A 112934-nucleotide genomic window follows, 5' to 3' on the forward strand; every position below is an offset into this window, starting at 1 on the left:
AGTTGCTCGGGGACTTGGCCATCTACCAAAGCCTCACGAAGAACACGGCCACCGTCCTGCACCGCCTCTCCTCCCGTGGGGGAGCCGTCACCAGCGCGGTCCTGCGCGAAACGCACGTGACCGGGCTGCAGGCTTCGTTCCTCAGTTACCTCAGGACCTGCCGTGCCCGGTAAGCGTCCGAGCGCCGACGCGGTCGTGATCGGGGCAGGGGTGATCGGTTCGTCGATCGCCCTTGAGCTCGCGCGGGCGGGACATCAGGTGATCGTGCTCGATCGGGCCCCAGGAGCCGGACAGGGGTCGACCTCGGCATCGAGTGCGATCGTCCGATTCAACTTCTCCACCACCGCCGGGGTGGCGACGGCGTGGGAGGCGCATTTCGGCTGGCTCGACTGGGCCGGCCACCTCGGGTCCGAGGTCGGCGACCTCGCGATGTTCCGCAAGAGCGGACTGGTCATGCTGGACGTCGAGGCGGCCCCGCGTATGTCGTGGCTTCCGTTGTTCGACGAGATCGGTGTTCCCTACGAGGAATGGGACAGCGCGACCTTGGCCGAGCGCGTTCCCGGTATCGACGCCGGCCGCCATTGGCCGCCGAAGCGGCTCGACGACGAGGAATTCTGGGAGGACGCGAAACACTCGCTCGGTGGGGTGTACACCCCCGACGCCGGTTACGTCTCGGACCCGGGCCTCGCCGCCGTGAACCTCGCCGCCGCGGCCTCGGCACGCGGGGCGGAGTTCCGCTTCCGCAGCACGGTGACAGTGGTGGAGAAGGCAGGCGGGCGCGTGACGTCGGTGCGGCTGTCGGACGGCACCCGGATTCCCTGTGCCGTCGTGGTCAACGCGGCCGGTCCGTGGTCGGGCGCGGTCAATCACTTGGCAGGCGTGGGTTCCGATTTCACGGTCGGTGTGCGACCGATGAGGCAGGAAGTAGCGCATGTGCCGGTCCCGGAGGGCTACGGAGGGCCCGTGGTGGCGGACATGGATCTGGGCACCTACTTCCGCGGTGAAGCTGGGGGCCTGCTCGTCGGCGGAACGGAACCGGAGTGTGATCCGCTGCAGTGGATCGACGACCCGGACGCCGTCGACATCCACCCGACGGCCGCGGTCTTCGAGGCCCAGGTGACGCGGGCCGCGCGGCGACTGCCCGACCTGGCGGTGCCCAACCGGGCGCGTGGCGTGGTGGGCGTCTACGACGTCGCCGACGATTGGACTCCGATCTACGACCGCACCGAACTCGAGGGCTTCTACGTCGCGATCGGAACGAGCGGCAACCAGTTCAAGAACGCGCCGGTCGTGGGGCAGTTGATGACGGAGCTGATCGACCAGGTGGAGAACGGCGCCGACCACGACGCGTCGCCCGTCCGGTTCCGGGCCCCGCGCACCGGCCTGGAGATCGACCTGGGTGCGTTCTCCCGTAAGCGCAACCGAAACACCGCGAACTCGGGCACGGTGCTCGGCTGAGCCGGAGCTCGGACGAAGCCGATGTTCTCCGTCGGAGCCGCGGGTCGATGCTCGCCCGGGCCAGCGAGCGCCAGTGGACGCGACCTGTCTGTGTAGGTCTGTTTCGTGCGGCGGAGCTTGCCGCCGGTGCGGATGGTGTCGATGCGGTAGCCGCCACCGGGAAGCGGGCTGACCGCGGTGACCGTGGTCAGCGGATGGACGGTCGCCCCGGTTTGTTCCGCGAGGTACAGGGAGTTCTTGACGGTGGTGTTCTTCGCGTTGTGACGGCACCCGACGATGCATTCTCCGCACAGCAGGCAGGTGTTGCGCGCGGGCCCCGAGCCGCGTCTTCGCATCCGGGATCACGCCCCGGCGGGCGGCGGAGAGGCCGGTCGCCAGGCCGATGCCACGGGACATGAACAGAGTGCGGCCGGCGAGGCTTATCCGGTGTGCCGCCGGCGGGCGAAGCCGAGGCTTCCGAGCGCCTGGATTGCGTCGCGGGCTTCCGTCGTCAGAGAGCTGAGCGCCAGGCTCGCCAGAACCTGCTTGGCCGCCCGTTCGCCTGATGAGGCCGCGTCGGCGAGTGAGGGCATGTCGAGCTGGTAGTCGCCGGCAAGGTAGACGGGGCCGAGGTGTTCGCGCAGCGTCGGTAGTGAGGCGCGTCCGCCGGGCGCCCAGAACGGCACGACGCGGTGGTGGCGCCGGACGATCCCCTCGCCGAGTTTCCCCTCGAGTTCGGGGTAGAGCGAGAGGAGGTCCGCGGTGAACCGGGTGACGATCTCCTCGTCGGTGAGCTTGAAGAGGTCGTCGGCCACGGCGCCGCCGGCGAAGCAGGCGAGCGCGCCGCCCGGTTTGCGTGGGCCGGGGCCGCGCAGGGCGGCGGCGTGGTTGAACATCGCCTGGAACGACAGCTGGGGCGTCGACACGGCGATGTAGTCGTCCCACTGCTGAGGGCCTTCCTCGCTGGTGAAGAAGCCCACCACCACGTACCGGCCGTAATGGATGTCGTCGAACGCCGTCCGGTACTCGGCCGGGAGGCCGGGCAGGATCTTGATCGCGACATCGCTGGGAACGGCCACGATCGCGCGGCGGGCTCGGATACGCGCCGGTCCGTTCTCGTCGTGGTAGTCCACGACGACGCCGTCTTCGGTTCGCTTCACCGATTTCACCGGGGAGTTCAGCCGCAGCCGATCGCCGAGGTCGTCGGCCAGGATGTCGGTGAGGGTCTGGTTTCCTCCTGCCGGCAGGGAGAAGTTGGGCACCTTCGCCGGGTCGGTCAGGAGAATGCCCATCGAGATGACGAACTGGGTCGCGGCGGTCTCCTCGGGTTCGCAGCCCATCCATTGCCCGGACCACGACCGGACCATGTCCCGCGCGACCTTTGACTTGACCCCTCGGAGCACGTACGACGCGGAGAGGGCATCGAGTTTCGCCCGGAGGCGCTTCGCGAGGCGGTTGTTCGACTGCAGGAACGGTGCCGCCGCGAGGATGCGGGCGCCGACGGCCGCGAGCGCGACTCGGTCGCGCAAGGTCATGCGGGAGCGGAACATCAGGGCGAACGGATTCGAGGTGTCGACCTGCTTTCCGTGGAGCGCGAGGGCCACCTTCTTGCCGGCCAGTGTCCCCATGTGGACCCGGTGGCGTTCGAGGGCTTCGATCAGCGGGCCGGTCCCTTCGGTGAACTGGGTGCCGAGGTTGATCCAGTAGCCGCCCTGGCGGACCGACTCCACGCGTCCTCCGGCTCGGCTGCCGGCTTCGAGTACGACGATGTCCTGATCGGACAGTGTGGTCGCCGCCATCAAGCCCGCGATACCGGCGCCGACCACGACGACTTCCGCCGTGTGCTCGTGGAGGGATTCGGTCATGATGTGCTCCGTTCACGTGTCGACGTCAGCGCCGAGGAAATGGCCCGTACCAGCCGTCTCGTGGCCCTTCTGCTGCTTGGGCTGACAGCGGTGAAGGCGATGTAGCCGTGCACGAGTTCGGGTTCGTGGATCACCTCCGCCGGTACGCCGCTTTCCGCCAGCGCGGCCGCGTAAGCGAGTCCGTCGTCGCGGAGCGGGTCGAATCCGGCGACCGTCACGATGGCCCGGGGGAGACCTGCCAGGTCTCCGGCGAGCAAAGGGGAAACCCGGGGGTCGAGATGGTCGGTCCCGTCGGGGAGGTAATGGTTCATGAACCACGCGATCTGCTTCGCCGACAACGCGGGGGACCCCGCGAACTCGTGCTGCGAGGGCCGTCGTTCCGAGATGTCGGTGACCGGCTGGATGAGCACCTGCATCATCGGCTGGACAGGAAGGCCGCGAAGCTGCTGGCAGAGCACGGCGGCGATATTGCCTCCGGCGCTTTCACCAGCGACGACGATCCGGTGCGGGTCGGCTCCCCACTCGGCGGCGTGGTCGACGGCGTACCGCCACGCGGCGAGCGCGTCGTCGTGCGCCGCCGGGAACGAGTGCTCGGGTGCGAGCCGGTACTCGACGGACAGGACTTCAGCGCCCGTTCCCTGGGCGAGCATCCGCGCCGGGGCGGCGTAACTCTCGCGGCTCCCCAGCACGAATCCGCCGCCGTGGAAGAAAAGGATCAACCCGCGGTCCGGGATTCCGCAGCTGTAGCGGGTCGCCCGCAGCCCGTCGCCGAGATCCACGTCCTGCTCGACGGGACAAGGTGCGATCCGGTCGGCGAACAGTGCCGCGTCACGTTCGGTGACCTCCCGGGCGGCGGCCACCGGCAGGTCGCTGTAGTCGCCACCGGCTTCCGTGAGCTTGATCAGGAGGGCGACGTCGGGCGCCATCCGATCGCCGGCGCTGTTGACCGGAGGGCGTGCCAGCAGTTTGAGGAGCGGGGGAGGAGTGCGGCTCAGAGCGATGACGAAGGCCCGCTGGAGACGCCGGCGTGCCCCGGTCATGAGTCGGCCGTCGCGCCCGTGAGGTCGGCGGCGGGTGCCCGGACGGCGAACCGGATGTTCCGGTCGATGAGCCGCCCTTTGAAGAGCCGGTTGTCCTTGACGAAGGTCGTGTGCATCTGCCACGGCAGTTCGGTGCCCTGGCGGGGAAGTTCGGGTTTGGCCCTTTGCATGTAGCCCGCGGTGAGGTCGAGGAGGTCCGTGGTGGCGAGTCCGTCCGGGACGACCGGGACCGCGATGTCGTACCCGTTGGCGTCCATGCGGCGGAGCACGTCGCCGACCAGGCGGCACACGTTGCTCAGGCGGAGCGTCCAGGACGCCTTCGTGTAACCGAGCATCATGGCCCAGTTCGGGATGCCGGAGATGAGGGCGCCGCGGTAGAGGAGGGTGTCGGACATCTTCACCAGGTGACCGTCCACTGTGGGCTGGATACCGCCCAGCATCTGCATGACGAGGCCGGTCGCGGTGACGATGAGGTCGGCCTCCAGTTCCTGGCCCGACTCCAGCAGGATGCCGTCCTCGGTGAAGCGGTCGATCCGGTCGGTGACAACGTCGGCGCTGCCACCGCGGAGTGCCTTGAAGAACTCTCCGTCCGGGGTGACGCAGAGACGCTCGTCCCACGGCTCGTACGGCGGGTTGAAATGCGTGTCCACATCGATGTGCGGCGGAAGCTCCTTGAGTGTCCACTTGCGAAGCGCTTTCCGCCCGAAGTCGGGGAATTTGCGCAGGGTGGAGACGAGCAGGAAGTCGATCCAGATGTTCTTCAGCCGTGTGGCCGCGTAGCCGCGCTTGGCCCCGAGCAGCTTGGTGAGCTTGACGGCGATGTTGTCGAACCGCGGCTGGGAGGCGATGTAGCTGGGAGTGCGCTGGAGCATCGTCACGTGTGCCGCGGCGCCCTCTCCGCTCAGCATGGCCGGGAGCATGGTCACGGCCGTCGCGCCACTTCCGATGATCACGACGCGTTTGCCGCGGTGGTCGTAGTCGTCGGGCCAATGCTGCGGATGCAGGATGTCGCCCCGGAAGTCGTCACGACCCTCGAAGTGGGGCGTGAACCCCTCGTCGTATCGGTAGTAGCCGGTCGCGCTGAAGACGAAGCCGGTCTTGATCGTCTTCGTGCGTTCAGTGCCGGCGTCGTCGGTCACGGTCACCTGGAGCGTCCACTGCGCCTCGGCGCTCGACCAGTCGGCGGAGGTCACCCGGTGCCGGAGCCGAAGGACGTTGTCGAGGCCGAACTCGCTCACCGTCTCGGCGAGATATTCGCGGATCAGCGGCGCTTCGGCGATCGCGCTCCGATGCCGCCATGGCTTGAACTCGTAGGCGTAGGTGTGCAGGTCGGAATCGGACCGGACGCCCGGATAGCGGAACAGGTCCCAGGTACCGCCGATCGAGTCGCGAGATTCCAGCAGGATGACCTTCTTGCCGGGGAAGTCGTTCCTCAGGTGCTGAGCCGCGCCGATACCGGAGATGCCGGCGCCGATGACGACGATGTCGGCGGCCTCCGTCGCGTCTGCGTCGTTCATGCTGCACTTCCTTCTCGGTTGGCGGGGACGACGCCGGTCCCGCGGGCGCGGGTGGCGACGATGGGTTCGGCGAGGATTTCCGCTCCGCCCGTGCCGTCGACGGACCGGGCGATGACGCGCAGCTCGAAGTCGATCGTCCGGCTCCTGGTGCCTTTCGCCGCGAGCCGTGCCTCGACCTCGATGACGTCGCCGCCGCGCACCGGCGCCAGGAATTCCACGGACGAGTAGCCCGCGAAGAGGCCCTCGTGGCCGTCCGTGACGATCGCGAGATGAGTTCCGGCGTCGCCGAACAGCGCCAGGCCGTACGCGCCGTCGACGAGATTTCCGGCGTAGTGAGCATCGGAGTAGGCGACGTAGCGCTGGTGGATGACGTGCATCAGAACTCCTAGTAGGTCATCCGATTAAGTCAGGTGATCGAGTGTGTGACAACTTCGAGTCCTCGTCAAGGGCTGGTTCTGGCGCTCCCTCGAATGGGGCTGTTGACAAACGCGCGGCAGGGCGCTCATCATCTTCGTCAATTGATCGAGTCATTTGACTAACTCTGGCTCGATCCTCGCCAAGATCGAAAGGGCCGCTGATGGCCGAGATCATGACGTTCCCCGAGGCGCCCGTGAGGGAGGGCTCGATCTTTCCCGTCACCATCGAAGACGACGCGAGTCCGGTCGTCCGGCTGATCGGACGCACGTTGCGTGACTCCTCGCGGATCGGTCACGCACAGGAGGTCTTGGGCCGGTCCGCCGGTACCGTGGCGGTGCGCTCCCACGACACGCCGCAGGCCGCGACGATTTCCTTCGACGGCAAGGCGATCACGGTGACCGGTGGAGTCGTGGGCGAGCCCGACGCGACGGTGGCCGTCGATCTGCTGGCGCGCTTCGCCACGGTGGGGGAGCCCGCCGGCGACGTCGTCCTGGCCTCCGGAGTCCTGCGCGTGTTGACGCCGCCGCTGCCGCACTGGCGCGAGGCCGCCCGGAATTTCTGGGCGGTGACAAGGAAAATCCCCGGCATTCCCGACGTGTTGATCGTCGACGCGGATGGCCCCGGCGGCCCGGAGCGGCACCGGTTCGGCGATGGGCCGACCGAGTACCTGATCGCGGGACCGCCCGACGTGCTCGCCGGTGTCCTCAGTGGAGCGGACGACTTCGCCGCTTCCTTGGCGGCCGGCCTTCAGGTCAAAGGCACGCTGTCGCAACTGTCGGTCATGACGGCCGCTTCCTGGAGGGTTCGTTTCGATGTCTGATCTCAAGGACCGCGCCGTGCGCCTCGAAGCGACGAACCACGAGGGAAGCTTTCTGGGCAAGACCGTGTCGAGCACGAAGTTCGCGTCAGGCAGGAACAGCGGCTTCGCTTTCGCCGACCTCCTGTTCGCGATCGACCTCGGCAACGAGATCGTCCTCGGAGACGCCTTCCCGGACTGGCGCGGCAACCTCTACGACATCCAGATGATCCCTGACATGTCGACCCTCGTCGAATGGAAGCCGGGTCTGGACTCGGTCATCGGCGACTACTGGCTGAAGGACGGCACACCCGTGCCGATCTGCCCGCGGAACCTCGTGCGGAAGCTGGTGGCCCGGCTCGCCGTTCTCGGGTACACCGCGACCGTCGCCGTGGAGATCGAAGCGACCCTGTTCGAGGAATCCGTTCAGGAGGCGCGAAAACGCGGGTACCGGGACCTGACGCCCTTGGGCGGCGGCACGGGAGCCACGTATCACTTGGCGAGGTCCAAGGACTGGGTCGACTACATGGAAGCGGTCGTCGACCGCCTCGATCGGCTCGGCATCGCGTGGGAGGCCTGGACCGACGAGGCCGCCGCCGGGCAGACGGAGCTGAACCTGCCGCCGGCGGACCCGATCACGCTGGCCGACTCCTGGGCACGGACCCGACAGGTCATGCGTGAGGTCGCGTTCGAGCGGGACCACACGGTGACCTTCATGGCCAAACCGACGGCGGGCTATGGCCAAGGGGCCCACATCAACCTGTCACTGCAAAGCGACGGAGTGAACCGGTTCTTCGCCGAGGACGGGCCGTCCCCGCTGATGCGGCACGCGGTCGGCGGGCTGCTGGCCACGATGGCGGGAAACACCTCGCTCGCGTTGCCGCAGATCACGTCCTACCGGCGACTGGTCGACTTCACCGGACCGCCCACCGTCATCAGCTGGGGCGAAAACAACAAAACGGCCGCGGTGCGCGCCATCACCGGCCACTCAAAGTATTCGCGGCTCGAGTACCGGCTTCCCGGCGCCGACGTGAACCCCTATCTCGCGCTCGCCGGAGTGCTCGCCGGGGTGCTGGCGGGCATCGAGCGGGAGATCGAACCGCCGGAGCAGGTCACGGACATGGCCTGGTGCCTGCCCGACAGCGCAGGCGTGCCCCGGATCCCCGACACGATGTCGAAGGCGGGCGCGGCCCTGGACGCCGACCCGCTTCTTCGCGAGTACCTCGGTGACGAGTTCGTGGACTTCTGGGTCGCGTCGCGGCGCTGGGAGTGGATGGAGTTCCACACCAAAGGCGGCGATCCGTTCGCCGAACTCTCCCAGTGGGAGTCCACCCGCTACTTCGAGTTCCCGTGAGGGCGCGTCCGCTGATCGGCATCACCGGCAGGCGGTTCCGGCTGGAGCTGTTCAAGGGAGCCGACGAGCGATACGGAGACCGTTGCCTCGACGGCTACATGTCGGACTTCGCGAGCCGGATCGCGCAGGCCGGTGGGCTTCCGGTGCATCTCTCCTACGACACCGACGCGAAGGCCATCAGCCAGTGGCTGTCCGGTGTCGTGATCACCGGCGGTCAGGACATCCATCCAGCGTATTGGGGCGGGGACACGACGGTGGTCCGCGACATCGATCCGCGGATGGACCCGATGGTCCACGACGCGGTCCGCGACGAGTACGAGATCACGCTCGTCCGTGCTGCTCTGGAGCAGGGGATTCCAGTGCTCGGTGTGTGCCGCGGCATGCAGGTGCTCAACGTCGCTCTCGGCGGCACCCTCGTCGCCGACCTGCCGGCCGGGTCCGTGAGCCATCTGTCGGCGGAGGCCGCGCCGACCGACGGCACCGCCGATCATCTCGTGTCCTTCGAAAAAGGCTCGATCGCCGCCGGCCTGTTCGGCGAGCACGCGATGACCAACTCGTGGCACCACCAGGCCGTCGACCGCTGCGGCACCGGCCTGGTCGTGACCGGACGGACGAGCGATGGCGTGGTCGAAGCGGTCGAGCTCCCGGGCGCACCGGTGCTCGGCGTCCAGTGGCACCCGGAGTGGATGAAGAGCGAGGACCCGGCGATGACGTGGATCGTCCAGGCCGCGGCGAAGAGGCGAAGGAGCATGCCATGACCGCGAAAGTGGCGCCCGGACAGGCGGGCGACGACCCCGCCACCCCGACCCTGACGGAACTGCTGTCGCAACGCGCGAAGGACTCGCCGGATCGGGAATTCCTGCGTTACGGGGAATGGTCGTGGAGCTTCGCCGAGATCGACGACTGGACCTCCAGGCTGGCGCACCGGCTGATCGAGGTCGACGGTGTCCGGCCGGGCGAGCGTGTCGCGATCATGCTGCCGAACGTCGTGCACTGGCCTGTCGTCTGGCTCGCCACGCTGAAAGCGGGTGCGGTCGGCGTACCGATCAACAGCTCGTACCAAAGGGCCGACCTCGCCTTCGTCCTGCGGGACTCCGGCGCACGCGTCGTGTTCACCGACGCCGACCGCGCGGATCTGATCGCCGATGTCGTCGCCGGTGAGGGCGTCCGCGTCGTCGACGTCGCCGACGACGGGTCGGAGAAGTTTCCGGCGACGCCTCCAGCCGCACCGATCGAAGGCGGGGCGCTGGCGAACCTGCAGTACACGTCGGGAACGACCGGTTTCCCCAAGGCGTGCATGCTCACCCACGACTACTGGGTCCGGCTGGGCTGGATCTGCGCCTCGGTGACCGGACTGGGGCCTGACGACGTTCTCCTGACGGCGCAACCGTTTTCCTACATGGATCCACAGTGGAACACCGCGCTGGCGCTCACGGTCGGTGCTCCGCTGGTCGTGCTGCCACGGTTCTCGGCGTCGACCTTCATGGCGGACGTCCGGCGGCATCGGGCGACCTTCTTCTACGTCCTCGGGTCCATGCCGACGTTGCTGTCCAAGCAACCGCCGACCCCCGAAGACCGCGACAACGACCTCCGCCTCGTCTTCTGCTCGGGAATTCCGGCCGGACTCCACGCCCGGCTGGAGGAACGATGGGGCGCTCCGTGGCGCGAGGTCTACGGAATGACCGAGTCCGGGATCGACCTGTTCAGTCCCTTCGACGACTCCGACGCCGTGGGAAGCGGCAGTCTGGGGCGGCCGGTACCGACGAAACAGATCCGCGTCGTCGATCCCGACGGTTCCGAGGTGCCCGACGGTGAAGCCGGTGAGCTGGTCATCGCGGGCAGGCCGATGATGGACGGTTACTGGAACCGCCCTGAAGACACCGCCCGGGTGCTGCGGGACGGCTGGCTCCACACCGGCGATGTCGTCGTCCGCCGCCCGGGCGACGGAATCCGGTTGGTCGGCCGGATCAAGGACATGGTGCGGCGTGGCGGCGAGAACGTCGCGAGCGTCGAAGTCGAAGCCGCCCTGGAGCGTGACGACCGGGTGGTCTCGGCAGCCGTCGTCGCCGAACCCGACGAGACCCTCGGCGAGGAGGTCAAGGCGTTCGTCCAACTGGCGGCAGGCGTCCCCGCCGAACTGGCGACGGCCGAGCGGATCGTCGAGCGGGCAGGCAAGGAACTCGCGCGGTTCAAGCTGCCGCGCTATGTCGAGTTCGTCGCAGATTTTCCTCGCACACCGTCTGAACGCATTGCCAAAACGGCACTCAAGGCCCGGGCCGCGGCCGATCGCGGCGTGACGTACGACCTCGGCGCACGACGGGGATTCCTCGGCATCGAAGTCGTCCACGACGTAGCGGTGCTGACCCTCCGGCGCCCCGAGAAGCTCAACGCCATGGACGTCGCCACCCGGCGGCGGCTGGCGTCCGTCATCCGCGAGTTCGGTACCGGCGAGACCGTGCGCGGGATCGTGCTCACCGGTGAGGGCCGGGCTTTCTCCGCGGGAGAGGATCTCGACAGCGTGCCGTCGACGGAAGCCGGGATGCGTGAGGCGTTCGCGAGTTTCCACGACATCACCAGGGCGATCCTGGAGACGCGGATCCCTGTGGTCGCGGCCGTCAACGGCATTGCGGTCGGCGGAGCCTCGGAGATCACCCTGTGCTGCGACACCCGCATCGGTACTCCGAAAACTGTTTACTACCAACCGGAAAACGGCCGGGGCATCACGATCTCGAACGCGTCCAGCGTGCTGCTGAGGCGGCTCATCGGAAACCACGCCATGCGTGTGGTGCTCGGCTCCCCTCGTATCCGGGCCGACGAAGCCCTCCGGATCGGCCTGCTCGACGAGATCGTGGAGCCCGGTGCCCTGATCGGCCGTGCCATCGACACCGTCGTCGAGTGGACGCCGGAGGGCAACACGACGGCCTTGCATCTCGCGCTCCTGCGCCCGACGGCAGAGGACGTCGAAGCGGCCTTCGCCCGGGAAGACCTCGCCGCCGCCCAGGCGTGGGAGAGCGGAGTTCTGGCCGCGGGCATCCAGGCCTTTCTGTCCACAAGGGACACCGAAAAGGAGACCTCGACATGATCGACACCCAGGCCGCGGTGCTGACCGCCGTCGGCGAACCGCTCGCGCTGACCGTCATCCGGGTGGACGACCCGGAACCGCACGAGGTGCGGGTCGCGGTCACCAACGTGGGGCTGTGCCACAGCGACCTGCACTACATGACCGGAACGGTGCCGACCGAGCTGCCGGTCGTGGTCGGCCACGAGGTGGCCGGTGTGGTCGAGGCGGTCGGCTCGCAGGTGTCCGGGCTGCGCCCCGGGGACCGCGTGGTCGGCGCGCTGACCCCCTCCTGCGGCCGCTGCACGAACTGTGAGGCGGGGCGGTCGACCCAATGTCGGAGGCTGGGGGAGATCCGCCGCCGCCCCCGGCCCGCGTTCCAGACCACGGACGGCGAGCCGATCGAGCGGCTCGGCGACATCGGGGCGTTCTCCCGGCATGTCCTCATGCGCGAGAACTCGCTGGTACGGCTTCCCGACGACGTGCCACTGCACGTCGGCTGCCTCCTGGCCTGCTGTGTCATCACCGGTGTCGGCGCGGTCTTCCGCGGCGCCAAGGTGCGACCGGGCAGCACGGTCGCGGTCATCGGGTGCGGCGGCGTCGGATCGGCCATCGTCCAAGGCGCGAGGCTCGCCGGCGCCTCGGCCATCGTCGCGATCGACCTGGACGACGACCGGCTCAAGGCCGCGCGCGGCTACGGCGCCACCCACGTCGTCAACGGCGGGGACGAAGACCTGGTCGCGGAGGTTCACCGCCTGCTCGGTGACGGAGTGGACTACGCCTTCGAAGCGGTCGGCTCGGCCCGCACCGCCGCGACGGCCCTCGCCCTGGTGCGCCCGACGGGGACCGCGTGCCTGGTCGGGATCGCACCCGGGGGCACCGAACTCAACGTCCCGGCATCGGACTTCTTCTTCGAGGAGAAGCGGCTCATCGGCTCCTACATGGGGTCGGGTCAAGCGCGGCAGGACATCCTCCAGCTCGCCCGCCTGTACCAGCAGGGACGTCTGCTGCTCGACGAGATGGTCACGCGCGTCGTCCCCTTCGGCGAGATCAACGAAGGCTTCGAGGCGATGAAGTCCGGCGACGTCACCCGCATCGTCGTCGATCTCCAGTCCTGACCGACCGAAGGAAACGTGAAGATGAGCAACGAGATTCCCCGGCCGGTGAACTACATCGCCGACACCTGGAGCGAAGCCGAGACGGTGCCCGACGCGTGGAACGTCGACCCCAACACGCGCGAACCCGTCCACCGTTCTGTCACGACGGCCCAGGACGACGTCGAGCGGGCGCTACGGCACGCGGAGCGCGTGTACGACATCGGCCGCTGGGACGACGACGCTCGGCGTGAGCGTGCCGCGATGCTCGAACGCGTGGCGGACATCGTCGAGACCCGGGCCGAGGACATCGCCCGCACGGACTCGCTGACCAGCGGCACGCCGATCAGCGTAACTCGCAAGGTCGCCGCCTTCCTGCCCATGAGGATCTGGGCGTCGGCGGCGGATCTGGTGAACATCCCACGCGTCACCGCGCTGGCCGCGGGCGGCCGCGACGTCCGCCTCCACAAAGTGCCGTGGGGGCCCGCCGCGATCCTCACACCGTGGAACGGCCCGAGTTTCATCCCGGCGGCCAAGATCGCCGGCGCCGTGGCCGCGGGGTGTCCCGTCATCCTCAAACCTTCGGAGCACGCGCCGGGCAGCGCACAGATCATCGTCGAATGCTTCGTCGAGGCGGGCCTGCCCAGCGGCGCGCTGCAGCTCGTGCACGGCGCCGGCGACGTCGGCGCCCGGCTGACCACCGACCCCCGCGTCAAGATCGTCTCGTTCACCGGCGGGCCCGCCGCCGGGCGCGCCATCGCACGGGCAGCTGCGGAAGACTTCAAGGTCCTGCAGCTGGAGCTCGGCGGGAACAATCCGGTGCTCGTGCTGGACGACGCCGACCTCGACGTCACAGCGGACGGCATCCTCGACGGCATGACCAAACTCAATGGTCAATGGTGCGAAGGACCGGGCAAGATCCTCGCTCACCGCAGCCTGATCGCCCCTCTCCTCGAAGCACTGACCGAGCGGATCTCCAAGCTCGTCGTCGGTCACTCCCTCGATGAGGACGCCGAAATCGGCCCGATCTCCAACGCCCCGCATTTCCGGACCCTCCAGAGCAGGATCGACGGGTTGCGCGACCTGGGGGCGAGCATTCGGCAGCCCGCCCGCCTGCCCGAGCTCGACGGCTACTTCCTGTCTCCGACCGTGGCCGTCGGCGCGGATCCCGCTCAGGCCACCGCCGAGCTGTTCGGCCCGGTCGTCTCGCTGCACGCCGTGGACTCCGGTGAACAGGCGCTGCGCATCGCCAACGCCCATCCGTCAGGGCTCGACGCGTACGTGTTCGGCGCCGATACGGACCGGGCGATCGACGTCGGCTCCCGCATCCTGGCCGGCGAAGTGCGCGTCAACGGCGCCAAGGTCGCCGACCTCGGTGACGACTCGGCACAGAGCTTCTGGGGCCCGGCAGGCATCGGCGGCCACGGCCCGGCGGAATCGGTGCGCGTCTTCTGCGGCGACCGGGTCGTCGGTGTCGATTCGCCCGACTTACCGCTGTGACGTCATCGCCCGACGGGGGTGGCTCCGAGCCGGGCCGCGAGCCAGCTGTCGAGGACCGACGTGGCGATTTCCATCTGCCCCAGCGCGGCGGTCCGATCCCCGTAGGTCAACCAGTTCGCGGCGAAGCCGTCGGCCAAGGTGGCGAGGACGAAGGCGATCTCGTCGATGACCTCCGGTGCGATCGGATGGTCCGACTCGGCGTCGCGAAGTGCGGCGCGCACCGTTTCGAGAGCCTTGTCGTACACCGCGATGCCGCGGTCTCCGTGCTGGCGCCGTGCCCAGCTGATGAGTTCCACCGTCGCCGCGGTGAAGCTGGCCGACTCGAGGTAGCACTCCATGACTCCGCGCAGGAGCCGTCGAGCCGTCTCTCGCACGTCACCGGGGGAGTCGTCGCCCTCGAGCGCGTCGCGGTACCGGCCCGCCACGAACTCGTAGACGTCGGCGAAGAGGTCCTCTTTGGAGTCGTAGCAGTAGTGCAGCATCGCCAGATTCGCTTGCGCCTGCTCGGCGATGCGCCGGGTCGTCGCGCCCTCGATGCCGTAGGTGGCGATGACCTCCACCGCGGCCTTGATGAAGTCGCTGCGCCGCTGGGCGGCGGAGATCCGTGGCACGAAGTCCTCCCGGTGCACGTAGTTGGACGCTTGATTAAGTCACGGCCAGCTTAGCAGCGAGACTTCTTGGACAAATGACTTGATCGTATGACTAAGACTGGCGTAGCCTATGAACCGGATCACAAATCCGCGCAGCTCCCCAGGGCTTCGGCCGCCGGCCCGAACTCCGCCTTCTGCTCAGCGGTGAAGGCACGACCTGAAGGAAACATGACATGAAGAACCTGCTCTTCATGCTGGCCGATCTCTGGATGATCTTCGCCGGCTTCTATTTCGGCTGGAAGTTCATTCGGCGCTACGGCAACTACCTGCTCGGCCTGGAATGGATGATCGTCGCCACGTCGGGCTCGAACTTCTTCCTGTGGGCCCTTCTGGGTGGAGCCGAGGACGGCTTTCTGTACAACGTCGCATACTTCTTCGACGCCTTTTCGCGATCCGTCGGCATCACCCTCATCCTCGTCATGGGCCTGATGCGCGTGACGCATCGGTACAAGCCGTCCGTCGTGGTCGATGTCGGCGTGTTCGCGCTCGCCGCCGTCGCCGGGCTTTACCTCCAGCAATTCCGCGCCGACGAGCTGCACGTCGGTCCGGCGACGTTCTACGTCGTGGTCAACGTGCTCACTACGGCGTTCCTCGCCTACTTCGTTTGGCGGCTCTGGCGTATCGGTGCCAAGAAGCAGGCCGTGAGCGCCGCGCTGGTCACCATCGCGGGATCCGTCATCGCGATCACCTACGACTTCTTCCCGCTCCCGGGCGACGATGCGCACCGAACGTTGTTCTACAGCGCCGCGCTGGCCGCCTGGGGATTCCAGATGTTCGTGTACTACTTCGCTTACCGCGCTCTTCACGACCACAACGTGACGGCAGGCGCCGGACCTGTTTCGGAACAACGAGCTGCCGCTTACGCGAGGAAAGACCGATGAAGACAGAAAACGTCGAGTACACGGCCTTCTGTGGCTGGGTTGATCCGCCCGCCGACGTCCGGCCTTCGCTGGCCGGGGACCTCACTTGTGAGGTCGCGGTCGTCGGGGGTGGTATCGGCGGCATGTCGACTGCGTTGCGGCTGGCCGAACGAGGGCAGGACGTGGTGCTGCTGGAAGCCGAGTTCTGTGGGCACGGCGCCAGTTCGCGCAACGCCGGGCAGCTCGCGGGAGCCCCAGGTGGAGACCTTCAGCTCCTCGACCTGTTGTACCGCAAGAAGATGCCCGGCATGATCCGCCTCACCGAACATGCCGCACACCACGTCGAGAGCCTCATCGAAAAGTACGGCATCGACTGCGGCTACGAACGGACGGGCAATGTCTTCGCGGCGGTCTCCCGAGGACAGATGGGCCGGGTGCGCCGCGTGACCAGGATCCTTCGGCGCGTCGGCGCCGACGTGAAACTGGGAACGAGCGAAGAACTCGGCATTCCCCGCGGCTTCCTCGGCGGAATGCGTGAAAACGTCGGGGGGATCATGAACCCCGGTCAGTTCACCGCGGGGATGCGTCGAGCGCTGCTCAATACCTCCGCGCGAGTCTTCGAGCAGACGAAGGTCACCGACGTCGGGCGTGACCGCGGCCAAGCGGTCATCACCACTCCTCGGGGTCTGGTGCGGGCGAACAAAGTGGTTCTGGCAACGAATGCGTACGCGGGGGAGTGGGATATCACGCCTCCTCGGCTCTCCGTGCCCATCTGGGTCGTCGAAGTGGAAACCGAGCCCATCGACCCCGCCCGGCTGGAGGCACTGGGATGGTCCAGCCGATCGGGGCTCGTCACCCAGCACAACATCATGGAGAACTACCGGCTGACCTCACGCAACACCATCGTCTTCGGTGTCCGGCGGCTCGAGCGGGGCAGGACGTATCCACTCCCTCAAAAGCTGCCGGACCCGGCGCTCGTCGAGGAACTTGCCGAGGCCTTCACGACGCGGTTCCCGGCTCTGTCGGACGTCGCGATCGAGCGCACCTGGGGAGGATGGATCGCGATCACTTCGTCCTGGCTGCCCATAGCCGGGCAACTGGACGATGCCACCTACTACTCGATCGCGTGCAACGGTCACGGCCTGGCGCAAGCGCCCTACGTCGGCTCCCTCATCGCTGATCTGATCGTCGACGGAGAGCGCCATGAGGACCTGGAGGAATTGTGGGTGAAGAAGCCCAAGTTCCCACGCCCGCTGATGATGGGCTCCTTGGGGCTTCGTGCGATCTGGACTGTCGACCGCTTCAACGATTTCGTGAACGGAAGCAAACGCAAGAGCGCCCGGCAGAAGGCCGGGTAAATGAGGTATGTCGTCCGTCGCGCGTAGACGCCATACGGTGCCGAGGTTCTACCTCGACGCGTTCGCGCGTGACGGCCAGATCGGGACTGTGGAACTTCCGGGTGGTCGGCGCTTCGTGCGATCCGTGAAGAACGCGGCCACCATCAAGAACTTCTACACGCTCGACACAGCCGATTCGTCGCACTCGGACGCGTTCGAGGTGGCGTTCGGCAAGTTGGAGAACTCGGTGGCGCCGATCCTTCGCAAGGTGATCGGTGATGACACGTGGCCCCTCGATCCGGAGGAGCGGCAGGCTCTCGCAGAGTTCGCGGCTGGGCAATGCTTTTCGCTGGAGGACCGTCCGGCGAATGATCGAGACACTTCCGGAAATCCTGCCTTACTTCCTCGGGTGGCCTTGGGTCCTGGTCCGCTTCACCCGCGAGACGCTGCTTAGCGATACCCCGTTGACGCTCATGCGGAACGCGAGCGGGCCGAACGAACCTACCGGGCTGGCGACGGCGTGGGGTATCACTTTCCCGCTGGCGCGCACTGCAGGAAGCCTTGGGCGAACTCGCGAAGTTCGACACCGTGGCCGCAGGTGGCCTGGATGTGCAGGAACGAGGGACTGCTCAGCTCGCCAATGCCTTCAATTCCGCGACGATCCGGCACACGCGCCGCTGGATCCTCCATCACCCTGTCGACGCGGACCTCGCCGGTGCTGACCTGCGCCGACCGCGTACGACGGAAATCACCGTGCCCGACGGAGACTTCGCCCGGATGGGAGAACTCCTGTGCCGAGCTTCGCGCAACGGTGGCTGAGCATCGTTCGATTCAGCCGAGTCCGGCGGAGGAGCTGGATGACATCGATCAGTGCACCGAGCAGCTTTGGTGGTACTTGCCAGGTTGAGTGCCAGGTGTGGCAGCGCGTCCAGAAGGTCGATGTTCGTTGCGTCGAGCCAGTGTGGCTCGGCCTTGTCGGCTTCGTCGAGTCGTTCCCGTTCGTTCTGGCGATCCTGAGCTGTGCGGTCATCGCGTCATCGTGCGGTCGGATCGACGTCAGGGCGTCGATTCGGCAAGTATTCGTTCTGTGACGTCGTTGCTTGGGCCTCGGGGCGGCACCATGTTGATGATTATCAAGTTGTCGCATGGGTATTGAGTCGTGGATCTTCTCGAATCTCGAAGAGGTCAGGGGAGACTTCGATTGATGTCAGCTGGATCAACGTCGTCCAATTGTCTGGCCAGCGAGTCGTGGGTGACCAGCGGATTCCTGCCAGTGGAACCCCATGTAGGTCGAACGTGGTGAGGTCTGCGCCCGTGAAGTTGGTCGTTGCTTGGGTAATGTTCTCGATGCCGCTTGCCAATGCCATGGTCAGTGCACGGTTAAAACCGTGTTCGCGACCGTGGTGCATATCGCTGTTCAGTGCGTCGGCGAGTTCTGGATTAGGCCTTGCCCGGGAGTGGGCTGCGGCAAGGGTTCGCTCCAGGTTGCAAAGTCGGGCAAGTTCGCCTGAGAGCTGATCTGCGAGGTCGAGCACTTCGTTCAGGGTCTTGGTGAGGATGTTATGGTTCAGAAAACCCTGGCTGAGTTGTTCGCGGCTCAGATGGCCGATATCTTCGACTGTGATCCGGTCGGCGAGCCCATTTGTGAGGCTTTGGCTGTGTTTGAGGTGGCCGGTCAGCACTAGCAGGTGGGCTCGTGTGCGCCACAGCCTCGCGCCGTGGGTGAGGGTGTTCTTGATCTGCCGGGCGGTCCTTCGTGCGCCTTCAAGTAGTTCTTCGATCTCTGTCGCAAACTCCGAGATGGGTATCTCGTGACTGAGTGATTGCGCACATTGTACTGCTTGCACGACCTTGCCGACGATTCGTTCGCTGTGGTCGATAGCTCTGTCCAAATCGTGCTTCAACGCTGCGAAGCGTACCTCTTCCAGTTCTTGGCGTGGCAACCTGATTCGAACCTCGAGGCGTCGTTGCCAGGGGCTGGCCATGAGGCGTTCGGCGTAGGCGGCGACTTCTGAAATCGTTGGTGAAATCGCCGATACTGGTTCTGGGCGTGGAACTATGGCTTCGAGGCCTGCTTCTACGTCGACTAGAGTGGCAATTGCCTTGTTGAGCCGGGTGGGCTCACCAAGATCTTTAGCGTCGTGAAGTCCCGATTCGACGTCCAATGCTCGGCCGATAGAGAGATCCAACTCGCGGATCTGCGCGCTGAGCCACTGGTTGAGACTGGTTTCGTCCTCGAAATAAGGGAAGACGGTCATCGGTCTTCCTCCTGTGCTTGAAGATGACGTATCAGCGATCGGCGAGCTTTCTTCAGGTTGGAGCGGACCGCGCTCGGCTCGATGGATATTTCGTGCGCGATTTCGGCTGGGGTGTAGCCGTAGAGGGTCCATGCCATGACTTGTCGCTGGCGAGGTGGTAACAGTTTCAGTAATCTAATGGATTCCTGTCCCTGCTCCCAGCCTTCTATGTCTGCGGTTCGAAGTAGCGGAGATGGTTCGACGGGTTCTTCGGCTGCGTTCTCGACCTCGGCGAACTTGCGAATCAGTGCACGGGAGGCGACTCGATACGTCCATGCGCGAGGGTGGTCGATCGTGCTCCAGCGCCGATAGACGTCGCTCATGGTGTCCTGGGCGATGTCTGCAGCGTCGCCCAGCCGAGCACCTTGAACGACCAGGAAACCGATTAGCCCCTTCACGGTCTCTCGGTAGAAGGCGCTGAACGCAAGATCGACTAGCTCGGTGTCTGTTCTCTCACTGGTCGCATGTGGCTCAGTGGTGGCCTTGGTGCGTTCATGATCGGGCATCGTTCTCCCCGGCCAGGTCGGAGGCCGGACGACCGATGCGAATCCGGAGTCGGCTTCCGTCGTCGCGAACATCGTCCAGTTCGACCCTGCCCTCAGCGGGTAGGCGCGCCGCCAGTACGCGCAAGGTTTCTTGCCGCCTTCGATCACGTACTGCCTGCCAGTAGAGCCGCAAGCCGATCACCGCTAGAGGGATCACGGCAGTAGTGATGCCGGACATTATCACCAACGTGGAGGGCACTTGATCTTCCACCGCCTTCTACTTGTCGAACTAGTCAGAAGCTAAGAGGGCGCAGGGCTCGCTTGCGTGAACTTGGGCCTCGAACTCTTTCGGGCTTCGTTCGGTAGCTACGGACTCGTTGCCGCGCAGCCGAGGGCGACGATGACGGTGTGGACGATTCCATAGAGGCTGTGACCAGCGCCCTGGTCGGCGACGTCGGCAGCTTCGTCGGTGAGGGGGCTGACCGGGTTCATTCGCGACCGCGTGAACGCCCGCGACGGCTTGGTCTTCTTCATGATGATCGGGAACCCGACCTACAAGAACCTCAACGTCACCCTGACCGTCGACACCGGCTCGCCGGCACCGTGCCGACCTCGCTCACGCCGACCCTGCCGGTCAAGCCCGTGACCGACCCTGATGGCGATCCGGTCAAGTACTGCTTCCGCGTCGCTACCAGCGCCGATGTCAAATCCGGCTGCCTTCCGACACCGACCTCGTGTTCGCCGCGGCGAGTCAACCGGTCTCCGTGTGGTCGCCACGTTCCGCGCGATTCCAACAGTGCCGCGGTATCCAGTTTCCGCTGGTCGCGGGTCGACTCGTCCGCCGTCCGTCTCAAGGCGGCGATCCCTCGTGCGCGTCCGTGTCCAAGCTGCAGATTGACTTAGTCATGAAAAGACTAGTAAGGTCATGACTATTAGGCTGGCCGCCATGAGCAGAGAGAATCGCCGCTCGGCCTTGGGGCTGACCGTCCTCGGCGTGCTCGCCGAGGAGCCCATGCACGCCTATCGCATCCAGGAGGTGATCAGGGAGCGCGGAAAGGACCGAGTGGTCAACATCCGCCAGCGGGCCAGCATCTACCAGACCATCGACCGGATGCAGCGGCTCGGCCTGATCGCCGTGCACAGCACCGGACGAGTGGCGGGCCGACCCGAACGCACCGTTTACGAACTCACCCCGGCCGGGCGGGAAACCACGCGCACGTGGGTCAGGGAAATGCTGTCCAGCACCGGAAACGAGTTTCCGGAGTTTCCGGTCGGACTGTCTTTCGTCATGGCACTTGCCCCCGAAGAAGCTCTCGAGCAACTCCAGCTCCGTGCGGACGCGATCGCCGCCGACCTGGCCGACATCGAGGCCGTCCGCGAGACGGCGGACGTGCCCCGGCTTTTCCTGCTGGAGGAGGAATACCGGCAGGTCACCAGAAAAGCCGAGCTGGACTGGCTGCGCTCGGTGCTCACCGACCTGCGCACCGGCCGGCTGACCTGGACCGAAGAGTGGATCCGGCAACTGGCCGCCGAATACAACCAGAAACAGAGAGAACCTCATGACCGAAACTGAAGAGCACTTTCCCGTCCTGATCTGCGGTGGCGGGCTGGTCGGCTTGGCCGGCGCGGTTTTCCTGGCACGGCAGGGCGTTCGCCCGCTTCTGGTCGACCGTCACCCCGGCGTCTCGATCCACGGCCGGGCTCGCGGGATCAACCAGCGGACGATGGAAATCTATCGCGCTTACGGGATCGACCAGCAGGTGCACGCGGCCGGCAAGCCCTTTGACGCGGAGGCTGGGGTCGCCCGCTGTGAAACGCTGGCAACTGCATGGCAGTGGCTCTACGACGCCGAAGAACCACGGGAATGGCCGGAGCTGACCGCTGGCACTTTCTGCATGGCCGACCAGAACACCGTCGAACCGATCCTGGTCGACACCGCCCGCCGGGACGGTGCCACACACCGCTTCAACACCGAGCTGACTTCCTTCGAAGCCAGCGAAAACGGTGTCATCGCGACGACGACCGATCGTACGACCGGAGAAAAGCGCACCATCCGCGCCGACTACCTGATCGCAGCGGACGGAAACCGCAGCCCGATTCGGCGAAAGCTCGGCATCAACCGGGCCGGCGAGACCACCTTCATGCACTCCATGAACATCGTTTTCCGCGCCGACCTCAGCGCCTTCCTGCCCAGAAGGGCGCTGTTCTGGATCATCACGGGCGTTGGTGGCGGCCTTGTCAGCACCGCCGACCCGCACCGCTGGCAGCTGACCGTCTCCTACGACCCGACCACAGAAGGCGTCGAGAACTTCACCGACAACCGGTGCGTTTCCCTGGTGCGCGGTGCCATCGGCAAGCTCGGCCTCGACGTCACCATCGAGGACGTGGCCGCCTGGGAGCAGGGCGTCGGCGTCGCCGAACGCTACCGGGACGGCCGCGTCTTCCTGGCCGGCGACAGCGCCCACACCTGGCCGCCGGCCGGTGCGCTGGGCGCGAACACCGGCGTGCAGGACATCCACAACCTGGCTTGGAAAATCGCCGCCGTCGCCAAGGGGTGGTCCGACCCGGCGCTGCTCGACACGTACGAAATGGAGCGGCTGCCGATCGCTCACGAGCTGGCCCCGATGATCGTCCGCCACCAGCAGGCCCGGATGAGCGGTGAGACAGCAGAGGAAATGGATCCCCAACGGCAGACCCTCGGCCAGCTCTACGGCCATGAAAAGGTCTTCGCACACGACCTGAACGCGCCGGCGACCGAAGGAGCGAGGGCACCACACCTGTGGCTGACAGTCGGCGGCCGGCGAGCCGCCGCCCAAGACCTGTTCGTCGGGGAACACGTCCTCCTCTGCGACAACCCCGCGTGGGAACAAGCAGCCGCCGAGCAACCATTCCCGATCAAGGCCGTGCGCGCCGAACACGCCGACGGGTGGAAAGCCCGCTACGGCGGCAGCGCCACCCTGGTCCGCCCAGACGGCTACATCGCCAGGCAGTACGCAGCACTGCCCGCCGATCCTGCGCAAGCCCTTCGACATGCCGCCTACTCACTGGCCTGACCGGCCCAACGACGACCGGCCGGACTCGTCGGCTATGAGCGAGCGTCAAGACAGTTCGGTGAACACCGATCCCGGCAAGAAGAGCTACGAGGGCTGGCCGCGTTTCGACAGCGCCGACTACCTGTGGGACAAGCAAACGATCCCAAAGTGTCCCGCCACGCCGAATTCCGTCGTCGGTCTGCGTCGTGATCAGGATGTCGTCACAGCTGGCCTGACCTTGCCCTGGAGCATCGCTACCAAAGTTGCAAGTGCTTACTCCGCAAGGACCGTTGTCCACGCTTCACCGCGGTTGGATACTGAAGCTTTCAGGGGAACTGGTACCGACCGGCCGACGGGGGATCCCCATGACACTTCGTGTTCGTGAGCCTGGAACATTCCGCAGGTTGTGCGGGGTAGCCCTGATTATCACGCTTTCCGTGACCGTGCCGGTGGTGTTCACGGCCACTGCGGCACACGCCCGGCCGGACGCCGCGGCCGAACCCCGACCCAACGCCGTCATCACCTGGAACCTCCATGCCCAGACCGCCATCCACGATGTCGCCCGGCAGTCGCCGACCGCGGCCACTCGCAGCTTCGCGATAGTGCAGGGCGCGGTGTACGACGCGGTCAACGCGATCGCCGGCACCCCGTATGAGCCGTACCTGATCGCTCCCCGCAGCCGGCCCGGCGACTCGACTCCAGCGGCCGTCGCCACTGCGGCCTACCGCACGCTCGTATGGATGTTCGCCGCCCAGGCCGACTCCCTGCGCGCGCGGTACGAGGAGTCGCTCGCCGCGATCCCCGACGGCCGTTCCAAGCGCGGCGGCATCGCTGTCGGCCAGGCCACCTCCACGGCCATGATCAATGCCCGTCGCAACGACGGTGCGTTCTCCGACGTGACCTGGCCCGTCGGCACCGCCCCGGGCCAGTGGCGGCCGACCCCGCCAGGCTTCCTCCAGGTCGGTGCCTGGTTCGCCACCCTGAAGCCGTTCATCATCGACCCCGGCCGATACCGCACCCCCGGGCCACCGGCACTGAACAGCGCCACCTACGCCCGCGACCTGAACGAGGTCAAGGCCCTCGGCTCGGCTACCAGCACGACGCGTACGACCGACCAGACCGAAGCGGCTATCTGGTGGGACGACCCGCGACTGGTGGAGTGGTCGATCAAACGCCAGCTCGCCACGACCCACCGGCTAGGCACCCTGCAGACAGCCCGCATGTTCGCGATGGTGGACCTGGCCACCGCCGACGCGCTCATCGCCTGCTACAAGGAGAAGAAGCACTGGAGCTTCTGGCGTCCGGTGACAGCGATCCCGCTCGCCGACACCGACAACCACCCTGCCACCGACGCCGATCCAGCTTGGAGTCCGCTGCGGATCACCGCGCCGTCACCGGAATACCCGTCAGGGCACGCCTGCTTCACCGCAGCCACCACGTCAGCCTTGCGCAAGTTCTTCGGCCGCGACGACCTGGCCTTCAGCGCCCACAGCGCCGACTCCGGCACCACCCGCCACTACCGCAGCCTCTCCCAGGCCATGGCAGAACTGATCCCGGCCAGGATCTGGGCCGGGGTGCACTACCGCTTCGCGAGCCAGGACGGGCATCAGCTCGGCGTCATCGTTGCCCGCGACGTCCTCGATCACGCCTTCGGCCCGCGCGACGACTAGGACGTGTCCCGCGGATCTCGTTCATGATCGTGTGCGGACAATGAGGGTGTGGTGGCCTTGGGCGGCTCGGAATCCTGCGACACCGCCTGGCCGTCTTCTCCGGTCGCCCGAAAAAGGCCACCCGACCCCTCGGGCCCGCGCCTTCCTCGTGCTGGGTCAGGGGGTGGCCGACGGAAGGTCCATGATGCCGGTGGCTTGCGACCAGACACATCGCCACGTGCCGCCGGACTTGGTGTAGACGTCGGTGTGCCACGCCTCGTGCCGCGGGATGTCCGCGCCGTCGACGGTGAGTTCGATGACGCACCGGTAGCGGAGGACGACGACGTCGGTGCCGACGATGGCGTCCACGTCGCCGGTCAGCCCCAGTTCCCGGTAGACGACCCTCCCGGTGGTGAGGAGATCCAGGTACTCGGCCTTCGTCCACACGGTGCCGGTCGGGTTGCACAACCGGTACTCCGCGGCGTGCAAGCGTTCGTAGGTGTCGCGATCCACGTCGAGGAGACATCGGATCCGATCCTGCTCAGCCTTGATCACTTGGCCTGCCACGTCGTCGGTCATACCCGCTCCTCTTCACTTTTGCCTGACTGTGGTCGCGCCGGTCGACCACTCCACCCAGGGCCTCGGTTTGTGTTCCGTCTTGCGCGGACGGCGTCGTGCTGTCGGCCGCGACCGGTGTCTCCCGCGGTTGTCAGGTTCCACGATCCCACGCCGGCCGCGGCGTTCGCCTTTCCGAACGAACCGCTCGTCGGTTGAACGTCCGAAGTGGACAGACTGGTCCGGCCGGCATCGGCCGTCAAGCTCGGGACCGGGGGATGGACCTGATCGGCCGCGGCGAGTGCATCGACCCGGTCACTGCGCAACCGGGTCGATGCACCTGACGCCGCCTCCGCCGGACGACCATCCGGCCGGGCGCGCACGCTTCGTCTCGGCCGAGGCCGAGAGTGCGGAGCCCTTTCGGTGAACCCGGCTCAGCGCCGGTAGTGGACCTCACCACGCAGAGCAGGTGACGTGAGGCTGCCGCAGTGCTGCTCGAACGTCGCGTCGAGCGCGACGAGCCCTTCGGTACCGCGTTCGATGTGGTCGATCGTGAACGTCGAATAGTCGTCGACGCAGCCCAAGCCGTTGGAGACGGCCAGGATATGCGCTCCCTCTGCGTGGCCGTAGGTTCCGGCTTGCACGGGTCCGGACGCCGCGGTGAAGTCGAGCGTGATGTAGTCGAAACCGTGGTCGGTCTCGGCGTCCACGCGCAGGGTTCCGCCGTTCTCCCAAACCCGAACCTCGGTCTCCGGCGAGGCGGTCCAATGACCGCTGCGGCCGCTGACGGGATGTGCGCCCTGCTCGGCAGTGAAGTCCAGGCTCGCGACGGTGTCGGCGGCCGCGGCAGGCGCCAGCACGGTGGCCAGGCCGGCGGCAATGGCGAGCGCGGTGACGGTACGCGGAAACTTCATGGAACCCCCCATGTCAGCCGCTCCCAGCGGAGCGGGTCCTTACCGATATTGCCAGTGTTCCTGCTGCCTACCACGAGTAGAACTACTCAACCCGGGTGTCCGCTGCCCGCCGAGCAACGCGTGGATGACCGGCAGTGGCAGTTCACCCCCCGAGAGGTCCTGGGAACCGTGGCCGTCGGACTGCGAAGTGTTTATTCACCCGGTTCCCGGGCGGGCTGTTCGGGCGGATCGAGATCGACAGCCCGATCGCGAACGACAACGCCTGAACGACGAGGATCTCGAGTAGCCGAACCGGGGGCTGGCCCGTCAGAGCGCGGGCGAATGGCGTGAGCATCCCGGGCCGGTCGCCCAGTTCTTCTCAGAACCTCACATCCCTTCTCCGGCCGCGAGTGAATTCGATTGTGGTGAAGTCGTATGACAAAGCCCACTGCGCGCGTGGTGGTGCCCCGGAGTGACTCGTAACGTTCACAGAATGAATTTCCTTGATCATGTTCTTCTGGGAGTGCACGATCTCAAGGCAGCGGCAGACCGGCTTCATCGCGAGTGGGGCCTGGGAACCGTGCCCGGCGGAGGGCCGGTGCCAGGGGTCGCCAACGTGATCGTTCCCCTCGCGCCGCCGGTGTATCTGGAGCTCGTTGCCGCCACGGATCCCGGTGCAAGTGAGGCTGCGGCGCGTCTGGCGGCCTTTACCGCGGCGGGAGATCGGTTGTTCACTTGGGCGATGGAGCCGGACGATTTCGATGCTCGCGCGGCGGGATCGGGGATGGTGCCGGTGAGCGGGGGCGGTGACACCGGGCGGTGGCGGTTGCTCGGGGAGGTGGAACAGGGTCGGCCGTTCTTCATCGAATACGACATCGTTCGCACCGGTCGTATCGAGGGATGGCAACGAGCCTATGACGAGGCGGCGCATGACTGTGCGCCCGGCCGGGTGACATATCTGGAGGTTGGCGGCGACGAGTCCGATATGCGGCAGTGGGTGGGAGAGGTTGATGTGCCACTTCGGATGGTCGGCGGCGAGCCGCGTCTTGCGGCTGCGGGGATCGCCACCGCCCGAGGCGAGATCCTGCTGCGCTGAAAGGATCACTGCCACGATGAACGGTGTGTGGGCAGTACCGGCTTCGGCCGACCGATGCGCAGGAGGTGGCCTGCCCGTAGAACCACGCGCTTCCGGCCCACGGGCTCGGCCTGCTCACACGACGCCACCACACATCGACGATGGCTGGCCATAGCCTGTACGGAACGCACCGTATCACCAGGTGCACACCGAGGACTGCCTTGTGCGCTCAAGAAGCCTTGAAGCAAATCGTCGTCGCTGTTACCTCTGAACCGGCTCATCCGTCATAGAGACGGAAGCGCACTATTGGCTGAGACCCCTGGAGCCGTGGCCCTATGAGTATTGCCTACGTCATCGTCGCCGTGACGACCGTCGCGTACTGCCTGTTTTCGGCCGGTGCCGACTTCGTGCGGTGGGAACGTGTCGGCGTCGCCATGGACACGGTCGGCGTGCCTCGGCGGTGGATGCCCTGGCTGGGAGTCCCCAAGGCAGTGGCCGCGCTGGGACTGCTCATCGGTTTCTGGATACCGATGATCGCCACCGCCGCCGCGGCCGGTCTCGTTCTCTTCTTCGGCGCAGCCATCGCGACCCACTTGAGAGCACGCGACTACTCCTTTGGTCTGCAATACCCGTTCCTCCTCCTGGCCATCGCCACTTTGGCCTCGAGCACTGCCGTCTGAGGAGCGGCCCGTGACCGCTCTGTGCCGTGAGAGTGCGGATCAGGGGAGGATCATCGCGTGAAACTGCCGCACGAGGTTGACGATCTGCGCGCGCGTTTCGAGGCAAGCCTGAGCAGGCTTCGGGGCCGCCGGCTCTTGGCAGCGGACTACTGGGGATGTCCACAACTTCGCCTCCGAACCCGCGCGATGGGACTACGGAAACTGGCATCACGCTGTCATGGGCGTCGGACTCAGCACCGACGCGGGGCCCGCGACCATCACCTTCTGCAGCTACGGGGTCGAAGTCCTCGACGGCCGGATCGAAGACCACCTCAGCTCGGGCGACGAGGGCCCGGAGCGCATCGGGCCCGATGTCGGCTCCAACAGCCCGTGGGACCAATATCTGCGACGCCGATATGCGAGACCTCGGCTTATTGGGAACGAATGGAACTGGGGCAGGGTCGGCGAGCCGACGGCAGCGTCGTCGAGCCCGCGACATCTGTGGACGAACCGATGGCTGTGCGTCTCGACTCCGCCGCGGGAGCGGTGTGGTTCGTCGCCGCCATACCGGCACCGCGGAGAGGCAACGCGTGTTCGTCGGAGGTGACGAGATCATGGTCGTCTTCTCGCACGAGAAGTCGATAGTCCAGTTACCCCCTCGTCGGCATGACTAGACGTTGGCAGGATGCGGACAGCAGCGCCGGAACCGCGTGCCGGAGGGCTAGCCTGCGCTCGTGGAGCGACAGGGGCAGCAGCAGTGGTTTCCGGATTTCCCGTCCCAGCCCGGTTACCCGGCGCCTTCGCCGAAACGGCCTCGCACGGGGATGATCGCCGGGATCACCGTCGGCGTGCTGGTGGTGATCGCCGGTCTGGTGGCCGGGCTGCTGGTGCTCCTGAACAGCAAGGACGACAGCGCTGCCTCATCCTGGCCTCTCAGCGAGAGCAGTACCTCCCGAACCCCGCCGGCGCCGGGCTGGAAGACGCTGGAGCTCGGGCTGGGCGTGTTCGTCGAGGTGCCACCCACCTGGCAGCCGGTCGATGGAACCTACATCCCGGAAGTTCGAACCCGAGGGGCGCGGTACAAACCGGGCTACTGCGCAGCGAATCCGAAAGCCATCCTCGGCCAGCTGTACCTCGACCGGGCGCGTATCACCGATCCGATGGCGGCCGCGGCGGACGCGTTGATGTATCGGGGAACGCGGGCTTTCCGCAGCGGCGGTCAGGTGTCTTCCGGCCCTGTCGGACGCCGCCCGGACGGCGGGGCGCAGGTGCAGGGCACGGTCACCCCGCACGGCAGGGACGACTGCGACCCGCCGTCGACCACCTACCGGGTGGTCGCCTTGCCCTCCGCGCAGGGGACGCTGCTGGTCGTGGTGTGGGGTGACCTGCAGATGCCGGACTCGCCTGCCGAAGAGGACCTCACCAGGATCGCCGACAGCGCGCGCCTCGGGTGACCGGGCTCCGCCTTTCCCTTGAAAAGAACGACTCAAAACGCTCACACACCTCCCGATGACCGTCCACAAGGGACACGAGGCAGGGAGCCGTCCAACGTGCGCTTCACGGCATGAGCGGACGGACGTGGAGGTCGAGCGGTGTCGTCAGGGTGTGAGTTCCGGGATGGCCGACAGCTCTTCCGGTGGGGGGCCGGGATGCACGATGCCCAGCCGGTGGGTGGCTCTGGTCATGGCGACATACAGGTCGTTGTGGCCCAGCGGTCCCGCGGTGAGGATCGCCACCGGGTCGGTGATCAGGACCGAGTCGAATTCCAGTCCCTTGGCCTGCTGGGGAGCCAGTAACACCACTTCATCCGTCAGGTCCGGCAGCGTGGCCAGGGACAACTCGGCGGCCAGCCGTCCGAGATGCCTGCTCGGAGCGATGATCGCCAGCTGGCCCTCGGAGTGCGTCGCGACCAGGTCGGCGACGACCTTTGGCAGCTCGGCGGGGGTGGTGCGCAGGCGCCACGGGGGCCGGCCGGTGAAGCGGACCGACCGGGGTGGCCGCAGCCCCGGATGGTTGGCGGCGAGCAGGTCCGCGGTGGCGGCCATGATCTCCGATGGTGTGCGGTAGTTGACGGTGAGCTCGGCCAGCCGCCAACGGTCGTTCAGATGAGGCCGCAGCACCCGTTCCCACGAAGAGGCGCCCGCCGGGTTCCCCGTCTGAGCGAGGTCGCCGAGGACGGTCATCGATCTGCTGGGGCAGCGACGCATCAGCATCCGCCACGCCATGGCGGAGAGTTCCTGTGCCTCGTCGACGACCACGTGTCCGAACGTCGCCGGGCTGCCGCCCTGGCCGATCAAGGCAGCGGCCTCGTCCAACAGCGGGACGTCGGCGACGCTCCAGTCGGCGCCCGGACTGTCGACGACGTCCGACACCGTCTGCTGCGGAGTCAGCAGCGGCCAGAGGCCGTCGAGCACGTCCTGGACGGCGGCATCGATCAGGAGGCTGTCCCGGAGACGGGCCTTGTCGGTCTCGTCCAGCAGGTTTGTCGGTCCGTCGTGATCATTGTGGCCGATCACGACACCCGCGGCCGCCAACCCGCGCAGGTCGGCTTCGCTCAGCCGGCCATCAAGGCTGCCGCCATCCAGTGCTTCACCGGTATCGGAGAGCACCACCGTCTCGATGTCCTCGATCAGTCCCTGTGCGAGTGCGTCCACGATCTCCCGTGCGAACACGAGCCTGGCCTGGTTATGCGGCAGCCCGGTCTGCCGCGCCCTCTGCACAGCACGGCGGCAGGTCTCCGGCTCGAGCCGCAGTTCCTGCTGTTCGAACTCGATGTCGATCGGCTCGTCGGGAATCAGGACCCGGGCGCGCACCGCTGCCCTCAGCCGTTCGGCCATGTCCACCCGGCCCTTCAGTTCGGCGGTCTCGGGTGGATCCACGCGGCTGACGCCGACGCCCGGGCACAGGTCGGCGATGGTCGCAGTCACCACGGTGTTCTCGCCCAGACCGGGCAGGACCTGGCCGATGTAGTCGAGGAAGAGCCGGCTGGGGCCCACGACCAGGACACCGCGGGCACGTAGGTGGAGATGCGTATAGAGCAGGTAGGCGACCCGGTGCAACGCGACGGCGGTCTTTCCCGTGCCCGGGCCACCCTGCACCACGAGCACTCCCTGGTGCCCACTCCGGATGATCCGGTCCTGCTCGGCTTGCAGGGTCGTGACGATGTCGCGCATCCTCCCGGTCCTGTCCGCTGTCACCGCCGCCAGCAGCGCGCCCTCCCCGACCAGACTGTCGTCGGCGGCGCTGTCCGGGTCGAGCAACTCGTCGTCGAGCGCAACGACCCTGCGGCCTCGCGTGGTGATGTGCCGCCGTCGGCGGACGCCGTGCGGCTCGGTCGCGGTCGCGACGTAGAACGGCTGAGCCGCCGGTGCGCGCCAGTCCACCATCAAGGGCTCGTCATCCGTGTCCAGGAACAACCCCAGCCGACCCACGTAAACACGGCGGCCGTCGCGCATGTCCAGCCGCCCGAAACACAGCCCCTGTTCCACCGCGTCGAGACGGGTCACCTCCGCTTGCCAGGTAGCTATCGCCGCGTGGTCTTCGCCCGCACGACCCACGGCCGCCAACCGCGTGGCCGCCTGTTCGCGCAGGGCATCCACCCGAGCGTACAAAACCGCCAGGTACTCCTGCTCGATGTCGATCTCAGTGATGGTCACTCAAGCACTCCCCGCAATCGATGCTCAGTGACGTCGAGGATGCACAGCGGTCGGACGGAAAAAACAGTCTTGTTCTTTCCCAAGGCCTCAGCCGCTGGGACAGTAGTCGCCGCAGCACGACCCGCTCACGGCCCACTACGACCGCGACGCCTCGAACACCCTCTACTCGGCCCGAGAGTGCGTTCATGGCAAAGTGCTCGACAGCGGTCCAAGGTGGTGAGCACACTGCCACGGTGATCCGTTTTCATTTCCGGCTGAGGCCGTTGGCCGAGGTGGAGCCCTGGGGTGATCACCGTCTGCATTGGTTCGCTTTGACTGACGGCTGGTACTGGATCGAAGTGAATGGGCACAAGCTGTTCCAGCATCCGTCGAACGCCGATACGGGACAGCCCGTGCCGGTCGACTACTACGTCGTCCGGCTGTGGGAGGACCTTCTGGAAGTGCTGCCGTCTGTGCTGGAACCGGTGCCCGCGGACCTTGCCGACCGCATGACCAGCGATCTGGATGCCTGGTGCGGGGCAGATGTCGAGGGCGCGGAGGCAGCTCTCGACTGGTACAGCAGCCACTTCATGTACACCAGTTACCTTGTCGCCTCGCCATCCATCTTGTGGTGGCGGTCGGTCGGCGGCCGGGACACGATCACCGTCGACTGGCGGCACACCGCCGAACACGGACTTGACTGCACTGTGCCGGGGCAAGGACGGGCAAGCGTCCCCACCGAGCTGTTCCTGCGAGCCGTGGAGGAGTTCGACCGAGAACTGATTGCCGCGGTGGGCCGGCGCATCACGGAGATCGAGGCATGCGGGCCGGATCCAGACATCCAACTCGACCTCGAGCAGCTCCGCCACGAACACCAGCAGCGTTCAGGATCCCTGACCGCAGCCATACAGCACATACATGCGACGGACTGGACAGCCGTTCGCGAGGGTGTCGCGCGCATCTTCTCGACGCGAAGTCGGAAGCCGCCCTCCGTCGCCACAGACCTGGGTCGTTGACTGCACTGTCGTAGCCGCCCATCGGCATATCGGCGCGCTTCGCGGCACGACAGCACGTCCGGCGATTCAGCTGCTAGACGAGTGAACCACGCGCCGGGCGATCTCCGCGTCCAGCGGGCTCATATCCTCGCTCACCGGCTCCGATGGCGACCACCATCGAAAGTCCAGCGCTTCGTCGTTGACGGTCAGCCGAGGCACGACCTGGAGCTGAACCCGATATACGGCAAGGAGTTCCCGACGCTCCGGCTTCGTGAGATCGAACTCGGCCACGGCGGCGAACGACAAGTCCACGCCGTGAATGCCGGTCTCCTCACCCAGCTCCCGCGCCGCGGCCTCGCGCGGGCTCTCACCCGCCTCCCTCATCCCTCCCGGAAGCTCCCAGTGCCTCCGCCGGCTATCGAAGATCAGCAGAACTGCTTGCGCGTGGATAGCGACAACCAACGACGCGGGCACGGGCACCTGCTTGCCCAGACGCCCCAGCTCGTCTTCCGTGACGAAACGAAACTCGATCAAGGCGTTGCCGGCACGATCTCGGATCGGCAGTTCGACCATGACGCCATCCCACCACGACAACGACAGAATGCACGCGAGACGAACCAGCCGGCAGTGTCCGCTCATCGGCATGAGCGTGTCTTTCTCAACGCGCGACTCGCGGCAGGATTTCAGATTCATTCGTTGTGGCCGTTGATGCTGAACTGCGGTATTCCGTGGCGTGCCTGTGCGGCGCGGGCGATCGGGATCATTGTCGGTTCCATGGCGGGGGTGACAGAGATGTGCCGCACCCAGCCATAGTCGGCCAGCTTGATTCCGGTCGGGATGCCGTGGAACGTGATTTGGCCGTGCTCACCGGGTCCGATGAAAGATGCTTCAGGGTTGCCGAAGGAGAAAGTCTTGATCTCGCCCGCGTTCAGGAGTTCGGCCGCCTCTTCGGGTGTGATCCACCGGCCACCGGGGGAGGACGGATCAAGCGGATTGTCACTGTTGTGGTAGTGGATCACTCCGACCTGGTCGCGGACGTCGTTCGCGGCCGCCACGCACTCGGAATAGTCTCGCGGGTCCGCGCGACGTGTCCGCACCATGTCCTTCCCGGTCGGGTCGGGTTTGAGGAACATCTGCAAGCTTTCCTGTCGCTTCGCGAAACGTTCGACCTCGCCCGATCTGATGAGTGCGAGCACTTCCGTCCTGCTCAAGATTCGCTTGCTGCGGCGATTCTGACGACGAGTCAGCCACCCCTGGCGGATGACCTGCGCGGTGCACAGCACGGCGCCCGCGAGCAGGAGGATCGCGATGGCGGTGACGACGACCCGGGCTGGTGACCGGTCATCGAGCACCGTGGTGAGCAGCAGGCCGCAGGCCCCAGCGGGGAACATCAGCACATATGCGCAGCCGATCAGTGGAGCCATCCAGAAAGCGGGGGTTTCGCTCGCACGAAGCAGGTGCACCGCCATGCTCCCGAAGACGGCCATGACGGCGAGAACCGAGATCGCGAGCACTGACCACATCGCCGCTGCCAGCATGGCGCCTCCCAGGGCGATTCCTGCGCTGTGCCGTCCAGGATGCGGCCCGCCGGGACAGGCTGTCAAGACACAACGTCCGGACACTCTGTCCGGACCGGCCGTCCGGCTACCATCCAGCAGACCGCATCCCCTCACGTGGAGCCGCCCATGCCTTCAGTCACCCGGCCCGCCGGCAGCAAGCGTCATGGCCGTCGAGAAGAGCTGGAGCGACGCCTGTTCGCGGCGACGGAGGAACTCGTCAGCCACGGCGCCGGCTTCACCGAGCTCAGCGTCGAGAGACTGGCCGCTGCGGCCGGCATCTCCCGCTCCACGTTCTACGTCCACTTCGAAGACAAAGGCGACCTGGTCCGGCGACTCGCCACCACTGTGCTCGCCGAACTCCGCGACGTGTCCAGCGACTGGTGGGACACGGCGGAACACGCCGTTGCCGCCGACCTCACCGCGGCCGTCTCCGCGATCGTGGACATCTACCGCCGTCGCGCAGCCGCCTTCACCATCATCACCGAAACGGCGGCCTACGACTCCACCGTCGCCGACGAGGTGCGCACTCTCATGCAGTCGATCATCGACGCCACCCGGAACGCCATCGAACGCGGCCAGGCCGCCGGCGTGATGCGCCAGGTCGCCCCGGCCGAGACCGCCGCCGTCCTCACTTGGATGGTCGAACGCGCCGGCTACCAACTCATCCGCGGTTCCGAACCGGCACACGACCACACCATCATTCAGGTCCTCACCGACATAATCCGGACAACGCTCTACACCACCACACCCTCATCGGCGTGAGCGAGCGGTAGTGCCGTGGCGAGGGAAGGACCGCGGCGTCGCGGACATGTACCTGGGCTCAGGTGAGTGTTGCGATGATGGTGAAGCAGGTGTTGTACAGCAGATATGAGCCGTCGGACCGACGGTAGGGCGCGATGGACTCGGCGATGGTCTCCGTCACCTGCGCGAGCCCCGCATGGGCGATCGCGGCCGCCGCGGGGCCGGTGGAGAGCAGCCCGCGCAGGGCGGTCTCGTTCGGAACAGGAACTGTGCCGATCCGGCGTACTCGTGGCCGCACGCGAGCCAGTGTGTTGCCCAGAAAGGGAATTCGTTCAAGCGGCGGGCCGATCTTGCTATTCCCAGGTCAGTACTCCGTCGTCGCGGATCGTCACCTGTCCTGGCTGCGGTCGGGTGCCTGGTGCGGTGATGTACTGCTCGAGACGGCCGGCGGTGTCGGTGAGCATGGCGCTGATGCCTGCCCAGGTGGTGCGGTGGGCGCCGGCTTGGGCCATCCAGTCCATCACGCGGCCGTGGTGGGTTCCGGGGCGCAGGTCGACGGCGAGGACGGCACCATCGACGGCGCGGCAGACGGGGAGCAGGGCGGTGCAGAACCCGAGGACGGGGTCGCCGGCGGCGCGCTGGTGGTGTCCGTCGGGGCGGCAGCAGTCTTGGTCGGGGTAGGCGCTGAGGCCGGCCCATTCCTCCCGTACGCGCGCAACCGCCAGTGGCATGTACACGCCGGGGACGGTGAAGGCGGTGCGGTAGTCGGCGTCGTCGTCGACACCGTCCATCAGTCGCCACCACGCCAGCAGATCGTCCGGGAGCGGCCGCCCCACCGCGTTCTGCACGGCGCGGACGTCGTCGGCGGATGCCGGGGGCCGGAGCGTGGCCGCGGTGACCGGTGTATGGAGGCGCAGCCAGGCCGTGATCCGTTCCCACACCGAGTCGACGTCGCCGTTCACCGCCACAGGCTCCTTCATCGCTGCCGGGTGCTGTCAGGGGTTGAGCGGGTGACGACGGTACCAAAGTGTGGCATCGGGCCTGCCCGAAGCCAGTCAACCCATGGTTCAGCGGAACCTACGGGCAATTCCCGCGTCGGGAGTGACTTCGGTGGTGCACATGGTGATCGACCCGCCTTGCGCTCGCCGCGACCCGTGAACGGGAAACCGGCACCGCCCCGCATCTTCCCAGGTATGTCGTGAAACGTATGGCCAGTGCGTCGCAGTACTGTAGGGAGACGAATGGGGGGAGGAGGGTTCCTTGGGGCTATGACGATCGATAGCGGGAGAAACCTTTGTCGCCGCCGGAACTGCGACGAGGTGGAGTTCTGGCTGGGTTTGTGCGTCCAGGACTGGGTGCGGTGGCAGGACGGCTTGGAAGCCCTCGACCTGCCCGATGACGAGAGGCTGGCGCCGCCTCGTAGTGTGTTCATCGCCCCGGTGCACGCTGGCAGCGTGTCGCAACGGGTGCCGGCGATGGGGTGATCCCGAGGCCCGCCCAGCCTGCGGGAGCGGAATCGACTTGTCGCTGTCGTCGCACGGGGTGCGGCACCAGGACCGCTGCACCGACGAGTGGGTTCGCCTCGTCGCTGCGGACAACTCGAGACGATGCCGTAGGTGGCCGCCTGTCACGTCCGCATGACGGGCTTGCTGATCGACGCCCGCCTCAGAGGCCGGTGATTCCGGCGCTCAAGGCCAAGGCCGCCGCTTCACCGCGTGAGGTGACGCCGAGCTTTTTCAGCAGACCGGTGACGTGGAACTTGACCGTGCTTTCGGTGATCCCGAGTGTGCCGGCGATGGTCTTGTTGCGTTGCCCTTGAGCGACCAGCCGTAGCACCTCGAGTTCGCGACGGTTGAGAGTCGATGGCAGCGTCTCGTCGGGCCTGCCGCCCGCGGGGTCGAAGGGAACGCTGATGGCGACGTGGCTCCCCCAGCCGGGGAGGGTGTCGATTTCGACGGTGGCGCCGAGGGTTTTCGCGCGCCCGTCGAGTTGCAGGCGCAGGCCGGCGCTGTCGAGGCTGCCCGATCCTTGATCGCGGACGTCCAGGTGCAGTGCGGTGCTGTCGCTCGACCAGGCGACCCGGAGCCGGGTCAGCTCGGGTTGGCTGGTGAAGGTCAGGACCGCCGTGCAGGTCATCGCGCGGGCGGCGTGGGCGATCTCGCCGGGTATCGGCCGCCCGTTCTTCGGCGGGGCGGCGAAGTCCAGTTGCGCGTCATGGTGGCGCAGCATTTGCCGGATTTCCCGCCGCAGCCTGGCGAACGCGGTGTGCATGGGTTCTTCGGACTGAGCGAGATCGGTTTTCTGGGCCGACCGGAGCGCCACCAGCGCGGCCGAGGCGGTGTCGGTCGCGGCGAGCCGGGCGCGGTGGTCGTCCAGCCGGGAAGACCGCAGGGTGGTGAGGATCGTGACGAGCGCGGTTTCGTGCGCCGCGGCCATTTCGGCGATCGTCCTGGCGCGTTCGCTGGAGGCGGCGCGGGATTCGGCGAGGTAGTCGGGGCTGGCCTGGGTGACCTGCTGGCGGATCGAGGTCGCGACGATGCCGAAGACCCCGGCCAGGGGAGCGGGGTGCGGGAACCGGGCCCGGCTCGACCGGGGGACGAGCACGAGCAGGGTGCCGATCGGGTCCTGCACGGCCCAGACCGTCCGGACGGCGCCGCCGAGCGTGGCCGTCGTGGTCACCTGCCGGCCGGGTGGCACGTTCGCCTTGAGCGCTTCGAGTTCGGCGATGGTGACCTTGTCGGTGATGTCCCGGGTGCCGGTGACCTTGCGTGGCCGCCCGGTGCACTCCCGGGTGAAGATGACGAGAGCCTGATGCGGCCAGCCGTCGGCGAGGAAGCGGGAGAACCGGTCGGCGATTTCGCGCAGCGGGCCCTCGATGACTTCGCGCAACGCGGTCAGGCCTGCGGGATCGGGCATCCGGCGAGCCTAGCCGCCGGCTTGCCTGGTCGAAAGGACAGGATCCACTGGACCGATGACCAGGTCGCCCCCGCGGCCTCCCGGCCTAGCCTCACGTGAAGCATGCGCCGGTGCGCATGCCTGTGTCGTCGAGCGGTGGAGGAAACAGGGAATGCCACAGCAGGTGCGCGGAGTGATCGCCCGGTCCAGGAACGCCCCGGTGGAGCTGACGGACATCGTGATCCCGGATCCGGGCCCCGGCGAGGTCGTCGTGTCGATCGCGGCCTGCGGGGTCTGCCACACCGACCTGACCTACCGTGACGGTGGCATCAACGACGAGTTCCCGTTCCTGCTCGGTCACGAGGCGGCGGGCACCGTGGAAAGTGTCGGCGACGGCGTGGATTCGGTGCGGCCGGGGGATTTCGTCGTCCTCAACTGGCGTGCGGTGTGCGGGCGGTGCCGGGCTTGCAGGCGCGGGCGTCCGCAGTACTGCTTCGACACCTTCAACGCGACACAGAAGATGACGCTGACCGACGGCACCGAGCTGACCCCGGCGCTGGGCATCGGCGCGTTCGCGGACAAGACGCTCGTCCACGCCGGACAGTGCACCAAGGTCGATCCCGCCGCGGACCCGGCCGTCGCGGGCCTGCTCGGCTGCGGCGTGATGGCCGGTCTCGGCGCGGCGGTCAACACCGGCGCCGTCGGCCGCGGGGATTCGGTCGCGGTCATCGGCTGCGGAGGAGTCGGCGACGCCGCCATCGCAGGGGCCCGGCTGGCGGGCGCGGGCACGATCATCGCGGTCGACCGCGACGAGCGGAAGCTCGTGTGGGCCCGCGAACTCGGCGCGACCCACGTCGTGAACGCCTCGGAAACCGACACGGTCGCCGCGATCCAGGAACTGACCGGCGGTTTCGGCGCAGACGTCGTCATCGACGCGGTCGGCCGTCCGGAGACGTGGAAAGCGGCCTTCTACGCCCGTGACCTCGCGGGCACGGTGGTCCTGGTCGGTGTTCCGACGCCGGACATGCGCTTGGACATGCCGTTGATCGACTTCTTCTCCCGGGGTGGCGCGCTGAAGTCGTCCTGGTACGGCGATTGCCTGCCGGAGCGGGACTTCCCCATGCTGGTCGACCTTTACCTGCAGGGCCGGCTGCCGCTGGAGCGGTTCGTGACGGAGCGGATCCCGCTCGACGGTGTCGAGAAGGCCTTCGACGCCATGCACGCCGGCGAAGTGCTGCGTTCGGTGGTGATCCTGTGAGCGGGAACCTGCGGATCGAACGCGTCGTCACCGCCGGGGTCTTCGAACTCGACGGCGGGTCGTGGGACGTCGACAACAACGTCTGGCTCGTCGGAAACGACGACGAGGTCGTGATCGTGGACGCCGCGCACGATGAGAAGACGATCACCGAGGCCGTGGGCGGCCGTGAAGTGATCGCCGTCGTCTGCACCCACGGGCACAACGACCACGTCACCGTCGCCCCGCGGCTGAGCGAACACCAGGATGCCCCGGTCGTCCTGCATCCGGGGGATCGTGAGCTGTGGGAGATGACCCACCCGGGCCACCGCTTCCGGGACACGGAGGACGGTGAGCGGATCTCCGTCGCCGGCACGGAACTCGAAATCATCCACACCCCAGGGCATTCACCCGGATCGGTATGCCTGTACCTGCCCGAGGCCAAAGCGCTCTTCTCCGGGGACACGCTCTTCGCGGGCGGCCCCGGCGCGACAGGGCGCTCGTTCTCCGACTTCCCGACGATCATCTCCTCGATCAGGGAACGGCTTTTCGCGTTGCCCGAGGACACGACCGTCCACACCGGACACGGCGATCCCACCACCATCGGCGCCGAAGCGCCGCACCTGGCCGAATGGATCGCCCGCGGACACTGAGCCGGCCGTGGTCAGCACAGCGGTGGCAGGTATTTCCGGGTGAACCGGACGCCGTTGAAGGTGTGGGTGCAGCACGGGCAGGCCGGGGCCAGGTCGTCGGCACCCAGTTCTGGGGCGACGGCCCGCAACCGGTTGTCGTCGTCCACGTAGAGGCCGCTGTAGTAACTGGCCTCGCCGATCCGCACGTATTCGCGTCGTTCGTGCGGCCGCCGGGCGACCAGCCAATGGATCGGGTCGGCGGAGTCGAGCCGGGCGGCGGCCTCGTCGCGCACCTCGTCCCAGTCCTCGCCGATCTTGCCGAGCAGGAATCGGAACAACGGCGTGTAGTCCAGCCCCCGGCGTTCCCGGCGTCTCATGGACCCGCGCGTCACGTCGGAGACGCGTTCGGCTTTCGTGTTGCGCTGGTGCCGGTAGTCCCCACCGTGGTCGTGGTGGACGGCCCTGGCCCGAGTGTTCACGCGGCGGTAGAGCGGCTCCTTCACCACGCCAGCCTTCCACAGTTCGCGTACGGCGCTGGTTCACCTGACGTAGATGCCGGTGCCGGTGGTGGGGGCGAAGCGGGCTTGGAAGAAGCGGAGGTGGGGCGGTTCGTGGGTGAAGGTGAGGCCGTGGGTGATGTCGTGGCGGTTCTTGTGGACGCGGACGAGAGTGTCGGCGACGTGGTCGATGTGGCTTTGCGTGTAGACGCGGCGGGGGATGGCGAGCCGGAGGAATTCCAAGGGTGGGTAGCGGTTTTCGCCGGTGGCCGGGTCGCGTCCGGCTGAGACGGTGCCCCGTTCGACGCCGCGGACCCCGCCTTCGAGGTAGACGGCGGCGGCGAGGGTCTGGCCGGGGAGTTCGGTGCGAGGCAGGTGGGCGAGGACGGCGGTGGCGTCGACGCAGACGCAGTGCCCGCCGACGGGGTGGACGATCGGGACGCCCGCCGTGTCGAGCCGGTGGCCGAGGTATTCGATCTGGGCGATGCGCGCGCGGATGTGGTGTTCGTCGACGGATTCGGTGATGCCTTGGGCGATGGCTTCCATGTCGCGGCCCGCCATTCCGCCGTAGGTGTGGAGGCCTTCGAAAAGCAGGACGAGGCCTCGTGCCTGTTCGGCGAGATCGGGATCGCGAAGGGCGATCCAGCCGCCGATGTTGGCGAGACAGTCCTTTTTGGCCGACATGACGGCGCCGTCGGTGGGAGCGCACAGCGCGAGGAGGATGTCCGCGATCGAGCGGTGCGCCCAGCCCGGTTCGCGTTGTTTGACGAACCAGGCGTTCTCGACGGCGCGGGCGGTGTCGAGGAAGACGGGGATTCCGTGGGCGTGGGCGAGGTCGCAGGCGGCGGTGAGGTTGGCGACGCTGATCGGCTGGCCGCCCGCCATGTTCACGGTGGCGGCGAGCGAGACGTAGGGGATGGCGGCGCCGTGTTCGGCGATGACGGCCTGCAGCTTGGCGAGGTCGACGTTGCCTTTGAACGGGTGTTCGCCGGCGGCGTCGTGTGCTTCGTCGATGATGACGTCGTGGAAGGTGGCGCCGTTGAGTTCCTGGTGGGCGCGGGTGCTGGGGAAGTACATGTTGCCGGGGACGTGGCTGCCCGGGCGGATGAGACAGCGGGAGAGGATGTTCTCGCCGCCGCGGCCTTGGTGGACGGGAATGACGTGTTCGTAGCCGTAATGGCCGCGGACGGCCTCTTCGAAGAGGTAGAAGCTACGCGCACCGGCGTAGGCTTCGTCGCCGCGCATGAGCGCCGACCACTGCCGGTCGGACATCGCGCTGGTGCCGGAGTCGGTGAACAGGTCGATGTAGACGTCGTCGGAGCGGAGCAGGCAGGGATTCCATCCGGCCGCCCGTAAGGCTTCCTCTCGGTGTTCGCGGGTGGTGGTGCGGATCGGTTCGACCATCTTGATCCGCCAGGGTTCCGCTGGGTGGTCAGGCATCTCGGTTCACCTTGTTCCGTTCGAAGTGGTTGAGGAGCGGGCCGGTCATGGCCGTCGTCACGAGGGCCATGGCGACCATCGCGGTGTAGAAGGCGCTGTCGATGACGCCGAGGCCGAGCCCGATGCCGAGGAAGACGAGTTCGGTGACGCCGCGGGTGTTCATCAGGGTCGCGAACACCGCCGCCGGATGGGGAGGCTGTCCGGCGAGGCGGGCGCCGAGGTAGGCGCCACCACCTTTCGCGACGACGGCGACCGCGATGATCGCGAGGGTTTCGGTCACCAGGGCGCCGTCGAGCTCGCCGAGGTCGACCTTCCGTCCGATGAGGACGAAGTACAGCGGGACCAGCAGGGACGCGAGGGGGGTGATCAGCGCGACGGGGTCGTGCCGGGACGCGGGCCGCCCGGCGGCCACACCGACCAGGAACGCGCCGATCGCGGCGTGCAGGCCGATGGCATCGGTCATCGCGGCTCCGGAGCAGGCGAGGGCGACCATGGTCGCGACCGCGGTCGGCCCGGACACGCGATCCATCGTCCGGCCGAACCACGGCCGGCCGAGGATGAGCAGGCCCAGCAGGAACGGGAACGCCCCCAGGAGCGCCCAGGCCTGCACTCCACTGTGGACGGACGCGACGACGGCGAGCGCCGCCCATGCGGTGGCGTCGGTGAGCGCCGCGGCGGTGAGCGCGCAGCGGCCGCGGTCGTCGTCCAGCATCCGCCGTTCGGCCAGAATTCGCGCCAGCACGGGAAAGGCGGTCACCGCCATGGCCGCGGCGGCGAACAGGACGAACGGGGCGACCCCGGCCGGAGCGTGGCGGGTGGCCAGCCAAACCGCCAGCAGCGCGCCGAGGACGATCGGGACGACGGTCGCGCCCAGCGCGGGCACGAACGCCGCCGTGATCCGTGCCGCGGGCATCGACGGCGCGAGGCGGGCGCCGACCCCGAACAGGAACAGGATCAGGCCGAGTTGGGCGAGCGCGTCCAGCGTCGTGTCGACGCCACCGGGCAGGCCCGGACCGGCCTGCAGGGCGAGGCCGACGACGAGCCCGCAGGTGATCTCCCCGAGGACGGCGGGCTGTCCGGCCCGGGTGAACACCCAGCCGAAACAGCGGGCCAGGGCGAGCAGGACGGCGAGGGCGGCGAGCAGAACGGCCAGATCAGGCATCGGGCACCCGCCACCGCCTGCCGTCCGCGGTGGGGACGAGCCCACCGGGGAACATCGGCGGTTCGTCGCCCGCGGCTTCGCCGAGCAGGCCGCGTAACTGCAGTTGCACACCTTCGGCGAGCACGTCGCCGAACATCGCGCGAGAGAAGTCCTGTGAGGACACTCCGCCGACGAGACCGGCGAAAGCCGCTTCGGCGGCACCGTGATGGCCGGTCAGCCGTCGCGCCTGCCGGAAGTAGTCGTCTTCGTCGGAGTCCAGTTGGTAGAAGGTGATGAGGAAATCCCGGAACAGTCCGAATTCCCGGCGGTAGCGGGCTTCGAACTCGGCGAAGCAGCGCTTCTCGTCCGAGAAACCCGCGAGTGTGCTGTTGATCGACCGGGCGGCCAGCAACGCGCTGTAGGTGGCCAGGTGCACCCCCGAGGAGAACACCGGGTCGATGAAGCAGGCGGCGTCTCCGACGAGCACCATGCCCGGGGACCACAGCACGGTCCGGTCGTAGGAGTAGTCCTTCCGCACACGGAGGCGGTCGTAGGGTGGCTCGGTCGCGCGGCGCGCGTCGCGGAGGTACTCCTCGATGAGCGGGCAATCCTCGATCAGCGCCGAGTAGGCCACGTCAGGATCGCCCTGGACGCGATCCGCCGATTCGTGTCTGACGACGGCTCCGACGCTGGTCAAGGTGTCCGACAGCGGGATGTACCAGAACCAGCCGTCGGGGAACGAGACGCACAGGATGTTCCCGGTGTCGGGCGCGGGCATCCGGCGACCGCCCTCGAAGTACCCGAACAGCGCCAGGTTCCGGAAATGCGGCGAGTACTCGCGGGTGCCGCCGACGTCGTGGTGGAGCCTGCTCCCGTGCCCCGAGGCGTCGACCACGAACCTGGCCGTCGCCCGCCGTTCGTGCCCGGCTTCGTCGAGGTAGCGGACGCCGCCGACCCGCTCGCCCACCCGGATGGTGCCGAGTGCTCGATGTCCTTGCCGGATCTCGGCGCCGAGCCGGCGGGCGCCGTCGAGCAGCAGCGCGTCGAACCGGGTGCGCTCGACCTGGTAGGCGTACGACGTGGGCCCGGCCATGCGGTCGGACGCGGCGAAGGAGAACGTCCACGGTTCGGCACCGGTGCCCCATTTGAAGGTGCCGCCCCGTTTGCGGACGAATCCGGCCCGTTCGATCTCGTCGCGGACCCCGAGCATCGCGCAGATCCCGTGGATCGTGGCGGGCAGCAGGGATTCCCCGATCTGGTAGCGCGGGAAGTGGTCCTTGTCCAGCAGCAGCACCCGGTGACCTTCCGCGGCGATGAGGCCGGCGGCGGTGGAACCACCCGGCCCGCCACCCACGACGATCACGTCGTAGTCGTCCATCACGGCGTCACTCCTTTCTCTTGGGTGGGAACGAGTTCGGCAATCCGGGCCACCGTGCGGCGCACCAGGACGTCCCGCAGCGAACACGGCACGCCCAGTGCCCGTAGCCGCGCGGCGAGCGCCGCGGCGGAGAGGCTGTGCCCACCGAGGTCGAAGAAGTCGCTGTCCGCGTCGACCGCCGGAATCTCCAGCTGGACCCGGAACGCGGCGGCGACGAGCTTCTGTGGGGAGGTCAGCACGACAGCCCGCCGCACCGGGACGGGCGGGGCGAGGGCGGCCCGGTCGATCTTCCCGGTCGGCCCGAGGGGCATGGCGTCGAGCGGGATCACGGCGGAGGGCAGCAGATACGCAGGCAGCACCGCCCGCAGCCGTTCTCGCAGCCGCGTGACGGTTCCCGTGTCGAGCACGACGTAGGCGACCAGCCGCGGGTCGGTGCCTTCGACCCGGACCGCGGCCTGCCGGACCCCGGGAGAGGCGAGTAGTGCCTGCTCCACCTCGCCCGGCTCGACCCGGTGGCCCCGGATCTTGACCTGATCGTCCAGCCTGCCCAGCCATTCGAGGTGACCGTCGGCCGCGAGACGGCACCGGTCGCCGGTCCGGTACCGGCGTTCTCCCGCGGTGACGAACCGGTCCGCGGTCAGCTCCGGCCGCCCGAGGTAGCCCAGCGCGAGGCAGGAGCCGCTGATCAGGAGTTCGCCGGGTTCCCCGATCGGCACCGGCCGCAGCTCCTCGTCGACGACCTGGGCGGTGGTGTTGCCGATGGGCCGCCCGATCGACGGCGTCGCGCGTTCATCGAGACCGCAGGACGTGGTGAACACCGTGCACTCGGTCGGGCCGTAGAGGTTCACCGCGGTGACCTCCGCCGCGCCACGCAGCTGTGACCAGAGATCTTGCCCGATGGCCTCACCGCCCATCAACAGCATCCGCGGACGAGCGGGCCCATCGAGTAATCCGGCTTCCAGCAGTGCCGACATGTGCGCGGGCACCGCTTCTACGACGGACAGCCGGTGCTCCCGCACGAAGTCCACATAGGAACCTGGATCCGTACGGACCGGATCGGGGACCAGATGCAGTTCGTGCCCTCCCGCCAGCCACGACAGCGGGTTCCACGACGCGTCGAAGACCAGCGGCAGACCATGTGCCACCCGCTGCGGGCCTCGGCCCGCGGGAAAGAACCGGTCGGCGAGTTCGCCGCACAGGTTGACCAGGCTCCGATGTCCCACCAGGACCCCTTTGGGCAGGCCCGTCGAGCCGGAGGTGTAGACGAGGTACGCCGGGCCGGCGACGGCTCCGGGCGACCGGTGTCCGGTGTGCCCCGCGAGCTCCGCCTTCCAGTCCTCTGTGGACAGGACTACGTCCGCCCGCTCCGCGAGACTCTCGACGTCCGTCAGCACGACGGAGGGGCGGGCGTCGGCGAGGATCGCGTAGAGGCGTGCGGTGGGCAGGGCGGGGTCGATCGGAAGGTGCACCGCTGCCGCCTTCGCCGTCGCGAGCACGCCCAGCACGGCCCGGACGGACCGGGTCATCGCGCAGGCCACCACCGTCCCCGGCGACGCGCCCGCGTTCCGCAGCACCTGGGCGAGCCGCTCGGCCCAGAGGTCGAGTTCGTGGAACGTCCAGGAGACCTCGTCGGCCACCAGGCAGACCCGCCCGGGGGCCTTCCTGGCCTGAGACTCGAACAAGTCGCACCAGGTCACGCGGGGGAGCCGGCGCGCCACGCCGCTCACCGAGGACAACGCGGGGTCAGTCATCGCACGGCTCCGTCCCGAGCCGGACCCGGTCCCAGAATCCGGCTTCCTTGCCTGGGGTGAGAACCGCCAGGTGGCCCCCTGGCACGGCACAGCCGGTGAATCGCCCGGTCGTCCAAGCCCGCCAAGCCCGGATCTCCTCGTCACCGGCCGCGAAGTCGAGGTCGTCCTCTCCCCGGATCGCGACTATCGGGCAGGACAACGGCGTTTTCGCGGGGCCGGGGTAGGCGCTGGTCAACCGCAGGTCGCCGAGGAACAGATCGAGCGCGTACTCCCGGAGTTCGGGGCAGTCGAGGTAGCCCGCCGACGAGGGCGGGCAATGCTGGTCGAGCAGCCGGCCCGCCTCGGCGGCGTCCGCCTTCGCGTATCTCCCTGGAACTCGCCGCTGAGGCGCGCACGCCCCCACGACGACCAGCCCCGCGGGGCCCGGTCGTCCCCGGCCGAGAACGCGCTGGGCCACCTCGAGTGCGACGAACGCGCCCATACTGAAGCCGATCAGCACCGTTCGTGAAAAACCTTCGGCACCGATACGAGCGACGCATTGCCGAGCGATTTCCTCGGCGAGGACGGTGAGCGATTCGGCGGGCGGCTCGGTGAGACGTGTGCCGTGCCCCGGATATTCCACGCCCCACACCACCGATCCCGCTGCTGTGGCGGCGAGCCCGCGCAGGCCGAGTGCCGTTCCCCCGGCAGGTGGAAAGCACAGGTATCCAGGGCCACGGCCGAGTTGTTTGTCTACTGTGGACAGTCGACTGACGGCAGTGTTCATCGCCACGTTCTTTCTCCCGAACCGGTTCGCCAACGGGGGGTCGCCGCCCGTTGAGGACGAAGCTGAAGGGCACAACGTCTCGCCTCGGCGTCCACATCGGACGAAGTGGTCCGGTGTCGCGCGCTGCGAGCGAATTTTCACGATGTCGCGCTATCCCGGTGCAGGTCCGGGCTCCGCGCGGATGACGCGCCTGGCGAAATCGGGTTTCGCCTCGCCCGCACCTTTGGGGTGCTTCCGCGACCGCGCCGACCGCGGGAAAGGTGCGGGCTCCTACTTGTTTCTCTTCCGTTGGGTGATAACCGTCAGAGGTGGTGACCCGAAAGATACGACGCCCTTAGACCGTTCGGGGTAACAGTTTGATGGCGAGATCAAACTGGCTGCAAGCGGCGATCCGCTCAGGGGGCCGCTCACCCGGCCGGGCTACCTCAGTGTGAGTGAGCGCGAGCAGGTGAAGTCTTCGAACTCAAGGTCGAGACCGGGCCGGGGCGAGCCCGCTCGACATGGTCACCTGCGGTCGGAATTCAGGTCGGTGCCCCGGGTTTCGGCGCTGAAGAGCAGGGCGACGAGGGTGACGGCGATGGTGCCGACGAGGTACAGCACGACCGCCGTGGGGCCCTGTTTTTCGGCCAGCCACACGGCGATGAGGGGCGCGGGCGCGCCGGCGATGATCGAGGAGCCTTGGAACACCAGGGAGGCACCGGCGAACCGGCGGCGGGTCGGGAAGAGCTCGGTGATCCACGCGGCTTCCGGGCCGGCCAGGAGCCCGTGCAGTGCCGCGCCGACGCCGATGCCGAGATAGAGCAGTGGCAGGTTGTCGGCTTGGACGATGGCGAAGAAGACCGGCGCCCACACCGCGAGGCCCGCCGCCGGGACCAGCATGGCGATACGCCGCCCGACGAGGTCCGACCAGTGGCCGCCGGCCAGCATCCCCGCGAACTGCAGCAGAGACCCGACGGCCACGGCGAGGAGGACGTCGGACTTGTCGTAGCCGAAGGTCTTCGTGGCGTAGGCGACCACGAAGACGGTGTAGACGTAGAAGGCCACGTTCTCGCCGAGCCGCACGCCGAGGCCGCGGAGGAGGGGACCAGGGTGAGCGAGTGTCTCGAGGATGCTCGACCGCTCCCGGACGGCGTCCGCGGATACCGTGGCCCGCGCCTGCGCCTCCTGGAACACCGGCGACTCGTCGATGCGCCGCCGGATCCAGAAGCCGATGACCAGAAGCGGGATCGCGAACAGGAAACCGACGCGCCAGCCCCATTGGTCGAAAGCGTTTTCGGGGAGGACCAAGGCGATCCCGCCGACCACGGCGGTGGCCAGCACCGCGCCCAGCGGCGCTCCCGCCTGCGGCCACGCCGACCAGAAGCCGCGCCGCTTCGGGCTTCCGTACTCGCTGACCATCAGCACCGCCGCGCCGAACTCGCCGCCGAGGGCGAACCCCTGGATCAGCCTCAGCACGACGAGCGAGATCGTCGCCCCGATGCCGACCTGCGAGTAGGTGGGGAGCAGCCCGATCGCGGAGGTCGACAGTCCGAGGAGCAGGAAAGTGGTCACCAGCATGGGTTTGCGGCCGAGGCGATCACCGAGATGCCCGAAGACGATGCCGCCGATCGGGCGCGCGACGAAGCCGAGCCCCTGTGTCGCCAGCGCGAGCAGCAACTGGGCGAACCCGTCGCCGCCGGGGAAGAACAGCGGCCCGAGCACAGTGGCGGCCAGGATCCCGTAAAGCGCGAAGTCGTACCACTCGAGCACCGCGCCGGCGGTACTGCCCGCCAGCACCCGCCTGAACGCCGACCGGCTGACGCCGGACCTCGGATCGGCCGTTTCGTGCGAGGCGGGCACGTTCGACACTTTCGCTCCTCGTCGAGTCGGCCGGTCAGGGGCGCGGCGTCCGATAAACGAACATGCTGGAACGCTAATCGGACACGTAGAAGATAGACCGCGCCGGCGGGATCGCGCAATCAACTGCGGCCGGACCGCTCTACCGTGACGGCGGCGAACTCTGAGCGACCATCCAGGCGCCTCGAGTCACTTCTGAGTCGAATACCCGGGGTTGATCCCGCGACGTCGATCCCGCGACGTCGATCGTGCGGCGACATTCGTCCAAGACCTGGTGGTCGGCGGCCGTGCACCATCCTCGTATGAGTGAGAACGGTGTCGAGCGTTCGCAGGGGGTGCACGCCGGCGTCGCCGCCCGGTGCGGCTACGTCGACCAGTCCCATCTCCACCGCGAAGTCAAGGCATTCACCGGACTCACACCCTCGATCGTCGCCGTTGCGCCGTGGCTCGCCATCGACGACGTCGCGTGGCCGGCTTCATCATCAACCCGTCCTGCAACGGCCGGCCGGCGCATCCCCCAGCGTCGTTGAACAACTTGCGTCCGACGAGCCGGCTCCCAGCACCCGACGACGAGTCAGAACAGTCGAGCTGCTGCACCATTCCGGGTCCGAGTGCCTACACGCGTTGATCGGCGAGCCTCCCAGTCCACTGCATGGCGAAACTTCCGCCCATGCCGCTGGACCAGCCCACGCTGCTCGGTCGAGTCAGTCGCCAGGTGAGAACGCCGAGGTCGACATGTCATCGGTGGCGAGAATCTTCAGTGGTTACATGTTCTGGATTTCCGCGACCCAGCCTGATTGACCTTGGCCGACGTTGATCTGCCTGCCACTGGCCGTACGGCTGGCGAGCGTGCATCGGACGTGCCTGGTTACACTTGTGCAATGAATATTGCGGCCTGGTGGGTTCCGCTCGGAGCTGCTGCGATAGCGCTCATTGGCGTTGTGACAGGTCAGGCGTTGAGCATATCGGGCGAGAACCGTAGGCAGCGTCGGGAAATCAAGCAGCGGACATTTGAGCATTGGCGAGATCAAAGAATTGAAGCCTACTCGAACTTCCTGCAATACTCCTATTTGTGGAGCACTGCGGCACATGCGCTTCTTCTGGAATTGTATGCGGCGGTCGACAACGGCAAGACTTTGTCGGACGCTGGTCGCCTTCTTCGAGAACAGCTGCATGAACCCATGCGTGTCACTGGTCAAATTCTCGTAAGTATCGAATTGCTGGCGTCGGATTCATGGCGCGAGACCGCGAAAGGGATCCGGCAGCAAATGCTGCTTGAACACGGAATAATCACGAGAATGAATCCAAATGGCATGATGGGATTTGACAGCACCGATAAAGAATCGCTAGACCGTGTACAGGCCCGGCTGAATTCGCTCGATGTCAAAATCTCCTCGCTCAGAGAAGTATCGCGCGCAGAACTCGGTATTTCGAAGTCGGACGATCGAAAAGCGTAGCCGAAGCGCGCAAGGTGCGTCGACAGCAGCTGGAATCGTGTCATCGACATAAGTTGCACCGGCCTGATCGAGACCTCGCGGATCCACGTCTGCGGATACTGTGACGCAAACGAACCAGTAGCGTCCGCTCCTGCCGACGTCAGGACATCGGATGCTGGTGTCCGCAGAGGTCGCACGACAGCCGGGCCGGGCAGGCCACCTGCTCGCCTGCACGGCTCAGAGGGGCCAGCGGGCGCGGACGATTCCGTCGTCGTCCGGTCGCACGGCCACGAGCAGTGGGTTGTGGCCGTCGGTGGTGTGCGGCAGGAGGATGGCCGCGCGTGCGCCGGCGAACGCTTCGGCCAGGCACGCTCGGTCATCGCTGTCGGCGTGGAAGCCGTGGATGCGGCCGTCCGCGTGCTTCAGGACGGCCCAGCCGGCGAAGTCCGGCGTAATCGTGCGTAGCACCGCTGGAACGTCTGTGGACAGGTCCGGCCACACGTTCAGCAGGGCGCGCGGTCCGAGGTCGGGCACGGCGTCGGCGGTGAGCAGATGCCAGCGGGAGAGATTGGCGACGACCTGTTCTTCCAAGAGGAGCCTGCCGTGCTGTGCCAGGAGTGCCGCCACCTCGGCCCAGAACGCCGCGTCGGCCGGAACCGTTTCGTACGGTCCGTCGGCCGGGGCGTAGGGCGAGGCGTCCAGGGGCTCGACGAACAACCCGCTCGCGGTGGTCAGCGTGACCGCGTGTCCGCACGGTTGCTCGCTTCCGATGTACATGTACTGGTCGTAGCCGATGTGGACGAAGAACCGGTCTTCGGTCTCGAGCCGGCACCACGCGCCGTTGTCGCGCAGCATGACGCGCACCAGCTCACGCCCGACGTCCAGGGTGATCCGCGCGCCGTCGTGGTAGCCGGTGAGGTCGGCGGGGAACAGTCCGTGCAGTCCGTCGCCGTCGACGGGCGGCTCTGCTCCGAAGTGGACGAATCCATGGACCTCGGGGTCGCGGATGGTCAGCCGGGTCACGCCGGTGTCTTCGGCGAAGGCCGTCACGGCGGCGAGGTAGGCGGCCTCCACCGGACCGTGGTCGCTCGACACGTCCTCGGAACCGCGGTACGCGCCCCACTCGTCGCGATCGGCCGGGTCGTACTTGGTGATCCGGTAGACGTACGACGCGCTCATGATCGGCTGGGCCGTCCTTCGGAATCGCGGATGATCGGCGTGGTCACGCTAGCCGGGCCACCACGGCGGCGGCGAACCCGATGAACCGCAAAGCCCTGGTTCGCCACCGCCCGACGACATCGAGCTGTCGTGTCCGATCTTCTCGGTGTCGCCCTGAGGTGGGTACCGGAGGAGGCCCCTAGGCTGACGGCCACTGGGCGGTGAGCCGTTCCACCGCCGCCTCGATGTTGACCGCACCGGCTCCATAGGTCCGGATGCTGGCTTCGACCCGCGGAGTCACGTCGTCCGGCATGCCGACGGCCACCACGATCGCGTCGGGCCGGGCGGTCAGGGCCTCGGCCAGCCGGGCCGCTTGCCAAGGGGTCCGGTAAGCGTCCCTCACCACCAGCACCACCGGGCCGGTCGACGGCAAGACCACCGGGTCGTCTTCGGCGGCGAGCACCGCCGAGTGGGCAGCGCCGAGTTCGGTCAGCCGGTCGGCGAGGCTCCAGTGGGCCTCGCCCAGCGCGTTGCCGCCGGCGCGCAGTTCGACCACGAAGGCGGGAGCGGTCAACGCGACCGGTCCGTGGACGCGCAGCGCGCGCCGCGCGGCCTCGAGCCCGAGATCGCGCGGAGCGGCCAGAGCGCGCAGAGTGGAAACTCGCGTGGCCGCGGTTTCCAGTGTCTCCAAAGAAAGTGTGCCGGCGCGGACTGCTTCGGAGACCGACGCGCGGATGACCGCGCAGAGCTCCTCACCCTCGGTCGGGCCGAGCAGCAGCAGATCCGATCCCGCCCGCAGGGCACGGACGGCCACCGCGCCGATGTCCTGGTTGCCTTGGCCCGCTTCGATGGCGATCGCGCTGGACAGCAGCACACCTTCATAGCCCAGCTCGTCGCGGACGAGGTCGTGGAGCAGGCGGCGGCTCAGCGTCGCCGGGTTGTCCGGGTCCAGTGCGGGATAGAGCACGTGGGCGGTCATCATCGCGTGGACGCCCGCCTTGATCGCCGACACGAACGGCGCCAGCTCGCGCTCGCGGAACGTCGCATCCGGAATGTCCACAATGGGCAATGCGTGGTGCGGGTCGGTCACCGTCGCGCCGTGGCCGGGAAAGTGCTTGGCGCAGACGGACACGCCACCGTCCTGCATGGACTCGATGAACGCAGCGCCGTGTGAAGCGACCAGATCCGGCCGGGCGCCGAAGGACCGGACGCCGATGATCGGGTTGTCGGGATCGCTGTTGACGTCGATCGACGGGGCCAGGTTGAGGTTGACGCCGCAGGCCTTCAGATCCGCCGCGATGGCCGCGGCGACCTCGGCGGTCAGCGTCAGGTCGTCGATCTCGCCGAGCGCCAGGTTGCCCGGATACGCGCTGCCGGTTTCGTAGTCGAGGCGGGTGACGTCGCCGCCCTCCTCGTCCAGCGCGATCAGCGCGTCGGGCGCCGTCCGCCGTAGCGCGCGGGTGTGCCGGACGATCGCTTGCCTGCCACCGTCCAGATTGGCCGGGAACAGGGTGACCCCGGCGAGCCCGTCATCGAGCGCCGAATGCACCCAGGCCGGCGGTGCGGCCCCGGTGTACCCGGCGAGCAGGCAGGCGTTGACGAGCCGGTCCAACTCATTCACCGACAACGGAGTTCTCCTTCGCGTAGAGCTGTTCGAGTACGACGGCGACGCCGTCTTCGCTGTTGCTGCCGATCACGTGGTCCACCAGTGCGAGCACGTCGGGATGAGCGTTGGCCACGCCGTACGCCGTACCTGCCCAGGACAGCATCGGCAGGTCGTTGGGCATGTCACCGAACGCGATCACGTCCGAGGCCGCCACCCCGCTCCGCGCGGCCAGCCGGGCCAGCGCGGCCGCCTTGTTCACGCCGATCGCGATCGCTTCGACCAGGCGTGAGCCGTTGGAGTGGTACGCGGCGACGAGCCCCTCCAAGGCCGGCTTGGCCAGCGCGAGGAGTTCGTCGGCGGACAGCGAGGGGTGCCTGCCGAGCAGCTTCGGCGCGGGCAGGCTCAGCAGCGTCGCGTCGTCGGCGCGTTCGATCGTGGCGCCGCGGTCCCATTCCCACGGCTCGTAAACCGAGTCCGCGACCAACCGGTCGGCGTGCTCCACGGCGATACCGATGCCGGGGATCGCCGCCCGCAGCCTGGCGACCGCTTCGGCCAGATCCGGGGTCGTGATGGCGTATTCCTCGACGACCGTCCTGGTGTGCATGTCGTACAGGTAGGCGCCATTGGAGCAGATCGCGAGGCCCCGGTCACCGAATCGGCCGGCGATCTCCGCCACCAGCCGCGGTGGGCGGCCGGTGGCGACCACGAATTCGGCGCCCGATTCTTCGACGAGCGCGAACGCCGACACCGTGCGGTCGGAGATCGTGCCGTCCGGGCGTACCACCGTGCCGTCGAGATCCGTCGCCACCAGCAAGGGCGTCATGGAATCAATCCTTCGTCCGAGAACAATCCGGTCCAGGCGTCCCGGCTGGTCAGCCGCGGCAGCGCCGCGCGGTACCGCTCGCGGACGGCGGCGCCGTCGCGGATGAACCGGGTGAGCACTCGGGCGCCCTGGTACGCCAGCCGGACCAGGTGAGCCCGGTCGTACGTGCGGACGCGGACACCTCGTTGCGACGCGTCGGTCACCACCGCCGTGCGCAGCGCGCCGACCCGCCACCAGTCGGCCTCCGAAACCGGCACGGAGCCCAGGGCGAGCCGGTGCACGCCGAGCAACGGCCCGAGTGCCAGCCGGTCGAAGACACTCGGTTCGCTGATCGCGATGTCGTTCGACGCGAGCCCCGGGACGGCCGTCGGTGGATGCGCGACGGTCTCCGGATGGCGGGAACGCACCTCGCGGATCCGCGCCAGCGCCGCGACCCCGCCATCGCGCAGGATGTCCGGCCCGTCGAGAAAGTCCGACACCGCTTGGATCAGGGTCGCCGCGGCGCCGTATCGCATGCCCAGCAGCGAGGGGATCAGCTCGGCGAGCAGGGTTCCGGCGATCTTCAGCACCGGGAAATCGCCGTGCAGCGCCGAGATGATCGTGTAGTTGCGCAGGATGAAGTACCGATTGAGCTCGTCGGAGTCCTTCCACGGGAAGTCGGTGTGCCACAGGCCCGCGCCCGGCAGTGTCACCGTCGGGAATCCGTGTGCCCGTGCCCGGTAGGAGTACTCGGCGTCGTCACCCTGGAAGAAGAGGGGGAGCGGATAGCCGGTCTCCTTGACCACCTCGTACGGGATCAGGCACGCCCACCAGCCGTTGTAACCCGCGTCGACGCGGAACTCCTGCCGGTACGGCCTGCCGGTGGCCGGATCCGTGGCCAGCAGGTCGACCGCGTGCAGGCTGTGCCGGATCGGCATGCCCGGCCGGATGCCGTCCAGGTCGGTGTACTCGGCCGCCGCGTGCAACCGCGTGGGGTGCAGCAGGTTCAGCATCTGGCCGCCGAGGATCAGCGGTTCCGCCGTGGACGCCGAAAACGCCGTCATCCGGACGAGCAGGTCGGGTTCCAGCACGATGTCGTCGTCCATGAACAGCATGTTCACGTTCTCGCCGTCGACCTCGTACAGGCCGCGCGTGAAACCGCCCGCGCCACCCAGGTTCGGCTGCCGCAGGTACCGCAGCTTGCCCGGCGGCAGAACGCCCTCGGCCGGCACCGGGTCGGTGCCCTGATCGACGACGTACACGGCGTGCACCGTGGCCTGCGCCAAGTCGTCATCGGCGATCGCGGTCAGCGTGGCGAGGCAGTCGGCCGGGCGGTTCATCGTGCAGATGGTCACCACCGTCGGCCGTGACCGCTCCGCCGCCGGAACCGTCCAGCGCACGTCGCGGACGACAAGCCGTTGGCCCGGTTCGGTTTCCCAGTCCAGCCACAACGCGCCGCCGTCGACGAACCGGTCGAGGGGGGCGACCAGCGAGATCGGCCCGCCGTCCACCACCCGCGCCGCCACCACGCGCGGCTCGCCCTCGAAGTCCGACGCCAGCAGGGAAACCGTGCCGGAACCAGCGGCCTCCAGTCCGACCTCGACGACGCCGGCCGTCGTCCAGCGCTGCCAGTAGCTGGCCGGGAACCGTCCGAAGTACGTGTTGCCGGAGACCTTCGACGCGGATTCGAGGGTGAGTGTGGTCCGCTCGCGGCGAGCGCCGCCCGAGACGACCTGAACGTAGAGATCCTTGCCGATCACCCCATCGGGCCCGGCGAACAGCCCGCGCTGCGCGATCACCGGCACACCTCGGCGGTCACGGCCGCCAGGCCTGCGGCGGTCCCGGACAGCGGGAACCGGGCCGCGTTGCGCAGTCCGGCCGCACGCAGGTCCGTCAACGCGCTGTCGTCCTTGGCCAGGAGACGGACGGTGTCCGCGAGCGTGGACCGGGTGAACCGCAGCGCCGAATCGCCCAGCACCTCGGTCAACCCCGGCACCGGCTGATACGCCACCGGCAACCCGCAGGCCTGCGCCTCGACCGCGACGAGCCCGAACGCTTCCAACGTCGTCGACGGCATCACGAGCAGGTCGTGCCGCGCGAAGGCCTGCCACAACGCGGGGCGGTCGAACCAGCCGAGGTAGTCGACTTGAGTCGTGTCCACCGGTAGTGCGGCGAACTCGTGCTCGGGAGCCGCGACGCACAACGTCACGCCGGGCAGCCCCGTCAGGTCCGCGATCAGCTCGGCCGCCCCCTTCTCCGCGGTCAGCCGCCCGGCGTACAGCACCCGGAAGCCGTCCCGCGTCCCGGGCCGCGGCGGCGGCGAGTGCAGCAGCCGATCGGGGATTCCCCATGGCACGTGCACGATCCGCTTCGGTTCGACCGGCGTGACCTCGCGCAGGAGGCCGGCCATCGCCGAGGTCGGCACGACGACCGCGCCTGTCGACGCGGCGGCTTCGCGCAGCACGTCACGCTGGGTGGGATGCTCGGCCGCGAAGAGCAGATCGGTGCCGTGCACCAGGGCGATCCGCGGATGGTCCGGGAACGCACGGAGCAACGCGGGCGTGGCACCGAAACTCAAGTGCTGCCAATGCACCGCGTCGAAATCGGCCGGATCGAACCGACGTCGGATCGCGGTCGCCAACGCGTCCACATAGGACCAGAATCCCGGACCGTCGAGCTGCTTTCCCGGCACGTCGAGCAGGTGCGGCCCGCCGGGCTGCGCGCCGGAGCCGAGCATGAAGACGTCGGCCGCGATCGGCGCTTCCGGCGCGAGGTAGAGATCCTTGAGGAGCTCGACGCTCCCGCCGGGGCTGCCCGGCGGGAGGTCGATCCCGGTCAGTGTCTTCGGTGTCTTCGGTGTCTTCACGACAGTTCCTCGTACAGCCGGGAAATGTCGATACCGGACGTGCTCGTGTACTTCACGCCGACGTGCTGATAGCTCGCCAGGGACCCGTGCGCGACCAGGAAGATGATCTTGCCGAAGGTCATCAGCGGATAGACCCGGACCGGCCTGGCCACCCTGATCTCCAGCGTCCAGTTGATCGCGTGGCCGACGTGCCCGAGCGGCGCCGAGACATGGACCCAGATACCGAGCCCGCCGATCGTGTGGTCACCGTTGATCATCTGCGCGTAGCGCTCGGAACGTGTCCGCTCGTGGGTGACACCGAGGTACAGCCGCCCCGGCTCGAGCACCAGCCCCTCGGGCGGGATGACGAGTTCGGTGAACGGGGTCGACCTCGCCGCGTCCAGCTCCGTGTCGAAGACGCGCATCTTCTCGCCGAGGCGCCAGTCGTACGCGTTGGGCGACAACCGGTCCGGCTCGAACGGGTCGATCACGATGTCCCCGCTCTCCAGTGCCTTCTCGATCGCCTTGCGGGTGAGGATCACGACGTGACCGCCACCCGGTCGCGCCAATAGCGGGATTCTTGCGGGCCGACCGCCGACTGGTACTTCCCCGCGTAGAGATCGATCTCACCGGAGGACACGAAGAACATGATCTGGCCGATCTTCATGCCGTGGTAGACCCGCAACGGCTGCACGGGGGAGAGCATGAGCGTCCACTGGCCGTGGAAACCGATGTCCCCGATCGGTGCGGTGATCTCGACGAACAGCCCGAGCCTGCCGACCGAGGACCGGCCGAACAGCAGCGGCACGTAGATGTCCGAGCCGATGCGCTCCTCGGTGTGCCCGAGATAGAGCTGGTCGGGCTGGAGCACGTACCCGTCCTCGGGCAGCTGGATCGTCTCGGTCGGGTTCGGGTGGTAGGCGTCGACGACCTTGTCCCGATAGGACATCAGCGTGCCGCCGAGCTTGACGTTGTAGCTGTTCGGGTTGACCTGGTCCGGGCTGAACGGGGAGATCGCGATCCGGCCGTCGGTCACCGACTCGGTGATCTCGGGCCCGGTCAGGATCATTTGACGCCGCCCTTGGCCGTCACGAAGTGATACTTCACCTTGTCTTCGATCCCGAGGTCCCGCAGCAGCCGGTGCACCGTGGCGAAGTCGTTCATCATGACTTCGCCGTCCTCCTTGGCTCGGCAGTCGGCGATGATCTCGTCGACGTGCTCGATACCGGCGAACCGGAGCACCTGCGGCCACAGCTCGTAGTCCTCGGCGCCGAACGCGGTGATCGCCTCGGGGAGGTACCGGATGAAGAACTCCTGCCGCTCCGGCTCCAGTTTCGGGTAGATCTCCTTCATCAGTTCGGCCAGCACGGGACCGTGCGCCGCCTCGTCGCGGGCGTGCAGCCGGGCGATGAGCGCGTGCATCGGCTGGATGGACTTGTCGCCGGCCAGCAGGTCGAGGAAGGCGTTGATGCTGACCTCGCCGACGACCGTCCACATGAGATAGAGCAGATCGCGCTGCCACTGCTCGTCCATGCTCTCCGCGAGCGCGTAGAGCCTGCGGTTCGTCACCGGCTCCACAAAGGACTCTTCGAGACCGATCCCGCGTGCCTCACGGGTGCGCTGCATCGCCATCATGTGCATGTAGGTGTGCCACACCTCGTCGATATGGGACTGCTGGACGACTTCCTTGACCTCGTAGCGGTCGACACCGGGGAAGACGCCGTGCGCGAGCTTCTCGAAGGTCGGGTTCGCCACGTGTTCCTCGGCGGCGATGACGCGCTCGTTGTAGGCGATCCACGCCAGCGTGTTGACGAGCAGCCGCTGCTCGTCCGACGCTTCGAGGAACCGCGGGTGCTCCGAGAACGGCATGAGGTGCAGCGGGTAGTCCAGCAGGCTGGGATCGTATTCGCCGGGGTTGACCACTCCGGCCATGTCGGTGCGGATGGTCGCGCGCTTGGGCCAGGCCGCTGCCAGCCTGCGCAGCATGCTCGGTCCGACGTGGGTCTCCGCAAGCTCGATGGGATGCATCGTCATCTCTCTCCTGTCGCGAAGTTCGGGGTCACCAGGTCTTCGACGCGGACGAACTCGAGTCCGCGGGCCAGTAGTCCTTCGATCACCGACGGCAAGGCGGTGACGGTCTGGGAACGGTCGCCGCCACCGTCGTGCATCAGCACGATCGAGCCGGGAATCGTTTGCCGCAGCACGGTTCGCGCGATCACCTCCGGGCCGGGCATCGCCCAGTCCTCGGTGTCGACGTCCCACAGCGCGAGCCGCGCGCCGAGGTCCGTCAGCGAGCGGAGCACCGCGGGGGTCCGTGATCCGTAGGGCGGGCGGAAGAACGCGGGCACGGCGCCGAAAGCGTCCGCGATCACGTCGCCGGTCCGGTTGAGCTGGTCGGCCAGCTCCGTCGCCGAGAGATCCGGAAGATAGGGATGGGACCACGTGTGATTGCCGACGCCATGGCCCTGTTCCGCCATCCGCCGCAGATCTTCGCCGCGCGCGCCCGCGTTCAGCCCGACACAGAAGAAGGTGGCGCGGACCCCGTAGGACTCGAGAATGTCGAGGATCCGCCCGGTGTACGGAGGATGCGGGCCGTCGTCGAACGTGAGCGCGATCTGCCCGCGGGTCCGGTCGCCGTGCTCCAGTGAGCGCCCGGCCGCGGTCATCGCGGCCAGCGCTTCGTCGCTGGAGGCCATCGCCGCGTGATGTTCGTCCAGCCGCCCGGTGAGCGAACCCGACTCGATCTTCAAGCGCACCAACGAGCCGGGATCTCGCCACGCCGCGCGCGCCAGCTCGACGGCGGGCACCGAGCCGAAACCCGGCCTCGGCGGCAGGATGGCCGGGTCGGCGCGGTACATGTCCAGGCCGGCGGCCATGAAACCGCCGTCGAGCATGCCGTTGGTGCTGTCGACGACCGCGGTCACCGAGCGGCCGAGGCCGTTCAGATAGGACGCGATCTCCTTGCTCCGGTCCGCGGCGAACCGCACGGCCGGCCGGTCACCGTGCCCGTTCCCGTCGAGGACCGCGATCTCGAAACCCGAGGCGGTCCAGCCGATTCCGGCGTACAGCATCGATTTACCCCCATGGTGCGTGTCACTCAATCCAGTCCGGCTGTGGTGAGGTGCCTGGCGGTCGCCCGCCGGACGACGACCGGTCCGGCGATGGCGATCACCGCCGCGAGCAGGCCGGGTACCACCATGGCGGTGCCCAGCGAGGTGGCGTCGGCGAGCGGGCCGATGACCGCGGGCCCGCCGAGCTGCCCGGCGTAGGCCATGGTGGTCACCCAGGAAAGCGCGCGCCCGACGTTCGCGCCACCCGCGCCGACGGCGCTGAAGATCGCCGGTACGACGGTCGCCAGACCGGCCGCCACGACCACCCAGCCGACCAGGCCGAAAGCCAGCCGTGCCCCGGGAAGCAGCGGCGCGACGAGAACGAGCGCGTACCCCAGCACGGCGACCGATCCCGCGTACCGCATCCAGCTCGCCGGGTTCACCTTCGACCGGATCCGGTCGGCGGTGAGCCGGGAAACGGTCAGCGCGGCGGCGAACGCCGTGTACGCGAACGACGCCGTCGCCGGATCCGCGCCGAGCATTCCTTGCGCGTGCAGGGAAGCCCAGCTGTAACCGGCGCCCTCGCTGACGAAACCGGCCAGTGCGACCAAGCCGAGCAGCATGATGGTGCTCGTCGGCAGCCCGGCGGAAGAGACGACCGGGTCATCCGTCACCTCGCCTTGTGTCTTGCCGGTCAGCAAATGCTTGCCGGGCAAGAGAAACAGTGCTGCCGCGACCACACCGGCGCCGACCATCAGCGCCGGGCCACCCGTTTCGAGATGCAGGCCGATGGTGATCGTGAGGCCGCCGGCCACTCCTCCCAGGCTCCACACCCCGTGGAACGCCGACATGATCGAGCGTCCGTAGCGGGTTTCCACCTCGACCGCGTGGCCGTTCATCGCGACGTCCAAGGAGCCGAGCGCACCGCCGAGCACGAACGCGGCGACCAGCAGTACCGGAAAATTCGGGGCCAGCGCGGGGCCGAGCAGCGTGAGCGCCGCGACGGGCGCGATCACCCGTAACACCGCGCGGCTCGACCAGGCGTCGGCCAGCCGCCCGGCCACCGGCATGCAGGCCATCGAGCCGAGCGCGGTGCTCAGCAGGACCAGCCCGATCCGGCCTTCGCCGAGGTGGAGCCGGGCGTTGATCGACGGCAGTGACGCGCTCCAGACGGCGCAGATCAAGCCGCAGAGCCCGAAAACGCCCATCACGGCCAATCTGGCGCGACGAACGGCGGGCTCGGGACGCGTCACGGCGGTGGACTTCCTTCTCTGCTGGCGGGCATGACAAAGGAGGAGTCCTCATTGTCCACATAGGACAAAGCTGCGAACCGTCCCCCAGTTCGACCGGATCCGCGACGGTGCGACCGGTTTAGTAAAGAAACTTTCCTAATTAGGATGCAGGCCCGATGGTCCCGCTGTCAAGGGACAAACTCACCGTTCGAGCGGCGTCGCGAGCAGGGCGCGCACGGCCGCCAGCTCGTCGTCACCTTTCACCGAGGCGACCCAAGGCCTCGTCAAATGATCACCCGCCCTCCTGGGCACCAGGTGGACATGAAGGTGGAAGACGTCCTGCCAGCCGGCGGATCGGTTGGCCTGGAACAAGGTCAATCCGTCCGGCCGCAGCACTTCGCGGATCCGGGCGGCCATCGAGTGGACGGTCCGCATGACGGCGGCCGCGCCCTCGGCGGAGATCTCCCAGATGTCGGCGGCATGGGCCCGGGGTATCACCAGGGTGTGTCCCGGCGTCACGGCGGTGTGGTCGAGGAACGCGATCGTGGTCTCGTCCTCGAACAGTACGCGCCCGGTGTCCTGCCGGCCGGCCGCGATCTCGCAGAAAACGCAAGCGGTGTCGGTTTCGTCCATGCCGCCGACTGTAGAGCGACCCGGCGAACGACGGCACTGTCCACAGTGGATTTTCGGAATGGTGGTGACGAGTGGCGGTGTTCATGTCCTGGTCACCTGGCCGTGCTGTTACTTTCGGGTAACTTGTCACGTGGTGACTTCATAGTGGGCTGTCCGATTCGCTCCAGGGAAGGAACACCTTGATGGCTCAGGCATCCAGAGCCCGCGTCACCGTCGGCGGTCTCGTGCTCGCCGTGACGCTCGCCGCGGTCTTGCCCCCTTCGGCCGTCGCGGCCGGCGAACTGCCGAGCGTGAAGCCGACGACCGAAACCCCTGCCGTGTACGACGACGAGGCAGGCGGCAACGCGGACGCCGACGACCCGGCGATCTGGCGCAACCCGGCGGCTCCGGATCGCAGCCTCGTCGTCGCCACGGTCAAGGAAGGCGGCCTGCGCGTCTACGACCTCGACGGCCGCGAAGTGCAGTCGATACCGGCGCCGAAAGCGCCCGGCCCGGACGATGCCCCCGGCCGGTTCAACAACGTCGACCTCGTGCACCGGATGAAGGTCGGCTCCCGGGTGAGCGACCTGGCCGTCGCCAGTGATCGCGGCCGCGACCGGCTGCGGATCTACCGTATCGACGGCGGAAACGCCGGTGCCCCGCTCACCGACATCACCGATCCCTCGGCGCCGGCGATCTTCTCCGCGTCGCCGGAGGAGATCAACGAGCAGCGCACCGCTTACGGCCTCGCCACGTGGACCGACCCCTCCAGCGGCCGCTCGTACGCGGTGGTCAGCCAGCGGGAACGCACCGCGCTCAGCCTGCTGGAGCTGACCGCGGGAGCCGGAGGCACGGTCTCCTACCGCAAGGTGCGCACTCTCGCGTTGCCGTCCCAGTTCCGGTTGCCGAACGGCAAATCGTGGACCCCGTGCGGCGAGCCGGGCGAACTGCCCCAGATCGAAGGTATGGTCGTCGATCCCGCGAACGGCACCCTCTACGCAGGGCAGGAGGACGTGGGTATCTGGCGGGTGGACGCCGACCTCGAAGGCACTCCGAAGCTCATCGACAAGGTCCGCGAGTACGGCATCCCCGGAACCTACGACGAGGCGACCGAAGAATGCGTACCCGGATCCGACCCGGGCTACGGCGGCACGCGGCTGTCGGCCGACGTCGAAGGTCTCACCCTGCTCAAGGAGAGGGACGGTGACGGCTACCTGCTCGCTTCCAGTCAGGGGGACAACAGCTTCGCCGCCTACGACCGCGAACTCGGCGACGACAACGAGTACGAAGGCGGCTTCCGGGTGATCGCCGCGTCCGCGACCCTCGACGGCACCGAGGAAAGCGACGGCGCCGCCGTCCTCAACGAGCCGCTCGGCAGCAAGTACCCGAACGGCCTGCTCGTCGTCCAGGACGGTGACGACAAGCCGGGGGAGCCGGGTCGCGACGCCACGAACTTCAAGTTCGTCGACCTCAAACGCGTACTCGACGCCCTCGACGACTGACCCGACGTCGGCCCGTTCTTCGATGTTGCCATTGAGGGGTAAGGGCAACCGTGGCGTGGTGCGAAAGCCACTTTCACAACGTCAGCGGACTGTCCACCGGACACGGTTGCCCTATCTCTCAACAGAACGCTCCTTGTCCTCACGTTCGGCCGGGAGACGACCCTGTCGAACGCGCGTCCGACCTGAGCCGGTCGCGGACCTCGACGGCCTCCGGCACCCCCATCTCGGTGTACGCGGTATGCGCGGTCTGCCAGTGTTTCCGCGCGGTGACCGGATCCCCGGCGGCGAACAGCGCGTCACCGAGCCCGCTTTGGGCTCTGGCCAGTTCGTAGCGGCTGTCCGCCGCGGTCGCCGACTCGATCGACCGCCGCAGGCAACGCACGGCGTCGGCTGCCCGCCCGGCGGTGAGCAGGGTCGCCGCCAGGTCGTTGTTCGCCGCCAGCACTCCTTCCCTGCTGCCGATCTCCCCGGCCAGATCGATGGCTTGCCGGTGATGTGCCAGCGCCTCGTCGATCCGTCCCGCCTCGACGAGCAGGACACCGAGATGGTTGAGTACCTTGCCCTCGTCGGCCCGGTTGTGCGTCTGCCTCGCGACGGCGAGCGCCTGTTCGTAACAGGTCCAGGCCTCGGTGTCCTTCCCCATGCGCCAGAACGTGGTGCCGAGCCCGTCGAGCGTCCGGCATTCGCAGAGGTGGTCACCGCTCGCCCTGGTCACGTCGAGGGCCTGGGACAAATGGTCGACGGCGGCGGGATGATTCCCCAAGCGCATCTCGGCGAGGCCGATATTGCACAACTGCCGTGCCCGGAACGACTCGTTGTTCCGGGCGACCGCGAACTCCATGGCCTGCCGGAAACAGGGCAACGCGGCGCGATAGTCACCGAGACTGGTCAGCAACAGGCCTACGTTCCCCGACAGGTTGACGACGTAGTCGGATTCCCCGGCGGCGGAGAACTCCTTGATCGCGTCCTCCAGGACGGCGAGTGCCTCGGCGGTGTTCCCCCGCTGCCAGTGGGTCATGGCCAGCCCGTTCAGCACGTGCCCTCGGGTGACACCGGACGCGACCCGGGCGGCGTTCCCGAACAGGGCGAGGGCGTCGCTCACGTGGACGCGGGCCTCGAAATAGCTCGTCATCACGCACGCGAGCCGCGTCACGTGCTCGGCACGTCCTTCGCTCAGCGCCCAGCCCGACGCGACGACGAGGTTGACCCGCTCGGCGTCCAGCCATGCCATCGCCTCGTCCGGCCCGTCGAACACGAGAGCCCGCACCGCGGGGGTGGGCAGGTCCTCCCATCGCTCCGCCTCATGGGGGAAACAGGTGACGAGCGCGGCACGGGCGGTGGCCAGCTGGAAGTCGAGCAGCCGGACCGCCGCGGCCCGGCGCACCCTGGCCTGGACGTTCTCCCGGACGCGTTTCTCGGCGAAGACCCGGACCAGGTCGTGCAGTTCGAACCGCGACGCGCGGGCGGTGACCATGGTGGCCGCCACCAGATCGTCGAGTTGCCGACGGACGACGTCGACCTCGACGCCGGCCAACGCCGCCGCCGCGTGGTCGTCGACATCGCGTCCTGGATAGACGGCGAGCAGGCCGAGCAAGACCCGGTCCGGTTCGGCCAGTTCGTCGTACGACGTGCGCAACGCGACTTCGACCCCGTCGTCCAGCCGCAGCATGGTCCGCAGATCGGCGAGGCGGTCCCGGTGGTCGGCCATCGTCCACTCGTCCGAGGCGGCCAACCGGCGGGTCACCAGCGCGAGGGCCAGCGGCAGCCGTCCGACCAGTTCGATGATGTCGGCCGCCTCGCCCTGCTCCGCGTCGACGCGTTCGTCGCCTATCCCGTCGCGGAGCAACTCGACCGACTCTTCCGGCGTGAACACGTCGAGTTCCACGTGCCGTGCCGCGTCCAGCCCGGCGAGACGGCGCCTGCTGGTGACCAGCACCATGCAGGTCGGAAGGGCGGGCAGCAACGGCTGCACCTGGTCGACCGACGCCGCGTTGTCCAGCAGGATCAGCGCGCGCCGTCCGTCCAGCAGGCGACGGAAAAGCGCGCTCCGGCCGGCGAGGGTGAGGCAGCCGATCTCGCTCCCGGACGCCCCGAGCCTGCGCAGGAAGCCTTCGAGCACCGCGGCCGGGTCGGCGGCGGGCCGATCCGCGTCGAAGCCGCGGAGATTCACCACCAGCCGCACGTCCGCGAACCGGCCGCGCTCGGCCAGCAGCCGCGCGACCTCGCCGGCGAACCGGGTCTTGCCGACCCCGGCCATCCCGGAGATCGCCCACACCCCGGCGTCGTCCGGCCCGGCCTCCAGCAGCCGGCGCAGCTGAGCCTGTCTGCCGACGAACCTGCCGTCCCCGGCGGGCACGTGATCGGCCACGCTGATCACGGCCGCCTCGGTGGCGTGTCCGGTGATCACCCGGTGCGCCTGCCGCCATTCCGCCGCGACGTCCATCCCGAGCAGCACGGCCGCGATGTCGACGACCAGTTCGGCGTCCAAGCGTTTGCGTCCTGGTAGGAGGCAGCGATACACGGTGTTGTAGGCGGGGAGGTCGACCGACCCCCGGGCCGTGCGCAGGCGCCGCACCCGCCGGTGCAGTTCCCGGTGGGTCAACCCCGCCCAGGCCAACGCCTGCCTCAGCCGCTGGGAGAGCTCGTCGTACGACCGGGCGCCGAGCGGGCTCGGCGGCTGTTCCTCCGGCACGGCGACCCCCTGGACACGTGAAAGCGATCCGCCCGGCGGTGACTTCCGGACCGAATGCTGACCGACCTTAGACGAGATCCGGCGACCGGTCGGCCGAATGGGCCTAAGTACATGAGGCCCCCTTCACGTCCTTAGGCCGAGTGGTGCTTTATGGGGCGCCGTGACGATTATGGACTTGAGCAGGGGAGCAACCGGCGATTTCTCCTGGTCGGGCCATTTCGATCGGACTGCTCTTTTCGACCATGAATCCCGACCGGACGCCGGAGCCGCTGGGTGCCGGTTCGTTCGACGAGCCGGCGGCCCGGTTGAACACGCCAGAAAGGGGCCGACTCGCCGACTGAGTGATTTCCGTCAGCCGATTACCGGGCCACGGCGAACATTTTCGGCAACTCGTGGGCCGGCATAGTGACCTTGATCGAAGTCGTCCGAAAACGCCGGACGGCGAGTTCCCGTCACGAAACCACCATCGCGGTGCCCATCGCGTCGTGCAGCGTCCGCGCGCGTTCGCGGAACGGCCTGGCCTTGTCCGGGTCACCGGCGTCGTCATGGGTCGCGGCGATCCCGGTCAGCGCGCGGGCCTCCTCATGCGGTTCGCTGGTGAGCCGGGCGAGATCGGCGGCCCGCGTGTAGTGCGCCAGCGCGGCCGACCGGTCACCGCACGCCAGCGCGCTGTCCGCGAGCCCGTTGTGCACGAGGGTCTCCAGCGGCCGGATGCCGGTCGCCACCGCGATGTCGAGCGCCGCCTCCTGATGCAGGCGGGCCGCGGCCGCGTCGCCCTGCCGGAGGTGCACCAGCCCGAGATAGGCCAGCGCGTACCCTTCGGCCTCCCGGTGCCCCTCGGCCCTGCTCACGGTCAGCGACCGGTGGAGGTGGTCGTGGGCTTCCGTCCACCGGCCCAGCGCGCGGTACACGTCCCCGAGATTGTGCAGCGAGATCGCCTCGCTCAGCCGGTCGCAGATGCTCTCGGAGATGGTCAGGCAGCGCCGATAGCAGCCGAGAGCGGCGTCGAGTTCGCCCCGGCGTTCGTGGATGAAGCCGAGGTTGGACAGCGAGCGTCCCTCGTTGAGGCGGTCGCCGGTCTCCTGGGAAACCGTGACCGCCTCGCGCAGGTGGTCCGCCGCGTCGGCGTACCGGCCCAGCTGCGCGTACACGGTGCCGAGGGTGTTCAGCGCGCGGCCGGTGCCGACCGGGCTTCCGTCGACGTCGAGGCAGCGGGTCAGATGCGTCACCGCCTCGTCGAAATGGCCGAGCCTGGCGCAGATCGCGGCCAGGTCGACGAGCGCCTGCTGGGTGCCGACGGCGTCGCCCGCCCCCTGTGCCTCGGTGAGCGCGAGACGGTGCAATGTGCGCAGGGCGCCGTAGTGACCGTGCATCCGCAACGCCTGCCACAGCACGGTCGAGAGGTCGCGGGCGTAGGTTTCGCCGGTGACCGACGACTGTTCCGCGACGGCGATCAAGGTGGGCAGCTCCGCCGCCAGCCAGGTCGCCGCTTCGTCGGCGCCGGTGAACATGACGTTCTCGGTGATCGGGGTGAGCAGCGGTCTTCGGTTGGGGTCGCCCGTGGTCATCGACCCGGCCGCGTCGGCCGCCCCGGCCACACAGTGCTCGGCGAGGCGGCGCAGGGCCGCCGAACGCCGTTGCGCCGGTTCCTCGCCGGCGCGGCCGCGCGCGTAGTCGCGGACCAGGTCGTGGAATTCGAACCGGCCGTCCGCGCGGTGCCCGAGCAGTAGGTGGCTGTCGACGAGTGCGTCGAGGAGCCTGCGGGTCTCCGGCGGATCCGTGCCCAGTAGCGCCGCCGCGGCGACGGTGTCCCAGTGCGGGCCGGGATGGAGCCCGAGCAGACGCAGGGCCGAGGCCACGTCGCCGGGCAGCGCGTCGTAGGACCAGGACAGCACGGAGGGCAGCGAGGTGGTCTTCTCTTCGGTGGTCAGCGCGGCGAGCCGGTCCCCGGCCGGACGCATCGAGGACGCCACGTTCGCCAGGTTCCGGTTGTGCGCGAGCCGCTCACCGACGATGCGCAGGGCGAGTGGCAGACCGCCGCACCCCGACACCATGTCGGCGAGCGCGGTGCGGTCGGCGAACCTCCGTCCGGGGCCCGCCAGCCGGTCGAGCAGGGAGAACGACTCCTGCTCGGTCAGCGGCGGCACCGGCACCCGGTGCGCGTCGGCGCTGATCGTCAGCCCGTGCAGTGCCGCGCGGCTCGTCACCACCACCGCGCAGCCCGCGTGGCCGGGCAGCAGTGGCCGGACCTGATCCGCCGAGCGCGCGTTGTCCAGCACGAGGAGCACCGAACGGTCGGCCAGCACACTGCGCAGCGACGCGGCCCGGTCGTCGAGGTCGGCGGGCACGTCCGCCACGGGCACGCCGAGCGCCCGCAGGAACGACCGCAGCACCTCACCCGGGTCGGCGGGCGCACCCGGCCCGTAGCCACGCAGGTTCGCGAACAGCTGCCCGTCGGGGAAGTCGTGTTTGACCCGCTGCGCCCACTGCACGGCCAGGGAGGTCTTGCCGACCCCGGCCATGCCCTCCAGCACCGCCACGACGACGCCCCCGCCCGCCCCCTCGGCGCGGAGGGCGTCGAGCGCGTCGATCTCCCGCTGCCGCCCGATGAACGACGTGATGCCCGAAGGCAGTTGCGCGGGCACCGAAACGACCGGCGTTCTCGTGGGCGACACCGCGTCCGGGCAGTAGTGCCGCACGAAGCGGCTCGCCTGCTCGCCCTGGAGAGCCAGCCCCAGCGCCAGTGCCTCCACCGAATGGCGCCGCGGCCGGGCGACCCGGCCGCGTTCGATGTTGCTGATGCTTCGTACCGTCAGCCCGGTGCGTTCCGCCAACTCCTCCTGGGTGAGCCCGGCGTCCCGCCGCGCCTCACCCAGCAACGAACTCGGCCGCTCGTCCATTTTACGGATGCTAGAGCGGGTCCGACGCCGAAAAGCGGTGGTTCGCCGAAGATTCTGATCGAATTTGGTCGAAAACGCCGGTCACGCGAGTCCCGCTCCCGGGCGATCTCCCCCAAGCACCGATCTCTTCGTAGCGGTGCTCGAGCACATCCTTGATCCGATCAGGGTGAGGCCGTGCTTCTCGACGCAGCCGCTGCCCGTTCGAAGTCGGCGCGAGCCTGGCCGGTCAGGCCGAGACCGGCCGCGATGAGCCGGACCGTGTCGCGGCGTGGCCTGCTGACCCGGCCGTGCTCGAGGTCTCTGATCGCTCGGACACTGACGGTGGAACGGGCGGCGAGGAGCCGCTGGGTCGCGCCGAGACTGCGCCGGTGGCTCCGCAGCAACTTGCCGAAGCGGGCCGGCCTCTCCTCCGCCGGGGTCGTCGCCTCCAGCGCGGGGTCGAGGCCGGCCACCCGGTTCGCGTCGAGCAGCAGCACGGTCGCTTGCCTGCCGGGCAGGGTGATGTGAACACCTTGAGTCACTGGCGTCCTCCGCGTTCGCTCAGCGACTCGCGTCACCGATGCCGCACCATGGTCGGAAAGCGGCAGGGCACGGACAACCGGAAACTTTCACGAAGAAGTGCCGGTTCGACGTCCGGGCATCGGGTGCGTGACCGCGGGAAGCCCGCTCGGGTCGGGCGAGCAGAGCGGACTTGACGACGTTCATCCGCAGCAGATGTTGTAACCGTGGTTCCGCCAGAACAACGACGGGCTCGGGTTGTCGAGAACCGGATCGCCGGTGCTGTCCGACGCGCTCTCGTGCCTGCCCGGCCGGTACTCGACGTGCGTATGCGTGGAGCCGGCGCCGCGGTACTCCTCGGTGCCGATCTGCCTGCCACGGCGGACGAACTCACCGACCGCGAGCCCGTTCGACGGATTGAGGTGCAGGTAGATGATCGTGAAATCCTGATCCCGGTTGTAGATCGCCAGCGTGGACAAGCCGCCGCTGCCGTTCCTGCCTTCGGTCTTCCTGATCACGGTGCCCTGGGTCATGGAGTACACGGGAACACCGAAACCGCGCGCGAAGTCGATCCCCTCGTGCCTGCCCGACGTGTTCACATAGCCGTCGAAATAGGAGGTGATGCGGCCGGAATCGCTGTGGTACAGCCCGGTCTCCAGCCAGTCGTTCCCCGCCAGGCCGAGCATATGCCCGACGTTTTCGTTGTACGTCGAGGTCAAGTTGCCCTTGGCGCCGTGCGTGAACGAGTCGATCGGGCCGGTCCAGCCGCTCTTGAAGAACACGGTGACCACCGCGTCCCTCCGGTTCCACACCGAGGCCGCGTTGTTCCTCACGCACAGGCCCTTCCCCGCGCCCGCACCGAGGAAGTGATAGCAGTCGGCGCCCGTGCCGTAGTTACCGACCGACCCGTCGAAATCGCTGACCGATCCCTGCTGATCGCTGTTGTAGTACAAACAGAACTCGCCGTCTTCGCAGACGCCGTTCCGTGCCGTCGCGGCCTGTGCCGAGGGGGTGGCCAGGAGAGTGCTGCCCAACGCCAGTGCCACACCGAGCAGTCCGACCATCGATCTTCTCAACGACGTTCCCTTTCTCCTTGAATGCGGCGAATCAGCCAGTGCGCGACGCTACGGACGCGATGGGCGCCAGGGGAAGTCGTAGAGGGCAAACTGCCGCTTGTGCGGTGACGAGACGTCGGTAGCCGTGATGCGCGGCCCCGTGCCAGGGCGCGGCAGTGGCTGTGTCGCAGGCGGATTTCGGCTACAGCCACGAGTCAAAGCGGCGACCCGCCACGGATGAACACCGGGCGATGGGTCACGAGAATACTTGTCGGAATTCGTCCGGGACGCGCTATCCATGAATTGGCGACGGTCTTGCGCAAGTTCATGAGGGCGTGGACTCGCGCGGAGTCCTTGCTGATCACCTCTCGGAGGTGGAAAACCGAGGCTTGTTCAACGGACATGCCCGCGATTTCGCCGGTGGAACAGAGCTTGATCAGGCTTCGACGAACCAATCGAAGACGAAGGCCATGGAGCTGTGGATGGTGAGTGAACCGAGGCCACCGTCGGCGGCGTCGAGCGGGCTCGTCGTGGAGCTCGGCGCGGACCTGCCCATCTGAGCATAAAGCGACATCCGACGACCGGGGAGTGTCCTATGTGGACATTCAAGTCACGGCGGGTCCCGCATGTCATGCCGGTGCTCGTCGGTGACGGCCCCGTATCGGTTTCGATCGGGTGACCGGGTGCGCGTGTGGAGGCGGGACGCCCTGACACCCGCCCCCCGCGGTCTCCTCGAACCGTTTGCAGTAACAGGCGGACATCGGGCGGATGTCAGGGCGTGACCGCGAAAGCGGCCTGCCAGTGGAGGGGAGCGTTGCCGGTACCGCGGCTGTCTTGACGGCATCCCGCCGATGGCATCGCCGCCTGCCGGGGGCGGAAAGCCGGCTAGCCGCGGGCCGGTGGAGGGGGATCGTGAATGCGGCGACGGCGGGGGCGGAACGTCGAAGCCGGCGGCCACGATCTGGTCGAACTCGGCACGCAGCCAAGCCTCGTCGGAGCAGAGCAGTTCGGTGAACGCGCTGGTCACCGTCGTGGGGTGCAAGGTGTCCGGCATGGGCGATCACTCCCCGGCAACGTTCCTCGTCCGACACCAGGTCAGTACCAATATCTATAGTGTCCACCATAGATATTGTCAAGCAGCGGTCATAGCTATTCTGTAGTGGCTGCTATGGGGCAGCCGAGGCCGAAGGAGCAGGTGCGTGATCGGCCATCGGCCGGGGGACGTGGTCGGCGCCGCCGACTCGATTTCCCTCTTCAGGACCATGGACGTCTACCGCTGCCCCTGATAAAACGGCAGGTACAGCGGTTGAGACCACAGCCACTCCGTGCTCCCCCGGGCCTGGCCGGCGCCCACGCGGCTCGCCGATGATTCCCTTGCTCGGGGTCCGTCAGAGCTGTCCGGGAGTTCCCGTGTCGACCTTCCTCGAATCACCCCCAGCGAAGCACCACGCCCGCACCTCACCCGGGCGGCCACCGGCCACCGGCACGGCCTCGGTTCGATCGCCGGATCCCGGCGGATCGCTCCGTCTCACGGTCATCCGGCCCGATCCCGCGACGGCCGTCATCGAGGTCGGCGGCGAACTCGTCGCCGCCACCGCTCCACGGCTCGCCCATTTGCTCGGCCCACGGTTGACGTCCGCTCTGCGCACCGTGGTGATCGACCTTTCCGCCGTCACCTCCCTCGACACCATCGGTCTCGGCGTCCTGGTCCACGCCTGGCATCAGGCGGCCGTCACCGGGCGCGCCCTGAAGCTGGTCACCGGGCCGGGAGGCGTGAAGCGTGCCCTGGAGAACGCCGGCCTGGACACCCGTGCCTGACCGGGTGTGAAGGCAGCGCGGGGCGGGTACAAGTACGCGTTTCGCCGACCCGCCGCACGAATCGGAGAGTTCAGATGCCCCCGAGATCCCTTTCCTGCCAGGAGACCGAACCGTCCGAAGTCGCGGAGACCGGCGGGGGAGTCCTGCTCGCCGTTGGGCCGGTCGTGGCCTTCTTCACTTGGTGGTCGTGGTGGACGGCGGCCGGTTTCGCGCTGACCGCGGCCGGGGCGCTCTGGCTCGCCTTGGCCGCCGGCGCGAGGAACGGGTCATGGCGAGCGCCAGTCGTGAGCGGGGTAGGCGGTCCCCGCCTGGGCACCCATCAGCATCAGGCCGCCGTCCACGACGAGTGACGCGCCGGTGATGTAACCGGCGGCGGGCCGCGCGAGGAACGCCACCGCCGCCGCGACCTCCCCGGCGTGCCCGGTCCGGCCGAGGGGGATACCGGGCCGTTCCTGCTCGCGAGGGTCCGCGTCGGTCTGCCCGGTCATCGGGGTGGAGATCTCGCCGGGCGCGACGGAATTCACCGTGATCCCGTGTTCCGCCAGTTCCAAAGCCAGCACCTGGGTGAGCGCGCCCGCGCCTGCCTTCGCCGCGCAGTACGGCGCCGCGCCCACGCGGGGAACGTGCTCGTGGACGCTGGTGATGGTGATGATCCGGCCGCCGTGCGCGGCGTCGACCATCTGCCGCGCCGCGCGCTGGGCGCAGAGGAACACCCCGTCGAGGTCGACGTCCAGCACCTGGCGCCAGCGGTCGTAGGACATGTCGATCGCCCGTTCGGCGCTGCCGGTCCCCGCGCAGTTGACCAGGACGTCGATTCCGCCGAGGTCCTCGGCGAGGGCGTCGATGACACTCGCCGCGCCGGGCAGTTCTGTCAGGTCGAGCCGGCGTACGTGCGCTGCCACGCCCTGTTCACGCACCTCGGCGGCGGTGGATTGCGCGCCGTCCGCGTCGGAGTGATAGGTGATGCCGACGTCGAGACCGTCCTTGGCGAGGGCGACGGCCACCGCGCGGCCGATCCCCGAATCGGAGCCAGTGACGACGGCGCGCCGCGGGCGCTCAGCCTCGGTGGGCAGTGGGGCGGGGGCGGCTTCATGACCGTTCACGGCTTTCTCCCTCCGGAGTTGTCGACTTCCCACAGGCCGTACCCGGTGGACCGGCGACGAAACGATCCGACGGGAAGATCGTTCTCCGCCCGCCGATAGCGAGCGTTGTTAGGCCGTTCGGGTTACCGTCGTCGCAGGCGGCCGGTCGTATGCGTTCGTCCAGGTCGGCTCGGTGACAGGAGCTCGTGATGGCGCGGAAGTCGGCAGACGGCCGGGATGAAGCGAATACGCCCGGGTGGGTGGAGCCGATGCTGGCCAAGCCCGATGGTGGCCGGCTGCGTGTGGGACCGGAGTGGGCGTACGAGTACAAGCTCGACGGCTACCGGGCGTGCATGAGGGTCGCCGCCGACGGCACGACGGTCTTGACCAGTCGCAACGGGATCGACTTCACCGACGAGTTCCCGGACCTCGCCGGGGTGCTCACCGAGGCCTTGGACGGGCGGAGCGCCGTGCTGGACGGTGAGGTCGTCGTCTACAACGACGCGGGCCAGATCGACTTCGGGATGTTGCAGGAGCGCCGCGGCCGCTATCAGACCCATCGCAGTTCTGTTCGCCGCGAGGAGCCGTTCGAGGACGTGCCGGTCCGGTTCCTGGCCTTCGACCTGCTGCGGCTCGGCGGCATCTCCTTGCTGGCCGAGCCGTACGACGAACGGCGCCGCCGGCTGACGCGACTTCCGATGCCGGACCCGTACCGGGTGGAAGTGGTGCGCGGGTTCACCTTCACCGACCTCGCCGCCGACCGCCGGACTCCGTGGCATCTGCTCGAGCATGTGAAGGCCAGTGGCCACGAAGGTTTGATCGCGAAGCTTCGCACCGCCGCCTACACCCCGGGCCGCCGCAGCGACGCCTGGGCGAAACACCCGCTGATCCAGACGACCGAGGTGATCGTCTGCGGTTACCGGCCGGGGCAGGGACGGCTGCACGGAAGAATGGGCGGGCTGTTGCTGGGCGCCCACGACCCGGACACCGGCGACCTGGTCTACCTCGGTGACGTCGGCACCGGGTTCACCGAGGCCGAACGCGGCCGCCTGCAGGCCCGGCTCGACGCACTGGAGCGGAAACGGCCCCCGTTCGCCGTGGCGCCGCCCCGGGCCGACACCGCGCGGGCGCGCTGGGTGAAACCGGTCCTGGTGGGCGAGGTGGTGTTCCGGCAGTTCACCCGCGGCGCGGGCCGCCTGCGGCACACCTCGTGGCGCGGGCTGCGCGAGGACAAACCTCCCGCCGAGGTCCTGGCACCGCGGCGGGAAGTGATTTCCGCCGCCGGGTCTCGAACCGAGGCGCCTTCTCCGGACGACCACGTGAAGGCAGGGCCGGTGGCCGGGGAACAGCCCGTGGCGTCGCCGACGAGGGGAACGAAGATCACCGTACAGGCCGGTGAGCGGCGGCTGACACTGTCCAATCTGGACAAGGTCCTGTACCCGGACGGGTTCACCAAGGGCGAGGTCATCAACTACTACTCCCGGATCGCGCCGGCCCTGCTGCCGCATCTGGCCTGCCGTCCGGTGACGTTCATCCGGTTCCCCGACGGGGTCGGCGGTGAACAGTTCTTCGAAAAGAACGTCCCGCACGGGGCGCCTGGGTGGTTGCCGACCGTCCGGATCGCGCGCGGCGGCACCCGTGGGCCGGGGGAGCCGATCACGTACGCGTTGCTGGACGAACTGGCCGCCGTGGTGTGGGCGGCGAACATGGCCGCGCTCGAACTCCACGTTCCACAATGGACTGTCGCCGACGACGGTACCCGCCGTCCGCCGGACCGCCTGGTGTTCGATCTCGACCCCGGCCCGGGAACCTCGATCGTGCACTGCTGCCGCGTCGCCGAACGGCTGTACGACGCACTGGCGGAAGACGGACTGTCCCCGCTGGCGAAGACATCCGGTTCGAAGGGCATGCAGCTCTACTGCGCCGTCACCACCGGCGACCCCGCGGCTCCGTCGGCCTATGCCAAGAAACTCGCGCAGCGCCTGGCCCGCGAGACACCGGACCGGGTGACCGCCGTGATGGCCAAAGCACAGCGGACCGGGCGGGTGTTCATCGACTGGTCACAGAACAACCCCGCCAAGACCACGGTGGCGCCGTACTCGCTGCGCGGCCGCGACCGTCCCACCGTCTCGACCCCCGTCACCTGGGACGAGGTCCGCGCCTGCCGCCGCGCGACACAGCTGGTGTTCACCGCCGACGACGTGCTCGACCGCGTCGACGAATACGGTGACCTGCTCGCCGAACTCGACGACACCCGGGCCGCTCTGCCATGACCCGGCGGCCCATTCGCCTGGGCCTGCCCGCCCGCGAATCCCGGCAGTCCTCGCCGGTCGCGGCGGACGAACGTGCCCTCGAACCCGGAGTCGTCGACACGGGGTGAAACATCGGTGCCACTCCCGGCTGGAACGATCTAATGGCCGCAGGGCGGTCGAGCCGTCGGAAGAGTCGAGCGCAGGGGTCGCGCGAGTGCTTGGACGACCGAGTCGGAGAGCCGCAGTGACGGCAGCCGCCGCAACTCCGCTTCGAACCCGAAGTCGATCTGGGCGCAACCGCAGTTCAGGTACTCTTCCATGGCGTAGCACCGGCAGGCCAGATCCGACTCGAAGTCCGGAGGCGCCAGCCGGGCCAGCAGCCGGATCATCGGCGCGGTGACCGAGGCGGGCCGGACACGAAGGTCGTCCGCCATCAACCGGGCCAGGAGGTCCGTCGAGTCTTCCGGGCCGGGGGACGGAACACCGTACCGCTCGCACAACGCGGACACCAACGGCTCGGTGTCCCACCCGCTCACCTGGCGGCTCGCCCCGGCCAGTTCGGCGACCTCGGGATCTTCGTTTCCTTCCACCAGCATGCCGACCGCGACGGCCGGCCAGTCTCCCGGCGCCAGGCGACTGTGCCGTTCCGCCGCCCTCGCCACGGAGAGCGCCACACGCACCGAAGCATCGTCCACCCAACGACTCCAAGCACCCGGAAAGTCCGCCACCGCAAGGTTCAGGACGTGGTCGACATGAGCGTACGCTGAAGGACCGGGGCGCCAAGGCGAAGCGGGCGATCGACGGATTCCACGCTGTCGTGCCCCCGACGGCAGCTGGTCGCCAATGGACAGTCCTTTTCAGACACAGGCTTCTTCCTGGTGATATCCGCCGTAGCGGTCCGGTAACGTCCGTTGCGCTGCCTGGAACGGTGTGGTCTGGTAACGGAATCCGCGGTCGGGTGGAGCGGGTCCGAGTGAGCTCGCGGTCGTTGCCGGTGAGGAGGCGGGGGTGTCGTTCGTCTTGGCGCGGCTGCTGGCCCGCTGGGTGATGCAGCAGGGCTGGCTGCTTCCCGTCGTCGTGGTCGTCTTCGTCTTCGCGACCAGCTGGCCGCTGATGGTGCTGGCCGAACCCGCGGGAAGTGAGCTCGTCCAGCCGGGGAATTACTGGTGGTATTTCGTGGTCACGGCCGCGACGGTCGGATACGGCGATTTTTCGCCGGAGACCACCGCGGGGCATTTCGTCGGGGCCTATGTCATCATCGGCGGGATCGCGACGCTCACCACGGTGTTCACCAAGCTCGCTTCGAGGCTCGAACAGGCGAAGGGACGGCGGATGCAGGGGATGGAAGCCGTGCGGGCGAGCGGGCACACGCTCCTGATCGGCTACACGGCAGGCCGCACCGAGCGCATCGTCGGGCAACTCATCGCCGACGGCGTCACCGGACTCGTCCTGTGCGCGAGCGACGAAGTGCAGATTCATCCCATGCCGTCGCAGCCGGTGGACTTCGTCCGTGGTGAGCCGACCGCGGCCGACGTGCTCGCCAGGGCCGCGGTCGGGGCGGCGAGCACCATCCTGGTCGACATGGGCGACGACAACGAGGCACTGGCCGTCGCGGTGACCGTCGACCACGCGAACCGGTCGGCGCATGTCGTGGTGACGTTGCGGGACATGGAGAAGTCCGAGCTCGTCCGCTACGTGGATCCGCGGATCAAGTGCGTGCAGTGGCACACGCCGCGGATGGTCACGGAAGAACTGACCTCCCCGGGAATCACCGAGGTCTACTCCGAGCTGATGACGGCAGGCGGGGCTGGGACGTACTCGGTGGGCCTGCCCGAGTCGCTGGGGCGGCTGAGCACCGAGAAATGCCGGATCGCACTGGGCCGCGCTTTCGGTGCCACGGTGCTGGCCGCCCGGACCGGCGACGATCTGGTGGTCAATCCTTCGTGGGACGGCGATCTCCCGGCCGGATCAGTGCTCTACTACGTCGGCCCTCGGCGCCTCACCGACGCGGAAATCGAAACGGCTCTGCGAGGCCTCGGCCGTTTCGCCCGGGAGTGAACCCGACGATTCCCTTGGTACGCGCGTTCCGGCGGGAGTCGTCACCGGAGCACTGGTGGTACTCGGAGTCCTCGGCTGTCGCCGCAGGGACCTGCGCACCTGATCCCTTCGAGCGGTTTCGGGGGGTGTGATTCCGCGCGTTGACATCGCCCGTGCCGATCGGCGCGAAGCGATCGCACTCGGGAAGACGCCTCGCTCGCGTCGCGTGCGGGATCTTATTGAGGGGCAAGCCAAACGGGTCTGGTGGGTGGGCTGGCCGCTGGATGGTCACGGAAATGGGGTCTTCCTGTGGTGCGTCGAAAGATCGCGGCCGTCGCCATCGCGGTGGCCACCGGGTTCGGCTTGACCGGGACGGCGGGGTACCGCCTCGGCCGACACGGTCACCCAGACCTGCTATGTCAACGGTTCGGATATCGGCCGCACGGTGAACGTGACGGTCACCGTGCCCGCCACCGTCACGCGCGGGGTGCCCGTGCCGGTCTTCCTCAAGGTCAGGGACGTCAAGGCCTGGACGGGCCGGCCCCTGGACGCGGGAGCGATCATGGGCATCGGGGTCATCAAGATGGGCGGTGCGGGCAGCGGTGAGTTCAAGGTCGACCGGCTGAGCAACCCGACGGCGATCCCGGCCGGTGAACACTGGTACATCGAGGGTACCGAGCAGGTCGCCTTCACGACCCCGGGCACGGTCACGCTCGGCCTTCGCATGTTCGGCCAGCCGATCTACTACGGGTGCCTGATCCCTACGGGGCAGGAGCCGCCGGTGGCCGCGACGGTGACGGTGACCTGACCGGCGGACCGGGGCCTGGCCGGCGCTATGCGGTGGCGAAACAGGCGCGAACGGTGGTGCCCTGAGGCCCGGTGTGGAGGCGTACGAGGTCGGCCAGGTGGTTGATCAGCAGGAGTCCGCGGCCACGTAGCTGCCCCGCGGAGGCGGGCCGCCGTCCGGCCAGCGGATCGGTCAGCCGGCCGGTGTCGCGGACTTCGCAGACCAGACTGCCGGTCTCCGTCCAGACGCTGAGCCGTCCTTGCCCGCCGCCGTGGTCCACGCTGTTGGCGAGCAGTTCGGCGACCACGAGTTCGACGTCTCCCACCCGGTCGTCGGTGAGCCCGGCCCGCATTGCCTGACCGCGGGCCATTGCACGGGCTTCGGCCAGGGAGACGGCGTCGCCGGTGACGGCGTCGAGAGTGGTGTACGCGGCGGGTCCGGTCGGGGCTGGATCCGGCAGCGGGGTGTTGTAGCCATTGATGATGCGGTCGGGGTCGTAGCCGGCGCTGATGCGCTCGCCGGTGGAGTCGATCAGGAGGGGATGGGTGGCTTCGGCGTCGGTCAGGGCGCGGGCGTCGAGGCGGGTGACGTCGTAGGGGCAGAGGATGGTGACTTCGCGGCCGGTGAACGCCGGATTGATCAGTGCCTCGTGCTGTGCGCACGCCGGATATTCCAGCTCGGACCGTTCGGCCCAGATGGGTTCGCCGATGATGCGGACGCGCTGAGCGGGGTGAGCGTCGGCGAACGCACGGAGGACGCCGGGGATGATCCGGCCGGGATTGCGGCCTTCCACGGTCATGTCCAGCAGCCGGACCCGCTCGGCGTCCTTGCCCAGTGCGGCCCGCAGCAACTCCAGGTTGGGGCCCGGTACCGAGACCGCGACGGGTTCACCGCCGTCCAGGCCTTGCCGGATGAAGGGAACCGTGCCCGCCAGGTAGTCGTCCTGCCCGCGGTAGAACAGCGCGGGATGGACGAAGGGGTCGGTGCCCGCGGCCGCCGTGGTCGGATTCATCGTGACTGGATGCCCTCATGCAGCGGATTCATGCACTCCTCGACTCTGCTCCTCATCCACAGCCTAAACGCCCGGCCTCTCCGGCCGTTCGCCTCCGTCCCAGGTAGCCGAATTCGGCTACCTGGGCTAGGCTCCCAGTAGCTAAATTTGGCTAGTGGGGAGATGCTGATGTCGGTGACGCCCTATGTGATGGTGGACAGCGCGAAGGCCTACAGGCGGTTCCTGGAAGCCGCGTTCAAGGCCGAGGTGTCGAACGTGATCCCGCTGCCGGAGGATCCGGAGCGGATGGTGCACGCCGAAGCGCGGATCGGGACCGGTGTGGTGTTCTTCGCCGACTCCGGGGCCGGAGGGATGCGCTGCCTGAAGTCTCCGTCGGACCCGGTGCACGTCCAGTTGTGGGCCACCGTGCCGGATCCCGAAGACGTCTTCGCGCGGGCGGTCGAGGCGGGCGCGAAGCCGGCCGCGCCGATCACGGCACAGGACGACGGCAGCTGGATGGGCGGCTTCGTCGACCCGTTCGGGACGTTGTGGTGGCTCAGCACGAACACGCCGGGCTGAGCCCGTGTCGACGGTTCGCCTGTTGGTTCTGGGCGCGGTCCGGCGGCGTGGCCGCGCCCATGGTTACCAGGTTCGTTCCGACCTGGAATCGTGGGGAGCGCACGAATGGGCGACGGCGACCTCGGGTTCGGTCTACCACGCGCTCAAGGCCATGACAGGACAGGACCTGCTCGTTCTCCACGAGACCGTTCCCAGTGAGGCGGGCGGCCCGCCGCGAATGGAATACGAGATCACCGCGAAGGGCGAACAGAGCTACTTCACCTTGCTCCGCAAGGCACTCGCCAGCCGCGATCCCCGGCTGGACATGCTCGCCGCCGCGGTGGGCCTCATCGAGGACCTGACCCGCGCCGAGGCGATCGACCTGCTCCGGCAACGCGCCGAGGCGATGCGGCAGTGGCGGGCGAGCATCACCGCGCATCTGCCGCCGGACGCCGACCTCGACAGCTGGGGCCCGGTCGGCGAGGTCGTCGGGCTGTGGCTGCACACCGCCGGGCATCGCGTCGAATGGACCGACCGGCTGCTCCGGCGTCTGGAGGAGGGCGTCTACCGGATGGCGGGCGAGGAGTAGGCGGCGTCCGGTGAGTCCGTTCGATGGGTCACCTGGGCACGAAGACCGCGAACAGACTTACCGGACAGCGCCCAGCCCCCTTTGCGACACTTACGTTTTCTTTACGGCCGGGGCGGTGATTCCCAGCGCTGGATCGTTAGTGTCCGCGTCGGTGCGCGGCCATCACGAATGGCCTGCCGGGTTCGCCTCGTGGGAGGTGTACGTGCGATTCGGGGAGGACACGGAATGACCGAGGCACCTGAGCATGCCGTTCCGGAGCGGGTGGAGAGCCCGGTCCGGCAGGCGGCGCCCTCGGGCAAGGTCGGCCGGTGGCTGATGGAGCACCGGGTCCAGCCGGTGGGTCCGGAAAGTCACGAGGAGCACGCCACCCCGCAGTCGTGGTGGAAGGTCATGTGTCTCACCGGCGTGGACTACTTCTCCACGTTGTCGTATCTGCCCGGGATCGCCGCGTTGGCGGCGGGCGCGCTGTCGCCGCTGGCGACGCTGCTGATCGTCGCGTTGACGCTGCTGGGCATGCTGCCGATGTACCGGCGGGTGGCGAAGGAGAGCCCGCACGGTCAGGGTTCGGTCGCGATGCTGGAGAACCTGTTGCCGTTCTGGCGCGGCAAGATCTTCGTCTTGGTACTCCTGGGTTTCGTCGCGACGTCGTGGATCATCACGATCACGCTGTCATCGGCGGACGCCACGGTGCACGCGCTGGAGAATCCGATCACCCCGTCGTTCCTGCACGGGCACGAGGTGCTGATCACGGTCGTCCTGCTGCTGATCCTCGGCGGGGTGTTCCTGCTCGGGTTCAGCGAGGCGGTCGGCGTCGCGATCCCGTTGGTCGCGATCTTCCTGGTGCTCAACGCGGTGGTCGTGGTCGCCGGGATCGGCGAGGTGATCGCCGACCCCGCCGCGTTCGATCGCTGGCTGGACGCGCTCACCTCCGGAGGAGGCGGTTTCGGCGGTGTCATCGGCCCGGCGATCCTGGCGTTCCCCTTGCTGGTGCTCGGTTTGTCGGGTTTCGAGACGGGCGTGAGCATGATGCCGCTGGTGGCGGCCAAGGGTGAGAACGCGGAGCAGCGGCTGGCGAACCGGATCCGCAACACCCGCAAGCTGCTCACCGCCGCGGCGCTGATCATGTCGGTGTACCTGATCGCGACCAGCTTCGTCACCACGGTCCTGATCCCGGCCGAGAAGTTCCAGCCTGGCGGAGAGGCGAACGGCCGCGCGCTGGCGTACCTCGCGCACGAGTTGCTGGGCGAGTGGGTCGGCACGGCCTACGACATCAGCAGCATCCTCATCCTGTGGTTCGCCGGTGCGTCGGCGATGGCCGGCCTGATCAACATCGTGCCGCGCTACCTGCCCGCGTACGGGATGGCACCGGACTGGGCGCGGGCGGTCCGTCCGGTGGTGCTGGTCTACACCGCGATCTGCGTCCTGGTCACGATCATCTTCAGCGCCGACGTCAACGCCCAGGCCGGGGCGTACGCCACCGGGATCCTCGCGATGATGGTGTCGGCGTCGGTCGCGGTGGCCATCTCCGCGGCGAAGAAGCGGCAGCGCAAGGCGGCGATCGCGTTCGCCGTGCTGACCCTCATCCTGATCTACGCCTTGGTGGAGAACGTCATCGAGAAGCCCGACGGGCTCACCATTTCCGCGTTCTTCATTCTCGGGATCATCGTGGTGTCGCTGATCTCGCGGGTCACCCGCACCACGGAACTGCGGGTCGATCACATCGAGTTCGACGAGCCCGCCCGCCGGTTCGTCACCGAGTCGATCGCGCACGACGGCGCGCTCACCGTCATCGCGAACCGGCGCCAGGCCGGGGACGCCGACGAGTACCGGGCGAAGGAAGCCGAACAGCGCGGCCTGAACCCGGTACCGGGCGCCGCCGACGTCCTGTTCCTGGAGATCGACGTCATCGACCCGTCCGGCTTCAGCGACGTGCTGAAGGTCCGCGGTGTCGAGATCGAGGGATTCCGGGTGCTCCGCGCGGAAAGCCCCGCCGCCCCGAACGCGATCGCGGCCATCCTGCTCGCTCTGCGTGATACCACCGGCGTGCGGCCCCAATGCCATTTCGAGTGGAGCGAGGGCAATCCGCTCGGGCATCTGTTCCGCTATCTGATCCTCGGCCGCGGGGACACCGCTCCGGTCGTCCGCGAGATCATCCGCACCAGCGAACGCGATCCGGCGCTCCGCCCGGGCATCCACGTCGGCTGACGAGGCTCCTGCCTGCGGTTTTCCGCCCTACCGCAAAAGTGTCGTCGTGCGGTGGGGAGAGGCGGCAGGCTGTTCCCGTGCCCAGGGGAGGGCGCAGGGGAGGGGAACGATGATCCGGAAAGTGATGCTCGCCGGCGGCGCGATGATCTCGGCGCTGGTGCTGGGGGCCTCGACCGCGGAGGCGGCCGGTACCTCGTCGAGCAAGGACGCGATCACGCGCAGTACGACACCATCCGCGATGCGGCCTCGGTCTGCGACGAGGAGCAAGACGGCAATGGCGTCTACGCCGAGTACAAGCAGAAGAGCGGGACGAAGCTGACCTTCGGCGACGGCAATGGCTCGAAGATCGGCTGTGGCCACGCCAAGATCCCGGACGTGACGTCGTTCCGGGTCTGTGAGGACGACGCGGGAGACGACAGCTGCTCGTTGTGGCGGCTCGTACGCTGAAGTCTCAGCCAAGGAGCGCGGCGCCCGCCGGCGTGAGGTGATGCAGCACCACGGCTCCGTGACGACGGCTGGTGATCAGTCCGGCGTCGCGGAGCACCGTGGTGTGCCGCGAAACCGCGGCCGCCGAAACGCCGAGCCGGTCGGCGAGTTCGCCGCTGGTGGGGCAGCCGGCCACCGCGTACAGGACGGCGGCGCGGGTCCGGCCGAGCAGAGTGGCCAGATGTTTCGGCAGGGGCGCGGGCTCGTGCTCGTGGGACACCGGGAAGCCGAGGACCGGGGGAAGGTCTTCGTCGGCGAGGGCGACCGGGGTGTCCCAGCAGAAGTAGGACGGGACGAGCCGGATGCCGCGACCGCGAAGATGGAGATCGCGATCGAGGGGGTAGCGCACGGTCAGGACCGGCGCCTCCGGAGCGGCTGGCAGGGCAACCCCGAGGCGTAGGCTCGTCCTGCTACCGCGCGACCGGAGGACGACGATGAGCCTGCCCTCAGCCGACCCGCTCGTGGATTCGCTCGGCGCCGCGTACCGACGGCTGATGGAGAGCGGGCTGGTCTCGGTCAGCGTCGACCATGGTGACGCCGAGACGGTCGTCCGGGTCGAACCTGCCGTCCCCGGGCGCGCCGCGCCTGTTGCTGCGCATGGCCGGGGGCGGTGGGGAACTGTTCCTCGACGATCTGGATGCGTTCGAAGTGGATTCGCCGGAAGACGTCGAGGAGTTCACGGCGTTGATGCGAGCACTGGTCGAGGGGGAGGTCGAACTGGCCTTCAGGAAGACCTTGTTCGGCTGGCGCCCGTCGGCCGTCGAATGGCCTGGCGGTCAGTGGTCGCTTCCGGGGAATCCGGGCCTCGTGGGTTGGGCTTTCCGGTCACGCAGGGAGAAAGTGCGGGGATATCGCTGATCCGGCGCCTTCGCCTTTGCGTCCATAAAGGACACTTGTCTTGGTATGCGCCGCCGGGTGGTGTGTTGCGAAAGCCACTTTCGCAACGTTCGGTGTTGGGAAAGTGGCTTTCGCAACACCGCCCGGCATCGCGAAACCGGGGCGGAACAAGCCTTAAGTCCCGTGTGGACAGTCGAGCCGATCGGTGGTCATCCCGGAGAACCGGGCGTCGCCCGCATCGTGATCGTGAGCGGTGCCGAGGTGTCCTCGTGGCTGATCATGAGCAGCGCGGTGTCATACCGCTCCGCCGCGGTGGCGAGGACCTCCAGCAGCCGCGTGCGGTTGGCCGCGTCGAGCGCCGAGGTCACTTCGTCGCAGATCAGCACCTTGGGCCGGGCGAGGAGCGCGCGGGCCACGGCACAGCGCTGGAGCTGGCCGCCGGAAAGCAGGCCGGGACGCCGGTCGGCCGCTTCGATGCCGAGGGAGCGCAGGGTCTCCGTCGCTTCGAGCCGGGCGTCCGCGCGGCTGAGCCCGCGAAGGAGGCGGGCGGTGTCGGCCACCTGGTCGAGCACGTCGCGGAATTCGTCGAAGGACGCGCGGCTGTCCTGGTGGACGTACTGGACCGCGCGCAGGTGCGCGCGAGTGCGACGACGGGCGAGGCGGGGGAGCCGGACGCCGTCGATTTCGATCGTGCCCGCGCTCGGTGGGGTCAAGCCGGCGAGCGCGCGGGCGACCGTCGTCTTGCCCGCGCCCGAGGCGCCGTCGAGCGTGGTCCGGCTGCCCGCCGCCAGCTCCAGGTCGAAATCCTCGACGAGCGTCGTCCGCCCCGCGCGCACGGTGAGCCCGCGAACGACGAGCACCGGTGAGGACGGCGACGGGGGCGGCGGGCCGTCGACGAGAACGGGTTCGGGAACCGTCGCGGACGGCACCAGGCGGTGGTCGCGGAGTTCGGCGACGTCACCGGCCAGTGCGCGGGCCAGCGTGAGGTCGTGGGTCAGGATCAGCAAAGCCGTCCCGGCGTGGGAAAGCTCCGCGAGCCGGGCGGTGAGCACGGCCCTGTTCTCCGCGTCGAGACCACTGGTCGGTTCGTCGAGAACCAGGACCTGGGGCCGGTTCACGAGAGTGGTGGCGAGGGCCATCCGCTGCTGTTGCCCGCCGGACAGCTGGTGCGGAAAGCGACGCCACAAAGCCTGGTCGAGTCCCGATTCCGCCAGCGCGGTCCGGGCCGCCGCCAGCCGCGCGCCACGGCCGTGGTGGCGGAGGGCGGCGAGTTCGGCCAGTACCGGCCCGCAGCGGCGGACCGGATCCAGTACCGCCGACGGCTGCTGCGGCAGGTGGCCGATGACGCCGGCCCTGGCCTCTCGCAGTGCGGAAGCGGTCCGGCCCAGCAGCGAGGATCCCGCCAGCACGACCGACCCGGACAGCGTGATCCCCGGGCGGGCCTGTCCGGTCGCGGCGAGCCCCAGAGTGGTCTTTCCCGTGCCGGACGCGCCGAGCACGACGAATATCCGGCCCGGTTCGAGGGACAGTGAGACGTCGTCGAGCAGAACGGTTTCCCCGGCGCGGGCGGACAGGCCGGTGATCTCCAGGACGGTCACGCGATCACCCGCCGGGCGGCGAGCAGCCGGTCGGTGACGAGGTTCGTGCCGACGCACAACGCCATCAGCAGCGCGGCGGGAACGAGGACCACCGCGGGCGAGGTGTAGAGGGCTTCGCTGTTGCGTTCGATGACCACGGCCCAGTCCGGGGAGTCGGCGGGCAGGCCGAGCCCGAGGAAGTTCGCCGACGCCAGCAGGTAGAGCACCACGCCGAGCCGGGTGCCGGCGTCGGTCGCGACGGGGCCGGCGAGGTGCCGGGCGACGTACCCGAACTGGATCCGCCACCACGGTTGTCCTTGGAGGGTAAGGGCTTCCACGGCGGTCCGGCAGCCAGGCGCCAAGGCCGCGGCCCGCACCACTCGGGTGATCGCGGGCAACTGGAGGACGGCGACGACGGGAATGAGCACGCCGGGCCCACGATGCCCGGTCGCGGCGAGCACCATGAGCACCAGCAGTGACGGGAAGGCCAGCACGAGATCGAGGGACCGCATCACGGTTTCGTCGGCCAGGCGTCCGCGCCCGGCCGCGACGAGGCCGAGCGGCACTCCGATCAGGTAGGCGAGCACGAGCGCGGCGGCCGTCATGCCGATCACGGGGAACCCGCCCGCGAGGACCACCGTGAGCGCGTCGCGGCCGAGGACGTCGGTGCCGAGTGGATGAGCGGCGCCCGGCACCTGCCACGGTGCCCCGACGGACTCCACGGGGCCCGCGATCATCGGCCCGGCCATCGCGAGCACCAGCGGCACCGCGAGCAGGGACCACCCTAACGTCCGCTTCACCACGAGGCAGGCTCCCGCTGTGGCGTGAGCCGATGCGCGACGAGGTCGGCGGCGAGGTTTCCGAGCACGACCACGCCGGCGAACATCAGCACGTATCCCTGCACCTGCGGGATGTCCCGGTTCTGCACGGCTTCGACGAAACCCGTGCCGAGTCCGGTGATCGCGAACAGGGACTCGACGATCACCGTGCCGGTCAGCAGTCCCTCGACGGCGCGGGCGAGCTGCTGCACGGCGGGTGCCGCGGCGGCGGGCAGGAGATGACGCAGCACCACGGTGCGTTCCGGCAGGCCGAGCAGGCGCAGGTGCCCGGCCACCTGGCCCCGGGTCTGCTCGGCGATCCCGATCCGGAGTTGCCGGGCGACGTCGCACAGCTGCCGGGCGACCAGCACGATCACCGGCAGCACGAGCACCTCGGGGTGCGCGGCCGGCTCCGTTCCGGCCGCGGTCGCCGGGAGCAGTCCGGTGTAGACGGCGAATCCGGCCACCAGGAGCAGACCGAGGACGAACTCGGGGATCGCGTGCAGGAACAGCGTGACCGCGGTGAGCACCCGGTCGATCCGTGACCCTTCGCGCAGCCCGCAGGTCACCCCGACGCCCAGCGCGAGCGGTACCAGCACGAGCAGGGTCACCCCGGCGAGCACGGCGGTGGCGGCGAAGCGGCGGGCGATCTCGTCGTTCACCGGGGCGCCGGTCACGAGCGACCGGCCGAGATCCCCGGTGAGCAGCCCCGAAAACCAGTGTCCGAACCGGTCGAGGAGCGGTTGGTCGAGGCCGAGCCGATGGCGCACGGTCGCCACCTGTTCGTCGGTGGCCTGCTCGCCGAGCACGACCGACGCCGCGTCGCCGGGAAGCAACGCGGTCACGGCGAACGTCGCGACCAGCACGAACATCGCCTGCAGAACGGCGAAGCCCAGCCGCCGGACGACGTAACCCGGCACGTCAGGCGAGCCGGGCGCGGTCGAACCTCGCCCAGTCGAAGGTGTTCGGCGGCGCGGTCACCAATCCGGACACCCGCTTCGACACGCCGATCGTCCAGGTGCTGAACCCCCACGCGAGCAGACCGCCGGATTCGTGCACGACCCGCTGGGCGTCACCGAACAGCGCCAGCCGGGCAGCCTCGTCCGCGGTGGCCGCGGCCCGGTCCATGAGGCCGTCGAACTCCGGCGAGGCGAAGCCGTTGACGTTGTTCGAACCGCCGGTCCGGAAGCGCTGATTGAGGAACGCAGGCACCGGCAAGGTCGCCGTGCGGGTGAGCGCGGCGACCCCCTTGGTCTTGATCTCGCTGAAATAGGTGCTCGACGCGCGCGTGTTCGGGGTGACCTTCAGCCCGATTTCCCCGAGCTGCTGGGAAATCAGGGTGGCCGCGGTGGCGAAGCCGGGATCGACGTCGCTGGTTTCGACGGCGAAGGCCAGCCCCTCCGCACCCGCCTCCCGGACCAGTGAGCGGGCCGCCTCCACATCGCGGCCGCGCTGGGGGATGCCGGTGGCGTACCCGCGGAGTCCTTTGCCGAACAGGTCGTTGCCGATCTCGCCGCGTCCGGCCAGCGCGACCCGGTTCAGCGCCTCTCTGTCCACTCCGGACAGTACGGCGCGCACCAGCCTCGGGTCGGCGAACGGCGGCCGCGTCACGCGCAGGATCATGCCCTGCATCGTGGTTCCCTTGGCTTCGAGTAGCGAGACGCGCCCGTCACCGGTCAAGCGGGCCGCGGTCCCGGCCGCGAGATCGTGGGCGTAGTCGACCTGCCCGGACAGCAAGGCGTTGACGCGTGCGGCTTCCTCGTTGACCGGCACGAATTCCAGCTCGTCGATGCCCGGTGCGCCGTCCCAATGGGACTCGTTCTTGCGGAACACCGCCGGGCCGCCGGGGGTGAACGAGACGAACCGGAACGGACCGGAGCCGACCGGCGCCGTGAAGTCCGTCGTCCCGGCGGGCACGATCTCCGCACCGGGAGCACCCCAACCCGAGGGGAACTCGAAGTCGGGAGCGGTCAGCGTCAGCTCGATTTCGTTGAGGGACAACGCTTTGCTGCGGCCGAAGTCCACCTTCGCGAAGTACTGCCGTGACGAGGACGCCAGTGCGGGATCGGCGATCCGCCGGAAGGTGTACAGCACGTCGTCCGCCGTGACCGGGCGGCCGTCGTGGAAGGCCGCCCGCCGCAGCCGTATCCGCCAGCGCGTGCCGGAGTCGTCGCTCTCCCAGGATTCGGCCAGCCGCGGCCGCAACGAGGTGTCGGCGTTGTAGGCGACCAGCGTGTCGAAGAGCGCCTTGGCTCGCGCTTGGTCGACGAAAAGGGAGACCTGAGCCGGGTCCAGGGTCTCCTTGGAGCCGCCCGCGGCGAACGCGACCCTCAGCCGGCCCGTGTCCGACTGCGCGGTCCCGCACGCCGCCAACGGCGTGAGAGCGGCCAGGGCGAGGAGCCGCCGACGGGTGAGCGGATGACGCGTCATAGGAAACCTCCGGGACATCGAGCACTGTCCCGGGCGCGCGGCCGCACCTGAACGGGACCCCGCTCCGTACTCCACGACAGTTGGGGCTGGCGGTACCCGGCGGGCAGTCCGGCTCTCGGCACTGGAACGTCTTCCCAGGCCGATCACGGTTGCGGGTCAGCGCCGGATTCACACCGGCTTCCCCCGACGGGCACTTCTTGCGTTGTGGCGCCCACGGTAACCCATGACCGGGGTGTGCTACACAGGATCAAGATCACGAAGGAGAGCCGGTGGACGAGAAGCTCGCGGCGGACTGGGTGCGCCGGTGGGACATCCAGCAGGAACGCTACGTCGCCGACCGCGAAGAACGCTTCGCCGTACTGATCGACGTCGTCGAGCACGTATGCCGTGACGTCGCCGATCCGCTGGTGCTGGACCTCGGCTGCGGCCCGGGATCGCTGGCCAAGAGGCTCGCCGGGCGGTTGCCGCGCGCACGGGTCATCGGTATCGACAACGACCCGTTCCTGCTCGCCCTCGCCAGGGCCACCCGGCCGCGACAGGCGGACATCGAGTACCTCCAGGCCGACCTCGCCGAGCGCGGCTGGCTGAAGTGGAGGCCGGTCGACGCCGCGGTCTCGACGACCGCGTTGCACTGGCTGCGTCCCGAGCGGCTCGCCGAGGTCTACCGTGACCTCGCCGGAGCGCTGAGGGAGGGCGGAGCGCTCGTCAACGGCGACCACCTCTACGACGAACGACCGGCCATCCGCGAACTCGCCGAGGTGGTCAAGAACCGGCGGGCGGCCCGTGCCGGGGTCGATGCCAACGAGGAATGGAAGGCCTGGTGGGCCGCGGCCGCCGCCGATCCCGCGCTGCGGGAGCGGTTCACGGCCGACGAGTTGCGCGGTATCTCGACCGGCTACGGCAACCGGCTGAGCCCGCAGGAACACACCAGGCTGCTCCAGGAAGCGGGCTTCGCGGAAGTGTCGCCCGTATGGCAGTCCGGAGACGACTACGTCCTGGCGGCCCTGCGCTGACCCGATCCGGCCGCTCAGGTGGCGGGCGGCCGGTGGTCCTGGACGCGGCGGGCGACGGCGAGCGCGACAGGCGCCGCGAGCCAGCACAGGTAGGCAGCGGTGTCGTTCGTCAGAAACGAGACGGGCACGGAGATCCCGAACACCGCGGCGAGGCAGACGCTGCGAGTCAGGCTTTGGGCGAACACCCGCGGCGGTCCGCCGGTCCCGTACAGGTGTCCGCGCCGGATCTCCCTGATGATCAGCGCGAACGACGCCGAGGCCAGCACCTGCACCATCGCGTACACGCTGAACCGGAGCGGGAAGGCTCCTTCGGCGGTGATGACCCGCGTCGCGAACGGCATCAGGACCTGCATGAACAGCCAGGTCAGGGTGAGGCTGATCAGGCGGCCGCTCAGTGCACGGACGTAGGGGAAGATCTCGTGGTGCGCGCGCCAGTGCGCGGAGATCACCGCGAAGCTGAGTGCGAAGGCGACGTATTCCTTGCCGTGGGCCGAGATCGAACCCAGCATGGCGCCGGTGGTGTCGCCGTGGGGAATCGGGAGTTCCAGCGCCAGCAAGGTGAGCGCGATCGCGATCACCGCGTCGACGAAGATGCTGAGCCGCTCGGCGGCGGCCTTGCCGATCGCGTGGCCGGTCTGTGTCGTCATGGTGCGAGCCTCAGGCGGCGATCTCCGCGGCGGGCCGCGGGACGGGAGCGAATCGCCGGGATCGTACGGCCAGGATGATCATGACCGCCGGGAGCAGGACGTCGGTGACGAGGACCCCGCCGGTGTTGCCGGGAGCGTGGTCACCGTTGGCGAACCATTGGTAGACGTGGCCGATCGCAGCGCCCCAGAGGAACATCCCGCCGGCGATGCCGATGGTGAGGCGTTCGCGTGCGGAGGCCGAGGCGGCGCGGAAGCCCAGGACGGCCAGTGCGAGGTTGGCGAAGGCGATCTCGAACAGGAACGGCGTCCGCTCGAAGCCGATCGCCGTGGCCATGACGTCGGGGAAGGCGAGGAAAGCGACCGTCATCCACAGGCTGCCGCAGCCGAAGGCGCCGATGGCCCACCAGCGCTGCCAGATCTCGAGTCGCTCCCGAGGAGACGTCACATGGCGGGCGCGGAGGAAGGCTCCGGCGGCGGGTACGACGACCCAGACCAGGGGGAAGGCGGATTGGGCGTAGTAGTTCATGCCTTCAGTCTTACCTGGTTAATATTAACTCGTCAACACTGATGGTAGGGTGACGCCGTGGACGACGGACTCGCGGACCTGCTGCACCGGGTGGTCATGCTGATGGGCGAAGCGGCCCGTCGGCGCGCCGATGACCCCGACGGTTTGACCTACAGCCAGATACGGCTTCTGGGCACGCTCGAGGACATCGAGCCGGCGACGCAGCATCGGCTCGCTCAGGCGCTGTCGGTCTCCGACCCGGCGATCAGCCGGGCCTTGCGGCCGCTCGAAGCCGACGGCCTGGTGCGGATCACCGTCGACCCCGAACACGCACGCCGCAGGCTGGTCCGGCTCACCGATGTCGGCCGGAAAGCCTTCCATGCCGCGGGAAAGCCGCTTTACGACGAGTTGCGCGAAGGGCTCATCGCGGCCGGCTTTCCTTACGAGCGCTATCTCCAGGACACCCTTCGGCTGGCCGAAATCCTCGCGGCCGACTGAGTCCTACCGCGTTTTTTCCAGCACCATCGGGGTCTCCGGGGTGGGCAGGACGCGGGCTTTCGACTTCACCCGCGACAGCATGAACGCGCACACGACGGCGAAGAGGAGCGGCACCGTGGCCGCCACGACGATGTCGCGCGCCGCCAACGCCTGCCCGATGAGGACACCCGCGATCCCCGGCCCGACGATCGAACCGAGCCGCCCCAGCGCGGCCGCCCAGCCGACGCCGGTGGTCCGGGGGCCGGGCGGATAGGTCGCCACCGCGAGGGCCAGCTGGCCGATCTGGGCCGATACCACGCCGACCCCCGCACCGGCGAGGCACAGGAGCAACGCGGTGTCGCCGAGGGGAGCCTTCGCCACGATGATCATGAACACCCCGCCGATGGTGGGCATCAGGATCAGCGCGCGGGCGATCCCCAGCCGTCCGGCGAGCGGCAGCAACACCAGCCCGCCGACGATCCCGCCGAGGGTGAGGAACGCGAGCCCGATCGGAGCCTTGGACGGAGAGAAGCCGTAGCCGGTGAGCAAGGTGGGAATCCACGAGATCAGGACGTAGGAGGTGATGAAGACGAGGAAGGAGAACGCCCAGATCAGTGTGGTGGGCAGGCGCAGACCCGGTTCGAAGAGCTTGCCGATCTTCGCGTCGTTCTTGGTGCCGATCGTCGCCGGGACCGAGGTCCCTTCGGCGGGCAGGAGCCAGGCCAGCAGGGCCGCGAAGATCAGCGGGACGATCCCCGCCACGTAGAAGACGCCGTCGCTGCCCACGACGTTCAGCAGGCGCCCGCCGAGGAGCCCGCCCAGCCCGGCGCCCGCCCCGAGACCGAGGGCCACCGCGATGGAGACCTGCTCCCGGCGATTCTCGGCGCTGTGTTTCGTGGCAAGGCCGACGCCGGCGGGCACCACCACGCCGAGCCCCACACCGGTCACCAGGCGGGTCACCGAAAGCAGCGCGGCCGACTCGATGTGGAGGGTGGCCGCCGTGGCCACGGTGGCCACCCCGAAGAGCAGGACGGCTCCGATCAGCAGCCGCCGTCCCGGTATGCGTGCGCCGAGGAAACCCGCCGACAGATAGCCGAACACCACGCCGATGTTGGTCAGCACGACGGCGAGGGTGAACGCGGCGGGCGTGACCCCCCATTCGGCGGCCATCGTGGGGATGGCCAGCGAGAGCGCCGCGGTGTCGAAGCCGTCCAGGAGAATCGCCAGGAAACACAGGACGACCACCGGCCAGTGCACGGACCCTGCCCGGCTCGGGAGAGGAACACGGGTGGCGCTCATGAAGTTCTCCTGTTCTTGCCGTGGCGAGTGGCTTTCGCGACGCTCGACATCCGGCTCACCCCTCGCTGCAACTCGTGCCCGGCCTTGACGAAGGCGTCCTTCACCGCATCGGATACGGCGAACGGAGCATTCATGGCGGGTTCGGTCTTCCCCTCGGCGACCGCGCGAGGTGTCCATTGTGGTCATTGCGCGGCGACCTGTCGTCCAGCATAGGGAAAGTCCGCCCGGGACCGGGGAATTCCCGGCGGAGAAGGCAGTTCAGGAGAATGCGCCGCCCGGTGGGTAGATTCTCCGTGTGGGGACAGGAATGGACTCGGTACGCCGCGTGGTGATCGTCGCCTTCGACGACGCACAGATACTCGATGTCGCGTGTCCCAGCGGGGCGCTGGAGATCGCGAACTCGCGCGGCGCCGCGCCGCCCTACGCCGTCGAACTGGCCACGGTGCACGGGCGGACGACGCGGAGTTCGTCGGGGATCCTGCTCGCCGGTGTCCGGAGGCTGGCCGAAGTGTCCGGGCGGATGGACACGATGCTCGTGGTCGGAGGCGCGGGAACGGAGGCGGCCGCCAAGGACGAGCGGTTGCTGACCCAGGTGCGGCGGCTGGCCGGTCGAAGCCGCCGGGTCGCCTCGGTGTGCACGGGCACCTTCGTGCTGGCGGCCGCCGGATTGCTCGACGACCGGCGGGTCACCACGCATTGGGGATACAGCGAGCTGCTCGCCGCGACCTTTCCGGCCGTGACGGTGGATCCGGCCCCGCTCTACATTCGTGACGGGAACGTCTTCACTTCGGCCGGGGTCATCAGCGCACTGGATCTCACGCTCGCGCTGATCGAGGACGACCACGGTCCGACGCTGGCCCGCGAGGTCGCCCGCGAACTGGTGACCTATCTGCACCGCCCGGCCGACCAGGCACAGATCAGCACGTTCCTGGCCGCTCCGCCGCCGAGCAACCGGGTCGTGCTGGATCTGCTGGGCTACATCGCCGCGCATCTCACCGAGGACCTGAGCCCACCGGCGCTGGCGGCGCGTGCCGGAGTCACCACCCGGCATCTCACCCGCTTGTTCACCGCCCAGGTGGGCAGCACCCCGGCCAGGACCGTGCGGACGGCGCGGACCGAAGCGGCGGCCCACCTGGTGCGGTCCACCGCGTTACCGCTCTCGGCGGTCGCCAGGCAATGCGGGTTCGCCTCGGCGGAGACCCTGCGCACGGCGTTCCGCCGGCACTACGGGCTCTCCGGGGACCAACTTCGCAGGATGCCGGACATCCCACGCCCGATCGTCGGTTGACCGCCCCAGAATTCGCGGCATGAACAGTGCGAAGACCACCCGCAGGACCGTGCTGGCCGGTGCCGCGGCTGCCGCGGCGTTCGGCCTCGGCACCGGCACGGCCCAGGCGGAGACCCAAGGACCGAAGATCGGCATCCTGCTCTACGACGGCTTCAGCCTGCTGGATCCGACCGGTCCGGCCGAGGTGTTGTCCCGGCTTCCCGGCGCGACGGTGACGATGATCGCCGAACACCGCGGCCCCGTGCGCACGGACACCCGGGACGTCGCGCTGGTGGCGGAACGTTCGGTGGCCGAGGTGAACCGCCTGGACGTGCTGCTGGTCCCGGGTGCGGGCAATCGCGGCACGGTCGAGGCCATGGAGAACCCGGTCCTGCTCGAGTGGATCCGGCGCATCCACCGGCATACGACCTGGACCACGTCGGTGTGCACGGGATCCTTGATCCTCGGTGCGGCAGGGCTGCTCCGCGATCGGGCCACCACATACTGGGCCTCGGCGGACTACCTGGAGAAGACCTTCGGCGTCCGCTACGTGGCCGACCGGTACGTCCAAGTCGGCAAGGTCGTCACCGCGGCAGGGGTGTCCGCCGGGATCGACCTCGCGCTCCATCTCGCGTCCTTGCTGGCGGGTGAGCGGATCGCCCGCGGCATCCAGCTCGCCGTCGAATACGACCCACGGCCGCCGTTCGACTCGGGCGACGCCGCGAAGGCGAGCCCGGAACTCAAGGCGCTCGCCTTGAAACTGCTCGCCGAGTCACAGGAGTAGCGCGCGGCCGGATTCTTCTCCTCGACCCGCCCCGGGAAGTGGCCGCCGGACGGCGAGGACGACGGTGTCGTCGGCGTGCAGGACGACGTCGTGCATCCGGGCGGCCAGTTCCCGGGGAAGCTCGGTGATGGGAAGTGCGGCGTACGCGGGGACGAGGTCCAGGAGGCGGTCCTGGCCTTCGAGATAGTCCTTGCGGCTTTCGACGAGGCCGTCCGTATAGAGGAGCAGGGTGTCCCCGGGGCCGAGGGTGTCGTGGCGGAGTTCGGGGCTGCCGGGGTCTGGGAAGCCGATCCCGCGGCCGACGACCGGGGAGGGCAGCAGCCGCGCTTCACCGTCCACAGTGGCCAGTACGGGGGCGGGGTGGCTGCCGTTGGCGAGGGTCAGTTCGCCGGTCGCGGGGTCGATCCTGGCGAGGATCACGGTCGCCATGAGGTCGGGCTCGATCGTGGCGAGGGTGTGCGCGGTGCGGGCGATGAGGTCGCGGAAGGGATGGCCTTCCAGCGCGAGGGTGCGGATCGCGTGGGTGACGGTGAGCGCGTGGCGGGTCGAAGTGACCCCGTGCCCGACGGCGTCGACGAGGGTGATGTGCAGCTGGCCGCCGGGGAGGACGAACCAGTCGTAGAGATCGCCGCCGGTGGGCGAGTCCTGGTCGGTCGGCGAGTAGTGCACGGCCAGTTCGAGCCCCGGCACGGGCGGCGGACCCGGCCGTAGCGCGTCTTCGAGTTCGCGGAAGATGACGGAGTGCGCGCGGCGGAGTCGTTCGTCGCGTTGTTCGAGTTCGATGTACATGGCCAGCACGCCGCTGTTGGTTTCGGCGAGTTCGTGTTTGAGCTCCCGCTGCTCCTGAGCGAGCGCGTCGGCGCGGGCGATGAGCGCGAGGGTTTCCTCATCCGTGGCCTGGTCTTCGTCGGCCGGGGCGGGATGTTCGGCGGTTCCCGTGGGGAGATGCCAGGTGAGGCTCGTGCCGTCTTCGGCGTCGGGCAGAAGCGGGAGGGTGTTGCGGCGCGGGTGTCCGACCGGGTGGGGGAGCCGGACGACCACCGCGAGGAGGCCGTCGGTGGTGCTGGTTTCGAGCATGACTTCCGCGCCGGTGGCGAAGGCCGGTTCGGCGAGCAGGGTCGCGGCCATGACGAGACGGGCGCGGTCTTCGACGGGGACGCCGGCTTCGGCGCAGGCGGTGCGAAGGCGTCGGCGGAGCCGGGCGAGGTGGGGGTGCATCAGCAGAGCTGGTCCGGGTGGAGGGCGATCATGGCGGCGTCGTCCCGGGGGTTGCGGTGCCGGTGGGCGAGATGGGCGGCGAGGAGCAGCGCGTTCGACGGCTGCGTGACGCTCGCCGGTGTGCGCCAAGTGTGGTCGACGCCGTCGGTGTGCAGCACCACGAGGTCACCGGCGGCGAGCGCGGCGTGGCGGACCTGAACGGCGGGCAGGGCGAACCCCACGACACCGGGGATGCTGAGCAGGACCCGCGACCGGCCGTCCCCGCTGATCGTCGTGCCGCTGACGTTGCCGACTCCGCAGAATTCGAGCCTGCCGGACGTGATCCGGGCGAGCGCGACGGCGGCGCCACGAGTGGCGCGCAGGGCGCGGTGCATGGTCGCCAGCTGATGGGGGAACGGCCGGCCGGGGTTCTGGCGGAACACGCGGATCGCGGCGTCGGCGGCGCCGGCGGCTTCGGGCCCGTGGCCGAGGCCGTCGACGACGACCGCGGCCCAGCCGTCGGTCAGTTCGGCGAGTGCGATGGCGTCGCCGCAGTGGTCTTCCCCATCGCGGGGGACGCAGAAATGCCCGGCCGCGGCGGCGGGTCCGGCCGGTGTCCCGGGGAGGAGGACCCGGGCCGCGGCCAGGGTGCCGGACCGGGGCGCCGAGCGGATCCGGAAGACGGTGGCCATCCTGCCGACCGCGCCGAGGCCGGTGCCGAGCGTGCCGGTGGTGGTGTTGCCGTCGAGGAGCCAATGTCCGACGTCGGCCATCCCCGGGCCGTCGTCGGCGGCCAGGACGTCGATGCCGAGCCCGATCACGGGCCGCTGCACGACGATCGAACCGTTGATCGCGTGCCGGTCGAGGTTTCCCGCCAGTTCGGAGGTCACGACGGCCGCGCGTTCGGTGAGCACCGAGGGCAGCCCACCTGCCCGTCCGGTTTCGCGGGCGGTCCGTGCGGCGGCGTAGACGGCGCTGGCGTGGTCGACGCGCAGGTGGCGCGACGGCGGGGGAACCACGATGCCGGTCATGGCTTCCAGCGCGTGATCGTGATGGTCGTACCCCGGCCGGGAGCGGTGTCGATGGCGAATTCGTCGACGAGGCGGCGGGTGCCGCCGAGGCCGTGGCCGAGCCCGGCGCCCGTGCTGAAACCGTCGGTCATCGCCTGATCGACGTCGGCGATGCCGGGCCCGTCGTCCCGGACGCGCAGCCGCAGCCCGATCCGGTGACGGTCGTCGCGGAGCATGGTGATCGTCATGGTCCCCCCGCCACCGTGGATGTAGGCGTTGCGGACCAGTTCGCTGGCCGCGGTGACGATCTTGGTCTGGTCGACGATGGAGAACCCCGCGGCGACGGCGCTGGACCGCACCGCGTGCCGGGCGGTGAGCAGATCCTCTTCGGCGCGGACGGCGTGTTCGAGAGGCGGGACGTCGCGTCCGGGGTCGGTGAGTTCGTCAGGGAGCATGAGGCGCCTCGGCGGGACGGCGCCAGCCCAGCAGTTCCATCGCCTGTTCCGCGTTCAGTGCGGTCCGCACACCGGTGAGCTGGAGCCCGAGTTCGGACAGCGTGATCGCGACCGCGGGGCGCATCCCGGCGACGATCATCACGGCGCCGAGCAGGCGTCCGGTGTCGGCGAGCTGCATCAGGACCCGCGCTACGAAGGAGTCGATGATCTCCAGCCGGGAGATGTCGATGATGACACCGTGGATGCCTTCGTCGGAGATGCGGGCCGTGAGCTCTTCGGTGAACCGCAGAGCGGTCTTGTCGTCAAGGTCGCTGGGCAGGCCGGTGAGCAGGATGTCGCCGAGCCGCAGGATAGGTAGTCCCGCCTCGGCGGTCACCCGGTCACCGCGCCCGTGGGGGTGGCATCGCCGATGAGCCGCATCGCGGTCGCCAGCGCGTCGGCGAGTGAGCCGCGGGTGACGATATGCGACAGGTCGATCCCCAGCTGGGTGATGGTCTGCGCGATCGACGGGCGGATGCCGCTGACGACGCATTCCGCGCCCATGAGCCGGACCGCGCTGACGGTCTGTAACAGGTGCTGGGCCACCGCGGTGTCGACGGTCGGCACGCCGGTGATGTCGATGATCGCGACCCGGGCTTGGTGGGTCTGGATGGCCTCCAGGAGGTTGTTCATCACGACCTGCGTGCGCGCGCTGTCGAGGGTGCCGATCAGGGGTACCGCCAGCACGTGCCGCCACAGCCGCACGACCGGGGTGGACAGTTCGAGCATCTGGTTGTGCTGCTGGCGGATGATCTGTTCCCGCCCGGTGACGTAGACCGCGAAGGTCAGCACGCCGGCGCTGTCGAGCAGTTCGCTGACCAGCAGTGCCGCCCGGTAGCGCAGTTCGGCGTCGTCGGTGTGCCGCTCGACGGCGGCCAGCATCATGCGTTTGAGCGACAGGATCGCCATGGCGGTGGCCGTCGGCTCGGCGCCCGCGCGGGCCCGGCGCTCCGACAGCGAAGTCAGCGCGTCGCGGACCGCGCCGTCCCGCGCCACGATCCGGTCGGCGGGCATCGCCGTGCTCAGCGCGGCACGCAGGGTTTCGAGCAGATCGGCGGCCTCGCCGCGGAGATCCTGCTCGGTGTGCGACTCGAGCTGCCGATGGACCCAGTCGTCCACCAACGTGGCGTGGTCGTCGTCGAGGGCGCGCGTCACCAGCTCCCGAACGGGGGCATCGTCCGTCCCCAGCACCGTGTCCTCCTGCGGTTGGGGCGCGCTCTGCTGTACGCCGGTGAACTATTGTCATATAACAACAGTTCGAGCGTACTCCCGCAACAGTGGGGCGTCACGGCGCCCCGCGGCCGACCTCGTCCCCGGTGCCGGCGGCGTGGTATTCCCGCAGCCCTGCGGCCAGCGCGGCCCTTCCGGCGGGAGTCATCTTTTCGAGTACGGCCTCGATGTTCTCCCGTCGCCGGGCACGGACCTCCCGCAGGTACCCGCGTCCGCGCTCGCTCAACCGCAGTACGAGTTCGCGGCGGCTGCGGGTGCTCGGCAGACGTTCGAGGAAGCCCACGGCCTCGAGCCGGTCGCAGAGCCGGCTCACCAGCGGCGGGGTCGAGCCGAGCAACTCGGCCAGGGTGCGCAGATTCAGCCCGTCGTGGTGGTCCAGTGCGATCACGGCGCGCAGCTGGGCGGTGGACAGCGGCCGCGGGGAGACGTCCTGCATCCGCTCGACCACGAGCTCGACGAGGCCGGGCAGGTCGAACACCGCAGCCGTCCCGTCCGGGGTTGGCTGCTCGCGGGACCGATCCACAGTGTCCACTCTGGCATCCTTATGCTCATTCCTGCAGCACAGCTCACGCGAATCGCCGTAGACCGGCACGCCGGAGCGGCGCAGACTCGACAGACACGACGTGTGCCGCCCGGTGCGCGATCCGGGTGAGCAGGAGGCGGGGCGTTGGACAGATCCCTGGCGGTGGAGCGTCTTTTGAGAGACGTCCCTCCTCACGACCTGCCCGCCGCCCTGCGCTCGGCGCTGTCCGAGCACTTCGGGGCGCGCGCGGTCGAACTCCTGATGGCCGATTACGCCCTCACCGAGTTGTGCCAGGTGAGCACGCTGCCTTACACGTCGGACCCGATCCCGGTCAAGGGAACGGCGCCGGGGGCGGCCTTCGTCGCGCAGGCCGCCACGTTCGACCACGATGGCGCGAGCGTGACCGGGTATCTGCCGGTCAGCGTCCGCGGTGACCGGCTCGGAATCCTCGCCGTGACCCTGCCCGAGGAGCCGGAACCACCGGTGTGGGCCGAACTCGAGCGGTTCGCCGAAGCGCTGGCGCACGAACTGTTCGTCGCCGACCGCGACACCGACCTCTACATCCAGGCCCGGCGGTCCTCCCGGCTGACGCTGGCCGCGGAGATGCAATGGCAGCTCCTGCCCGGCCGGGCCTGCACGCGCGCCGAATTCGCGCTGGGCGGCCAGCTCGAACCCGCGTACGCCATCTACGGCGACTGCTTCGACTGGTCCGCCTCCGCGCACAAGCTCGCCGTCACGCTCATCAACGGCATGGGGGAGGGCAGCGAAGCCGCGCTGCTGACCAACCTCGCCGTCAACGCGCTGCGCAACGCCCGCCGCGCCGGAGTCGCCCTCGACGCCCAGGCCGAACTCGCCGACCAGGCGCTCTACGCGCACTATCGCGGCGCCCAGCACGTCTCGGCGTTGCTGCTGGAGTTCGACCTCGCCACCGGAACGGCCGACGTCGTCGACGCGGGGTCGCCGCGCTTGTGGCGGCTGCGGGACGGCAAGGCCGAGCAGGTCCATTTCGACGAGCAGCTGCCGCTCGGCACGTTCGAGGACACGCTTTACACCACCCAGCGGTTCCAGGCCCTCGACGGCGACCGATTCGTGTTCGTCAGCGACGGCGTCTACGACGCGGCCGGGTCGCACGGCGAACGCTACGGGGATCGCGAACTCGCCGAGGCGGTCGTCGCGACCGCCGACCTGCCCGCGGCCCATGTCCCGGGCTCCGTGCTGAGGGAACTGACCACCCGCCGCCACGGCGAGCAGGCCGAAGACGACGCGATGGTGGTGTGCCTCGACTGGTTCGGGCCGACTCCGCTTTCGGGCCCGGGTCCCAGTCCCGCCCTCCCGGTGGGTTCGCGTTAGGCGCTGTCCCGGTCAGGACGCCGTGTTCTGCCGGAGCGCGGCAGGCCGCCACACCATGGCCACCCGGGTGCCGTGCGCACCGGTCTCGACGGTCATCTGGTCGGTGACCTCGTCGATCAGGCTCAAGCCGCGGCCACCGGAAGGGGGTTTGTCCGCACGCGACCGCGTCGCGGGGATGCCGTCCCCCGTATCGGTCACCGTGACGGAGATCGCGTCGCCCGCCCAGTCGGCGTAAAGACGGACCCAGCCTTGCCTGCCGGGGTAGGCGTGGACCGCCGTGTTGGCCATCGCCTCGTACGTGGCGATGGTGATGTCGTCCTTACTGTTCGGGTCGAGGGGCAAGGCGTCCAGCCAGCCCCTCAGTTTCCGGCGGAGCAGAGCGACCTCGCCCGCCAGCGCCGGAACGAGCTCCTCGAAAGCCGACCGCACGGCGGTGTCCATCGGCGCGCCCAAGCCAGCTCCGGACTCCGGAACAACCGCGTCGCCTGCGGAGTCGCTCCTCTCCAACCTCGGGTCTGGAGTATGTCGATACACGATCGACTCCTTCCTCGTCGCCCGCGCCCCCCATGGCCGCCGGCGTCATGGCCTTGGGTACCCACGATGTCCCTTTCCTACCCGTGGCGGTTTCGTCAAGTGCTCCCCGGCGAACGAAACCTGCCCTCCCGCCGGCCGGAACTCGCGTGCTTGGAGCCGTATCTCACGTGCTTGAAGGCGTAACTCGCGAGATACGGCTCCAAACACGCGAGTTACGCCTTCAAGCACGCGAATTACGCCTTCAGACACGCAGGCCCGGCATCCTTCCGGTGCGACCAGGCGGAAACGAGCATCGGCTACCTGACCCGAGGTGCCGTGCGCGGTCGCCATCGCGCTCACCTCACCTTCGTCTGGACGGCTGATATGTTGCGGCCCATGCCAGAGTCCAACTCCACTGAGGACAGCCAAGGCGCCGCTCCACCGGGCCGGACCGGCAAACGCATCGCCGGCGGCATCTTCCTGATCCTCGCCTCGATGGCCTTGTTCTACGTAGGGGTCGACGCGATCGCCGATCCGGACGCCGTGATCTCCCGTTCGTCGAACTCGTCGCGCAGCCCGGACACCGAGGCCGAGGCGAAGATCGGCGGCTTCCTGCTTTTCATGTTCGGGGTCACGGTGCTGGGCTTCGGTATCGGGATGATCGTTTCGAAGGGGCCCCTCTTCGCGAAGAGAAAAGACTGATCCTCAGCTACCGGCCCCGACCTTGGACGGGTGCGCCGCCAGCGGCGTGACCGCGATGTCCATGTACGGGAACAACGGCAGGCCGGACAGAAGCGTGTGCAGCTCGTCGTGGTCGGCGACGTCGAGGATCGAAAAGTTCGCGTACTCGCCCGCGATCCGCCACAGCTGCGGCCACTTCCCCGCACGCTGAAGCTTTTGGCTGTACGCCTTTTCGCGCGTGATGAGGTCGGCACGCTCCGCCGGATCGAGGTCCGGCGGCAGGCGGACGTCCATGCGCACGTGGTAGAGCATCGGTCACTCCAAAAGGACACTGATCAGGGACGTTCGGGGTCGAGGACGAAGCCGTACTCGACGGTCTCGCCCTCGCCTGACGGGCGCGGATCCAGCACCAGTTCCGGTTTGACCGCGGAAGCGATGTCGTCGTCGTTGTGCTCGTCGCCGGGGAAGTACAGCTGGGCCGTGAGCAGCTCGTGCCCGGGGGCGGAGACCTTGACGTGCAGATGCGCCGGGCGCCACGCGTGCCAGCCCGCCGCGGCGATGAGCTTGCCACAGGAGCCGTCGGTCGGGATCTGGTACGGCGCGGGGCGCACGGTGTGGATCTCGAACCGGCCGTCGGAGCCGGCGGTGAAGCTCGCGCGCAGGTTCCATTCCGGGATGCCGGGTGCGAACTGGGAGTAGAAGCCGTCCGCGTCGGCGTGCCACAGCTCGACCTTCGCGCCGGTCAGCGCCGTGCCGTCGGTGGAGGTGACCCGGCCGGTCCAGACGAGCGGGGTGCCGGGCTCGTCCTCTCGCATCGGGACCGGGCCACGGGCGCCCTGCTCGGGCGCTCCGGGCACGTAGTACGGCCCCTCGATGGTGCCCTTGTTGCCCTCGCGGTGCTCGGTGGCGACCTCCTCGACGACGTGCTCCACCCAGACGTCGAGGAACAGCGGCCATTCGCCGTCCTCGCCGACGCCGATCAGCCACGACTTGAGCGCGTTGTACTCGTCGTAGGTGACCTTGTGCTTCCGGATCGTGCCGTGCACTGCCTCCAGCACCTCACGGGCCAGCAGGCTGACCCGCTCCTTCGGTGTTCCGGCGACGCCGGCGAACTTGTCGTTCTTGAACCGTTCTGTCGCGTTGGCGCCGGACGCGGCCGCGGTGGCAGGCTCGTGGATGGCGGTCATGAATCCTCCTTGATTCGTGGTGGGCGTCAGTGGTCCTGGCGGTAGCGCCGGAGCTTCTCCGGATCGATTTCGGCACCGAGGCCGGCGCCGGGGCGGACGGTGAGTTCGCCGTCGATGACGCGCAGGGGCTCGGTGAGCAGGTCGTCGCTCATGTCGAGGAAGTTCGAAAGTTCGCCGGGGCGGCGTGACGTCAGTGCGTAGGCCGAACCGAAGGCGACCGTGCACAGTGAGCCGAGCTGGCCGTCGATCTGGTTGCCCATCACGACTTCCAGGCCGAGCCCTTCGGCGAGGTGATGGGTGCGCTGCGAGCGGGTGAAGCCGGTGCGGGCGGTCTTGATGCTGATCGCGGTCGCGGAGCCGCCGAGAATCTCGCGGGTCACGTCGGCAGGCGTCACCGCGGATTCGTCGGCGATGAACGGCACGTCGAGCTGCCGCACGAGCCAGCGCCTGCCGAGGACGTCGTCGGCGGGGCAGAGTTCCTCGGCGAACAGCAGGCCGAGGTCGGCCATCTCCCGCATCGCGCGGGCGGATTCGGCGGCGGTCCAGCCACGGTTTCCGTCGACGTAGAGGTCGACGGCGTCACCGAAGTGCTCCCGCAGCGCGCGTACGACGGCGGTGTCGAGCGACACCGGACGACGGCCGACCTTGACCTTGAAGGTGGTGATGCCGTGGGTCTCCCGCATCCGTTCGGCCTCGGCGACCATCGCGGACGGCTCGTCGAAGCCGAGCATGTGGGAGACGCGCATGCGGTCGGTGTAGCCGCCGAGCAGTTCGGTCACCGACACGTCGAGGCTGCGGCCGAGCGCGTCCCAGACGGCCATGTCGATGGCGGATTTCGCGGTCGGGTTGCCGACCGTGCGGGCCAGCCGGGAGTGCACCGTTTCGCGGTCGAGCAGGCTGAGACCGGCCACCTGCGGGGCGAACAGGGAGTCGATCACCGCGACGATCCCCGCCTGGGTCTCGCCGTAGGTGAACGGCCTCGGGGGCGCCTCGGCCACGCCGACGACACCGTTGTCGGCGTGCACCCGCACGAGGACGTGCTCGGCGACGTGCACCTCGCCCGAAGCGAATTTCAGCGGCTTCCGGTACGGGATGGCGAACGGGATCGCCTCGACTCGCGTGATCTTCATCAGGTGCTTTCGGTGGTAGGGAAGACGTCTTCGAGCGCGTCGAGGACGGTCGTGACGAGCGGGGACCGGCTCTCGTGGTGCCACGCCAGCGCCAGCTCCACGGTCGCCGCTCCGGCGAGGTCGCGGAACACGACACCGGCCAGCGGCAGGGCCCGCGCCGACGCGGGCACCACGCCGACTCCCAGTCCACCGGCGACCAGCGCCAGCAGGACCGCCGTCCCGGAGGCCTCGTGCAGCTGATGGGGCGTCAGCGCCGCCTCCCGGCAGCTGCGGGCGACGGCGTCGTACACGACGGAGTTGCGCCGGTCGTAGGTCACGAGAGGTTCGGACCGCAGCTCCGTCATCGCGACGACGGGTTCGGCGGCCAGCCGGTGGTCGGCGGGGACGGCGAGGACCAGCGGTTCGCTCTCGATCACCCGGAAGCCGATGTCGTCCCCGGTGACCGGCGGGCGGAGCACCCCGATCCCCAGCGTTCCGGTGCGCAGGCGCTCGCACTGCTCGGCGGTCAGGAGGTCGGCACGGATCTCCAGCTCCACGTCCGGCACCCGCTGGGCGAGTGCCCTGGCCAGCCGCGGCAGATGGGAGAACGCCGCGGTGCCGGTGAACCCGACCCGGAGCAGGCCCCGCTTGCCCTCGCCGATCCGGCGGACGCCGCGTACTCCCACGTCCAGCCCCGCGAGGACGCGCCGGGCTTCGGCCAGGAAGAACTCACCCGCCGGTGTCACGCGGACCTGCCGGGTCGTACGAGCCAGCAGGACGACGCCGAGTTCCTCCTCCAGCTGGCGGATGGTGTGCGAGAGCGCGGGCTGCGCGACGTGCAGCCGCTCGGCGGCCCGGCCGAAGTGGCAGGTCTCGGCGACGGTGACGAAGTAGCGCAGGTGACGAAGTTCCATGAGACGCCTCCCTCCGTTGCTCTGCCGCCGATCCGTTCACGGTACGAAGCGGAATCATCGAAGACAAAGACTTGGTTCGGGCTTATTGATAAACGGCAGCTATCAATATGCAGCCTAGGTCAGCCTGGGTGGCCCTGCACCGTCCTTTCAGGACAGAGACGACTTCGCGAGCTCCGCTTCGGTGTGTTCGGCGGCGGGGAGGCCCAGTTCGCCGTAGAGCGCGATCGCGCGTTCGCAGTGGTCGCGCACGGTTTCCGGATCGGAGGCGACCCGGGCGAGCCCTCGGTGGGCGCGCGACCTGCTCGTGCACGGCGATGAGTTCCGGTCCGGGGTCCACGCCGAGTTCTTCACGCAGTGCGCGGAGAACCCGTTCGCAGTGGAGGAGCGCGTCGGTGCCGCGGCCCACGGCGTACGACGCCCGTATCAGCGCCGCCGCGGCGGGCTCCAGCGGATGCTCGTCGGTGAGCTCGGTCAGCAGGCTGAGTGTCGAGCCGCGTCGCCGTCACGGATCTTGGCCTCGGCCCACGCGAGGACCGCCGCCGCGTGTTCCTGGTGCAGGGTCCGGTGGGTGCGCCCAGAGCTCGAGCGCCGCGCTCAGCCTGGTGGCGTCGGGGGGTGTTCGCGGGGCGCACCTGGGCGGGCGGCGACTCGCCCCAGACCCGGTCGATGAGGTCGACCCGGTATTTCGGTCGCCACAACGCAAGCGCGACGTTTTCCGGTGGCAACCGCGCGGAAATCCTTTCACGGCAAGGGAAAGGAACCGAAAGAGCCGGTATCCGGTTGGTGGATAACCCGGTGGGGACGGGGATCGAGCCGGAACGGAAGGTCCGGGCGGGCGAATCCGGCGAGTTCGACGGACGCGGTCTTGACGGTCGCTCCGAAGGCCTGCGGTGGACGTCCGGTTCGTCGCATGACACGAACCGCGGCGCCGGACTTGGTCGGATCGGACCAGCGGTGCGTGCGCCCGCCGGGTACGCGGGACGGCTCAGAATCCAGGAGGGCGGAACCGATTGATTCGTATGCGCGGATGAACTTTTCCGTCGCTCTCGTCGTTCCGCACGAATCGGTGACGCCGGTCACCGGCATAGCATCCCGGGAACTGCGGCCGACGCTTTCCCGGACACGAGGTGGAACATGGCGAAACTTTCCGAAATCGACGCCTGGTTGGAAGAGAACCTTTCCGCCCTGCTGGCCGAACACGGGGTTCCCGGCGCGGCTGTCGCGGTCCTCGCCGGTGGCGAGGTGATCGATCACGCGGCCGGCGTGCTGAACAAGGACACCGGCGTCGAGTCCACAGTGGATTCGGTGTTCCAGATCGGCTCGATCACCAAGGTGTGGACGACGACGCTGGCGATGCAGCTCGTCGACGAAGGTCTCCTCGACCTCGACAAGCCGGTGCGGAGCTACCTGCCGGAGTTCGTCCTCGCCGACGACGACGCGGCGTCGCGGATCACGGTCCGGCAGCTGACCTGCCACACCTCCGGTTTCGAAGGCGACATCTTCACCGAGACCGGTGTGGGCGACGACTGCGTGCAGAAGCTCGTCGCGACGCTGTCGGACGTGCCCCAGTTGTTCCAGCCGGGGGAGATGTTCTCCTACAACAACGCCGCCTACTGCGTGCTCGGCCGCGTCGTCGAGGTGCTGCGGGGCAAGTCCTACGACGACTGCCTGCGTGACCATCTCTTCGCTCCGCTGGGGCTGACGCACGCGGCCGCCGGGCCGTATGACGCGATCCGGTACCGCGCCGCGATCGGGCACCTCGCGCCGTCACCGGACGACGAACCGCGGCCCGCCGGGGTCTGGGCGCTGGCCCGGTCGAACGCGCCGGCCGGATCGACGCTCTCGATGCGCCCGCGCGACCTGCTCACCTTCGCGCGGATGCACCTGTCCGAAGGCCGGGCGGATGACGGCACCCAGGTGCTCCGGCCGGAAACGGTGCGATCGATGTGGGAACGCCAGGTCGAGCTGCCCGACCTCGGCCTGATGGGCGGCGCGTGGGGCTTGGGCTGGATGCTCTTCGACTGGCCGGGCGGCCCGGTGATCGGCCACGACGGCGGCACCATCGGCCAGTCGGCCTTCCTTCGGGTGGTCCCGGGCCGCAACGTCGCGGTCGCCCTGCTGACCAACGGAGGTCAGACCCTCCGCCTGTACGCGGACATCTTCCGGAAGGTGCTGGGCGACCTCGCCGACGTCGAGGTCCCCACCCTGCCGGAGCCGAACGCGGCGGTGGCACCGGCCGACCCGTCCAGGTATGTCGGCGAGTACTCGTCGCGGGTGGCCGACACCGTGGTCAGCCTGGACGACGACGGCAAGCTGTGGATCGAGCGTATTCCGAAGGGTGTCATGGCCGACACGGGCGGCGAAGCCGAAAAGTCGCAGTTGCTGGCCTACAAGGACGACACGCTCGTCGCGGCCTACAAGACGATGCCCGGCCTGCACATGCCACACGCGTTCGTCGGCGACGACGGCAACGGCCGGGCGCTGTACCTCCACACCGGCCGCGCCGACCGGCGGGTGAGCCGGTGAGCCGGATCGCCGACGAGATCGAGGCGGTCTTCGCGGCCGCCGGAGCACGCGGATTCGTCCACGCGCGGGAGGTCGGCGTCTCCGATGGTCCCGAGGTCGCCGTGGGCGCGGACGATCCGGTCGTGCTCGCGTCGGTGTTCAAGATCCCGGTCGCCCTCGCCTATGCCGGGGAAGTGGCAGCCGGACGGCTGGACGAGACCGAGCGGACCCTCGTCACCGCCCGGTACCGGATCGGCGGGGTCGGCACCGCGGGCTGCGCGGACGACGTCGAGATGAGCTGGCGCGACCTGGCCCATTTCATGCTGACGATGAGCGACAACGCCGCGACCGACCTCGTCTATCACCGGGTCGGGCAGGAGGCCGTCGACCGGGTGCTCGCCGACCTCGGGCTCGTCAGGACGCGGTTGATCGGCTGCTGCGAGGACCTCTTCGCCTCGGTGATCGCCGATCTCGGCGGTAAACCGGACGACGATCTGGAAGCCGTCTTCGCCGCCGCCACGCCGGAACAGCTGTGGAAGCTCTCGGTGCTCGATCCGGAACGCACGACGTCGTCGACCCCGCGGGAGATCACCGCGCTGCTGGACGCGATCTGGACCGACCGCGCGGGCGACCCGGCCGCCTGTGACCGCGTGCGGAAGATCATGGCGCAGCAGATCTGGCCGCACCGGATGTCGTCCGGTTTCCCCGCCGGGGTGGCGGTCGCGGCCAAGACCGGGACGCTTCCCGCCGTCCGCAACGAAGCGGGCGTCGTGTCCGATGTGGACGGTCGCCGGTACGCCGTCGCGGTGTTCACCCGCGCCGAATCCCTCGCCGACCGCCTGCCCGCGGTCGACGCCTCGATCGGCACGGCGGCGCGCCTTGCCGTGGACCACCTTCGCGCACTTCCCGTCAAACCGTAGGAGAACCGCATGAAGACAGCTCGGCTCACCGCCGCCATGGCGGGCGTGGTGGCCTTGACCGTGAGCGCGTGCGGGGGGACGTCGCAATCCGGGGAGGACCGGACCGCGAACCAGAAACCGGCCGATGGCAAGACCTTCACGGTGGGCCTTTCGACCGATCCGGGGACGCTCGACCCGGCCATCACCGTGCTGTCGATCGCCAGGCAGATCGGCCGCTTCCTCTACGACGGCCTGATCCACCTCGATTCCGCGGGCAAACCGGTGGCGGGGCTGGCGGAGAAGTGGGAGGCCACGACGACCACGGCGAGTTTCACCCTGCGCGACGGGGTGAAGTGTGCGGACGGTTCGCCGCTGACCGCTCGCGACGTGGCCGCGAACATCGACCACGTCGGTGATCCGGCGACCAAGTCCCCGCTGACCGGGGTCAGTGTCAAAGCGGGGACGAAGGCGGTCGCCGACGACGCCGCCAGGACCGTCACGGTCACCAGTGGGTCACCGGATTCGTTCCTGCTGCGCAACGTGGCGGCCGTGCCGATCGTCTGCGCCAAGGGAATGGCGGACCGGGCGTCCGTCGCGAAGGGGCAGCACGGCACCGGCATGTTCACCATGACCGAGATCGTGCCGAACGACCACTACACCCTCACCCGGCGCAAGGACTACGCCTGGGGCCCCGGCGACTGGAAGAGCGAACAGCCGGGCCTGCCCGAAAAAGTGGTCTTCCGGGTCGTGCCGAACATGACGACGACGGCGAATCTGCTGCTGTCCGGGGAACTCAGCGCGGCGCAGGTGACCGGACAGGACCAGCAGCGGCTGCGGTCGCAGAAGTTGTTCCACGCCGACATCGTCGTGCCGATGGGCGAGATCTTCTTCAACCAGGCGCCCGGCAGGCCCGGTCAGGACGAGGCGGTGCGCCGGGCACTGACCCAGGCGCTCGATTTCGGCCAGATCGGCAAGGTGCTCACCACCGGCAACGGGCAGCCCGCCAAGGGCCTCGTCACCGGAGAACCCTTGGCATGCCCCGGTGATTCGATCAACGGCAAGCTTCCCCCGTTCGACGTCGCCGCCGCGAAGTCCGGGCTCGACGCCGCGGGGTGGGCGCCCGGCCCGGACGGAGTGCGGGCCAAGAACGGCAAACGGCTCGCGCTCACCGTCGTCTACGGCACCCAGGTCGGGCCGACGATGGTCTCGGCCGCGGAGCTGATCCTGCAGGCGTGGAGGAACATCGGGGCCGACGCCACGATCAAGGCCGTCGATGGTCCCGGTACCAGCCAGGTGCTGTTCGGCACCGGTGAGTGGGAGGTGTCGCTGGCACCGCTGGGCTTCGTCCTGCCCAGCCAGGCCGTTCCGTTCGTCTCCGGCGCGAAACCGCCGGAGGGCACGAATTTCGCGCATATCGGGAATCCCCGGTACACCGAGCTCGCGGGCAAGGCGTCGGCGCAGGCGGGCGAATCCGGTTGCGGTGACTGGCTGGCCGCCGAATCCGCGCTGTTCGAACGGCTCGACGTGGTGCCGTTCGTGAACTCGACCATCCCGACCTTCGCGAACGGTGCGCGGTTCGAGATGAACCAGGGGCAGATCCTGCCGTCGTCGATCCGGATGTACTCCTGATGACGAGCGCCGTCGCGACGGCGGGCCCGGGGAGCAGCCCTTGGCTGTCGTTCGGGATCCGCCGCCTCGGCCGGTTCGCGGTCTCGCTGTGGGTGCTGGTCACCACGGCGTTCCTGATGATCCAGCTGATCCCCGGCGACCCGGTCCGCGCGGCGCTCGGGCTGACCGCGCCCGCCGAGCTGGTGAACGCCCGGCGGGCCGCGCTCGGCCTGGACGACCCGCTGTGGAAGCAGTACGTCGACTATCTCGCCGGGCTCTTCTCAGGCGACTGGGGAACGTCGATGACCACCGGGGTGCCGGTCGCGGACGTCATCGGCGACCGGCTCCCCGCGACCCTGCAGCTGGCGTTGCCCGCCTTCGTGGTGGTGATCGCGGTCGCGATCCCGCTGGGCCTGCTGTTCGCCGTGCTGACCCGCGGCGGCCGCCGTCGCGGCGGGGAACTGGCGTTCACCTCGACGACGGTCCTTCTGGCCGCGATCCCGGAGTTCCTGGTCGCGGTGGCGCTGGTGGCGTTCTTCGCGGTCCGGCTGGGTTGGTTCCCGGTGGCGGGCAGCGAAGCATCGGGCGCTCTCGTGCTCCCGGTGATCGCGCTGGCGCTCGGCCCGGCGTCGGTGCTCTCCCGCATCGTCCGCGTGGAGACGCTTTCCGTGCTGGGCAACGACTTCATCCGCACGGCACGGGCGAAACGCCTGCCCGCGCGGCTGGTCTACCTGCGGCACGCGCTGCCGAACGCGCTGACCGCGACCCTGACCATGGGCGGGCTGATGCTGACCGGGATGGTCGCCGGGACGGTGCTGGTGGAGAACGTGTTCGCCTGGCCCGGTCTCGGTTCCACCATCACGCAGTCGATCCTGCAGAAGGACTATCCGCAGGTCCAGGGAATCGTGCTCGTCTACGGCATCGGTGTCCTGCTGGTGAACCTGACGGTGGACGTGCTGCTGGCCGTCCTCGATCCGCGTTCGACGATCCGGGAGAACTGAGATGGCGAATCCGCGCGGGGCGAAATGGCTCGGGGCACTGCGCACTCCGCTGGGCGCGTGCTCGGCCGCCCTGCTGGCACTGGTGATCGTGCTCGCGGTGCTGGCGCCGATCCTGTGGCAGGACAAGGCTTTCGAGATCGACACGAACGCGATCGCCCAGGGACCGTCGGCGGCGCACTGGCTGGGCACCGACGATCTCGGCCGCGACATCCTGTACCGCGTGCTGGTGGCGACCAGGCTGTCGATCGTGCTGGCGCTGCTCGCCACCGCGCTCGGGGTGGTGACCGGGCTCGTGCTCGGCACGCTGCCCTCGGTGCTGCCGCGTCCGCTCGCCAGGCTGGTGATCGCGGCGGTCAACATCGCGGTCGCCTTTCCCGGACTGCTGCTGGTGTTGTTCTTCTCGGTCATCTTCGGCGTCGGGACGCACGGCGCCGTGCTGGCGGTCGGTTTCGCGCTGGCCCCGGCGTTCGCGCGGCTGGCGCAGACGATGGCCGCTTCGGTGGCGGGACGGGATTTCGTCGCGGCGGCCAGGATCTCCGGCGTCGGCCGGATCCGGTTGCTGTTCCGGCACATCCTGCCCAATATCGGCGAACCGCTGGTGGTCAACGCGACCATCGGCGCGGGCGGCGCACTGCTCGCCTTCGCCGGTTTGTCCTTCCTCGGCATCGGCGTGCAGGCCCCCGAATACGACTGGGGGCGGATCCTCGGCGAAGGACTCAACGGCATCTACGTCAACCCGGCGGCGGCGCTGGCGCCCGGTGTCGCGGTCGTCCTCGCGGGGCTCGCCTTCAACCTGGTGGGGGAGACCGTCGCCGGGGTGATCGGTGTGCGCACCGGATTGCGCAAACTCGCACCGCGGCCGGTCGTGCCGGCCAGGGACGACGCCGGGGAGACCCCCGAAGACGCCGTGCTGGTCGTGGAGAACCTCCAGGTCGCGTTCCCGAACCCGGCGGGCTGGACCGTTCCGGTGCGCGGGGTGGGTTTCACCGTCCGCGCCGGTGAGGCGATCGGTGTCGTCGGCGAGTCGGGCTCGGGCAAGAGCCTGACCGGGCTGGCGGTGTCGCGGCTGGTCGAAGCGCCGGCCGTGGTCACCGCGGACAAGCTCGAATTCGCCGGGAAACCGTTGCTGACGACCCCGGAACGGGAGTTGCGCGGCCTGCTCGGCACGTCGCTGGCGATGGTGTTCCAGGATCCGATGACCTCGTTCAACCCCACCAGGCGGATCGGCCGCCAATTGGCCGAAGTCGCCGAGCAGCACCAGGGACTCCCGCGGGCCAAGGCCCTCGAACGGGCCGTGGACCGGTTGCGCGCGGTGCGAATTCCCGCCGCCGAACGGCGTGCGCGGCAGTATCCGCACGAGTTCTCCGGCGGGATGCGGCAGCGCGCGATGATCGGCATGGGCCTGATGGGCGACCCGAAGCTCATCATCGCCGACGAGCCGACCACGGCGCTGGACGTCACCGTGCAGCGGCAGCTGCTGCGCCTGCTGGCGCGGACCAGGGCCGAACGGGACACCGCGATCATCCTGATCAGCCACGACATCGCGGTCGTTTCGCAGACGTGTGAACGGATGCTGGTCATGTACGCGGGCCGGGTGGTGGAGGACCTGCCGACCGCCGGAACACCGCGGCATCCGTACACGCGGGCCTTGCTGGCCGCGACACTCGACCTCGAGACCGATCGCGACGCGCCGCTCGCGGTGATCCCCGGCCGCCCGCCGGAACCGGATCGGGTGCCCACCGGCTGCGCTTTCGCCGACCGGTGCCCGGCGGTGACCGATCGATGCCGTCTCGAAGACCCGGCGCTGGAGCGCGTGGAACCCGGGCATCGCGTCGCTTGCTGGTATCCGGCGCCGCTTTCCCCGCCTGTCAAGGAAACCGTGACCGCAGGAGGTGCGGAGTGAGCGATCTCGTCTTCGACGCGGTGAGCGTGCGCTACGGCGGTCGGCGCGGCCTCACCGCCGTCGACCGGGTCGGGCTCACCGTCCCTTCCGGACAGGTCGTGGGGCTGGTCGGTGAATCGGGGTCGGGGAAGTCGACGCTGGCCCGCGCCGCCGTCGGGCTTTCGCCGATCAGCGCCGGACGGGTCCTGCTGGGTGGCGTGGACGTCCGCGAACTGCCCCGCCGCCCGCCGTTGCAGATGGTGTTCCAGGATCCGTATTCCTCTTTGGACCCCCGGATGAGCATCGGGGAATCGATCACCGAAGCGATCCCGCGTGGCGTCCTCCCCGGGCGCGCGGCACGCCGCGACGAGGTCGCCCGGCTGCTGGAGCTGGTCAACCTCGATCCCGACCGCGCGGGCCACCTGCCGGGGCGGCTGTCCGGCGGCCAGCGGCAACGGGTGGCGCTCGCCCGCGCGCTGGCCGGACGGCCGGAGGTGCTGATCGCGGACGAGATCACCTCCGCGCTCGACGTCTCGGTGCAGGGCGCGGTGCTCAACCTCGTCCGGTCCGTGCAACGGCGGCTCGGCCTTTCGATGCTGTTCATCTCGCACAACCTCGCGGTGATCCGCTATCTCAGCGACGTCGTCGCCGTGATGTACCTGGGCCGCATCGTCGAGGTCGGCCCGGCCGAACAGGTGCTCACCGATCCGCGGCATCCGTACACGCGTGACCTGCTCGCCGCGGCGCCGTCGGCGACGAGCTCGCTGCTCGGCACCGGCTCGGACGAGGCGACCGCCGACGCCGAACCGGCCGACCCGCACCATCCGCCCGGCGGATGCCGCTACCACCCGCGCTGCCCGGTCGGCCCGCTCGTGCGCACCGACCGCGAACTCTGCCTTCAGGTGGATCCCGCG

The 112934-nt window shown here is 68.7% G+C and carries 110 protein-coding genes, 1 pseudogene and 1 riboswitch (2 of these 112 only partly in view); of the genes and pseudogenes, 48 read left to right on the top strand and 63 right to left on the bottom strand.

The genetic code is table 11. The annotated features are described in order from the left end of the window. Together BLW75_RS39300 and BLW75_RS39305 are read left to right on the top strand one after the other, a co-directional pair. Positions 1-173, top strand: partial view of an alpha/beta hydrolase gene (locus BLW75_RS39300; RefSeq protein ID WP_034311287.1) — the 3' end only. 682 nt of this gene lie to the left of the window's left edge; the window shows 173 of its 855 coding nt (coding positions 683-855); its start codon lies off the left edge, out of view; the stop codon is at positions 171-173. After that, on the top strand, positions 163-1458 hold the full coding sequence (locus BLW75_RS39305) for an NAD(P)/FAD-dependent oxidoreductase (RefSeq protein ID WP_034311288.1): 1296 nt from the start codon (positions 163-165) through the stop codon (positions 1456-1458). The genes BLW75_RS39300 and BLW75_RS39305 overlap by 11 nt, the downstream gene beginning before the upstream one ends. 419 nt (positions 1459-1877) lie before the next feature. On the opposite strand, the gene BLW75_RS39310 is transcribed toward BLW75_RS39305, so the two are convergent. The 4 genes from BLW75_RS39310 to BLW75_RS39325 are packed head-to-tail and all read right to left on the bottom strand — an operon-like array spanning position 1878 to position 6236. Further along, a complete protein-coding gene (locus BLW75_RS39310; protein WP_198935724.1) occupies positions 1878-3302 on the bottom strand; it encodes a flavin monoamine oxidase family protein in 1425 nt (474 codons plus the stop codon). Next, positions 3299-4342, bottom strand: a complete 1044-nt coding sequence (locus BLW75_RS39315) for an alpha/beta hydrolase (protein WP_034311291.1) — start codon at positions 4340-4342, stop codon at positions 3299-3301. Before BLW75_RS39315 ends, BLW75_RS39310 begins: the two co-directional genes overlap by 4 nt. Beyond that, the gene (locus tag BLW75_RS39320) at positions 4339-5859 is read right to left on the bottom strand and encodes a flavin-containing monooxygenase (protein ID WP_034311293.1); all 1521 of its coding nucleotides are present in this window, start codon (positions 5857-5859) and stop codon (positions 4339-4341) included. Before BLW75_RS39320 ends, BLW75_RS39315 begins: the two co-directional genes overlap by 4 nt. Then, positions 5856-6236, bottom strand: coding sequence for a hotdog domain-containing protein (locus BLW75_RS39325; protein ID WP_034311295.1), 381 nt, complete (start codon positions 6234-6236; stop codon positions 5856-5858). Before BLW75_RS39325 ends, BLW75_RS39320 begins: the two co-directional genes overlap by 4 nt. Positions 6237-6436: 200 nt before the next feature. Between BLW75_RS39325 and BLW75_RS39330 the strand changes: the two genes are divergently transcribed. Genes BLW75_RS39330 through BLW75_RS39355 form a run of 6 tightly spaced genes read left to right on the top strand, consistent with a single transcriptional unit; the run spans position 6437 to position 14078 of the window. Further along, the gene (locus BLW75_RS39330; protein WP_034311298.1) at positions 6437-7096 is read left to right on the top strand and encodes a hypothetical protein; all 660 of its coding nucleotides are present in this window, start codon (positions 6437-6439) and stop codon (positions 7094-7096) included. Further along, positions 7089-8426 carry a glutamine synthetase family protein gene (locus BLW75_RS39335; protein ID WP_034311301.1) on the top strand — a complete coding sequence of 446 codons (1338 nt, stop codon included), beginning with the start codon at positions 7089-7091 and terminating at the stop codon, positions 8424-8426. Before BLW75_RS39330 ends, BLW75_RS39335 begins: the two co-directional genes overlap by 8 nt. Continuing rightward, complete coding sequence (locus tag BLW75_RS39340; RefSeq protein ID WP_034311303.1) at positions 8423-9184, top strand: gamma-glutamyl-gamma-aminobutyrate hydrolase family protein; 762 nt, start codon at positions 8423-8425, stop codon at positions 9182-9184. The genes BLW75_RS39335 and BLW75_RS39340 overlap by 4 nt, the downstream gene beginning before the upstream one ends. Next, positions 9181-11508, top strand: a complete 2328-nt coding sequence (locus BLW75_RS39345; protein ID WP_034311304.1) for an AMP-binding protein — start codon at positions 9181-9183, stop codon at positions 11506-11508. Before BLW75_RS39340 ends, BLW75_RS39345 begins: the two co-directional genes overlap by 4 nt. Continuing rightward, a complete protein-coding gene (locus BLW75_RS39350) occupies positions 11505-12602 on the top strand; it encodes a Zn-dependent alcohol dehydrogenase (RefSeq protein WP_034311307.1) in 1098 nt (365 codons plus the stop codon). The genes BLW75_RS39345 and BLW75_RS39350 overlap by 4 nt, the downstream gene beginning before the upstream one ends. A gap of 21 nt (positions 12603-12623) precedes the next feature. Next, complete coding sequence (locus BLW75_RS39355) at positions 12624-14078, top strand: aldehyde dehydrogenase family protein (protein WP_034311310.1); 1455 nt, start codon at positions 12624-12626, stop codon at positions 14076-14078. Between the two features lie 2 nt (positions 14079-14080). Here BLW75_RS39355 and BLW75_RS39360 read toward each other — a convergent pair whose 3' ends face one another. Beyond that, positions 14081-14689: a TetR/AcrR family transcriptional regulator gene (locus BLW75_RS39360; RefSeq protein ID WP_034311586.1), complete on the bottom strand. Its 609-nt coding sequence runs from the start codon at positions 14687-14689 to the stop codon at positions 14081-14083. Positions 14690-14901: 212 nt separating this feature from the next. Between BLW75_RS39360 and BLW75_RS39365 the strand changes: the two genes are divergently transcribed. The 5 genes from BLW75_RS39365 to BLW75_RS42580 all read left to right on the top strand — a co-directional run bounded on the left by BLW75_RS39365 (position 14902) and on the right by BLW75_RS42580 (position 18016). Further along, the gene (locus BLW75_RS39365) at positions 14902-15609 is read left to right on the top strand and encodes a hypothetical protein (RefSeq protein WP_034311312.1); all 708 of its coding nucleotides are present in this window, start codon (positions 14902-14904) and stop codon (positions 15607-15609) included. Then, entirely contained in the window at positions 15606-16946 is a 1341-nt protein-coding gene (locus BLW75_RS39370; protein WP_034311313.1) for an NAD(P)/FAD-dependent oxidoreductase, read from the top strand. Before BLW75_RS39365 ends, BLW75_RS39370 begins: the two co-directional genes overlap by 4 nt. A gap of 37 nt (positions 16947-16983) precedes the next feature. Next, positions 16984-17379, top strand: coding sequence for a DUF4238 domain-containing protein (locus BLW75_RS39375; RefSeq protein ID WP_034311316.1), 396 nt, complete (start codon positions 16984-16986; stop codon positions 17377-17379). 107 nt (positions 17380-17486) lie between these two features. Then, positions 17487-17744: a hypothetical protein gene (locus tag BLW75_RS39380; RefSeq protein WP_034311319.1), complete on the top strand. Its 258-nt coding sequence runs from the start codon at positions 17487-17489 to the stop codon at positions 17742-17744. A gap of 38 nt (positions 17745-17782) precedes the next feature. Beyond that, a complete protein-coding gene (locus BLW75_RS42580; protein WP_143055425.1) occupies positions 17783-18016 on the top strand; it encodes a hypothetical protein in 234 nt (77 codons plus the stop codon). A gap of 42 nt (positions 18017-18058) precedes the next feature. Here the strand turns inward: BLW75_RS42580 and BLW75_RS42585 are convergent, their stop codons facing one another. From BLW75_RS42585 to BLW75_RS43270, 3 genes are all read right to left on the bottom strand, one after another. After that, positions 18059-19183, bottom strand: a complete 1125-nt coding sequence (locus BLW75_RS42585; RefSeq protein ID WP_143055426.1) for a hypothetical protein — start codon at positions 19181-19183, stop codon at positions 18059-18061. Then, positions 19180-19875 (bottom strand): RNA polymerase sigma factor, encoded by a 696-nt coding sequence (locus BLW75_RS39390; RefSeq protein WP_143055427.1) that lies wholly within the window; start codon positions 19873-19875, stop codon positions 19180-19182. Before BLW75_RS39390 ends, BLW75_RS42585 begins: the two co-directional genes overlap by 4 nt. Positions 19876-20073: 198 nt before the next feature. Then, the gene (locus tag BLW75_RS43270) at positions 20074-20241 is read right to left on the bottom strand and encodes a hypothetical protein (protein ID WP_198935725.1); all 168 of its coding nucleotides are present in this window, start codon (positions 20239-20241) and stop codon (positions 20074-20076) included. 460 nt (positions 20242-20701) lie between these two features. Between BLW75_RS43270 and BLW75_RS39400 the strand changes: the two genes are divergently transcribed. The 3 genes from BLW75_RS39400 to BLW75_RS39410 all read left to right on the top strand — a co-directional run bounded on the left by BLW75_RS39400 (position 20702) and on the right by BLW75_RS39410 (position 24409). After that, positions 20702-21280, top strand: coding sequence for a PadR family transcriptional regulator (locus tag BLW75_RS39400; protein ID WP_241783558.1), 579 nt, complete (start codon positions 20702-20704; stop codon positions 21278-21280). After that, positions 21267-22760, top strand: a complete 1494-nt coding sequence (locus BLW75_RS39405; protein ID WP_034311325.1) for an FAD-dependent monooxygenase — start codon at positions 21267-21269, stop codon at positions 22758-22760. Before BLW75_RS39400 ends, BLW75_RS39405 begins: the two co-directional genes overlap by 14 nt. A gap of 416 nt (positions 22761-23176) precedes the next feature. Continuing rightward, positions 23177-24409 (top strand): vanadium-dependent haloperoxidase, encoded by a 1233-nt coding sequence (locus BLW75_RS39410; RefSeq protein WP_198935726.1) that lies wholly within the window; start codon positions 23177-23179, stop codon positions 24407-24409. 156 nt (positions 24410-24565) lie between these two features. On the opposite strand, the gene BLW75_RS39415 is transcribed toward BLW75_RS39410, so the two are convergent. Beyond that, complete coding sequence (locus BLW75_RS39415) at positions 24566-24967, bottom strand: nuclear transport factor 2 family protein (protein WP_034311330.1); 402 nt, start codon at positions 24965-24967, stop codon at positions 24566-24568. Positions 24968-25377: 410 nt separating this feature from the next. Then, the gene (locus BLW75_RS39420) at positions 25378-25857 is read right to left on the bottom strand and encodes a hypothetical protein (RefSeq protein ID WP_034311332.1); all 480 of its coding nucleotides are present in this window, start codon (positions 25855-25857) and stop codon (positions 25378-25380) included. Between the two features lie 472 nt (positions 25858-26329). Between BLW75_RS39420 and BLW75_RS39425 the strand changes: the two genes are divergently transcribed. The 3 genes from BLW75_RS39425 (at position 26330) to BLW75_RS39435 (ending at position 29024) form a co-directional block, all read left to right on the top strand. Continuing rightward, positions 26330-26932, top strand: coding sequence for a VOC family protein (locus BLW75_RS39425; RefSeq protein WP_091599349.1), 603 nt, complete (start codon positions 26330-26332; stop codon positions 26930-26932). A gap of 314 nt (positions 26933-27246) precedes the next feature. Continuing rightward, on the top strand, positions 27247-27591 hold the full coding sequence (locus BLW75_RS39430; protein ID WP_034311338.1) for a DoxX family protein: 345 nt from the start codon (positions 27247-27249) through the stop codon (positions 27589-27591). 713 nt (positions 27592-28304) lie between these two features. After that, positions 28305-29024, top strand: coding sequence for a DUF8017 domain-containing protein (locus tag BLW75_RS39435; protein WP_143055428.1), 720 nt, complete (start codon positions 28305-28307; stop codon positions 29022-29024). 144 nt (positions 29025-29168) lie between these two features. On the opposite strand, the gene BLW75_RS39440 is transcribed toward BLW75_RS39435, so the two are convergent. Next, positions 29169-31220: a HelD family protein gene (locus tag BLW75_RS39440; RefSeq protein ID WP_034311589.1), complete on the bottom strand. Its 2052-nt coding sequence runs from the start codon at positions 31218-31220 to the stop codon at positions 29169-29171. 239 nt (positions 31221-31459) lie between these two features. Here BLW75_RS39440 and BLW75_RS39445 point away from each other — a divergent pair, with 239 nt between their 5' ends. Next, positions 31460-32221 (top strand): DUF5984 family protein, encoded by a 762-nt coding sequence (locus BLW75_RS39445; protein WP_091600162.1) that lies wholly within the window; start codon positions 31460-31462, stop codon positions 32219-32221. A 66-nt stretch (positions 32222-32287) separates the two neighbouring features. Here BLW75_RS39445 and BLW75_RS39450 read toward each other — a convergent pair whose 3' ends face one another. Together BLW75_RS39450 and BLW75_RS39455 are read right to left on the bottom strand one after the other, a co-directional pair. Further along, positions 32288-32893, bottom strand: a complete 606-nt coding sequence (locus tag BLW75_RS39450) for an NUDIX hydrolase (protein ID WP_277814954.1) — start codon at positions 32891-32893, stop codon at positions 32288-32290. Beyond that, complete coding sequence (locus BLW75_RS39455) at positions 32890-33738, bottom strand: MFS transporter (RefSeq protein ID WP_034311341.1); 849 nt, start codon at positions 33736-33738, stop codon at positions 32890-32892. The genes BLW75_RS39450 and BLW75_RS39455 overlap by 4 nt, the downstream gene beginning before the upstream one ends. A gap of 147 nt (positions 33739-33885) precedes the next feature. Between BLW75_RS39455 and BLW75_RS39460 the strand changes: the two genes are divergently transcribed. After that, positions 33886-34521 (top strand): TetR/AcrR family transcriptional regulator, encoded by a 636-nt coding sequence (locus BLW75_RS39460; protein WP_034311343.1) that lies wholly within the window; start codon positions 33886-33888, stop codon positions 34519-34521. 58 nt (positions 34522-34579) lie between these two features. On the opposite strand, the gene BLW75_RS39465 is transcribed toward BLW75_RS39460, so the two are convergent. Together BLW75_RS39465 and BLW75_RS39470 are read right to left on the bottom strand one after the other, a co-directional pair. After that, positions 34580-34798 carry a hypothetical protein gene (locus tag BLW75_RS39465; RefSeq protein WP_034311345.1) on the bottom strand — a complete coding sequence of 73 codons (219 nt, stop codon included), beginning with the start codon at positions 34796-34798 and terminating at the stop codon, positions 34580-34582. A gap of 55 nt (positions 34799-34853) precedes the next feature. Then, positions 34854-35480, bottom strand: a complete 627-nt coding sequence (locus BLW75_RS39470; protein WP_034311348.1) for an SMI1/KNR4 family protein — start codon at positions 35478-35480, stop codon at positions 34854-34856. A 288-nt stretch (positions 35481-35768) separates the two neighbouring features. Between BLW75_RS39470 and BLW75_RS39475 the strand changes: the two genes are divergently transcribed. Next, positions 35769-35984 (top strand): hypothetical protein, encoded by a 216-nt coding sequence (locus BLW75_RS39475; protein WP_034311350.1) that lies wholly within the window; start codon positions 35769-35771, stop codon positions 35982-35984. A gap of 181 nt (positions 35985-36165) precedes the next feature. Here the strand turns inward: BLW75_RS39475 and BLW75_RS39480 are convergent, their stop codons facing one another. Next, on the bottom strand, positions 36166-37416 hold the full coding sequence (locus tag BLW75_RS39480; RefSeq protein ID WP_034311352.1) for a LuxR C-terminal-related transcriptional regulator: 1251 nt from the start codon (positions 37414-37416) through the stop codon (positions 36166-36168). Positions 37417-37567: 151 nt separating this feature from the next. Here BLW75_RS39480 and BLW75_RS39485 point away from each other — a divergent pair, with 151 nt between their 5' ends. After that, positions 37568-38653: an S-(hydroxymethyl)mycothiol dehydrogenase gene (locus tag BLW75_RS39485; protein ID WP_034311354.1), complete on the top strand. Its 1086-nt coding sequence runs from the start codon at positions 37568-37570 to the stop codon at positions 38651-38653. Continuing rightward, positions 38650-39282, top strand: a complete 633-nt coding sequence (locus BLW75_RS39490) for an MBL fold metallo-hydrolase (RefSeq protein WP_034311356.1) — start codon at positions 38650-38652, stop codon at positions 39280-39282. The genes BLW75_RS39485 and BLW75_RS39490 overlap by 4 nt, the downstream gene beginning before the upstream one ends. A gap of 11 nt (positions 39283-39293) precedes the next feature. Here BLW75_RS39490 and BLW75_RS39495 read toward each other — a convergent pair whose 3' ends face one another. The 7 genes from BLW75_RS39495 to BLW75_RS39525 form a co-directional block, all read right to left on the bottom strand. Beyond that, positions 39294-39767, bottom strand: coding sequence for a hypothetical protein (locus BLW75_RS39495; protein ID WP_034311359.1), 474 nt, complete (start codon positions 39765-39767; stop codon positions 39294-39296). A 33-nt stretch (positions 39768-39800) separates the two neighbouring features. Continuing rightward, a complete protein-coding gene (locus tag BLW75_RS39500; protein WP_034311360.1) occupies positions 39801-41198 on the bottom strand; it encodes a tryptophanase in 1398 nt (465 codons plus the stop codon). Further along, complete coding sequence (locus BLW75_RS39505; RefSeq protein WP_034311363.1) at positions 41191-42360, bottom strand: cation:proton antiporter; 1170 nt, start codon at positions 42358-42360, stop codon at positions 41191-41193. The genes BLW75_RS39500 and BLW75_RS39505 overlap by 8 nt, the downstream gene beginning before the upstream one ends. Further along, positions 42353-43717: a tryptophan 7-halogenase gene (locus tag BLW75_RS39510; protein WP_034311365.1), complete on the bottom strand. Its 1365-nt coding sequence runs from the start codon at positions 43715-43717 to the stop codon at positions 42353-42355. The genes BLW75_RS39505 and BLW75_RS39510 overlap by 8 nt, the downstream gene beginning before the upstream one ends. Beyond that, the gene (locus tag BLW75_RS39515; RefSeq protein WP_034311367.1) at positions 43717-45468 is read right to left on the bottom strand and encodes an amino acid adenylation domain-containing protein; all 1752 of its coding nucleotides are present in this window, start codon (positions 45466-45468) and stop codon (positions 43717-43719) included. The genes BLW75_RS39510 and BLW75_RS39515 overlap by 1 nt, the downstream gene beginning before the upstream one ends. Then, a complete protein-coding gene (locus BLW75_RS39520; RefSeq protein ID WP_034311596.1) occupies positions 45461-46234 on the bottom strand; it encodes a thioesterase II family protein in 774 nt (257 codons plus the stop codon). Before BLW75_RS39520 ends, BLW75_RS39515 begins: the two co-directional genes overlap by 8 nt. A 504-nt stretch (positions 46235-46738) precedes the next feature. Then, the gene (locus BLW75_RS39525) at positions 46739-48082 is read right to left on the bottom strand and encodes an MFS transporter (RefSeq protein WP_034311373.1); all 1344 of its coding nucleotides are present in this window, start codon (positions 48080-48082) and stop codon (positions 46739-46741) included. 290 nt (positions 48083-48372) lie between these two features. Between BLW75_RS39525 and BLW75_RS39530 the strand changes: the two genes are divergently transcribed. Next, positions 48373-48600 carry a hypothetical protein gene (locus BLW75_RS39530; RefSeq protein WP_198935727.1) on the top strand — a complete coding sequence of 76 codons (228 nt, stop codon included), beginning with the start codon at positions 48373-48375 and terminating at the stop codon, positions 48598-48600. A gap of 351 nt (positions 48601-48951) precedes the next feature. Next, positions 48952-49527, top strand: coding sequence for a hypothetical protein (locus BLW75_RS42590; protein WP_143055430.1), 576 nt, complete (start codon positions 48952-48954; stop codon positions 49525-49527). A 216-nt stretch (positions 49528-49743) separates the two neighbouring features. On the opposite strand, the gene BLW75_RS39535 is transcribed toward BLW75_RS42590, so the two are convergent. The 11 genes from BLW75_RS39535 to BLW75_RS39585 all read right to left on the bottom strand — a co-directional run bounded on the left by BLW75_RS39535 (position 49744) and on the right by BLW75_RS39585 (position 60832). Continuing rightward, positions 49744-50685 (bottom strand): hypothetical protein, encoded by a 942-nt coding sequence (locus BLW75_RS39535; protein ID WP_034311375.1) that lies wholly within the window; start codon positions 50683-50685, stop codon positions 49744-49746. Positions 50686-50863: 178 nt separating this feature from the next. Further along, positions 50864-52285, bottom strand: a complete 1422-nt coding sequence (locus BLW75_RS39540) for a glycoside hydrolase family 3 protein (RefSeq protein ID WP_091599358.1) — start codon at positions 52283-52285, stop codon at positions 50864-50866. Continuing rightward, on the bottom strand, positions 52278-53093 hold the full coding sequence (locus BLW75_RS39545) for an HAD family hydrolase (RefSeq protein WP_034311379.1): 816 nt from the start codon (positions 53091-53093) through the stop codon (positions 52278-52280). The genes BLW75_RS39540 and BLW75_RS39545 overlap by 8 nt, the downstream gene beginning before the upstream one ends. Next, positions 53090-54871: a glycosyltransferase gene (locus tag BLW75_RS39550; RefSeq protein ID WP_034311599.1), complete on the bottom strand. Its 1782-nt coding sequence runs from the start codon at positions 54869-54871 to the stop codon at positions 53090-53092. Before BLW75_RS39550 ends, BLW75_RS39545 begins: the two co-directional genes overlap by 4 nt. Next, positions 54868-55938, bottom strand: coding sequence for a glycosyltransferase family 4 protein (locus BLW75_RS43845; RefSeq protein ID WP_034311381.1), 1071 nt, complete (start codon positions 55936-55938; stop codon positions 54868-54870). The genes BLW75_RS39550 and BLW75_RS43845 overlap by 4 nt, the downstream gene beginning before the upstream one ends. Then, positions 55935-56459, bottom strand: coding sequence for a dCTP deaminase (locus BLW75_RS39560; RefSeq protein ID WP_034311383.1), 525 nt, complete (start codon positions 56457-56459; stop codon positions 55935-55937). Before BLW75_RS39560 ends, BLW75_RS43845 begins: the two co-directional genes overlap by 4 nt. Then, entirely contained in the window at positions 56456-56986 is a 531-nt protein-coding gene (gene dcd, locus BLW75_RS39565; protein ID WP_034311385.1) for a dCTP deaminase, read from the bottom strand. Before dcd ends, BLW75_RS39560 begins: the two co-directional genes overlap by 4 nt. Further along, positions 56983-57951 (bottom strand): diiron oxygenase, encoded by a 969-nt coding sequence (locus BLW75_RS39570; protein WP_241783562.1) that lies wholly within the window; start codon positions 57949-57951, stop codon positions 56983-56985. The genes dcd and BLW75_RS39570 overlap by 4 nt, the downstream gene beginning before the upstream one ends. Beyond that, positions 57948-58988 carry a polysaccharide deacetylase family protein gene (locus BLW75_RS39575; RefSeq protein ID WP_034311390.1) on the bottom strand — a complete coding sequence of 347 codons (1041 nt, stop codon included), beginning with the start codon at positions 58986-58988 and terminating at the stop codon, positions 57948-57950. Before BLW75_RS39575 ends, BLW75_RS39570 begins: the two co-directional genes overlap by 4 nt. A gap of 26 nt (positions 58989-59014) precedes the next feature. Next, positions 59015-60220 (bottom strand): MFS transporter, encoded by a 1206-nt coding sequence (locus BLW75_RS39580; RefSeq protein ID WP_143055431.1) that lies wholly within the window; start codon positions 60218-60220, stop codon positions 59015-59017. A gap of 180 nt (positions 60221-60400) precedes the next feature. Next, positions 60401-60832: an HIT family protein gene (locus BLW75_RS39585; protein WP_034311393.1), complete on the bottom strand. Its 432-nt coding sequence runs from the start codon at positions 60830-60832 to the stop codon at positions 60401-60403. Positions 60833-61014: 182 nt separating this feature from the next. On the opposite strand from BLW75_RS39585, the gene BLW75_RS39590 reads away from it, so the two are divergent. Then, positions 61015-62313, top strand: a complete 1299-nt coding sequence (locus BLW75_RS39590; RefSeq protein ID WP_034311395.1) for a phytase — start codon at positions 61015-61017, stop codon at positions 62311-62313. Between the two features lie 139 nt (positions 62314-62452). On the opposite strand, the gene BLW75_RS39595 is transcribed toward BLW75_RS39590, so the two are convergent. The 5 genes from BLW75_RS39595 to BLW75_RS43090 form a co-directional block, all read right to left on the bottom strand. Then, positions 62453-65005: a tetratricopeptide repeat protein gene (locus tag BLW75_RS39595; protein ID WP_034311397.1), complete on the bottom strand. Its 2553-nt coding sequence runs from the start codon at positions 65003-65005 to the stop codon at positions 62453-62455. 452 nt (positions 65006-65457) lie between these two features. Further along, complete coding sequence (locus BLW75_RS39600; RefSeq protein ID WP_091599364.1) at positions 65458-67905, bottom strand: ATP-binding protein; 2448 nt, start codon at positions 67903-67905, stop codon at positions 65458-65460. Positions 67906-68066: 161 nt separating this feature from the next. Beyond that, a complete protein-coding gene (locus tag BLW75_RS39605; RefSeq protein ID WP_034311400.1) occupies positions 68067-68426 on the bottom strand; it encodes a helix-turn-helix domain-containing protein in 360 nt (119 codons plus the stop codon). Positions 68427-68606: 180 nt separating this feature from the next. Further along, positions 68607-69479 (bottom strand): peptidase inhibitor family I36 protein, encoded by an 873-nt coding sequence (locus BLW75_RS39610; protein WP_241783564.1) that lies wholly within the window; start codon positions 69477-69479, stop codon positions 68607-68609. A gap of 415 nt (positions 69480-69894) precedes the next feature. Further along, positions 69895-70032, bottom strand: a complete 138-nt coding sequence (locus BLW75_RS43090) for a hypothetical protein (protein WP_158005377.1) — start codon at positions 70030-70032, stop codon at positions 69895-69897. An 836-nt stretch (positions 70033-70868) separates the two neighbouring features. Between BLW75_RS43090 and BLW75_RS39615 the strand changes: the two genes are divergently transcribed. Beyond that, entirely contained in the window at positions 70869-71276 is a 408-nt protein-coding gene (locus BLW75_RS39615) for an STAS domain-containing protein (RefSeq protein ID WP_158005378.1), read from the top strand. Positions 71277-71542: 266 nt separating this feature from the next. On the opposite strand, the gene BLW75_RS39620 is transcribed toward BLW75_RS39615, so the two are convergent. Beyond that, a complete protein-coding gene (locus BLW75_RS39620) occupies positions 71543-72379 on the bottom strand; it encodes an SDR family oxidoreductase (protein ID WP_091599371.1) in 837 nt (278 codons plus the stop codon). Between the two features lie 248 nt (positions 72380-72627). Between BLW75_RS39620 and ligD the strand changes: the two genes are divergently transcribed. Beyond that, a complete protein-coding gene (gene ligD / locus BLW75_RS39625; protein ID WP_395766747.1) occupies positions 72628-74631 on the top strand; it encodes a DNA ligase D in 2004 nt (667 codons plus the stop codon). A gap of 137 nt (positions 74632-74768) precedes the next feature. Here ligD and BLW75_RS39630 read toward each other — a convergent pair whose 3' ends face one another. After that, positions 74769-75305 carry a dehydroquinate synthase/iron-containing alcohol dehydrogenase family protein gene (locus BLW75_RS39630; protein WP_034311404.1) on the bottom strand — a complete coding sequence of 179 codons (537 nt, stop codon included), beginning with the start codon at positions 75303-75305 and terminating at the stop codon, positions 74769-74771. Between the two features lie 313 nt (positions 75306-75618). Between BLW75_RS39630 and BLW75_RS39635 the strand changes: the two genes are divergently transcribed. Both BLW75_RS39635 and BLW75_RS39640 read left to right on the top strand, forming a co-directional pair. Next, positions 75619-76668, top strand: a complete 1050-nt coding sequence (locus BLW75_RS39635) for an ion channel (protein ID WP_034311408.1) — start codon at positions 75619-75621, stop codon at positions 76666-76668. Positions 76669-77092: 424 nt separating this feature from the next. Then, positions 77093-77455, top strand: coding sequence for a hypothetical protein (locus tag BLW75_RS39640; RefSeq protein WP_034311410.1), 363 nt, complete (start codon positions 77093-77095; stop codon positions 77453-77455). A 25-nt stretch (positions 77456-77480) separates the two neighbouring features. Here the strand turns inward: BLW75_RS39640 and BLW75_RS39645 are convergent, their stop codons facing one another. Continuing rightward, entirely contained in the window at positions 77481-78446 is a 966-nt protein-coding gene (locus tag BLW75_RS39645) for a sensor histidine kinase (RefSeq protein ID WP_034311412.1), read from the bottom strand. A gap of 168 nt (positions 78447-78614) precedes the next feature. Between BLW75_RS39645 and BLW75_RS39650 the strand changes: the two genes are divergently transcribed. The 4 genes from BLW75_RS39650 (at position 78615) to BLW75_RS39665 (ending at position 82224) form a co-directional block, all read left to right on the top strand. Continuing rightward, a complete protein-coding gene (locus BLW75_RS39650; RefSeq protein ID WP_241783566.1) occupies positions 78615-79004 on the top strand; it encodes a VOC family protein in 390 nt (129 codons plus the stop codon). A 4-nt stretch (positions 79005-79008) separates the two neighbouring features. Further along, positions 79009-79572 carry a PadR family transcriptional regulator gene (locus tag BLW75_RS39655; RefSeq protein WP_034311417.1) on the top strand — a complete coding sequence of 188 codons (564 nt, stop codon included), beginning with the start codon at positions 79009-79011 and terminating at the stop codon, positions 79570-79572. A 225-nt stretch (positions 79573-79797) separates the two neighbouring features. Beyond that, positions 79798-81777 (top strand): APC family permease, encoded by a 1980-nt coding sequence (locus BLW75_RS39660; protein ID WP_034311419.1) that lies wholly within the window; start codon positions 79798-79800, stop codon positions 81775-81777. Between the two features lie 51 nt (positions 81778-81828). Further along, a complete protein-coding gene (locus tag BLW75_RS39665) occupies positions 81829-82224 on the top strand; it encodes a hypothetical protein (RefSeq protein WP_034311422.1) in 396 nt (131 codons plus the stop codon). A gap of 4 nt (positions 82225-82228) precedes the next feature. Here the strand turns inward: BLW75_RS39665 and BLW75_RS39670 are convergent, their stop codons facing one another. Continuing rightward, positions 82229-82612 (bottom strand): ArsR/SmtB family transcription factor, encoded by a 384-nt coding sequence (locus BLW75_RS39670; RefSeq protein WP_241783568.1) that lies wholly within the window; start codon positions 82610-82612, stop codon positions 82229-82231. Between the two features lie 179 nt (positions 82613-82791). On the opposite strand from BLW75_RS39670, the gene BLW75_RS39675 reads away from it, so the two are divergent. After that, entirely contained in the window at positions 82792-83121 is a 330-nt protein-coding gene (locus tag BLW75_RS39675) for a hypothetical protein (RefSeq protein ID WP_143055432.1), read from the top strand. 188 nt (positions 83122-83309) lie between these two features. Here BLW75_RS39675 and BLW75_RS39680 read toward each other — a convergent pair whose 3' ends face one another. From BLW75_RS39680 to BLW75_RS39695, 4 genes are read right to left on the bottom strand one after another with little or no spacing between them, the layout of a single operon-like run. Next, positions 83310-84698, bottom strand: a complete 1389-nt coding sequence (locus BLW75_RS39680) for an ABC transporter ATP-binding protein (RefSeq protein ID WP_034311426.1) — start codon at positions 84696-84698, stop codon at positions 83310-83312. Next, positions 84695-85480 carry an ABC transporter permease gene (locus BLW75_RS39685; protein WP_034311429.1) on the bottom strand — a complete coding sequence of 262 codons (786 nt, stop codon included), beginning with the start codon at positions 85478-85480 and terminating at the stop codon, positions 84695-84697. Before BLW75_RS39685 ends, BLW75_RS39680 begins: the two co-directional genes overlap by 4 nt. Next, positions 85474-86415, bottom strand: coding sequence for an ABC transporter permease (locus tag BLW75_RS39690; RefSeq protein WP_034311431.1), 942 nt, complete (start codon positions 86413-86415; stop codon positions 85474-85476). The genes BLW75_RS39685 and BLW75_RS39690 overlap by 7 nt, the downstream gene beginning before the upstream one ends. A 1-nt stretch (position 86416) precedes the next feature. Then, the gene (locus BLW75_RS39695; RefSeq protein WP_034311433.1) at positions 86417-87925 is read right to left on the bottom strand and encodes an ABC transporter substrate-binding protein; all 1509 of its coding nucleotides are present in this window, start codon (positions 87923-87925) and stop codon (positions 86417-86419) included. 81 nt (positions 87926-88006) lie between these two features. After that, positions 88007-88172, bottom strand: a riboswitch (cobalamin riboswitch). 22 nt (positions 88173-88194) lie between these two features. Between BLW75_RS39695 and BLW75_RS39700 the strand changes: the two genes are divergently transcribed. Continuing rightward, positions 88195-88938, top strand: a complete 744-nt coding sequence (locus BLW75_RS39700; protein WP_034311436.1) for a class I SAM-dependent methyltransferase — start codon at positions 88195-88197, stop codon at positions 88936-88938. A gap of 14 nt (positions 88939-88952) precedes the next feature. Here the strand turns inward: BLW75_RS39700 and BLW75_RS39705 are convergent, their stop codons facing one another. Next, positions 88953-89585, bottom strand: coding sequence for a TMEM175 family protein (locus BLW75_RS39705; protein WP_034311438.1), 633 nt, complete (start codon positions 89583-89585; stop codon positions 88953-88955). A gap of 10 nt (positions 89586-89595) precedes the next feature. Continuing rightward, positions 89596-90111, bottom strand: coding sequence for a DUF6790 family protein (locus BLW75_RS39710; protein ID WP_034311442.1), 516 nt, complete (start codon positions 90109-90111; stop codon positions 89596-89598). A gap of 57 nt (positions 90112-90168) precedes the next feature. On the opposite strand from BLW75_RS39710, the gene BLW75_RS39715 reads away from it, so the two are divergent. Next, positions 90169-90588: a MarR family winged helix-turn-helix transcriptional regulator gene (locus BLW75_RS39715; RefSeq protein ID WP_034311444.1), complete on the top strand. Its 420-nt coding sequence runs from the start codon at positions 90169-90171 to the stop codon at positions 90586-90588. A gap of 3 nt (positions 90589-90591) precedes the next feature. On the opposite strand, the gene BLW75_RS39720 is transcribed toward BLW75_RS39715, so the two are convergent. Then, a complete protein-coding gene (locus tag BLW75_RS39720) occupies positions 90592-91866 on the bottom strand; it encodes an MFS transporter (protein WP_158005380.1) in 1275 nt (424 codons plus the stop codon). Between the two features lie 307 nt (positions 91867-92173). Between BLW75_RS39720 and BLW75_RS39725 the strand changes: the two genes are divergently transcribed. Then, complete coding sequence (locus BLW75_RS39725; RefSeq protein WP_034311446.1) at positions 92174-93154, top strand: GlxA family transcriptional regulator; 981 nt, start codon at positions 92174-92176, stop codon at positions 93152-93154. Positions 93155-93173: 19 nt separating this feature from the next. Beyond that, complete coding sequence (locus BLW75_RS39730; RefSeq protein WP_034311448.1) at positions 93174-93917, top strand: DJ-1/PfpI family protein; 744 nt, start codon at positions 93174-93176, stop codon at positions 93915-93917. Here the strand turns inward: BLW75_RS39730 and BLW75_RS39735 are convergent. The 6 genes from BLW75_RS39735 to BLW75_RS39760 all read right to left on the bottom strand — a co-directional run bounded on the left by BLW75_RS39735 (position 93906) and on the right by BLW75_RS39760 (position 98380). Then, positions 93906-95135: a PP2C family protein-serine/threonine phosphatase gene (locus BLW75_RS39735; protein WP_091599383.1), complete on the bottom strand. Its 1230-nt coding sequence runs from the start codon at positions 95133-95135 to the stop codon at positions 93906-93908. The genes BLW75_RS39730 and BLW75_RS39735 overlap by 12 nt on opposite strands. After that, a complete protein-coding gene (locus BLW75_RS39740; protein ID WP_034311451.1) occupies positions 95135-96145 on the bottom strand; it encodes a SpoIIE family protein phosphatase in 1011 nt (336 codons plus the stop codon). Before BLW75_RS39740 ends, BLW75_RS39735 begins: the two co-directional genes overlap by 1 nt. Further along, positions 96142-96579: an anti-sigma regulatory factor gene (locus BLW75_RS39745; protein WP_034311453.1), complete on the bottom strand. Its 438-nt coding sequence runs from the start codon at positions 96577-96579 to the stop codon at positions 96142-96144. The genes BLW75_RS39740 and BLW75_RS39745 overlap by 4 nt, the downstream gene beginning before the upstream one ends. After that, positions 96569-96955 (bottom strand): STAS domain-containing protein, encoded by a 387-nt coding sequence (locus BLW75_RS39750; protein WP_034311455.1) that lies wholly within the window; start codon positions 96953-96955, stop codon positions 96569-96571. The genes BLW75_RS39745 and BLW75_RS39750 overlap by 11 nt, the downstream gene beginning before the upstream one ends. Beyond that, complete coding sequence (locus BLW75_RS39755; RefSeq protein WP_034311457.1) at positions 96952-97809, bottom strand: STAS domain-containing protein; 858 nt, start codon at positions 97807-97809, stop codon at positions 96952-96954. Before BLW75_RS39755 ends, BLW75_RS39750 begins: the two co-directional genes overlap by 4 nt. Positions 97810-97903: 94 nt before the next feature. Further along, entirely contained in the window at positions 97904-98380 is a 477-nt protein-coding gene (locus tag BLW75_RS39760) for a MarR family transcriptional regulator (RefSeq protein WP_241783570.1), read from the bottom strand. Between the two features lie 135 nt (positions 98381-98515). On the opposite strand from BLW75_RS39760, the gene BLW75_RS39765 reads away from it, so the two are divergent. Continuing rightward, a complete protein-coding gene (locus tag BLW75_RS39765; protein ID WP_034311459.1) occupies positions 98516-99721 on the top strand; it encodes a PP2C family protein-serine/threonine phosphatase in 1206 nt (401 codons plus the stop codon). A gap of 12 nt (positions 99722-99733) precedes the next feature. Here the strand turns inward: BLW75_RS39765 and BLW75_RS39770 are convergent, their stop codons facing one another. Then, entirely contained in the window at positions 99734-100162 is a 429-nt protein-coding gene (locus BLW75_RS39770) for an ATP-binding protein (RefSeq protein ID WP_034311462.1), read from the bottom strand. A 468-nt stretch (positions 100163-100630) separates the two neighbouring features. On the opposite strand from BLW75_RS39770, the gene BLW75_RS39775 reads away from it, so the two are divergent. Further along, positions 100631-100936 (top strand): hypothetical protein, encoded by a 306-nt coding sequence (locus BLW75_RS39775; protein ID WP_034311465.1) that lies wholly within the window; start codon positions 100631-100633, stop codon positions 100934-100936. Positions 100937-100939: 3 nt separating this feature from the next. Here BLW75_RS39775 and catC read toward each other — a convergent pair whose 3' ends face one another. The 6 genes and pseudogenes from catC to BLW75_RS43855 form a co-directional block, all read right to left on the bottom strand. After that, positions 100940-101227, bottom strand: a complete 288-nt coding sequence (gene catC, locus BLW75_RS39780; protein ID WP_034311467.1) for a muconolactone Delta-isomerase — start codon at positions 101225-101227, stop codon at positions 100940-100942. Between the two features lie 23 nt (positions 101228-101250). Next, positions 101251-102102, bottom strand: a complete 852-nt coding sequence (gene catA, locus BLW75_RS39785) for a catechol 1,2-dioxygenase (RefSeq protein ID WP_034311468.1) — start codon at positions 102100-102102, stop codon at positions 101251-101253. A 26-nt stretch (positions 102103-102128) separates the two neighbouring features. Continuing rightward, positions 102129-103232 carry a mandelate racemase/muconate lactonizing enzyme family protein gene (locus BLW75_RS39790; protein WP_034311470.1) on the bottom strand — a complete coding sequence of 368 codons (1104 nt, stop codon included), beginning with the start codon at positions 103230-103232 and terminating at the stop codon, positions 102129-102131. After that, positions 103232-104125, bottom strand: coding sequence for a LysR substrate-binding domain-containing protein (locus BLW75_RS39795; RefSeq protein ID WP_034311472.1), 894 nt, complete (start codon positions 104123-104125; stop codon positions 103232-103234). Before BLW75_RS39795 ends, BLW75_RS39790 begins: the two co-directional genes overlap by 1 nt. Before the next feature lie 147 nt (positions 104126-104272). After that, positions 104273-104476, bottom strand: coding sequence for a hypothetical protein (locus tag BLW75_RS43850; RefSeq protein WP_034311474.1), 204 nt, complete (start codon positions 104474-104476; stop codon positions 104273-104275). A 4-nt stretch (positions 104477-104480) separates the two neighbouring features. Beyond that, positions 104481-104603: pseudogene (locus BLW75_RS43855) on the bottom strand (hypothetical protein); the annotation flags it as partial. Positions 104604-105259: 656 nt separating this feature from the next. On the opposite strand from BLW75_RS43855, the gene BLW75_RS39810 reads away from it, so the two are divergent. The 6 genes in view from BLW75_RS39810 to BLW75_RS39835 are tightly spaced (at most 9 nt apart) and all read left to right on the top strand, a layout consistent with a single transcriptional unit that may run on beyond the window. Then, positions 105260-106651, top strand: coding sequence for a serine hydrolase domain-containing protein (locus BLW75_RS39810; protein ID WP_034311478.1), 1392 nt, complete (start codon positions 105260-105262; stop codon positions 106649-106651). Beyond that, a complete protein-coding gene (locus BLW75_RS39815; protein ID WP_034311480.1) occupies positions 106648-107550 on the top strand; it encodes a serine hydrolase in 903 nt (300 codons plus the stop codon). The genes BLW75_RS39810 and BLW75_RS39815 overlap by 4 nt, the downstream gene beginning before the upstream one ends. A gap of 9 nt (positions 107551-107559) precedes the next feature. Then, on the top strand, positions 107560-109158 hold the full coding sequence (locus tag BLW75_RS39820) for an ABC transporter substrate-binding protein (protein WP_034311483.1): 1599 nt from the start codon (positions 107560-107562) through the stop codon (positions 109156-109158). Then, complete coding sequence (locus BLW75_RS39825) at positions 109158-110138, top strand: ABC transporter permease (protein ID WP_034311484.1); 981 nt, start codon at positions 109158-109160, stop codon at positions 110136-110138. Before BLW75_RS39820 ends, BLW75_RS39825 begins: the two co-directional genes overlap by 1 nt. 1 nt (position 110139) lies before the next feature. Continuing rightward, entirely contained in the window at positions 110140-112041 is a 1902-nt protein-coding gene (locus tag BLW75_RS39830; protein ID WP_034311487.1) for a dipeptide/oligopeptide/nickel ABC transporter permease/ATP-binding protein, read from the top strand. Next, positions 112038-112934, top strand: partial view of an ABC transporter ATP-binding protein gene (locus BLW75_RS39835; RefSeq protein WP_034311490.1) — the 5' portion only. It continues 87 nt past the right edge of the window; the window shows 897 of its 984 coding nt (coding positions 1-897); its start codon is at positions 112038-112040; its stop codon lies off the right edge, out of view. The genes BLW75_RS39830 and BLW75_RS39835 overlap by 4 nt, the downstream gene beginning before the upstream one ends.

This window comes from Amycolatopsis lurida (assembly GCF_900105055.1).
GTDB lineage: Bacteria > Actinomycetota > Actinomycetes > Mycobacteriales > Pseudonocardiaceae > Amycolatopsis > Amycolatopsis lurida.

Bases quoted from the DNA above. Each gene is read 5' to 3' on its own strand.
- BLW75_RS43090 (WP_158005377.1), bottom strand. From the start codon at position 70,032: ATGTCGCTTTATGCTCAGATGGGCAGGTCCGCGCCGAGCTCCACGACG.
- BLW75_RS39315 (WP_034311291.1), bottom strand. From the start codon at position 4,342: ATGACCGGGGCACGCCGGCGTCTCCAGCGGGCCTTCGTCATCGCTCTG.
- BLW75_RS39790 (WP_034311470.1), bottom strand. From the start codon at position 103,232: ATGAAGATCACGCGAGTCGAGGCGATCCCGTTCGCCATCCCGTACCGG.
- BLW75_RS39485 (WP_034311354.1), top strand. From the start codon at position 37,568: ATGCCACAGCAGGTGCGCGGAGTGATCGCCCGGTCCAGGAACGCCCCG.
- BLW75_RS42590 (WP_143055430.1), top strand. From the start codon at position 48,952: ATGAATATTGCGGCCTGGTGGGTTCCGCTCGGAGCTGCTGCGATAGCG.
- BLW75_RS39645 (WP_034311412.1), bottom strand. From the start codon at position 78,446: ATGAATCCGACCACGGCGGCCGCGGGCACCGACCCCTTCGTCCATCCC.
- BLW75_RS39675 (WP_143055432.1), top strand. From the start codon at position 82,792: ATGGTGACGCCGAGACGGTCGTCCGGGTCGAACCTGCCGTCCCCGGGC.
- BLW75_RS39430 (WP_034311338.1), top strand. From the start codon at position 27,247: ATGAGTATTGCCTACGTCATCGTCGCCGTGACGACCGTCGCGTACTGC.
- catC (WP_034311467.1), bottom strand. From the start codon at position 101,227: ATGCTCTACCACGTGCGCATGGACGTCCGCCTGCCGCCGGACCTCGAT.
- BLW75_RS39830 (WP_034311487.1), top strand. From the start codon at position 110,140: ATGGCGAATCCGCGCGGGGCGAAATGGCTCGGGGCACTGCGCACTCCG.
- BLW75_RS39335 (WP_034311301.1), top strand. From the start codon at position 7,089: ATGTCTGATCTCAAGGACCGCGCCGTGCGCCTCGAAGCGACGAACCAC.
- BLW75_RS39570 (WP_241783562.1), bottom strand. From the start codon at position 57,951: ATGACGATGCATCCCATCGAGCTTGCGGAGACCCACGTCGGACCGAGC.
- BLW75_RS39600 (WP_091599364.1), bottom strand. From the start codon at position 67,905: ATGGACGAGCGGCCGAGTTCGTTGCTGGGTGAGGCGCGGCGGGACGCC.
- BLW75_RS39405 (WP_034311325.1), top strand. From the start codon at position 21,267: ATGACCGAAACTGAAGAGCACTTTCCCGTCCTGATCTGCGGTGGCGGG.
- BLW75_RS39345 (WP_034311304.1), top strand. From the start codon at position 9,181: ATGACCGCGAAAGTGGCGCCCGGACAGGCGGGCGACGACCCCGCCACC.
- BLW75_RS39585 (WP_034311393.1), bottom strand. From the start codon at position 60,832: ATGGACGAAACCGACACCGCTTGCGTTTTCTGCGAGATCGCGGCCGGC.
- BLW75_RS39365 (WP_034311312.1), top strand. From the start codon at position 14,902: ATGAAGAACCTGCTCTTCATGCTGGCCGATCTCTGGATGATCTTCGCC.
- BLW75_RS39650 (WP_241783566.1), top strand. From the start codon at position 78,615: ATGTCGGTGACGCCCTATGTGATGGTGGACAGCGCGAAGGCCTACAGG.
- BLW75_RS39455 (WP_034311341.1), bottom strand. From the start codon at position 33,738: ATGCTGGCAGCGGCGATGTGGTCAGTGCTCGCGATCTCGGTTCTCGCC.
- BLW75_RS39545 (WP_034311379.1), bottom strand. From the start codon at position 53,093: ATGACGCCCTTGCTGGTGGCGACGGATCTCGACGGCACGGTGGTACGC.
- BLW75_RS43270 (WP_198935725.1), bottom strand. From the start codon at position 20,241: ATGAAGAAGACCAAGCCGTCGCGGGCGTTCACGCGGTCGCGAATGAAC.
- BLW75_RS39575 (WP_034311390.1), bottom strand. From the start codon at position 58,988: ATGCTGTACGCCGGAATCGGCTGGACCGCCTCGGGTTTCGAGATCGCG.
- BLW75_RS39705 (WP_034311438.1), bottom strand. From the start codon at position 89,585: ATGACGACACAGACCGGCCACGCGATCGGCAAGGCCGCCGCCGAGCGG.
- BLW75_RS39735 (WP_091599383.1), bottom strand. From the start codon at position 95,135: ATGCACCCCCACCTCGCCCGGCTCCGCCGACGCCTTCGCACCGCCTGC.
- BLW75_RS39710 (WP_034311442.1), bottom strand. From the start codon at position 90,111: ATGAACTACTACGCCCAATCCGCCTTCCCCCTGGTCTGGGTCGTCGTA.
- BLW75_RS42585 (WP_143055426.1), bottom strand. From the start codon at position 19,183: ATGACCGTCTTCCCTTATTTCGAGGACGAAACCAGTCTCAACCAGTGG.
- BLW75_RS39820 (WP_034311483.1), top strand. From the start codon at position 107,560: ATGAAGACAGCTCGGCTCACCGCCGCCATGGCGGGCGTGGTGGCCTTG.
- BLW75_RS39500 (WP_034311360.1), bottom strand. From the start codon at position 41,198: ATGCCTGACCACCCAGCGGAACCCTGGCGGATCAAGATGGTCGAACCG.
- BLW75_RS39460 (WP_034311343.1), top strand. From the start codon at position 33,886: ATGCCTTCAGTCACCCGGCCCGCCGGCAGCAAGCGTCATGGCCGTCGA.
- BLW75_RS39770 (WP_034311462.1), bottom strand. From the start codon at position 100,162: ATGGACACCGCCGTGCGGTCGGCTTTCGAGGAGCTCGTTCCGGCGCTG.
- BLW75_RS39740 (WP_034311451.1), bottom strand. From the start codon at position 96,145: ATGACCGGCATCGTGGTTCCCCCGCCGTCGCGCCACCTGCGCGTCGAC.
- BLW75_RS39370 (WP_034311313.1), top strand. From the start codon at position 15,606: ATGAAGACAGAAAACGTCGAGTACACGGCCTTCTGTGGCTGGGTTGAT.
- BLW75_RS39425 (WP_091599349.1), top strand. From the start codon at position 26,330: ATGAATTTCCTTGATCATGTTCTTCTGGGAGTGCACGATCTCAAGGCA.
- BLW75_RS39350 (WP_034311307.1), top strand. From the start codon at position 11,505: ATGATCGACACCCAGGCCGCGGTGCTGACCGCCGTCGGCGAACCGCTC.
- BLW75_RS39725 (WP_034311446.1), top strand. From the start codon at position 92,174: ATGGACTCGGTACGCCGCGTGGTGATCGTCGCCTTCGACGACGCACAG.
- BLW75_RS39825 (WP_034311484.1), top strand. From the start codon at position 109,158: ATGACGAGCGCCGTCGCGACGGCGGGCCCGGGGAGCAGCCCTTGGCTG.
- BLW75_RS39775 (WP_034311465.1), top strand. From the start codon at position 100,631: ATGCCAGAGTCCAACTCCACTGAGGACAGCCAAGGCGCCGCTCCACCG.
- BLW75_RS39695 (WP_034311433.1), bottom strand. From the start codon at position 87,925: ATGACGCGTCATCCGCTCACCCGTCGGCGGCTCCTCGCCCTGGCCGCT.
- BLW75_RS39310 (WP_198935724.1), bottom strand. From the start codon at position 3,302: ATGACCGAATCCCTCCACGAGCACACGGCGGAAGTCGTCGTGGTCGGC.
- BLW75_RS42580 (WP_143055425.1), top strand. From the start codon at position 17,783: ATGACATCGATCAGTGCACCGAGCAGCTTTGGTGGTACTTGCCAGGTT.
- catA (WP_034311468.1), bottom strand. From the start codon at position 102,102: ATGACCGCCATCCACGAGCCTGCCACCGCGGCCGCGTCCGGCGCCAAC.
- BLW75_RS39470 (WP_034311348.1), bottom strand. From the start codon at position 35,480: ATGAAGGAGCCTGTGGCGGTGAACGGCGACGTCGACTCGGTGTGGGAA.
- BLW75_RS39510 (WP_034311365.1), bottom strand. From the start codon at position 43,717: ATGGACGACTACGACGTGATCGTCGTGGGTGGCGGGCCGGGTGGTTCC.
- BLW75_RS39415 (WP_034311330.1), bottom strand. From the start codon at position 24,967: ATGACCGACGACGTGGCAGGCCAAGTGATCAAGGCTGAGCAGGATCGG.
- BLW75_RS39530 (WP_198935727.1), top strand. From the start codon at position 48,373: ATGAGTGAGAACGGTGTCGAGCGTTCGCAGGGGGTGCACGCCGGCGTC.
- BLW75_RS39480 (WP_034311352.1), bottom strand. From the start codon at position 37,416: ATGCCCGATCCCGCAGGCCTGACCGCGTTGCGCGAAGTCATCGAGGGC.
- BLW75_RS39720 (WP_158005380.1), bottom strand. From the start codon at position 91,866: ATGAGCGCCACCCGTGTTCCTCTCCCGAGCCGGGCAGGGTCCGTGCAC.
- BLW75_RS39535 (WP_034311375.1), bottom strand. From the start codon at position 50,685: ATGAGCGCGTCGTACGTCTACCGGATCACCAAGTACGACCCGGCCGAT.
- BLW75_RS39515 (WP_034311367.1), bottom strand. From the start codon at position 45,468: ATGACTGACCCCGCGTTGTCCTCGGTGAGCGGCGTGGCGCGCCGGCTC.
- dcd (WP_034311385.1), bottom strand. From the start codon at position 56,986: ATGATCCTGACCGGGCCCGAGATCACCGAGTCGGTGACCGACGGCCGG.
- BLW75_RS39505 (WP_034311363.1), bottom strand. From the start codon at position 42,360: ATGCCTGATCTGGCCGTTCTGCTCGCCGCCCTCGCCGTCCTGCTCGCC.
- ligD (WP_395766747.1), top strand. From the start codon at position 72,628: ATGCTGGCCAAGCCCGATGGTGGCCGGCTGCGTGTGGGACCGGAGTGG.
- BLW75_RS39320 (WP_034311293.1), bottom strand. From the start codon at position 5,859: ATGAACGACGCAGACGCGACGGAGGCCGCCGACATCGTCGTCATCGGC.
- BLW75_RS39730 (WP_034311448.1), top strand. From the start codon at position 93,174: ATGAACAGTGCGAAGACCACCCGCAGGACCGTGCTGGCCGGTGCCGCG.
- BLW75_RS39745 (WP_034311453.1), bottom strand. From the start codon at position 96,579: ATGCTCCCTGACGAACTCACCGACCCCGGACGCGACGTCCCGCCTCTC.
- BLW75_RS39810 (WP_034311478.1), top strand. From the start codon at position 105,260: ATGGCGAAACTTTCCGAAATCGACGCCTGGTTGGAAGAGAACCTTTCC.
- BLW75_RS39325 (WP_034311295.1), bottom strand. From the start codon at position 6,236: ATGCACGTCATCCACCAGCGCTACGTCGCCTACTCCGATGCTCACTAC.
- BLW75_RS39355 (WP_034311310.1), top strand. From the start codon at position 12,624: ATGAGCAACGAGATTCCCCGGCCGGTGAACTACATCGCCGACACCTGG.
- BLW75_RS39795 (WP_034311472.1), bottom strand. From the start codon at position 104,125: ATGGAACTTCGTCACCTGCGCTACTTCGTCACCGTCGCCGAGACCTGC.
- BLW75_RS39420 (WP_034311332.1), bottom strand. From the start codon at position 25,857: ATGAAGTTTCCGCGTACCGTCACCGCGCTCGCCATTGCCGCCGGCCTG.
- BLW75_RS39450 (WP_277814954.1), bottom strand. From the start codon at position 32,893: ATGAATCTGAAATCCTGCCGCGAGTCGCGCGTTGAGAAAGACACGCTC.
- BLW75_RS39590 (WP_034311395.1), top strand. From the start codon at position 61,015: ATGGCTCAGGCATCCAGAGCCCGCGTCACCGTCGGCGGTCTCGTGCTC.
- BLW75_RS39520 (WP_034311596.1), bottom strand. From the start codon at position 46,234: ATGAACACTGCCGTCAGTCGACTGTCCACAGTAGACAAACAACTCGGC.
- BLW75_RS39330 (WP_034311298.1), top strand. From the start codon at position 6,437: ATGGCCGAGATCATGACGTTCCCCGAGGCGCCCGTGAGGGAGGGCTCG.
- BLW75_RS39660 (WP_034311419.1), top strand. From the start codon at position 79,798: ATGACCGAGGCACCTGAGCATGCCGTTCCGGAGCGGGTGGAGAGCCCG.
- BLW75_RS39475 (WP_034311350.1), top strand. From the start codon at position 35,769: ATGACGATCGATAGCGGGAGAAACCTTTGTCGCCGCCGGAACTGCGAC.